The organism is Flavobacterium glucosi (genome assembly GCF_048286535.1).
GTDB lineage: Bacteria > Bacteroidota > Bacteroidia > Flavobacteriales > Flavobacteriaceae > Flavobacterium.
Window position 1 is genome coordinate 1 of the sequence record NZ_JBLVPK010000008.1, and the last position, 115343, is coordinate 115343.

Sequence of the window (115343 nt, forward strand, 5' to 3'; positions counted from 1 at the left end):
ATTGACGATTTTTTAAAACTTCATTTACACAGCGAAGTTTAAATTCATAATTGTAACTGACTTTTCTTTCCATAAAAATACCCCCAGATAATGTCTAATTATTTGGGGGCAGTTCAACCAAGACAGCCTTTTTTATATAAAAAAACTGCTTCGTTTAGGAAGCAGTTTTTAACAAGAATTAAAACTAAAATCTAAATTTTTCCTTCTTTGATTTCTTCTACAATTTCAGGATTCAACAATGTTGAAATATCACCAAAATTTGAGTAATCCCCTTCGGCAATCTTACGCAAAATTCTACGCATGATTTTTCCGGAACGGGTTTTAGGCAAACCGGAAACAAACTGGATTTTATCGAGCTTGGCAATTGGTCCAATATGATCGGATATATGTTGGTTAATCTCTTTACTTAAGTTTTCTCTATCTCGATATTCTCCGGTTTCTTTGAGAATCACAAAACCGTACAAAGCATTTCCCTTAATGTCATGTGGGAAACCTACAATGGCTGATTCTGCAACTGCAGGATGCTCATTGATAGCGTCTTCTATCGGTGCAGTTCCCAAATTGTGTCCAGAAACGATAACTACGTCGTCTACACGACCAGTGATTCTGTAATATCCTACTTCGTCACGCAAAGCACCGTCGCCGGTGAAATATTTACCTGGAAAGGTAGAAAAATACGTTTCTTTATATCGTTGGTGATCGCCCCAAATCGTTCTGGCAATTCCTGGCCACGGAAATTTAATACACAAACTTCCGGTAACTTGATTGCCTTCAATTTCGTTGCGCTTTTCGTCCATCAAAACAGGTTGAATTCCTGGTAAAGGTAACGAAGCATAGGTTGGTTTTGTTGGGGTTACAAAGGCAATTGGCGATATCATAATTCCTCCGGTTTCTGTTTGCCACCACGTATCTACCACAGGACATTTTTTATCGCCTACGTGGTTGTTGTACCAGTGCCAAGCTTCCTCATTGATAGGTTCTCCCACGGATCCAATCACTTTTAAAGAGGTCAATTGGTAGCGTTGTACGTATTCGATGCTTTCTTTCGCCAAGGCTCTAATGGCTGTGGGAGCCGTGTAAAATTGGGTAATTTTGTGTTTTTCGATGGTTTGCCAAAAACGACTGAAATCAGGATATGAGGGAACACCTTCAAAAATTACTGTCGTAGCTCCATTCAATAAAGGGCCGTAAAGAATGTAGGAATGTCCGGTGATCCAGCCAATATCAGCGGTACACCAAAAAATATCATTGTCCTCATAATTAAAAACGTTCTTAAACGTATAGGCGGAATACACCATATAACCCGCTGTAGTGTGTACCATTCCTTTTGGTTTTCCTGTTGAACCGGAAGTATAAAGGATGAATAAAGGATCTTCGGCATCCATGATTTCGGCCACATTATTATTTGAAGCTTGGTCTAAAAGTGGCTGTAACCATTGGTCACGACCTTCTTTCATATTGATCTCTGAGTTGATTCTTTTGGCAACCAAAACGTTTTCCACAGAAGGACAATTCAAAAGCGCTTCATCAACGATACTTTTTAAATCGATCGTTTTGTTTCCACGATAGCCACCATCAGAAGTAATGACCATTTTACATTCGCTGTCATTGATTCTCGCCGTCACTGCTGATGCGGAAAATCCTGCAAAAACAACCGAGTGAATGGCTCCAATTCTGGCGCAAGCCAAAGTGGTAATCGCTAATTCAGGAATCATTGGTAAATAAATACAAACACGATCTCCTTTTTGTACGCCTTGTTCTTTCAATACGTTTGCCATTTTACAAACGCGCTCGTACAACTCATTATATGAAATATGCAATGCCTCTTCATTTGGATCATTCGGTTCAAAAATGATAGCCGTTTTATCTCCCTTTTTAGCAAGATGTCTGTCGATACAGTTTTTTGTAATGTTTACTTTGGCATTGGTAAACCATTTTATTTCGGCCTCAGCCATATTAAAATCCACTACTTTGTCCCATTGTTGGTACCAAGTAAAATTTTCGGAAGCAATTTTATCCCAAAATTTTCTAGGCTCGCGAATTGATTTTTTGTAATGCTTGAAGTATTCTTCTAAATTGTTAATTTTATAGTAACTCATGATTATTGATAAATTTTATACATTATAAACTCCTATTTTATTTTTTTTTAATGTTGCAATGATTTCTTCCACAATAGATTCGTCATCGATAGTTGAAGGAATCAGGAATTCTTCTCCATCTGTAATACTGCGCATTAGTTTTCGCAGGATTTTTCCCGAGCGCGTTTTTGGTAATCGCTGCACAATAACTACATTTCGTAAAGTAGCTAGTGCTCCAATTTGCTGCCGAACCAGTTTAATGGTTTCTTGTTCCAATTGATAATGCTCAATTTCGGCACCTAATTTGGTTACCACCAAAGCCAAAGGAATTTGCCCTTTCAATTCATCTTGAATTCCAATAACGGCACATTCAGCAACGGATGGATGAGAAGCAACAACTTCCTCCATTTCCGCTGTTGATAAACGATGACCTGCTACATTAATAACATCATCCGTTCTTCCGGTGATGAAAATGTAACCGTCTTTATCTTTGTAACCACCGTCACCAGAGAGATAATAACCATCAAATTTACTGAAATAACTAGCTTTAAAACGGGCTTCGTTCTCCCAAATCCCCAACATATTTCCTGGAGGTAAAGGTAGTTTTACGACAACCAAGCCTTCTTCATTTGCGTTTAATTCTTCGCCATTTTCATTAAAAATTCGAATGTCATACCCGCAAACTGCTTTTGTTGCAGAACCGGATTTCACAGGCAATTTTTCAATTCCAAGAGAATTAGCAATCATTGGCCATCCTGATTCTGTTTGCCACCAATGGTCAATTACAGGAATCGGAACGTGTTGTTGGTACCATTCTAATGTGGCATTGTCACAACGTTCGCCCGCCAAAAATTGATTTTTTAAACAACTTAAATCATATTGTTTGATAAATTCTCCGTCAGGATCTTCTTTTTTGATAGCTCTGATGGCGGTTGGAGCGGTAAACATCGTGCCTACTTTATGCTCTGAAATGATTCTCCAAAACGTACTGGCATCTGGAGTTTTTATCGGTTTCCCTTCAAAAATTATGGAGGTATTCCGATTCAATAACGGTCCGTAAAGAATGTAGCTGTGACCCACTGCCCAGCCCATATCTGAAGCTGCCCAAAAAGTCTCGTCTTCCTTTACATTATAGATGTATTTCATGGAAAATTTCAATGCCACGGCGTAACCACCGGTATCTCTTACGATTCCTTTTGGTTTACCCGTAGTTCCGGAAGTGTATAAAATATACAACGGATGATTGGAATGCAAAGGAATGCAAGGTGTTTCTTCTGAGCCGTAAACCAAGGCATCATAATCCACATCATATTTTTTAAACGGAATTCGGGCACCTAATTTTCTGTTAAAAACAATTACCTTTTTTGGTCGGTGAGACGCAAGTGCAATGGCTTCATCAACCAAAGGTTTGTAAGCAATTAAACGATCTACTTCAATCCCGGAAGAAGCGGTGATAATTACTCTGGGTTTGCAATCATCGATTCTGATAGCCAATTCATGTGGCGCAAAACCTCCAAAAACAACCGAATGAATCACGCCAATTCTCGCGCAAGCCAACATGGCAAATGCAGTTTGAGGAATCATAGGCATATAAATGATGGCAGTATCGCCTTTTTTTAATCCCAGTGATAGCATACCTCCGGCTAATTTTGCCACTTCTGTTTTTACTTCTGAATAGGTGTATTTTTTTACAGTTTGCGTTACTGGTGAGTCATAAATAAATGCGGTTTGATCGCCATATCCGTCCTGAATGTGCTTGTCTAATGCGAGATAACAAATATTCAACTCGCCATCTTTGTACCAAAGCGGATATCCATTCTCGTCTCTCGACAAAATCATTTCCGGTTTACTGTACCACTCAATTTCATCCGCTTGCGCTGCCCAAAATGCTTCCGGTTGTTCTATGCTTCTGGCATAAATTTCTTCGTATTTCATGGTGTTGAATTTGTTTCTTATTGAATTAAATCCTGTACTTGTTCTACTAATTTTTTGATTGAAAAAGGTTTGACTACATATAAATTAGCACCCAATGAAAGCCCTTTTTCAATGTCTTTTTCTTTGTTTTTTGCCGAAAGGAAAATGACTTTACAATGCTGCAGTCGTTCGTCTTTTTTTATTTGTTCCAATGTGGCAAAACCGTCAACCATGGGCATCATCACATCCAGAATAATTACATCGGGAAGTTGTTTTTTTAAAATATCCAAAGCCTCCTGACCGTCACGCGCGATGAATACTTCAAAATTGTTCTTCTTGAACGTATATTCCAATGCCATCACTATGTTTGGTTCGTCATCTACAATTAAAATTTTCTTCATTTTTTAATTATTTGCTTTTGTATTATAATTGGGTAACGTAAAGATGAAAGTGGCTCCATCAGTTACATTATTTTCACTCCAAATATTTCCTTTATGATGTTCTATAATTTGTTTGCAGATGGCCAGACCTAAGCCACTTCCTATTGGTTTTTTAATATTCTGGTTTCTGGACTGATAGAATTTGTCAAAAATCGCTTCGGCTTCTTCGGCTTTGATTAGCTTACCGTTATTGTGAATTTTTACTTCTATAGCGGTTTCCTTTTCAAGTATTGATAGGATTATTTTCCCATCTGTGTCTGAACAAAATTTTATAGCATTAGACAACAAATTATGAATCACCTGAATGATCCGCTCTTCATCATAAAAGGCTTTTATCACTTTGTTAGAATTATCGAATTCAACACTGATATTTTTGTTTTTTATTAATTGTTGTAGGGAATCTAATGTGTTTTTAATTGTTTTTGTAATGTTGTTTTTAGATAAATAAATCTTTTGTTTTCCGGTTTCAAATTTTTCTAAATCCAGAATTTTATCAATCAGACGATTCAAACGATCCGACTCCGAAATAATGTTTTGTAAAAACTGTTTTCTGAGTTCTTCTGGAATGTCATCATCGTCATGAAGAATTTCGCTGGCAGCCCGAATAGCGGTTATTGGCGTTCTCAATTCATGGGTAACAGTATCCAGAAATTCATCTTTTTGAATGTCTTTTTTTACTAATTCTAAATTGGCATTTTTTAATTGTTCGGATATTTTTTTCAATTCATTCGAAGTGTCCGTCAGTTTTTTGTTGATGATGATGTTTTCTTTGGATTCCTCCAAAATTCGCAACACTTCCGGCAAGCTGATTTTGTCTTCTTTGACTACGCTCGATATTAATATTTTGGCGGAAGCCGTACCAATATGTCCCGTCAATAAATTCTCGGCAAACTTTATAAATCGCGCATCAGCAGTGGTAATATTTCTATCAATGTTGTATTTTAAATTAAAAATAGTCAAAGCTCGTTTTGTACGATCTTCGCCCAGAAATCGCAGCAATACTTTTTGAATATCAGAGATGTATGCGGTTCCTTTCCATACAAAAGCATTTTCATGATTAGTGATGTATTTGTCAATATCCACAAACATTTCGGCATAATTTCGTTCTCTGTAATTGCCTTTAAAACTAACCGATACCGCAGAATAACTCAAGATGTTAATGAGCAAACTCCAGAAAACGGCATGCGGAATGGGGTCCAAATAATCCAACCCAAAAAGCTGAAAAGGTTTTAAAAGTTCAATTCCCCAAGGTCCTTCCTGAATAAAAAGACTGATTGATTTTGTGATTCCAATAGCGTACGGAATTAGCAACGTGTAAAAACAGGTTAAAAACCCAAGAATAATTCCGGTTACCGCACCATATTTAGAGCCTCTTTTCCAAAATATGGCTCCAAAAAATGAAGGTGCCAGTTGTGCGATAACAACAAAGGAAACCAATCCGACGGAAACCAAAGAATAATCTAAAATGAAAATTCTATAGATGGCATACGCCAAAATGATAAGAGAAAAAATACCAATTTTTCTACTGTTTACAATACGTTTGCTATTCTTTTTTTGCGAAGAATTTTCCAAAGAACCAATGAAACCGTATGGGATCAATAAATTGTTGCTCAGCATAGTGGCGAGTGATATTGAGGATACAATAATCATCGAAATGGCTGCCGAAAAGCCACCTAGAAAAACCATAACAGTCAATACGTTATTATCAAAAAGCTGAGGAATCAGCAAGGAATATGTGTCTGAATTATGACCTTTGCCTTCAAAAAGGATATTTCCGCCCCAAGCGATTGGAAATACAAAAATATTAAAAAGTAACAAATACAACGGAAAAAGCCAGATGGCTGTTCGAATATGAGTCTCCTTATTGTTTTCGACAATCGCCGTGTGAAATTGTCTTGGTAAAAGGAATATAGCAAACATCGATAAAACGCAAAGAAAAAACCAGTTGATTCCGTTTGTAATCCCGCCTATGGTGTTTTTTTTATCAAAATCTTTAAGGAGAGCCGCTTTTTGATAAATGTCATCAAATCCGTCAAAAACAAAATAGGTAACATAAATACCAACTATTAAAAAGAAAACTAACTTCAAGATGGATTCCATGGCTACGGCTGTTACTATACCGCGTCTTTTCTCGGAAGCATCTACATATTTTGTTCCATAATAAGATGCAAATAAAGCCAGCGCCATGCAAACATAAGTGGTAGTATCTGTAAAAATATTGTCACTGGATTGAGTTTTTGTTACTACATGAAAAGTTTCTGAAATCGATTTCAGCTGTAAAGAAATATAGGGCAAAATGCCAACAATGCAAATCATAGTTACCAATGCTCCCAGAAATCTACTGTTTCCGTATCGTAAAGAAATAAAATCTGCAATGCTGGAAATTTTATTTACTCTCGAAATTCGGATGATTCTTTTTAAGATAATCATCCAGGTAGGGATAATTAATATGGGCCCTAAATAAATGGGTAAATAACTCAAGCCGGATTCTGCAGCAACACCTATACTTCCGTAATACGTCCAGGCGGTACAATATACAGCTAGCGAAAAAGAATAGATGTAGGGATTATTTGTCCATTTAGAATGGCTTCTTTTTTCGGACCAATAGGCAATGTAAAAAAGAATCGACAAATAAAGCACCAATATTAATAAGAGTCCAATGCTATTCATAATATCTTTTTATGATTAGGTACGATATAGCAATTGAATACAGCCATGCCGAGAAGATATAAATGTAAATGATTGGGAATCCAAAAAGTGGTTTTGAACTGTCAAATAACAGCAAGAGTGGCACGTTCAAAGCTAATAGCATTAGCATTGAAAGGATAACCAACTTTTGTTCATGTCTCTTTTTCATAAGAAAATGCAGTTTGCTTTGCAGCGGAATGTGCTTTGATTTTTTAAAGATTCTGTATTCGAATCTGTGTTTTTGATTTAAAAAATAACCAATCTCTGCAAAAACATGCAGAGATTGGTTTTAAGTAATGCATTTAATTAATCGTTTTTTTCATCGTAATCACCCATTAAGGCATAATACCCAAAGGTTCCTAATCCTAAAACAATTAATGGGGTTAGGATGAAAAGGATTATAATCCCGAATACTAAATCCTCTTGTTTACCGGACATAAATTTGGGCAATCCAAAAGTAAAGATGCAAAAATAGGCTGCGGCAACTGCTAACGCTATCCAAACTAATCCTAAAAGTCTTTTTATTTGATTCATGTTGTGTTTTTTAAATGTGAGCGTTTTTGTCTTTGTTTTTAATGTAAACCATTCCAATCACAAAGCTGACAGCAGCTATAACAATTGGATACCAAAGTCCTTCGAGATAGAATTCCGGATTCCCGCCTTCTTTTGCATTTATAACAAAATAGGTTGAAATTGCAGGAAGCAGTCCTCCAAAAATTCCATTTCCTACGTGATACGGCAATGACATAGAAGTATATCTAATTTTCACTGGGAACATTTCTACTAAGAAAGCTGCAATAGGACCGTAAACCATAGTGACAAATAGCACTTGTACAAACACTAAAAATATCAAAGCCCAATTGTCACTGGAGTTAATTTTAATTGTTGTTTTGGTGTCTACTTTCGGTTTACCGTCTACAACCATAGCAATTCCGTTTTCTAAATGTACGGTTTTTATTTCTTGAAAAGTAGTTCCATCCACATACTCTTTATTGGTAGTATAGATAGAGTCCATCGTTTGCTTTTTGTTCTCTTTCAGCTCAGCGAGTAGCGTTGTTTTTTCTACCATTTCCGTTTTATTGGCTATCGATGTAGTTTCGTACATGCTTTTATAAATCGGTCTGTATAATATGATGGCTAGCAACATCCCGCCCATCATGATGTATTTTCTACCTACTTTATCACTTAACCAACCAAAAAGAATAAAAAATGGAGTACCAAGCATTAATGCAATTCCTAATAAAGTATCTACCTGAGAAGAATCAATAGACATTACCGTTTTCATGAAATTCATAGCATAGAATTGACCGGTGTACCAAACGACTCCTTGACCCATTGTTGCTCCAAATAAAGCCAACAAAACAAATTTCAAGTTGTAACGATTTCCAAAACTCTCTTTCAAGGGATTGGTACTGGTTTTTCCTTCTGCTTTTGCTTTAGCAAAAACAGGAGATTCATCCATATTTTTTCGAATCAAATACGAAACGCCCACCATGATGATCGATACCCAGAACGGAACTCTCCATCCCCATTCGTCAAATTGTTCCGGTGTAAGAATGTTTCTGGTCGTTAAAATTACCATCAAAGAGATGAATAGTCCAACTGTTGCAGTAGTCTGAATCCAAGAAGTCCAGTATCCTCTTTGCCCGACGGGAGCATGTTCGGCCACATAGGTTGCGGCTCCGCCATATTCACCACCCAAAGCAAGACCTTGAAGCAAACGAAGAATTAATACTAATAAAGGCGCCATGAATCCAATAGTTTCATAACTCGGGATACATCCAATCAAGAATGTGGCTCCACCCATTAATAACAACGTGACCATGAAAGTGTATTTTCGACCAATTAAATCGCCTAATCTTCCGAAGAAAAGAGCTCCAAAAGGACGAACAACGAATCCGGCTGCAAATGTTGCTAAGGTTGACAAGAATGCTGCTGTGGGATTATCTGAAGGAAAAAATTTAGTAGAAATTACAACGGCTAAACTTCCAAAGATGTAGAAATCATACCATTCGATCATTGTCCCCATTGAGGACGCGGAAATCACTTTCCAAATTCCTTTTGTTGATGTAGTGCTCATAAATTATTTTTTATGTTTAGGTTATAAATAGATTTGTAATTGTACTACGAATTCTCCTTTTGATCCGGAAATGTTAGATGGAGTAGTGTAAATAGGTCTTGTTGAATATTGTGCTGTGATTTTAGCATGCTGACCATCCAAGAAAAAATTAGTTCCAAGATCAAATTGGGTACTGGACTGATCTAAAGCGTCAAAGTTTTTGTAGGTAAAAGCGCCAAAAGGTTGCACGCGTACTTTTGGTTTGTCTGCTTTGCTAGGTAATAAAATTCCCGCTTGTGTGTACCAGATATTTCCTGATCCAATAGTAGCTTGTGCATTTCCAGGCCCTGCCATTGCTCTGTTTCCTGTGAAGTTTGGGTCAACGGAACCAATGTTCATAATGGCTACATTACGCAAATAGTTGGGTCCAAAATCATAATCGTAGAAAACACTATATCCGGTTACAGCCATTTTATTTTCTTTTTTTCCAACAGGTAAATCAAGGAAAACATCTGCTGCAAAAAGATTGATGTTGTGTTTACTAATGGTATTATTTACTGAAGATTTAGTAGCGTCAGGTGCCGTGTAAAAACCAGCGCCAATATTGAACACTTTTTTAGTTCCAAGGTAACTGCCCACTTTATAAGGAAGCACATTAGCTTCTTGCTCTAAGAATTGGTATTCAAAATAACCGGCTTTGGACCATTTTGTATTGCCACTATTGTCAACTGCTACCGCATTATCCGCTGAGGTTACATTCGTAGGAATTAAGTTGGTTGCGTATGGTTTGTTATAACTCACACGGTATTCTAATTTACCATATTTTCCTTTAGCAAATAAACCCATTTGTCTGGCAAACTGATCGGAGTTTTCAATTAACGGCCAGTTGAAGATAGGTGCGTCAATAGTCAGAAAATTTAATGTAGAGGCCATTGTTGCTCTGGATAATCCCATGTAATAATGCAATCCACCACCCAAAGTCAAGCTAAATTTTTTGTCTTTTTCAGGTAAAACTACTGCGTATTCGTTCCATGCATCATGGAAAAACAGCCCTGGTTTTTTTCCGGCTCCGTATCCACCAGTGCCTGAAGTTCCCGCTGCGCCACCATTAGTAAAGGTTTGATTGTTGATACCAAAGTGTGTTACAATCATGTATCTTTTAGATATCTGAGAGTAAGCAAGAAAACGCAAACGTCTGTTGCCAATGTCGGTTCCTGTTGTGGCTGCTTCATTTCCAATGATTGTTCCGGGGTTCATTTGGCTGGAACGAAACCATATTTGGTTCCATGCAATAAATCGCATGTATTTTGAACCATCTTCGTTCAAATTGAATTTCATTCCGCTACCATAATCAGTGGAGCCTTGTGAAAAACCTTTTAGGGACAATAAGAGTATTGCCGCTATAAAAAATATTTTTTTCATAAATAAAATTTTGGTTGTTAAATGGTTGGTTAATAAAGTACCAAATTCTATTATTTTATTCTGAAAAAAAATTTAGATATATTTATATGTAAAGAGTATAGTTAATCTTTAAATCTTTCCCATTTTATGAGCATGAATTTATCTCCAAGTTCTGTTATAATCATTCCTGCTCCGGATAATAATTCCTTCTTTTTTAAGAACTCAATGAGCTCTAAATGACTAAAAATCTTGTAAGTAGGATGATAGTTGGCGTGAGATGGTTTTTTTATGTTGAAGGTTTTTACCCAGTTGCTAACCGTGACATGTGATACGCCAAGAATGCGCTCTATTTCGCGAAAACTGAGTCCTTCCAGATACAGTTGTAAAGCCTTGGTGACATAGTAATCATCTATCTTTTTTCCTATTTTATTGACGGTAAAATAGTACTTGCATTTTTTGCATAAATACCTTTGTTTGCTGTTGATAACGCCGCTTTTTATAATTTGATTGTTTTGACATTTAGGACAGCTTAAAATCTCCATGTATATAAATTTTGCATAAATATAGTAAATTAGCAACTATCTGAAAGAGAATTGTATAATAAAATCGTTTTAAATTTATTAAAGGTGCATTTTTATTGAAAAAAAGTGTGTGTTTGATAAATTTCGCGGTTTTTAAAATTTCGAGATTGTTTAGAATCCCAAATGTGGTTTTAAATCGCTTTGTTTGCAATAGTGTCTTTTGTTTTAATTCGGTAACTCGATAGGATTAATCTTTGCTGTGAAATTTTCATAAAAAAGAATCTAAATAAGTATTTATACCTATTTTTTAAAAAATGGTATGATTCAAGTCGACAAAGCGTTATCGATTATTACAGAAAATAGTTGCAAGATGCCCATCAGAAAAATTAAAGTGGCTAAATCACTTGGTTTTATATTGGCAGAAACAATTTATTCACCAATAGATATGCCTCCTTTCCGATAATCAGCGATGGATGGTTATGCTTTTGCGAATGGTGAATTACAACAATTTGATGTGGTCAGCACGTCACAGGCCGGGGATTTTTCGAATAAAAAGATAAAGGAAAATCAGGCAATACGCATATTTATGGGAGCTTATGTTCCGGATTATTTGGACACCGTTGTGATGCAGGACCATTCTGTGTTTAAAAATAAAACGGTCGAAATTACCAAAATGCCATTTCGTTTTGCCAATATCAGAAACCGGGAAAACCTCTATTTTTTTGGAAAAAAAGACAAGAGAATTATTTTGCATTGCCGGGAAATCCAGGATCAACATTCCCGGGTTTTTATATTTACGTTCATCCGGCGCTAAAAATAAGGATGGGTTTTGGATCCATTTATTTGCCAAAAATTAAAAAAAATTACTGTTCCGTTTGAAAACACAACCGGAAAATCATTGTTTTGAAAGGATTGTATGGCGATGAAAAAGGCACGATATTAGAAAGTCAAAGTTCAGCATTGTTGAATACTTTTGCAACAGCAAATGCTTTATTTTTTTGCCTTATGATGTGATGGATATTGAAAAAAATCAGGAAGTGATGATTTTTCCAATTGATTGAAAGATTAAAGAATGTAGTTAGAAGCAAGAAATAAGAGAAAAGATAAAACTAAATTTAAGATTGATTTTTTAGTTTTAAAGTCAGTATTATAATCTCGATTCTTGTATCTAACTTCTTTTCATCTCTTTAAAAATAAAAAAATGAAAGTATCAATTCTTTTTGGAGGGAAAAGCAGCCGAATGCAGTCGGAGAAAGGCTTGGTGTTGTACCAAAACAAACCTTTTATCGAGCAATTATTGAAACTGTTTTGCCACTATCAAGTAACATATAATTGATTACCAATACAAACGATTGCGATTGTTTAGCATACAAGAAAATAAAAGATATAGTTGTTGATAAAGGACCTTTGGGCGGTATATATACGGCACTGGTTCATTCAGAAACGGAGAGGAATTTGATAATGAGTTGCGACATTTCATTGATTCCTACCGAAATACTATTGAAACTGATTAAAAAGCATGGTACAAATTTTGATGTTTCTGTTTTTGAAGATATGCATCGAATTCATCCTTTGATAGGAATGTATTCTACAACTATACTGCCTGTTTTAAAAAAGGCAATTGATGCTACTGATTTGCAATTGATGCACTTCATTTCAAATGTAAAACATCAATTGATTCCGATTACGGATGCCAAAAGACACATGTTTAAAAATATAAATTCTGTTGCCGAGTTAAACGAATTGAATACCAATTTATCTAATTAAAAATGAAAAGTTCAAATACACCAAAATTGACAATCGTAGGAGCAGGTCCCGGAGATATAGAGTTGATTACTTTAAAAGCAATCAAAGCGCTGGAAAGTGCCGATGTAGTTTTGTATGATGCGCTTGTAAATGAAGAATTACTACAGTATGCGACCCATGCAGAAATCATTTTTGTGGGGAAACGTTTTGGTTGTCATGCCTACAGTCAAGATCAAATTAATGAATTGATTGTGTCGATGGCAAAACGTTTTGGTAATGTTGTTCGATTGAAAGGCGGTGATCCATTCGTTTTTGGAAGAGGAAGTGAAGAAATTGAATATGTTGAAAAATTTAATTTGGAAACCGCGATTGTTCCCGGAATTTCATCAGCTTTGGGAGTGCCGGCGTCCAATGGAATCAGTTTGACACAACGAAAAATTGCCGAAAGTTTCTGGGTGATTACTGGAACTACATCGGATCATAAATTGTCTAAAGATGTGGCTTTGGCTTCTAAATCATCAGCAACCGTGGTGATATTGATGGGAATGAATAAATTGGATGAAATCATTTCGATTTATAAAAACAATAGAACTGATGATTTGCCAGTTGCCATCATTCAAAATGGAACAAAGGACACTCAGAAAAAAGTGGTGGGAACCATAAGTTCTATAACGAAATTAGTCGAAGAGCAGCAACTTTCCTCTCCGGCAATTATTGTCATTGGTGAAGTGGTGCGAGATGCTTCAAAATTAACGACTTATTTTCAGGAGAAGAATTTAGAAGATGTGCCTATTTTTGGTAAAGAAATAGTTGAAAACAGTACTTTTACTGAGAAGAAAAAATAGTTTGTAGTCGAAATACGATAAAGTAACTGAGTCGAAGGTCTTAAAGTCCGTTTTCGATAGCGATTATCTTTAATGATTGGCTTAAACATTTTAAAGTACAAAAAAATTAAAAAGGAGCTCGTAGTTTCTATAATTAGTCGTTATCAGATACAACCTGCAACTTTAAACTTTAAACATTTTAAAAAAAATGGTTGATATTACACATAAAATAAGTACGCTCCGTACCGCAACAGCAAAGGCAACAGTAATTGTGAGTCTTCAGGCTACAATTGATGCCGTTGTAAATAATCTGGTTCCAAAAGGAAATGTACTGGAAATGGCCAAAACGGCCGGTCTATTTGCGGTGAAAAACACGCATTTATCGATTCCGGATTGTCATCCGATTCCAATTGAATTTACATCGGTGGAATATGAAATCAACGAATTAAGCATTGACATTATTTTCAACGTGAAAACGGTTTACAAAACCGGAGTTGAGGTAGAAGCCATGCACGGTGCTTCGATTGTGGCACTTACGATGTATGACATGCTGAAACCAATTGACAAAAACATCGAGATTTCGACCATTAAATTAATCAGTAAAGAAGGCGGGAAATCGTCTTTCAAAAATAAATTTCCAGACGCCATTACAGCGGCGGTTTTTGTTTGTTCAGATTCTATTTTCGCGGGGGATAAGCAAGATCGTTCGGGTAAAATCATTGTCGAAAAACTGGAAGTTTGCGGAGTCGAAACGACGCATTACGAAATCATACCGGATGAAATGGATGTGATTCAAGAGCGAACTAAAGCTTTCGCAAAAGAAAATCAATTGATTGTTTTTACCGGAGGAACCGGGCTTTCGCCAAGAGACGTCACACCGCAAGCACTGGAACCTTTATTAGAAACCAGAATTTCGGGAATTGAGGAAGCCATACGCAATTATGGGCAACAACGGATGCCGTATTCGATGCTTTCCAGAACAGTCGCGGGAACTTTAGGAAATTCGTTGGTATTGGCTTTGCCAGGTTCGACCAATGGCGCAAAGGAATCCATGGATGCCATATTTCCTCATGTGCTGCATGTTTTTCATATATTAAAAGGGAATAATCATGACGCCAAATAACGCTGTTTTAACGGATGATTTTGGACGTAAACACAACTATTTGCGTATTTCCTTAATTGAGAAATGCAATTTGCGTTGTACCTATTGCATGCCAGCCGATGGAATTGTATGAAGTCCAAAAGCGAGCTTGATGCCAGCTGACGAAATTCACGCCATCGCCCAAACATTCGTCAATAATGGTGTTGACAAAATAAGATTGAACGGCGGAGAACTGCTATTAAGAAAAGATTTTCCTGAAATTACAGCCAAACTGGGGTCACTTTAAACAGAGATTTCCAGTCTGTGGATGTTGCCGCTTTGTTTTTCATAAAGAAATCGAATTACAATCCAAGAGCCTCTTTTATCAGTTGAAAGTTTGTTGTGCTGAAGTTGATTTTTAGGGCTTCCTGATGTCCTTTTTCAGACATCTTGTTCCAAGTTTTCAGAATGATGTTTTTCAGTTTTTCCCTGTCGTGTTTGTGCACAAATGGGTCTAAATAATATTCCAGAAATACGAGACAAATTACATCTTCGAGGAGTTGCGTTTCGGCATCTTTTTTGAGTAATTTTTTTTCGATTAAAAAAGAAACCCGAGCGATAAATTCTTCGGAATATCCTGCTTTTGCTAAAATTGCAGCCGTAGTTTCAGCATGGAATTTTTTCAAATCTTCGCGCCATTTCAAATAGCCCACACGATCCATGGGATAGGATTCTCTGGCTACTTTCCATCGGCAGATGTGTTGTGCCTTGGATGCAATCTGAACAACTTCGGAAGCATTTGGATGAAAATTCATCAGTCTTTCATACATTCGATTCGAATATAATAATTCTTTTGGATAAGTTGTAGCTTGGTATATTTCGTAATTTGGATCTTGTGCGTTTTCTGCATCGATCCATGCGCTGGCTTCTTGGAAGGGAGTTGTTGTCATTTGAAAAGTTAAAAATCAAAGATACATAATTATTCCAAAAAGCCTACGAAGACCTCGTTTTCAACAATTTTTACCGGATAGGTGGCAATTTTTAACTCATCTCCATTCAAATCATCTCCATCTACAAGAGAGAATGTTTTCTTGTGCATTGGACACGCAATTTTCGGGATATTATCTGCGGATCTTGTCATTGCTCTAGATAAGACCATTTCCATTTTGTGGAGACACGCATTTTGACATTTGTACCATTCATTTCTTCTTTTGAAGTTAAAAACGGCAATTGGTTTGTTTTTAGGGAAATTTATGGTTTAGAATTATGAATTCTATTTTTTATTTATGACTGTCCGCTTTGCGTACTACGATTGTTTTTATGCCACAGATTTAAAAGATTTTCATGGATTTCCTTAATAAATCGAATTCACTTTTCTCTAATCTGTGGAAATTTTTTAAATCTGTAGCTAAATAAAGGGGAGAAGCAGATGTGACAGTTTGAAGAAGAGTCTTGTTGGGAATTGCTTAAAAACAAAAAACCCGAATATTTCTATTCGGGTTTCGTGGTACCTCCAGGGATCGAACCAGGGACACATGGATTTTCAGTCCATTGCTCTACCATCTGAGCTAAGGTACCTCGCTATTGCGGGTGCAAATATAGAATGATTTTTAGTTTATCCAAAACATTTTTTAAAAAAAATCAATTCGTACCTTCGCAACATCAAAAACCATATTATGATTTTAGTTGTCGATGTTGGAAATACCAGAATTAAAGCAGCTGTCTTTGAGGGTGCTACCCTTTTTGAACTTTTTGTTTTTTCTAAAATAGAACTTCAAAAAAATATTGAAAATATTTTAAAAAATTCAAAAAAAATAACTGATTTGGTCGTTTCGTCTGTTGGAGCTGTCGAAAAACAGTCTTTTTTAGTCTTTAATAAAGTGCTGAATGTTCATTTTCTGTCTCCTGAAGATTCTTTTCCGTTCCATAATTGTTATGCGACTCCTAAAACCTTGGGCGTTGACCGCATGGTTCTTGCGGCAGGAGCAACGCTTCGGTTTCCGAATCAGAATCGATTGGTTATTGATGCAGGAACGTGTGTTACGTATGATTTTATTGATGAGAAAGATAATTATTTGGGCGGAGCCATCGCGCCAGGATTGCGATTGCGCTACGAAGCGTTGCATAATTTTACGGCCAAACTTCCTTTGTTATCATTAGAAAGTCCAAAAGATTTCATTGGAACATCCACTTCTGAATCGATTCATTCTGGGGTGGTTAACGGTTTCGTATATGAGATTAACGGTTTCATCGATGAATATAAGGCAAGATATTCAAATTTTATAATAATTTTAACTGGTGGTGACACAGATTTTTTGGCTAAACGATTAAAAAATACCATATTTGCCAATTCAAATTTTCTTCTGGAAAGTTTGAATCAAACATTTCAATATAAAATCAAAAATGATTAAAAAAATTATAATAAGCGCATGTTTGCTTTTATCATTAGTGTCTTTTGCTCAAGAAGGAACTTCCTCTCCCTATTCTTTTTACGGAATAGGGGATGTAAGATTCAAAGGAACGCTTGAAAACCGCTCGATGGCAGGGGTAGTTGTTGAGCAGGATAGTATACACATGAACTTGCAAAATCCAGCCAGTTATGCAAATCTTAAATGGACTACTTTTACTTTAGGAGGAACGTACGGGACTACCACTTTAAAAAACAATACTGAATCAGCGAATGCCAGAAGAACTACTCTGGATTATCTTGCAGTTGGTTTGCCTTTGGGTAAGTTTGGATTGGGTTTTGGATTGATTCCGTATTCTTCTGTTGGGTATAAAATTGAATCTATTTCAGAAAGTGCAACAGAAAACAACAAGCGTTTTAACGGCACAGGTGGTTTGAATAAAGCTTTTTTGGGTGTAGGATATAAAATTGCGCCTAATTTTAGTGTGGGTGCCGATGTGAATTATAATTTTGGAAAAATTGAAACCAATAGCCTTGAATTTATTACTGGAGTTCCTATTGGGACACGTGAATTGAATTCAGCAGATTTATCTGGCGTAAATTTTAATCTTGGAATGATGTACCAAACCAAGATTTCCAAAAAAATATCTGTTTTTAGTAGTTTGACTTATTCATTGGAGAGTAGTTTGACATCTAAAAACACGAGAAATATTTCGACCGTAATCTATAATTCAAATTATGATTTAGCTGTTGTTGATGCTCTTGATGAGATGAAAACACAGGCAAGAATGACAATGCCAAGTAAGATATCATTAAGTGGAGGAATTGGAGAAGCTAGGAAATGGCTTGTTGGCGGTAAGATTTCATACGGTAAAACTTCGGGTCAGGCAAATGATTATAATGATGCAGCTAATGTGGGTTATGGAAAATATGGTAACGTGAGTTTAGGAGGGTATTATGTCCCTAATTACAATTCGTTTACAAGTTATACAAAAAGAATTGTTTACAGAGCAGGTGTTAAATATGAAAAAACAGGGTTGGTTATCAACTCAGAATCTATAAACGATATGGGATTAACTTTTGGTTTAGGGCTCCCGATAACAGGTAGTTTCTCAAATGTAAATTTTGGTTTCGAAATAGGAAAAAAAGGAACTACAAAAGCAAATCTTGTTCAGGAGAACTATGCCAATTTAAGTGTGAGTTTTTCGCTTAATGATCAATGGTTTGTAAAACGAAAATTCAACTAATAACAAGAATTGGTACTATTGCCAAATATCTTGGTCAAGTTCAGCCGTATGACTTTAGTCAAAAAACAGTATCTTAAATCAGTTGTCACAGTTTTTGCTGTGACGCTATTTTTTGGTTGCGAAAGCAATTTTAAGGAAATTCAGAAGATTAATTTTTCGGAATTTATTCCTAATAGTGACGCGGATATGGTGAATTTAAAATACACTGATTCGGGACGAATTACGGCAATTTTGGTTAGTTCTAAAATGTTGGATTATTCCAGTGTTGATTTTCCTTTTACGGAATTTCCAAAAGGAATTGATGTTACTTTATTCGATAAAAAAGCGAAGAAAACATTTATCAAATCCAATTATGCTATTTCTTACAAAGGCACAAGTATCATTGATTTACAAGGGAAAGTGAGGATTTTTACGGAAGATGGTCAGACCTTAGAAACGGAGCAATTGTATTTTGATCAAAAAAATGAATGGTTTTTTACCGAAAGAAGATTTAAATTATCAGATCCAAAAGGAACTTCAAATGGACAAGGAATCGATTTTAGTAAAGATTTTAAAGTGATTAATTCTCAAAAAATAACGGGCGAAATAGAATCAGCCGATTAATACAAATACATTATGAATTACCTAAAATACACACAATACGTTTATCTTGTTTTTGGCGCCTATTTCATTTATGATGGGGTCACTAAATTGAATGATCCTGAAGGAACGTTTTGGCTGAGTTTCATGATTGCAGGATTGGCTGTTTTTATGTTTTTCTTCAGAAGAAAATTTGCCAAAAAATTTGATGATCGCAACAAAAAATCCTAATCAATGGAAGTTAGTATTATCATATTGTGTCTAATACTAAGTGCTTTTTTCTCAGGAATGGAGATAGCCTTTGTCTCTTCAAATAAAATTTATCTTGAAATTGAAAAAAAACAAGATAATTTCGTTTCAAAAATACTTACAAAGCTTACTGAAAAACCCACCCATTTTATTGTAACCATGTTAATTGGGAACACTATAGCGATGGTGGTCTATGGTTTTTTTATGGGAAAATTGTTGCTGCGCTGCTTTGCTGCTTTGGGATATCATTTATCAGATTGGTTCAGTTTAGTGCTTCAAATTCTGGTTTCGACACTAGTGATATTAATTACTGCCGAGTTTCTTCCTAAAGTTTTTTTTCAAATTTATGCGAACTCCTTAATTAAGATTTTTGCAGTTCCGGCTTATGTTTTTTATAAATTTTTCTATTTTATTTCAACCTTTTTTATTGGGATTTCCGATTTTATTTTGAAGAAATTCTTCAAAACCGAAGGAGATACAATTCAGTTGTATTTCAGTAAAATAGAACTTGGGAATTACATTACAGAACAAATGAGCACTGTTGAGGATAACGAAATGGTAGATTCTGAAATACAAATGTTTCAAAATGCCTTAGAATTTTCTGGTGTGAAAGCCAGAGATGTGATGAGTCCCAGAACCGAAATTATTGCAGTTGATGTATTCGATTCTATAGAAGATCTAAAACAATTATTTATAGAAACAGGCTATTCTAAAATAGTGGTGTATCAAAATTCTCTGGATGACATCATTGGTTATGTTCATTCCTTTGATTTGTTTAAAAAACCAAATAACATTAAGCAAATTGTAATTCCGGTTGAGTTTGTTCCGGAAACAATATTCATAAAAGACGCTATGAATTTGCTGACTAAAAAGCGGAAAAGTGTAGCGGTAGTATTAGATGAGTATGGAGGAACTTCGGGAATTATTACCATAGAAGATATTGTAGAAGAGCTTTTTGGAGAAATTGAAGACGAACACGATTCAGACGAAGAATTGATCGAAAAAGAGTTAGGAGACGGAGTCTTTATTTTTTCAACTCGATTTGATGTCCAATATTTAAATGACTCCTATAAATTGGCTATTCCTGAAAGTGATTCTTACGGAACACTAGGTGGTTTTATAGTCGATTTTACAAAAGAAATTCCTCAAAAAGGGGAGGCAATTACGATAGGCAGCTATCATTTTATAATTGAAGAAGCCACAAATAAGAAAATAGAATTAGTAAAAATGACCGTACAAGAGTGATTTTTTTTAGGAAAATGAAATTTCTTGCAAAATAAAACGCTACTAGTATAATTATTAATTAGATAATTGTATTTTCGCAAACTGAATATAAAAATTAACAACAATAAAATGGCATTATTACAAAAAATTAGACAACGTTCGCTTCTTCTGATATTAGTTATTGGGTTTTGTTTATTAGCATTTATCATAGGTGATATATTCAACAGTGGAGGTTTCAGTAGTACATCAAAAGATGTAGGAAGCATCGACGGAAAAGATATTTCATTCGAAGATTTTAGAGTTAAAGTAAGTAATGTTGAAAAAAGTGGTCAGGGGATTACGTCAACTGAAGCAGCAAACAGAGTTTGGGAACAAGAAGTTTCTGTAGCTTTACTAACGTCTGAATTTGATAAATTAGGACTTAGAGTTGGTGAAAAACACTTATTGGAAGTTTTAAAAGCGGATCAAAATATTGGTGGAAACCCATTATTTTTAAATGCTGCCGGTGTTTTTGATGTTGTAAAATTCAAGGAATATTTCAAAGCAAATCCTGCACAAGCTCAATTCTTGAAAGATAGAGAGAAAGATGCTGATTTGAACGCTAAATACCAAATGTATAACACTTTAATTAAAGCGGCAGTTTATACAACTGAAAGCGAAGGAAAGTTGAAATATGAAATGGAAGCAAACAAAGTAAACTTTGCTTACGTTGCAGGTTTATATTCTACAATTAAAGACAGTGAGGTAAAAGTTACTGATGCTGAGATTGTTGAATTCATGAAGAAAAATGAAAAAAAATACAAAGCTGACGAATCTCGTGAAGTAGAATATGTTTTGATCGAAGACAAAGCTTCTGCTGCGGATGAAACGGAAGTGAAATCAAAAATAAATGCATTGTTGACAGGAAGTGTGGTTTACAACCAAGCAACTGGAAAGAATGATACTCTACCAGGATTTAGAACAACGACGAACACAGTAGAATTTGTAAATTCAAATTCAGATGTTCCTTATGATTCCACCTACATTGCTAAAAAAGATCTACCGGCTGTAGATGCTGATAAATTATTCAACCTTGCTCCAGGGGCGGTTTATGGACCATACATGTTTGGAAAATACTACTGTATTTCTAAATCTATGGGAATGAAATCAGGAGTTAATGCCAAAGCAAGTCATATTTTAATTGGTTATGAAGGAACACAAGTTCCTAACCAAAAAGAAAAAAGAACAAAAGAGCAAGCAAAAGCAAAAGCAGAAAGTATTTTGGCACAAGTAAATGCTAATCCGGATAGTTTCATGATGTTGGCTTTTACATCTTCTGATGATTCATCAGCACAACAAGGTGGTGATTTAGGTTATTTTGGTCCAAACCAAATGGTAAAACCTTTTAATGATTTTGTTTTTAATAATGGTATCGGTAAAGTTGGTTTAGTAGAAACTGATTTTGGTTTTCATATTATTAAAATTACAGACAAGCAAGACGGAATTCGTTTGGCTACTGTAGCTCAAAAAATTGAAGCTTCGGAAGCAACTTCTGATAAAATATTTACTCAGGCAACTAAGCTAGAAATGGATGCTGCTGATAATGATTTTAATAAAGCTGCAAAAGATATGGGACTTAAAGTTGCTCCGGCTGTTTCTGTAAAAGGAATGGATGAGAACTTTGGAACATTAGGCAATCAAAGAACAATCGTAAGATGGGCTTTTGAAAATGGAGTTAAAGTAGGAACTGTAAAAAGATTTGAAGTGGCTAATGTAGGTCACGTAATTGCAAAATTGAAAAGTATTGACGATTCTGGTTTAGTAGCCGTTTCAATAGTTAGACCTTATGTGGAGCCAATTCTTAAAAATAAGAAAAAAGCGGAACTTATCAAAGCAAAAATGTCAGGTTCTTCTCTTGAAGCAATTGCAAAAGCAGTAGGAGGAACCGTGCAACAAGCAACTGATCTTACTATGGAAAACACCATGTTGCCAGGTGTTGGTCAAGAACCAAAAGTAGTTGGAAATGCATTCGCTTTAGCTGCTAATAAATTGTCTGCTCCAATTGAAGGAAATACGGGAGTTTATGTAGTGAAAAACACAAGCACAGTAAAAGCACCAGCTTTAAAAAGCCACGCAGCTTATGTAACTAAATTAAAAGCACAAAGCGCTTCAGATGCAAATAGAGTAATTCCTGCATTGAAAGCTAACGCTAAAATTGAAGACAACAGAATAGATTTCAATTACTAATTTTCGAAAAAGTAATCAATCAAAATAAAAAATCCCGATACATTCAAAATGTATCGGGATTTTTAATTGTAATGAAGTTTTATTCAATAACGGGGATTATTATGAAATATTAAGACAATATCATTTCAGTATACCGAATAATAGTTTTGTATCCTTTTGAAGTAAAATAAGCTGTTGGATTGTCCTCTGAGATCACCATCACAAAATCGCCTCCCCAAGCGCCAAGGCTTTTTATCACGCCATTGAAATCAGGAAATAAAGATTCTTTAATGGTTTGTGTTTCCAGAAGAATGCTCATTTGTAGTTCGTGTCTTTGCATTGCCGTAGCAAAAGTTTGAAGCGTAGTGGCCTTCAAAACCTCAGAAGTTATCGCGTCATTTATAGCAATGGTTTTTGCCAGATTGTTTTTTTTATTAATATTATAAGCCGCTATTGCGGTTTTACTGCTTTGTTTTTTGTTGAGGTATACAAAGTATACGTGTTGTGTAAAATCCGGATTAAAGGATATTTTTTCAACTATAGGATTTTCTTGTTCCAGATGATATACAATAGGTGTGTCATTCTGGGCGCACGCAATATCGTAACCGCTGCCTCCAAAACTGTTTTTAAGCAGTATATAGGCATCGATTTGTAGCCATTGGGCAATGTTGTTTATCAAAGTAGAAGAGGTTCCCAGGCCCCAGCTTTTAGGAAATCCAAGTTCGGTAGTAATATGGTATCCGTTGTAATTTAAAATAAAGTCAGGATTTAATCTAAATGCTTCGTGTAAAATGGTCGTAAGTGTTGCTTTTACCGATTCATTTTCAGGATTAACTCCCTTTGAAATGTCAGAAAATAAAATACTGTCTTCAAACCAAATGCTCCCGTCCGCATCATAACTTTTCCAGATGATTTCCTTGTTGCTTCCTTCTTCTATAATGAGGTTTTGTCCCATTTTAGTGGGTAATGCAAAAGCTTTTGCGCCATCAAGAACCAGATATTCTCCTGTGATTAAAAGTTTTCCATTACTGTAGAATGTTTTTTTCATTACTCTTACTTTTAATCCCTATCAGGGTTTTAAACCCTGATAGGGATGTCAAAAATCAATGTTATTTTCTTAAATTTTCAATAAAGGTAACCACGGCGCTATGCGATACGGTATTTTTTTTGAAATATTTTTGGACTAAAATGCGTTCTTCATCATTGGCTTCAAACTGGTTGATGATGTTGTTTAAATGCATTTTCATGTGTCCTTCCTGAATTCCTGTTGTGGTTAAAGAGCGCAAAGCGGCAAAGTTTTGGGCCAAACCGGCTACGGCTACAAACTGCATTAATTCCTTAGCAGAGGGTTTTTCCAGCATTTCCAATGACAATTTTACCAATGGATGCAGGGAAGTCAAACCGCCAACAGTTCCTAATGCTAAAGGAATTTCCAACCAAAAAGTAAAAATGCCATTTTCTATTTTGGCATGGGAAAGACTGGAATATTTTCCGTTTCTGGAAGCATAGGCGTGAATTCCGGCTTCTACGGCACGGAAATCATTTCCGGTTGCCAAAACAACGGCATCCACTCCGTTCATGATTCCTTTGTTGTGCGTTACGGCACGATAGGGCTCGACTTCGGCGATTTGAACGGCTTGCACAAATTTATCGGCAAATTCTTGAGGATTATGAATGTGTTTTTCTTCTAAGTCTGTAATTGGGCAAGAAACTTCAGCTCTTACAATGCAATTTGGGACATAATTCGAAAGAATACTCATCACAACTTCAAGGTTTTTCTCCGTTTCCGTGAACAAGTCATAATTATGTGCTTCTTCTTTTAATGTTTTTGAAAATTGTTCCAGACACGAATTGATGAAATTAGCACCCATGCTGTCTTTGGTTTCAAAAGTGGCATGCAGCTGAAAATAATTCGGCAATAAATCAGTTTTATCTTTTAGGGTAATGTCTAAAATTCCGCCACCGCGTTTTTGCATATTTGTGGTAATCGATTCTGTTTCTGCGAAAAATTTGCTTTTGTTTTGGGCAAAAAACAAGTTCAATTTTGAAACATCTCCTTTATAGATAAAATGAACCTGGCCAATTTTTTCGGTGTTGATTACGGTTGTTTTAAACCCGCCGCGCGTGGACCAAAATTTAGCAGCTTTTGCGGCAGCGGCAACCACAGAACTTTCTTCAATTGCCATAGGAATCGTGCTGTATTTTCCATTAATCAGGAAATTAGGAGCAACTCCCAGCGGAATGTAAAAATTGGTTATCGTGTTTTCAATGAATTCATCGTGTAATTTCTGTATTTTTTCATCAGAATTCCAGTAGTTTTTCAGCAAGGAAATGGCTTCAGTTGGTGTTGAAAAATATTGATTGGCAATCCATTTAATTTTTTCTTCTTTGGATAATTTAGAAAATCCGCTAATGGCCTTATTCATTCTCAATAGATTATAGTATGTATACTTGCAAAGATACGCTTTTAGCTGTTTTGTTTACAATCAAATTATATTCAGTGGAAGGTTGGTTTTTATATTATTTTTTACATTTAACATATAAAATGACCGATAATTGTAATTTTTTCACTAAAATTGACGGTTTTTATCTTTAAATAAATAGTATGTATTCGAAAAAAATTATAGCATTATTTTTATTCCTGTGTTTTACGGCTGTTGGCCAACAAAAAATCACAATTGATGAAATTTACAACGGCACATTTCGTGCGCAAGGAATGGATGAATTACAGTCCATGAAAAATACTAATCAATACACGGTTTTGAATTTAGACAACCAGTCCAGAAGTATGCAAATCGATTTGTATGATTTTGCAACTTTAAAAAAAGTAGCGACACTTATAGATACAAAATCCCACAAAGAACTTTCAAGCGGGATTGACAGTTACACATTTGATGCTTCAGAAAAAATGATTTTATTAGCTTGTAACACGAATCAAATCTTTCGCCACTCGTTTACTGCGGATTATTACTTATACGATATCGTCAGTAAAAAATTAAAAAAATTATTTGATTCTCCCGTTCAGGAACCTACTTTTTCACCTGATGGAAAAAAGATAGCGTATGCCAAAGAAAATAATCTGTATGTATATGATTTAGCTACTAATAAATCGACTCCAATAACTACAGACGGACAGAAAAACAGTATTATTAACGGTATTACGGATTGGGTTTACGAAGAAGAGTTTGCTTTTGTGACAGCTTTTGATTGGAGTACTGACAGCAAAAAAGTAGCTTACATTCGTTTTGACGAAAGTCAGGTGCCGGAATTTTCAATGTCTATGTTTGGAAAAGAGTTGTACCCAACGATGCAAACGTTCAAATATCCAAAGGCCGGTGAAAAGAATGCATTGGTTTCTTTACACATTTATGACGTAAATTCGAATAAGGTAAAAAATGTAAACCTTGGGAATTACAACGAATTTTATATCGCCAGAATAAAATGGACCAATGATGCGAATATTGTATCTGCGCAAGTGTTGAATCGCCACCAGAACAATTTGGATTTGTTGTTTATCGATGGGAATTCAGGAGCTGCAAAAGTGGTTTTGAACGAAAAAGACAAAGCCTATGTTGATGTAACGGATAACTTGACTTTCTTGAAAGATAATAGTTTTATTTGGACTAGCGAAAAAGATGGTTTCAATCATATTTATTTATATGATAAAAACGGAAAATTAAAAAATCAACTGACCAAAGGGAAATGGGAAGTGACTAATTATTATGGTTTAGACGAGAAGACAAATACGGTTTTTTATCAGTCTGTTGAAAATGGGTCTATCAATAGAGATGTTTACAGAATAGGACTTGACGGAAAAAACAAAGTACGTTTGTCACAAAATACAGGAACGAACTCGGCAACATTCAGCCCAAATTTTCAATACTACATCAATACGTTTTCTAGTGCGTCTCAACCTACGATTTATTCATTGAACGAAGCTAAAGTTGGAAAACAAGTTCAGGTTATTGAAAACAATGAAGCATTGGCTTCAAAGCTAAAAAGCTATAATTTACCTGCAAAAGAGTTTTTTGTTTTAAAAACAGCAAAAGGTAATGAGCTAAATGCTTGGATGATTAAACCTAAAGATTTTGATCCAACAAAAAAATACCCCGTTTTTATGTACCAATATTCTGGTCCGGGTTCACAACAAGTGAATAACGAGTGGAACAGTACGGATGATTATTGGTTTATGATGTTGTCACAACAAGGGTATATTGTGGCATGTGTTGACGGACGTGGAACTGGTTTTAAAGGAGCCGATTTCAAAAAAGTGACTCAATTGCAATTAGGAAAATACGAAGTAGAAGATCAAATTGACGCTGCTAAAATAATAGGAAATTACTCATTTGTTGATAAAGCTAGAATTGGTATATTTGGCTGGTCGTATGGTGGTTTTATGGCGTCTAATTGTATCATGAAAGGAAACGATGTTTTCAAAATGGCAATTGCTGTGGCTCCAGTTACAAACTGGAGATTCTATGACAGTGTGTACACGGAACGTTACATGACTACACCACAGGAAAATGCAAGCGGATATGATGCTAATTCACCAATAAACCATGTGGATAAATTGAAAGGAAAATTTCTTTTGATTCATGGTTCAGGGGATGATAATGTGCATGTTCAGAACTCCATGCAAATGATGGAAGCTTTGATTCAGGCCAACAAACAATTTGATTCGCAAATTTATCCAGACAATAATCACGGGATTTATGGCGGAAAAACCAGAATTCAATTGTATACGAAAATGACTAATTTTATCAAAGAAAATTTATAACAGCGCTTTATGACAAACGACGCATTGAATAAAGAAGAATTTTTTGGACATCCAAAAGCGCTTTTTATATTGTTTTTTACCGAAATGTGGGAACGATTCTCTTTTTATGGAATGAAAGCTTTGTTGATTTTTTATCTGACAAAGTACCATTTGTTTTCGGATACTTCTGGAAATTTACTGATTGGGAGTTACGCTGCCTTGGTGTATGCAGTACCCGTTTTAGGCGGTTTTATTGCGGATCGCTATCTAGGATTTAGAAAAGCGATTGTTTTTGGGGGTATTATGCTGGTATTAGGTCATATAGGAATGGCGTATGAAGGGAATGCCGCAACTGAATCCATTACGGGGGAAATTACACGGGATGAAACCGCCTTGCAAATATTTTACTTTTCATTATCATTAATAATTGTCGGGGTTGGTTTTCTAAAAGCCAATATCTCTTCATTAGTGGGCGAACTATATGAAAAAGGGGATAAAAGAAGAGATTCTGGATTCACGCTGTTTTACATGGGAATCAATTTGGGATCTTTTATGGCTACGCTGATCTGTGTTTGGCTAGGCGAAAAATACGGATGGAGTTATGGTTTTGCAGCAGCTGGAGTCGGAATGTTTTTTGGATTATTGACTTTTATATCCGGAAGAAAATTATTGATGGGAAAAGGGGAATCGAACAACTCCACTTTCTTAGAGCAAAAATCGTTTGGACTTAAAAATGAATGGTTGATTTATATTGGAAGTGTTTTGTCAACGTTATTGTTTTGGCAAATGGTCCAAAATCACGATGCAGTTTCATGGGCTTTAAAAATTGCAGGTGGGATTTCTTTTATTTATATTGTTTATTACGCAGCTACGCAACTCGATGGTAAAGCACGTCACCAATTGATTGCTTTGACAATTCTGATTGTATTTACAATTGTATTCTGGGCATTGTTTGAACAAGCGTATACTTCCATGAATTTATTTGCTGACCGAATTTTAGACCGAACTATATTTGGTTATGAAGTATCAGCCGGACAGTTCTTAAGTTTTAATGCGTTGTTTATAATTTTGTTAGCTCCAGTTTTTGCTTGGATATGGCCAAATTTAGGAAAATACAATCCGAATACAGCTGTAAAATTTGCTTTTGCATTAGCCTTCGTTGGTTTAGGTTTTGGAGCATTAGTTATGGGGATAAATCTTTCTGGTGCAGGAAAAGTAGCGGCAATTTGGCTAATTTTAGCTTATTTTTTGCATACTTGTGGAGAATTGAGTTTATCACCGGTAGGACTTTCTGCAGTGACTAAATTATCCCCAGCAAAAATCGTGGGATTCATGATGGGCGTTTGGTTTTTGGCAACAGCCAGTTCCGAATTTATTGCTTCCATTTTGGCTAATATCGCTTCTGTCGATACTTCAAATGGTACAGCACCTGATTTGAACTTAGCAAAACAGAGTTACTTAGTACTTTTTGAATACTTGTTTTATACAGGACTTGGTTTCGGATTACTGTTATTGGTACTTTCGCCAGTAATCAAAAAATTAATGCACGGAGTAGACAAAGAATTAAACAATTAATAAAATGAGTGAAAATACTACAGATCAATTTTTTAAAAGTACCGTTCTAGGACATCCAGCGGGATTATTCGTTTTGTTTTTCACAGAGATGTGGGAGCGATTTTCATTCTACGGAATGCGTTCTTTACTGATATTATTTTTAACGGCTTCCTTTACAGATGGTGGTTGGGAATGGACTCGTGAAAATGCATCTGCATTATTTGGGTCCTACGTTGGGTTGGTTTATTTATCCACCATGTTAGGGGGATATTTTGCTGATAAAGTTATCGGTTTTAGATGGGCTGTAGTGGTTGGTGCCAGTTTGATGACTTTAGGTCATGCTTCTATGGCCGTTGAAACAGAATTTTCTATTTACTTAGGATTAGTGTTGTTGGTTTTCGGAAATGGGTTTTTTAAACCCAACATGACTTCTATTGTGTCTGAAATGTACAAAGACCGTCCGGAGAAAAAAGATGGTGCCTATACTTTGTTTTACATGGGTGTAAATGCCGGTGCTTTCTTTGGTATTTTACTTTGTGGTTATTTAGGAGAAAAAGTAGGTTGGACGTATGGGTTTGGTTTAGCCGGAATTTTTATGTTCTTTGGAATGTTACAGTTTTGGTTGTCTCAAGATATCTTTGGAGACATTGGTTTGAAACCAAATAAAGAAAGCAAAGCGAAAGCTGAAGCTTTGGATACGGATAAAAGAAATCCTTTTTCACCAATACAATTAGCAGCTATTGCATTCTCGTCATTATTGGCTTTATTATGGCTTATAAATGATCCGGCTTCCAAAATATCCGGAGGAAAAGTAAATATTTTTTCTTTCTTGGGGGCTAATGGAAATTCTATTGCGATCGTTTCAGCACTGGTTGTATTTATTATATTGTTGATTTATAGATTTACTCAATATTCTAAAATAACCAAAGAAAAATTAATAGCGGTTACATTTTTCGCATTTCTGACTATTTTCTTTTGGGCAATTTTTGAACAATCGCCAAACAGTTTAACCATCTTTGCGAATGATTATACCGATCGGGTTTTAACAGGTAATTGGAGTGTGGTGTTTTTAGTGATGAATTCACTAATAACTATTTTACCATTAGTAATTATTACTTGGGTGTTATTTTTATTATTCAAACAAACCTTTAAATTTTACGCTCTTGCAAATGTTATTCTAAGCGTAAGTTTTATAATTATTTGGGCAATAGCAATATGGATGCTAGCCAGAGATTATTACACTGCAGGATATTTATCACTGTCAGATGATACATTGCAAGCTTTGAAAATTGATAAAGTAACGACTGCATTGACCGAAGTTCCTGCAACTTGGTTTTCTACCTTAAACTCTTTGTTTATTATTTCACTAGCACCATTGTTTTCTAAATGGTGGGAAAGTAAATACAATCCCTCTGCTAATTTAAAATACGGCATTGGTATGGGATTGTTAGCACTTGGTATGGCTTGTGTAGCTTTTGGCGCAAGCGGAATTGAAGCTGGTGCAAAAACAGCTTCAGTAAGTATGATTTGGCTAATATTGGTGTATCTTTTCCATACTATGGCTGAATTGTGTATTTCTCCAGTAGGATTGTCTTATGTGAGTAAATTAGTTCCTGCAAGAATGATTGCATTTATGTTCGGAGTTTGGTATCTTGCAGTTGCAATAGGAATGAAAGGAGCAGGTATGTTCGGAGAAAATATTGATAAAATTGCCAATGAGCATGGATTGAGTTATTTCTTCTGGATGTTAGCTATAATATCTATAGCGGTGGCTTTATTCTCAATTTTGATGGGGCCGGTAATTAAGAAATTAATGCATGGTGTTCGATAATTTTTAGGCATCGTTTTTGATTTATTAAAAATTAAAAATTATAAAATATGAAGAAAATAATAGTTGCTTTGTTATTGTTAGCGGGTTCATTTGCCGTTGAAGCACAAGAATTAGTTTGGGAAACCAATGTCATTAAGGCTATGGAAGTTTCCAATAAAACTAAAAAACCAATTTTGTTGTTTTTTACGGGCAGCGATTGGTGCGGTTGGTGTATCAGGTTACAAAAAGAGGTTTTAAAAACACCTGAATTTGCTGATTGGGCCAAAGAAAATGTAGTGCTAGTCGAATTAGATTATCCTAGAAGAGCACCACAGACTCCTGAGATTAAAAAACAAAACGACGAATTACAACAAGTCTTTGCTATTCAAGGATTCCCGACAATTCATTTTGCGAATGTTGTAACGGTTGATGGCAAAGTTAATTTTGAAAATTTAGGAAGCACAGGATATGTTGCGGGTGGACCATCTGCATGGTTAGCTGTTGCAAATGGATTGCTGCACAAGAAATAATTAGTCATTCAATTTATAAAATCCCTTTTCACTCGTAGCGTGAAAAGGGATTTTTTGTTTCAAACAAGTTGCTTTCCATTGTTTTTGAATCGTTTTATAATTGGATGCATCGGCTACGACCATCTTTGGCTTCGTCGTCTGCAATAAGCGTTCAAAGTTTATTTTAGGAGATTGAGTCAGTACAATGATATCCGGATTCATGTTTTTTGGAAAAACACCGGAACTGTCTAAAATGAAAATCTTTTTTCCATTAAAATAAAAAAGGTTTTGTAGTTCTTTTTTCTCTCTAAGACTACTTAAATTCCCGATTCTATAGGACTTTAATGTATTGTTTTTTTGAGCAGTTTTCAAAATACTGTCATTGGCATAGACCGTAATATTTCCCCCTTTTCGTTCTGCCAGTAATGTGTTTCTTTTGATGTGGAAAACAATCCATTCCTGTTCGTTTTGAATGTTCCATTGAATATTCAGACATGAGATTTGTACAATGATAATTGAAATCAATACCATTACTAATTTGTTGAAATTTGGCTTCTTAAGCCAAATAATTGCAGTGCATAATAACAAATAACTACTGAGCAACATGTAAAAATGCAATGAAATATCTTGGAGTATAAACTGTTCTAAAGACGCAATTGCATTAATGATTTTATTCATGTAATAAATGCACCACTCTAGTAGTTGTGAAAGGAAGACAGGAATGCTGTTAAATGCGGCCAAAAGCATGACTAAAACTCCTAAAACCATAATGATACTCAATACCGGAATGACAATTAAATTAGTGACAAAAAACAATTCTGGAAACTGATGGAAATAATAAATACTCAACGGTAAAGTTCCTAACTGTGCAGCAAAGGATACCGTGAGAATGTCCCAAATGTACTTAGAAACTTTGTTTTTTGGTAACCAAATTGAAGCTATAAGCGGTTGCACCCAAATAATGAAAAATAAGGCTAAATAACTTAATTGAAAGCCAACGTCAAATAGAAAGGAAGGTTCAAAAAGCAGAATCAGTAATATGGAAACTAATAAAGTGTGGTAAATATTGACGCTTCTTCGTAAGTGATTTCCAATGGCAACAAACGAAAACATGGTTACGGAACGCACAACCGAAGGTGCTAGGCCAGCAATGATTCCGAAAGTGAATAAAGAGGCGAGAATGATGAGTAACTTTAGGAATGAACCGCGTCTAGTATTAGGAATTGGCTTTAGAATGAAAGTGACAAAAATTAAAATGAATCCAATGTGCAGTCCTGATACCGATAAAATATGCACCGCTCCGGCATATTGATAATCCCGAATAATTTCTGGTGAAATATCCTGCTGTTGCCCCATTATTAAAGCAATAGCAACATTTAATTCGGTTTTATTGAAGTTGTTTTTTTCTAAATTACGAATAATTCTGGTTCTTAATTTTGAGGAATAATACCAGATGTTTTTCTCTATTTCAGTTCCAATTTTGATTTTTTCAGCATCAGCATTCAGTTGCGCATAGATTTGTTTGTTCTCGAGGTATTTGCTGTAATCAAATTGATTCGGATTATTAGGAGGTCTGTTTTTAGACAAAACTCCTTTAATAAGTAAAGGTGTTCCAATCCCGAATGCATGATGTAAGCTGTCCTTTTGAATGTTTAAAATGATTCTTCCTGTTTGTTTTTTTTCATTCACACGGTTTATAATGGCAATGTAACGGTCACTAAACGGAGCGCTTTTTAGCTTCTCGCGAATGATTATAGAAATAAAATGCGGCTGTTCAAAAATAGTCGTATTGTAAATGTAATTGCTTTTTTGAAAATGATCCATGTGAATTACCTGAGTTGAAATTCCGATAAGAAAAGCCAGGAAATACGTTGTCAATCCAAAATAGAAAACATTCTTGCTTTTGTTTTTCAATAAAAAATACAATACACCAAAAATACTAATGGATGTTGAAAGTAAAATAAAGAGTAATGCTGCTGGTGGATGAAGGTAGTAGGCAAAAAGAATTCCTGAAATAAATCCAATCGTTATTCGTGCTAAAGGAAAATGAAGTACTTTCATGTATCTAAAGTACGCATTTTTAGTAAGAAACAACTTTGTTTTTTATGGAGACAGAAAGCATTTTGTTTCTCTATAACACTCGATTTAATTGTACAAAGGCCTTCTTATAATACGGTTCTTTTGTGGAGGAAATAATTACTCCTTTTGAAGTCGAAGAATGAATAAATTTGATCTCCTCATCATTGACTTCAATGACAATTCCTACATGATTTATTTGTGAATTTTTGTTCGTTTTAAAAAATATTAAATCTCCTTTTTGCGCCTGTTTGCGCTTGGTATTTATAACGTCGCCTATTTTTGACTGTTGATAAGAGTTGCGAGGAAGGGTTATATTGTGTGAATCAAAAATGGTGTACATCAAACCGGAACAATCAAAACCTGCTTTTGTTGTGCCTGCATATTTGTATTTTACTCCAAGATTCTCAGCAGCTGCGTCAATCAATTCTTCTGCAAGACGATTCGTTTTTCTTGTATCGGATTTTGTTAATTTCTCTTTTTTGGTGTCTGATTTTTTAGAAGTGACTATGGGAGAAGTCGATTTACAAGCCGTAAAAAAAACAAGAATCAATAATAAGAACGCGAAATGTTTCAAAAGAATATTTTTTGGATTAATATAAACAGTCACAAAATATTTGTAAACTATTGTAAATCAGAAACAATGAAAGTAGCGGTTTTTTCACTGGCTCCAATGCCTCCTAATTTGTCTACTAATAACGTATATTTTTTCAAAAGAGTATTGCGATGATTAGATTCCAGGATTTTTTTCAATTCTTCACGAATGCGTTTTGTGGTACATTCCTCCTGAATTAATTCGGTGACCACTTCTTCATCCATTATCAGGTTTACTAACGAGATGTATTTAAGTGTGATGATTCGTTTCGCAATTTGGTAGGAAGCCCAGCTGCCTTTGTAACAGACTACTTCCGGAACTTTAAAAAGTGCCGTTTCCAGAGTTGCAGTTCCTGAAGTCACTAATGCGGCAGTTGAATTCCGTAATAAATCATACGTTTTATTGGAAATGAATTTTATGTTTTCATGCGAAATGAAGTTCTTATAAAAAGAGAATTCCTGACTTGGCGCACCAGCAATTACAAATTGATAGTCGGGAAAATCATTGACAACGCTCAACATTACAGATAACATTTTCGTGATTTCCTGTTTCCTGCTACCGGGTAAAATAGCGATAATTGGTTTTTCGTCTAATTGATTTTCTTTTCTAAAAAGGTTTGGGTCAACTGCGGGTTGGTTGTGAATAGCATCAATCAGCGGATGCCCCACAAACTCAACCGGGAAATGATGTTTGTCCTCGTAGAATTGTTTTTCGAAAGGTAAAATCACATACATTTTATCGATATCGTGTTTGATGTCGGTAATTCTGCTTTCTTTCCAAGCCCAGATTTGAGGGGAAATATAATAGTGTATTCTCATGCCCAACGATTTGGCCCATTTTGCAATACGCAAATTGAAACCGGGATAATCTATGAAAACAAGCACATCGGGCTGAAACTCAAGAATGTCTTTTTTGCATATTTTGATGTTATTCAAAATAGTTTTTAAGTTAAAAATCACTTCGATGAAACCCATAAATGCCAATTCCCGATAATGTTTTACTAAAGTACCGCCAACATTTTTCATCAAATCGCCACCCCAAAATCGGATGTCAGCATTTGGATCTTTTTTATACAGTTCTTTCATCAAATTTGAACCATGCAAATCGCCTGAAGCTTCACCCGCAATAATATAATATTTCATGCTTTCTGGATTAGGAGTTTATAAATTTGGATTTCAAACCTATAAAATCATATTTATTTTTTAATAATCTGTTTTTTCGTTTTGCAAAGATAAACTAATATGACTCTCAGCATAACGGACTAAATTTACAGGACGCAAACTCTTTGAAAAAGTTAGCCACGAATTACACAATTTTTCACTAATTTTTTAAAAATTAAAATAAGAATTCGTGGGAATTCATGTCTGAAAGAATTAGTTAGCATTAGTTACGGATCGTCAGGTAAACTAATACCATTTCTTAAATAAATATAGTGATAATTGCCATTATTATCACGGCTAAAACCACACCACGAGCCATTGTTTCTTTTTTCAATTTTAGTAAAACACCAAATGCAATTAGCGTAAGAATAGAACCTAACGTTATAATTTTGCCTAAATTTCCTTGTGATTCCATAATTTCAATTCCAGCAATGAAATTAAATTCAGTAAAAAAAGATATAAAAATATAACTTCCAAGAAGGGTTGTGGCAAATCCAATTAAAAATCCGATAGATAAGTCTGATTTATTCATTCCATTTCCAGGTGTTAAGTTGTTGTACCGCATGATGCGCTGTCAAGTCAAATTGAACAGGAACCACAGATATGTATCCATTTTGCAACGCCCATTCATCAGTGTCTTCGCCTTTGTCTTGGTTTACAAATTCTCCGGCAAGCCAGTAATAATCTCTACCTTGAGGTGTTTTTCTTTTGTCAAATTTCTCTACCCAAATTGCTTTCGCTTGACGACAAATTCGGATTCCTTTAATGTCTTTCTCTTCTAATTTTGGGAAATTCACATTCAAAACAACTCCTTCCGGCAGACCGTTTTCTAAAACCTCTAAAGAAATTTTTCGAATAAAAGATTTTATAGTGTCAAAATTAGCATTCCAATCATAATCCAATAAAGAGAAGCCAATGGCTGGAATCCCTTCTATGCCTGCTTCAACGGCGGCACTCATCGTTCCGGAGTAAATTACATTTATGGATGAATTTGATCCGTGATTGACACCGGAAACACATAAATCCGGCTTTCGTTTCAAAATTTCATTTACGGCAAGTTTCACACAATCTACTGGTGTTCCAGAACAGCTGTATTCTATAAAGGGATCATCTTCTTTAGAAATCTTATTTAGATATAAGGTGCTGTTTATGGTAATGGCATGACCCATGGCACTTTGAGGATTATCAGGCGCTACCACAATGATTTCGCCTATTTCTGCCATAACGGCAATTAATGCTCTGAGTCCGGGAGCCGAAATACCGTCATCATTGGTTATTAAAATTAAAGGTCTGTCTTTTTTCATTATTATATGTTGTAAAAAGGGATTGATTATTGATACTTTTGAAGACAAATGTAATAACGCAGAATGGAATGTGTAAACAAAATATAAAAATATGTTATGTTGATTCATTTAACTTAAAACAAAAGAACATTTTTATATCTTTAACAAAAATTTATGGAGGCCCTGCTGCTGTTGGCATAGTTTTTACCGTAACTTAGATTAAAAGATTCATGAATACTATTATTAACTTTATGAAAAGAAATTATAAAATACTTCTGGTTGTTGTATGCCTTTCGGTTACATTGTTCGCTTTTAAAATGAATGCGACAAAATCAGCCGATCCCGAAAAAGATAAATTGCTTTTAGAGTTATTAACTTTTGTTATTGAGAAAGGGCATTACAGCCCGGCCGCAATTGACGATGCGTTCTCTAAGGGTATATATAAGGATTATATTGAAGCCTTAGATCCGTCAAAACGGTTCTTTTTGCAATCCGATATCGATGAATTTTCAAAATTTGAAACGCAATTAGACGATCAATTATTGAATAAGGATTTGAGTTTTTTTAATCTTACGTATGAACGTTTAGTTAAGCGTATGGATGAAAGCAAAAAGATTTACAAAGATATTTTGAGTAAGCCATTTGACTATTCAGTTGATGAAAGTTTCAATATTGATTATGAAAAAGCACCGTATACTAAAAATGTTGCTGAACTTAGCGACAAATGGCGTAAGCAAATCAAATTATCCACTCTTTCATCCCTTGTTGACAAACAAAAATTAGAAGAAGATAAAAAGAAAAATGATGCCACTTATGAAATTAAGTCTTTTGAAACTTTAGAAAAAGAAACTAGAGAAAGTTCTGTAAAATCATTAGATGAATATTTTGGTTTCATCAAGGATTTAGATAGAAACGACTGGTTTTCAGTTTATATAAATTCCATAACAGCACGTTTCGACCCGCACACAAATTATTTTGCAGCGGAAGAAAAAGAACGTTTTGATGTAAGTATCAGTGGTAAGTTAGAAGGAATTGGAGCTCGTTTGCAAAAGAAAAACGATCTTACTGAAATTTCGGAACTTATTTCTGGTGGTCCAGCTTGGAGAGGAAAACAGCTTGAAGCCGGAGATTTGATTATGAAAGTGGCTCAAGGGAATGGGGAATCGGTAGATGTTGTTGGAATGCGTTTGGACGATGTTGTTAAGAAAATTAAAGGCCCAAAAGGTTCAGAAGTCCGTCTTACGGTAAAAAAAGTAGATGGAACAATTAAGATTATTTCTATTATCAGAGATATTGTTGAAATTGAAGAAACGTATGCGAAGTCCAGTATTGTAAATAAAAATGGATTGAAATATGGAGTGATCTATTTGCCAAAATTCTACATTGATTTTGAAAATAAAGATGGTAGAGATGCCGGAAAAGATATTGCTTTAGAGGTTGACCGATTGAAAAAATCAGGTGTAAACGGTATTATTCTTGATGTTCGTGATGATGGTGGCGGTTCTTTGTCTACTGTTGTTGATATTGCTGGATTGTTTATTGAACAAGGTCCAATAGTACAGATTAAATCATCCGGTACTAGAAAAGAGGTTCTGTATGACAGAGATAAAAAAATTGAATGGGATGGACCTTTAGTAATTATGGTGAATAGTTTCTCCGCTTCGGCTTCAGAGATTCTTGCAGCTGCAATTCAGGATTATAAAAGAGGAATCATCATTGGAAGTAAGCAAACCTACGGTAAAGGAACAGTTCAAAATGTAATTGATCTAAACCAGTTTGTAAGAAGTAGTTCTGTGGGTGATTTAGGAGCTATTAAAACGACAACTCAAAAGTTTTATAGAATAAATGGTGGCTCTACACAATTAGAAGGTGTGCGTAGTGATATTGTGATGCCTGATAGATATGCTTATTTAAAAATGGGCGAACGTGATATTGATAATGCCATGCCTTGGGATAAAATTGACCAGGCTGATTATAGTGTTTGGACTAATAATGCCAACTTTAATCAAGCAATTACCAATAGTAAAAACCGAATTAGTAAAAATCCTCAGTTTCAATTAATTGAAGAAAATGCAAAATGGATTGATAGTAGAAGTGAAGAGAACGTTTATAGTTTGAATATTGACAAATTTAAAATTGCTCAAGCTGATATTGAAGAAAAAGCTAAAAAATATAAGCCAATCATAAATTACAAAAATGCATTGACATTTAATTCTTTACCTCATGAAACAGAAGCAATGAGTAAAGATGTGTCTTTGAAAGAAAAAAGAGAGGTATGGCATGAATCTTTATCTAAAGATATCTATGTTGAAGAGGCAATTAATGTTTTGGACGATTTACAGCCTAAATCAATTTCGAAAAAAGATGTTCCTGTTAAAATAAAAAAAGATAAACTAGCAAAATCTTAAATAGATTTTTTTGGTCATAAAATATTTTATCTTAATGACTAAACGCTCCAAATATTCAATACGAATTTTTGGAGCGTTTTTAGTTTGGGGAACTTTAGTTGACTAAATTTTAGAGGTACTGATTTATACAACAATTGTCAGGTTCATTTATTAATAAATTGAAATGGATTAGTTTAGATTATAAAACAGAAATGTCTAACCAATCTATATGATAGAAAATAGTAATGCTTTCTTGTCAGAGCTTCTTGTTAAAAGGATTTGGAAGTAAATGACTTCTGCAGTTTTTATTGAGAGAAATAATTAAAATTTATAAAGACAAAAACACATAAACTAGAGTAATCTTTATTAGTCCTTAAAAACGGATTTAATTACCATTCGTTTACTTTATTGGCGTCCATTTTTATAAATATAAATAATAATATTGTGAACCCCCAAAGTCCGGAACCTCCATAAGAAAAGAAAGGAAGTGGAACTCCAATTGTTGGAAAAATACCCACTACCATTGCAATATTTACAAAGAAATGAGTAAATAAAATTCCGGCGACACAATATCCATAAACTCTGCTGAATTTTGTTTTTTGTCTCTCTGCCAGGTATATTATTCTAAGAAATAAACCCGAAAAAAGAGCTATAACAACTAAGGATCCTAAAAATCCCCATTCTTCACCTACGGTTGTAAATATATAATCGGTGTGTTGCTCGGGAACGAATCCTCCTTTAGTTTGTGTCCCTTCAAGGAACCCTTTTCCAAACCAACCTCCAGAACCAATAGCTATTTCGGATTGATTGGTGTTATAACCAATTCCTTTTAGATCGATAGTTTTGCCTAAAAGTATATTAAAACGATCTCTGTGATGTTGTTTAAATACATTTTCGAAAACATAGTTTACCGATAAGACAAACCCAGAAATGAGAACAAAAAGAATGCTGCTCAAAATAATATTTCTGTCGGCTAATCTTGATTTAAAATGAACTAATATAAGTGTTACTAAAGCAAGTAAAATTACATATTGCGGTTCTAAAACAAGTGTTAGTACAAATAATAATATGGTAATAAATCCAGTCCAAACATACCATGAGGGTAATCCCTCGCGGTATAAAACGATGATAAATATGCTATATATTAAAGCACTTCCGGGGTCAGGTTGCGGAAGTATTAGGATTACCGGAAGAAGGATTATAGCAAGAGCTTGAACTTGCCGGTTGACTTCTTTTAAATTGATTTGGGTGTCACTTAAATATTTTGCTAAAGCCAAAGCTGTAGCTGCTTTTGCAAATTCAGAGGGTTGTATTGTAAAACTACCTATCGCATACCAACAACGTTGACCCGCTATGGTTTTACCAAATAAAAATAATCCTGCTAATGTAAGTAAGGAAACACCAAAAATAATACTTGCGTATTTTTCGTAAAATTTACCGTCAACGGAAAGTATAATAAAAATTAAAGGAATAGTTAATATAATGAAGATTAGCTGTTTTTCATGAGTGTCTTCCATTGATGAAAGAGAAGACGAATAGATATTTAGCCAACCCAAAATAACTAATGAAGCATAAATTAGGATGCTTATCCAGTCAATGTTATTTGTTATACTTTGGTTTTTCATCTGAATTAAATAGCTTGTTTGTTCGATTTAGTGGTGTCTGTTTTTACTTTAACAGTTGGAATTGTTGTTTTCTTTTTTAGTAGTGAATCGCTTATTCGCAATTGTAATTTCACTGCTTCTGACAATCCTCCCAATTTAGCATACCGACTTTGTAAACTTGTTGCTAAAATTCTTTTTTCCAGGTCAACTCTTGTGATTTTTTGCCGTAGGTATTTTTCTATCATCAAACTAGCTATAGGTCCTGCTATAGTTGCGCCATATCCACCATTTTCTACCATAACTGCAATTGCAATTTTGGGGTTATCTTTTGGTGCAAAAGCTACAAATATGGAATGATCCTCCATTTTTACACGTACTCCTCCAATTTTTGCAAAATTTTCTGCTGTTCCAGTCTTACCACAAATATCAATTCCTTCCACTCGGAGAGACCTAGCTGTTCCCAAGTTGTAAACATCAAATAAACCACTGATAATTGGCTTGAAATGTTTTTTATCAATTGTGGTTACATGTTTAGTGGTGAATTTTTCGTCAATTTTGTGACCTTTAATTTTCTTTATGATATGAGGTGTGTAATAATGACCTTCGTTAGCGATCGTTGCCATCATATTTGCCAATTGAATTGGAGTCATCAGTACTTCACCTTGCCCAATAGCATTAGAAACAATAGTGGTGCTTCTCCAGCCACCGTTAGGATAGATGCGTTTGTAAGTTTTTGAATCGGGTATGTTTCCTTTTTTACCAGTTGGTAAATCATATCCCATGAATTGTCCAAGGCCAAAACTTTTCACATGTTTGCTCCACACATCAACCGCTTGCGCGGGTTTTGAATATTTATTGATTGTTTTCATGTAAGCCGTAGCAAAATAAGAATTGCACGACTCAAAAATTCCTCTATGCAATTGAAGTGCACCTCCATGACAATGGCATCCCATAAAACGTCCTCTGGCGTAGCTAAAACCCCGATTACAAAACACAGTAGTATTAGCATCAATAACTCCCTCTTGTAACGCTACAAGTCCAGTTAAGATTTTGAACGGAGATCCTGGAGGATACTCAGCCAGCAAGCCTCTGTCATACAATGGTTTTGCTATAGAATCATGGTACAATTCGGTATAATTCTTAGATCGTTGTCTTCCTACCAATATTGCCGGGTCATAGGAAGGAGCCGTTACAAGTGCTAATATTTCGCCGGTACTAGGTTCAATGGCAACAATTCCGCCTCGTTTATTAATCATTAACTCCTCTCCATACTTTTGAATTTCAGCATCTATGGTGAGATTGATGTCTTCTCCTTGAACAGCGATAGTGTCGTATTTCCCTTCTTTGTAAGAGCCTATTTCCCTGTTGTATTTGTCTTTTTGAATGTATTTTACGCCTTTTACTCCGCGTAAAAGATATTCATAGCTTTCTTCAACTCCTTGTCTTCCAATTAAATCACCACTATTGTAATATGGGTTTTTGGCTACTAGTTTTTCATTTACTTGAGTGATGCCCCCAAAAATATTGGCTCCAAAATTTACTTCATAATCACGAAGGGAACGTTTTTGAAAATAAAAACCTTCATATTTTCTTATTTTTTCTTGAAACGCAGCAAATTCACTTTTGTTCAACTGAGATAAAAAAACAGATGGCAAACGTGGACTGTATACTCTTGCTTTTTCGATTTTTTTTATGAAATCTTCTTTTGTAATATTTAATAATTGACAAAATTCTAAAGTATCAGTTTTTTTTACCTCTCTAGGAATGACCATGATGTCATAAGATGCTTGGTTGGCAACTAATAACTTTCCGTTTCGATCATACATGTATCCTCTTTCGGGATATTCATACTTTTTTTTAATGGCGTTGTTTTCAGATTTTAGTTTTAATGTATCATCAACAATCTGCAAATAAAAGATTCGCATTACAAGCAAAGATGTAGCTAGAATTATTAAAGAAGGCAGTAAAACTTTTCTCATCTTTTGTTTGGCTTAATAAGATATATTATGATAATGCAAATAATGATTGTGAATACGGTACTTAATAAACTTCTGAGTAGTATATCAATGATAAGGCTAAATTGGAAAGCTTCCAGTAAAAATAACGTAAAATGGTGTATGGCAACAGAAAGTAATATGAACGAGAATCTTTCCGGAGTTAATACATCATTTAATTTTACAGTTTGATATTCGTAACTCAGACCAAAAGCAAATTTAAAAATTGACGGTCTGAAATAGGCTAGAACTAAACATGCAGTGGCATGTATCCCTCCTGAATTGCTAAACATATCCATAATAAGTCCAAGCATAAAACTCGCAACGACAAGGCCTGACTTATTTCCATTTACAGGGTACAGTATTATGAACAATATATAGGGGAAAGGGCTTATGTAACCCAAAAAATTCATATTGTTGAATATGATAATTTGAACTGCTAATAACAGAATAAATCGAAAAATATTGACTAACAATGTGCTATTCATTCTTTTCTCTTTTTTCTAAATTAGTAATTTCGGCACTGTCTTTACTTTTTATTATATAGACATGACCTAAGTTAGTCATGTCATTAAATAATCTTACATTTATTGTATAATAGTTTGTTTGATTGTCTATTTCTATTTTGTCAATTGTTCCAATGTTAATATTCTCAGGAAAAATTACAGATTGACCTCCGGTTACAATGGTATCTCCTTTTCTTATCGCTGCTAATCTCGGAACATCGATTAATTGAACAAATCCTGTGCTTTTTCCATTCCAAATCAAAGAACCAAAGTGATTTGACTTTTTGATTTTGGCATTGATTTGAGATTTTTTATTCAGAATACTGATTACTGTAGCGTAATTTGCAGATGTATTTTCAATGATCCCAATTATTCCTAAACTGTTAATTACGCCCATATCTGGTTTTACACCTTGTAATTCTCCTGAATTTAAGGTTAAGTAATTTTCATGGACATTATAGGAATTATGGATCACTTTAGACACTAAAATATCGTCTGGTTTCACCCCTTTGATGCTGTCGAGTTTTTTTATTGCAGTAGTGTCTTTGCGATTGAATAAAAGACTTTTTAGCTTTGCATTCTCAAGAGCAAGTGCATCATTTTGAGTTTTTAAATTCAAGTATTCGTTAAGGTTATTCACCTTTTCATACACACCGCCACTTAAAAAATTTGCAGAACTAATTATTTTGCTCCTATGAAAAGAATGCGACTGAATGGTAAGTGATAACGAGATACCCAAAAGCAGCAAAAACAGTAATCTATTACTGTTTTTAAAAATAAAATTAAATATTTGCTGCATTTCTTAACGGTATAATGTAAATATCTGTATGTGTTGTAATCTAATTGTTGTAAATTGACTTAAGCTTTAAGGCTTGAAAGTGCAACAAAAACGGATTACTTAATCAAAATACTTTTAAATTTTGTAATGTTTTTAAGTGCCATACCAGTACCTCTAACAACTGCTCTTAACGGATCTTCTGCAATGTAAACAGGTAAATCTGTTTTTTGCGAAATCCTTTTATCAAGACCTCTTAGCATAGATCCTCCACCGGCAAGGTAAATCCCTGTGTTGTAAATATCAGCTGCTAATTCAGGAGGTGTTTGGGATAAAGTTTCCATTACAGCATCTTCAATTCGTTGTATTGATTTGTCTAATGCTTTGGCAATTTCTCTATAAGAAACTTCCACTTGTTTTGGTTTACCAGTAAGTAAATCTCTACCTTGAACAGACATATCTTCTGGAGGAGTTTCTAAATCTTCGATTGCTGCACCAATTTGAATTTTGATTTTTTCAGCGGTACTTTCTCCAACAAAAAGGTTGTGTTGGGTACGCATGTAATAAACGATGTCATTTGTAAATACATCACCAGCAATTTTTACGGATTTATCACATACAATTCCGCCTAATGCAATTACTGCAATTTCAGTTGTTCCACCACCTATATCGACAATCATGTTTCCTTTTGGTTGCATGATGTCTATTCCAATACCTATTGCTGCTGCCATAGGTTCATGTATCAAATAAACTTCTTTACCATTTACTCTTTCACAAGATTCTTTCACAGCTCTCATTTCCACTTCAGTAATACCTGAAGGAATACAAACAACCATTCTTAATGCGGGAGTAAACATTCTTTTTTTCAATGCCGGTATGCTTTTTATAAACATACTGATCATTTTTTCTGAAGCATCAAAATCAGCAATTACACCATCTTTCAGGGGTCTTATCGTTTTAATGTTTTCATGTGTTTTTCCCTGCATCATGTTGGCTTCTTTACCAACAGCAATGATTTTGCCTGAAACTCTATCACGAGCAACTATCGAAGGGCTGTCTATGACAACTTTATCATTATGTATGATTAAAGTGTTGGCGGTACCAAGGTCTATCGCAATATCCTCGGTCATGAAATCAAAAAATCCCATAAGTTTTTTAAGGGTTAAAAGTTATAAATTTGTGACGGGCAAAGTTAAACAAATTAATGTTTAAAATGACGAGTTCCTGTAAATACCATTGCAACTTTATTTTCATTACAATAATTAATACTCAATTCGTCTTTTATTGATCCTCCTGGCTGAATTACAGCAGTTATTCCAGCTTTTTTGGCTATTTCTACACAATCTGGAAAAGGAAAAAATGCATCGCTTGCCATCACAGCTCCATGCAAATCAAAGTGAAAATTATTCGCTTTTTCGACTGCTTGTTGCAAGGCATCAACTCTTGATGTCTGTCCTGTACCTGAAGCAATAAGTGTACCGTTTTTAGCAAAAACAATTGTATTTGATTTTGTGTTTTTACAAATTTTAGAAGCAAAAATTAGGTCCTGAATTTCTTGTTCAGTAGGTTCAGATATAGTAACGGTTCTTAAGTCTTCTTTATTGTCGGTTATGTTGTTTCTTTCCTGAACTAAAATTCCGTTTAAGCAAGTGCGAACTTGTTTTTGTGGTAATTCTACTTCGTTTTGAATTAATATAATTCGGTTTTTCTTTTCTTGTAAAATTGCAATGGCTTCAGTATTATATTCTGGGGCGATTACCACTTCGCAAAACAATTTGTTTATTTCTGAAGCAGTAACAACATCAATTTTTGTATTCGAAATTAAAACACCTCCAAAAGCTGATGTTGGATCGCAGGCCAAAGCCGCTAGATACGCTTCACTAATGGTAGTTCTGGATGCTAATCCACAAGCATTATTGTGTTTTAATATGGCAAAGGTAGGACCGTCATTTTTGAATTCATTAATCAAATTCACTGCAGCATCTACATCTAATAAATTATTGTAAGATAATTCTTTTCCGTGAACTTTGTTGAACATAGCATCAAAATCACCGAAGAAAAATCCTTTTTGATGTGGGTTTTCACCGTATCTTAAAACTTGACCGTTAGCAATACTTTGTTTGTATATCGTTTCGTCAGTATTGAAATAATTGAAAATTGCAGTATCATAATGCGATGAAACATGAAATGCTTTTGTAGCTAATAATTTTCTATCTTCCAATGTTGTAGCTCCATTTTGCTCAGTAATCAAATCCAAAAGCAAACCATATTGGTCAACCGATGCTACAATTACAGTGTCCTTGAAGTTTTTTGCGGCAGCACGTATTAAAGAAATACCACCAATATCTATTTTTTCAATAATATCCGATTCACTAGCTCCGGAAGCTACTGTTTTTTCAAAAGGATATAAATCAACAATTACTAAGTCTATTTGTGGAATGTTGAACTCGATCATTTGTTGTACATCACTCTCGTTGTCCTGACGGTTTAATATTCCTCCAAAAACTTTTGGGTGTAATGTTTTTACTCGGCCACCCAAAATAGAAGGGTAAGAAGTAACATCTTCAACAGGAATTACAGGAATTCCTAAATTTTTTATAAAATCCTCAGTTCCTCCAGTAGAATAAAGTGTAACATTTTGACTGTTTAGTTGTCTTACTATAGGTTCTAATCCTTCTTTTGAAAAGACAGAGATTATCGCAGATTGAATTGTTTTTGTTGTGTTCATTATGTAGTTATAGTTATAAAGTGCAAAAATAGTTTTTTAATGTGAAAATTAAGCCATTTGAAAATGAGATAATGTGTAATTTTTACTCCTATTTAATTGGCAAAGATAAAAGAATTGATTCACACGGCAACGAATACATTTTTCATTAGGTTTTTGATTAATATTTATGGAATTTTACTTTAATACAAAAAAGATTTTATGCTAGTTTACCTTCGATTGTTAAAAGAGAGTTTGGGATTTGCAATGAATGCATTGCGAAACAACAAGTTAAGAACATTGCTTTCTTTGTTAGGAGTTACTATTGGAATTTTTTCGATTATAGCAGTGCTTGCTGCTGTAGATTCTTTGGACAGAAAAATCACAAAAGACTTGAGTAGTTTAGATAAAAATACCATTTATCTGATGAAATTTTCTTTTGGACCTTCTGAGATTCCTCAATGGAAAAGAGAACAGTTTCCTAATGTGAAGTACGACGAGTACACTTTCATGAAAGGTGCTATGACTAATACAAACCAGATGGCATATCAAATATTTACTCGGAGAGAATCTGTTAAATATGAATCGAAAACAGTAAGCGATATCAATATTGTTCCTGTTTCACATGAATTTATAGATATTCAAGGACTTGAATTTGACAAAGGGAGATTTTACAATGAATCTGAAGCTAATTCTGGTGCTACAGTTATTGTTCTGGGAAATGAAATTGCAAAATCCTTATTTGAAAATTCTGAGCCAATCGGAAAAAATGTTCGCTTGTATGGCAAGCGTTTTACAGTTATTGGTGTCCTCAAAAAAGAAGGTTCAGGTTTGTTTGGAGACAGTAATGATACATCAGCATATCTTCCAGTAAATTTTGTTCGTCAGTTGTATGGCGACAATAATACTTCTTTAACGAATGTCATTATTTTTAAACCAGAAAAAGGAGTGGATATGGATGCTTATAAAAGTGAAATATCTCAGAAACTACGCAGTTTTAGAGGTTTGAAAGCAGGTGAAATTGACAATTTTTTTATTAATGTGTTTTCTGGTTTTACGGATCTTATTGATGGAATTTTAGGGCAAATGAATCTTGTAGGCTGGATAATCAGTGGTTTCTCGTTACTGGTAGGAGGTTTTGGGATAGCAAATATCATGTTTGTTTCAGTGAAAGAACGAACTAATTTGATTGGGATTCAGAAATCATTAGGTGCCAAAAATAGATTTATATTATTTCAATTTTTGTTTGAAGCCATTATACTTTCCGTGATTGGTGGTGTGATTGGACTTTTTCTGGTTTGGATAATTTCTGTAATTTTGACAGAAGCATTAGATTTTGAATTTGTTTTAAGCACTGGAAATATTATTCTGGGAACTGGATTAGCTGCTGTAATTGGATTGATATCTGGAATTCTTCCAGCGATTTCTGCTTCAAAACTAGATCCTGTGGAAGCGATTAGAACAGGAATGTAAGTTCAAGACAAGTAGGCCAATTTAAATAAATAAAAAAACAGCTTTCAATATTACTTGGAAGCTGTTTTTATTTGTAAAGTAATAGTTGAAAATAAAAAATCCATTACTGGGGATTTCTATTTATCTAATAGTATTGTTTTGAATCAAATCGATGTACAAGTTAATCTTGTCTTTCAATTCTTTTCTTGGTGTTATAAAGTCTAAGAAACCATGTTCAAGTAAGAACTCAGCAGTTTGGAAACCTTCCGGTAAATCTTTACCTGTTGTGTCTCTTACAACTCTTGGTCCGGCAAAGCCAATTAATGCACCTGGTTCAGAAATATTAATATCTCCCAGCATGGCGTAAGAAGCAGTTGTTCCTCCAGTTGTTGGATCCGTACATAATGAAATGTAAGGCAATTTTGCTTCGGCAAGTTGAGCGAGTTTTACGGATGTTTTTGCTAATTGCATTAAAGAATATGCAGCTTCCATCATTCGTGCTCCACCTGATTTTGAAATCATTACAAAAGGCAGCTTGTTTTTGATAGCGTGATCAATTCCTCTTGCGATTTTTTCTCCCACTACAGCGCCCATAGAACCACCGATAAAGGCAAAATCCATACAGCAGATGACAACATCTTTTCCTTTTGATTTACCAACTCCGGTACGCACTGCATCCTTCAGTTTAGTTTTTTCCATAACATCTTTCAAACGATCTGCATATTTTTTTGTATCAACAAAATGCAAAGGATCTTTAGAAGTCATGTTTTTATCTAATTCAACAAATTCATTGTTGTCAAATAAAATTTGAAAATATTCTGTACTTCCAATTCTAACGTGAAAACCATCCTCAGGACTTACAAATAAGTTACGAGCTAGTTCATCGGCATCAATAATTTTTCCAGTTGGAGATTTGTACCAAAGTCCTTTTGGAATATCCATTTTGTCCTCGGTAGCAGTAGTAATCCCTTTTTCTTTTCTTTTAAACCAAGCCATTTTTCAAGTATTCAGTGTTCAGTAATCAGGTATTCAGTGTTTTGTAATCAGTTTTAGTGTTCCATTATCAGCATTTGAGAACTGAACACTAAAAACTGAAAACTGACCACTATTTTTATAATGTATTTACGTTGTTCAAGTCAGCAAATGCTTGCTCAAGTCTTGTGTTGAAAGTAACTTCGCTTTCACGCATCCATTTTCTTGGATCGTAATATTTTTTGTTTGGAGCATCAGCACCTTCTGGGTTTCCAATTTGAGTTTTCAAATAGTCGATGTTTTTTACCATGTAATCACGAATACCTTCCGTAAAAGCAAATTGCAAATCAGTATCAATATTCATTTTTATAACTCCGTAGCTAATACCTTCTCTAATTTCTTCTAATGTAGAACCTGAACCACCGTGGAAAACGAAGTCTACCGGGTTGTGTCCTGTATTAAATTTGTTTTGTACAAAATCTTGAGAATTTTTTAAGATTTTTGGCGTCAATTTTACATTTCCTGGTTTGTAAACTCCATGTACGTTTCCAAAAGCGGCGGCGATTGTAAATCTTGGACTTACTTTAGAAAGTTCTTCGTATGCGTAAGCAACTTCTTCAGGCTGTGTGTATAATTTTGAACTGTCTACATCAGAGTTGTCAACACCATCTTCTTCACCACCTGTAATTCCAAGTTCGATTTCAAGTGTCATTCCCATTTTGCTCATTCTTTCTAAATATCCTTTGCAAATTTCGATGTTTTCTTCGATAGGCTCCTCAGATAAGTCAATCATGTGAGAAGAAAATAATGGTTTTCCAGTTTCAGCAAAATGTTTCTCTGAAGCATCTAATAAACCGTCAATCCAAGGCAATAATTTTTTTGCACAATGATCAGTATGTAAAATTACGGTTGCTCCGTACGCTTCCGCCAAAGTATGAATGTGTAATGCACCAGCAATTCCACCAGCGATTGCTGCTTTTTCACCTGCATTAGAAAGTCCTTTTCCTGCATTAAATTGTGCTCCTCCATTTGAGAATTGAATGATAACCGGAGCATTAAGTTTTGCTGCAGTTTCAAGTACACCATTGATCGTATTTGATCCCGTAACATTTACTGCAGGAAGTGCAAATCCTTTTTCTTTAGCATAATTAAAAATTTCCTGAACCTGATCTCCTGTAGCTACGCCTGGTTTTATGTTGTGTGCCATTGTACTTTTTTTAGTTATTTTATTTAGTTTTTAGTTTGCAAAAATAAGAATTAATTAGCATTAGAACGGATAATTTATTCCAAAATTTAAAACCGAGTTTGCAAAGTTGTATTCTCTAAACCATCTTTTGTTAGTTTCATTGGCTGGATTGTAGGTTTTAAATCCTAAATCAAAACGAATTACAAAAAAACTCAGGTCATATCTAAGCCCAAATCCTGTGCCTAATGCGATATCTTTTAAGTCCTTAAATTGTGTAAATGTCGATTTCTCATCCTCTACATTATCTAATACATTCCAAATATTTCCGGCATCGGCAAAAAGAGCACCTTTTAAACTGCCTAATATCTTAAAGCGATACTCCCCGCTAATCGCAATTTTCATATTTGCCTCATTAAAATCGTCTAATGCACCACTGCTGCCCGGTCCTAGGCCATACGGTTGCCACGCTCTGTTGTCATTTGATCCTCCTGAAAAATAACTTCTTGAAAAAGGAATGTTGTCTGAATTTCCAAATGGAATGGCTATCCCGAAAAACGCTCTGAATGCAACTATTTTTTCTTTGGATAAATCCCAATGTTTGATATAATCAAATTCTGTTTTTATATATTCGGAATATTCTAAATTGAATATTTTATAATTACCAGTTGAATTTTTATTTTGATTTGTTGTTGCTGCTAAAGCAGTTAAAATAGTCCCGGCCGATTCTATTTTTGTTTTAAAAAGATAAAAGGTATTGTCTGTTAAGTCTTTTTTGGTTGTTTTAGAAAAAGTAAAACTGGTTGCCAAAATAAAATCATTTTCCGTAAGCCTAAGTCTTCGCTCTTCAATGCTTTTTACAGACTGAAAATCTGTGGGTTCCATAGGTTTTAAAAAATTAGCATTACCCGTGAGTACATCATTAGTGAAGCCCATTGTTCCTTCTTCAATAAGCAAGTCTTTATCAATGTTATTGTTGTAATAAGAAGGATTTGTGTTGTATTGTTTGCTGATTTCGTTCAAAGCATTGTAGGAAGAACCGTAAACATTGAAGTAGTTTTGCGGATTTAGGTTTCGCACAAACTGCGTGTTGAACAAATCAAATCTGGCGGTATTGTTTCTTTTTGGAGTCCAGTTGTATGATAATCCTCCTGTGAAATTCTCTTTGTCTAAACCAATATTTTGTTGTTTTGCAAAACCCACTGTAATCAAAGTAGACGGAATCATACTTTTAGGAATGATTTTTTCAGTGCTGAAAGGCATGAAAATCCTGGGAATGTTAAGTTTTAAATCCAAACCATATTCAGAAACATTGAAGAAATTATTCTTTGGATTTGCTAAATCCTTTGAAGATCCAATATTGCCTCGCACAGCTAATTCGAGTGTTTCGGCGCCATTAAAAACATTTCGTATCGTTTCAGAAACACTTAAGCCTATACCAAAATCCTGTATGTTAGAATGAGTTACATCTAGTGTAGTTCCGAAACTATATTTTTTTCTAGGTGTTAAATATACTTTTGCAATCAATGATTGTGCGGTTGAGTCTCTAGGATCAACTTCATATTGTATTGACGGATAGTTGAAAATTTTAAGATTGTTTAAATACCGAGTCGTTAAAACGGTTTTGTAATCTGCAAATAATCCTCCTTTTGTAATAAAGATAGCATTGGTAATTGCTCGTGGTTTGTATCTTAATTTGTTCTTACTGTATAAATTAAAGTTTTTGTAGGTTGTACTATCCGTAATTTTTATGCTGTTAGTGCTTGGAGAATAATCAGTATAAATATTGACATCGCTTATTTTATAAATTTTAAAAGGTTCGGTTCTGCTCGAATCTTGCTCTTGATAAGAATAATTATTAATCATCAAGTTTATATTTGCCTGATTGACTTTTTTGATGGTATCTATGTCAAAAGTCACATAATTAGGTTGAAAATAATACACTCCGTTGTTTCTAAAATGAGTGGTGATTCGGTTTTTCTCATTCTCAAAATCTTCGGTTTTATATTGATTTCCGGATTTGATAAACGTGTTTGACTTGTTAGTTTCATATAAAGAGTCTAAAGCCGGCGTTAAAATAGTAGTTCTCAAGGAATCCAAAAAATAGGCATTTCCGGAAGTAATGGCGTATTTTATCTTGGCCTTTTTGATACTCAAAGTGTCTATTTTGTAGGTGGCATTGACATTAAAAAAGCCGTTGTTGAAGTAGTAGTATTTCAAGCGCAACAATGATTTGTCCGCTCTGTCTTTATCAATAATCACGGGTGGTTCTCCAGTTCTTTTCAAAAAATCATGGATTCCGTGATACCAGAACGATTTGCCGAGTCGATTGACTTGTTTTTCAGACAACCATTTTGATTTTCGTTGAAATTTTTCCGGATTATTTGTAAACTTCGCTTGATACGTTGAATCTGGATTTAGATTGGCAAGATTGTAAAGATTCAATCTTAAACGGTAGCCAAGTAAGGTGCTGTTTGGTTTTTGATACAGTTGATTAAAAACATTTTCATCCTTAATTGTTTTGTCATTTACAGTAATTTCGTTTTTTGTAAGCAGTAATTTACCGTCCGGAACTCTTTTTACAGCGTTACAAGCGCAAATTAGTATTGCAATTAGGATAAATGCAGTTATTTTTGTGGAAGTTTTTTTCAAGTGTTCTAAAATATTTAATTCAAAAGTACATTATTTTATGGTTAGTAAAAACCAAATAAAGCTTATAACGAGTTTGCAGCAAAAAAAATATAGAATTGCCAATAAATTATTTTTTGCCGAAGGCGTAAAGGGGATTCAGGAACTGCTGGAGTCTAATTTTGAATTGGAACATTTGTATACCACCCAAAGTGACTTTGAAGAAGTTTCTGTAGCTAAAAAAACGATTATTCAAGAAAATGATTTAAAAAAAATAAGTGTATTAGCAACCCCAAATACCTGTTTGGGCGTTTTTAAAATGCCATTGGAAAAACCAATTATTGAAACCGGTTTAATTGTTGCGCTTGATGCTATTCGTGATCCGGGAAATTTAGGAACCATTTTGCGTTTGTGTGATTGGTTTGGGGTTCAGCAGTTGCTGTGTTCAAAGGAAACGGTTGATATTTATAATCCAAAGGTGGTTCAGGCAACTATGGGTTCTATCGCCAGGGTAAACGTAAATTATATTGATCTCGATGCTTTTATTGCGCATACAAAATTACCCGTTTTTGGTACTTTTATGGACGGAGAGAATATTTACAAATCGGTTTTGCCCAAAGAAGGAATTATCATTATGGGTAATGAAGCTAATGGCGTTTCGGCAGCACTTGAAAAATTAGTCAAAAACAGACTCACAATTCCTCGTTTTGGAGATCTTCAAAAAACAGAAAGCCTAAATGTTGCCACTGCGACCGCTATAGTATTAAGCGAGTTTTGTAGAGGATACCTTTTTAATGGAAAGTAAAATTGATGAAGACCGCTCTGGTTTTCAAAGATTCTATATTACTTGTCCATGGACTGTTTGGATCTTTATCTCGGATTAATTCGTCATTCATTCCAAAAACGCCTCTTATGGAAGGGGAAAATATAAAATATTCCGAAAAAAGATCAATTCCAAAACCCAATTCATAATTAGTTGTCCATGCTTTTACTCTAAAGCGTTGCTCCAAATTGTCATCAATTAATTTAGAATTGCTCGATAAATTTAACGTTGCAGATACGCCTCCCACAAGATAAGGACGAATATTTCCAGTTCTAAGAGAAGAAAATTTTACTAATAATGGGAAATGGATATAAGTACTATTCACTTCTCTCAACGCATCTCCGCTGTTTGTAAAATTTGGATAATATAAATCTCTTTTTGTATAGTAAAGCCCCGGCTCAAATCGCAAGTCAATATATTCCTGAAGTTTCAAGTCAGCGACGATACCCACATTAAATCCAGTGCTTTTTTTGATAAGAATATCAGGCGCTACCGTTTTATAGTCTATTTTGAAATCATACGAGTTGAATCCCAGATAAAACCCGTAGTACATTCTCTTTTTTTGAAAATTTTCCAAATTAATAATAGGGTCTCTGCTAAATATATTTTTAGACTTTTGCGCGTATCCTTTTATAATAAAAGCAAAAAATAGTAAGACAATTATTTTTCTCATGTTTATGCTGAAATCTTCAGTATTATTTTTTAGAAGCAGAGTAAATAGTAGCTACGCCAAAAGTTTGCGGTAAGGCTACAACATTTATAAACCCAATTTTTCTCAAAATATTGTTTAATGCTTCGCCATAAGGAAATGCAGCGGCAGATTCAGATAAGTAACCGTAAGCAACATCATCCTTAGAGAAGACTTTGCCTATTAGCGGAAGAATGTTTCTAGTGTAAAACTTATATCCTTGTTTGTAAGGAGTTTTCACCGGCACCGAAGTTTCTAAAATTACAAATACTCCGTTAGGTTTTAAAACTCTTAAAATTTCACCTAAGCCTTTTTCTAAATTTTCAAAATTACGTACTCCAAAAGCAACGGTTATTGCATCAAAATAATTGTCTTCAAAAGGCATGTTTTCTGAGTCGGCCAAAATCATTTCAATAGTATTAGAAAGATTTTTTGAAGCAATTTTTCTCACGCCCACTTCCAGCATTCCTGCAGAGATATCGAGTCCAATGATTTTTTCGGCATTTGTTTGTGCCATCAAAATTGCTAAATCACCAGTTCCGGTTGCAATATCCAGAATAATCTTCGGGCTAGATTTTGAAACTATTTGCAATACTTTTTTACGCCATTTTATATCAATACCGAAAGAAATGACACGATTCAGATTGTCATAATTTCCAGAAATGGTGTCAAACATTTTTGCAACTTGTTCTTTTTTACCTAGAGCTGAATCTTTATAGGGCGTTATTTTTTCTGACATTTTTTTAATTTGTACAAATATAATACAAACTTGACGAACTTAAAATGGGTTTCAAAAATTAGAAACAAGTTTTATTTTTAGTTTTTAAAATAGCTTAAAATCCAGAATTCACTTTATTTGAAATATCACTAAAAGTGGGTATTGTAACTAAAGATTTTATTGTACAAATTTGTTACTCAGGAAAATAACCATATTAAATGATTAAAAGAGAATCGATCAACCAAATCAAGTGGATAATTTTAGCGTTTTTTATCTCATTTGTTCTTGTTAGCTGTTTTGAAAACACTGTTTTACAAAGCAGTGTTGTAGTTAAAGCGCAAAATACGTTCTTAGGATTAAATTTGTTTTTGGAAATTTTAATTTTTTTCGTCTTTAGTACCTTCGTGGTATTTGGTATTAAAGGCTTTTTTGAGATGTATTCTCAGAAAACTTCAAATGTTATAATCTTCATTTCTGGAGTATTACTACTATTTGTAATTTTTATTTTATGTTATCAAATACTCTTTCAAGAGTAGGTCATCTCTTTAATTAATGGTTTAAAAAAAAACATCCCGTAAAAAGGATGTTTTTTGTTTTATTTTCTAATGAATGTCTGATAGGAATAATCGTAGAGATGTTTTTCGTCCTTCTCATTAAATTCTGAAACAATTATTTCCCATTCTTCTTCACTAATATCGGGAAAATGCGCATCACCTTCAAACTTGTGATGCACCCGTGTGATTTCTATTTTGTCAGTGAAGGGAAGTCCTAAAGTATAAATTTCGCCACCGCCAATTATAAAGGTGTCTTCATCTTTCGGACAAATGGCTAATGCCTTGTCAATATTGTCAACTATGATACAGCCTTCGGCCTGATAGTCTTTCTGTCGTGTAATTATAACGTGGGTTCTGTTAGGCAATGGTTTTGGAAAACTTTCAAATGTTTTTCTTCCCATTATAATATGATGTCCGGATGTGAGGGATTTAAATCTTTTGAAATCATTTGGCAAATGCCAAACCAGTTTGTTGTTTTTACCTAAAACATTATTTTCGGCAACGGCCGCAATCATTATTATCATAATTGATTTACTATTTATTTAAGGTCGTCGTTGTTCACCTGCGTTTGTAACTGATCCAGTTTTTTTTGTTGTAAAGCTACAAGTCGGTCTATTTGTTCTCTTTCCCAGTTTTTATTCATAAAACGATCTGTGATGAAAACTTTTATGAAATGTAAAATAAAGAGGAACAGCCATATAGTAATTACCCAAATTGACCAGTGAGAATCTACGGCGATTTCAAAAAATTTATTAGCAATAAATAAAAGTAAGCTCCCTAAAACGAAAAGAACAAAATGAAAATACAGTCTTTTTTTTTGTTTAAGTCTTCTCCTGGCATATTCATACTGTTCGTGTAGTTCTTTTTCCATCAATCAAATTTTAGTTTATAAAGGTAAAATTTATTTTGGTAAGTCACTATTTTGCCTGTAGATTATTTAGAATGAAAACGTTTTCTGATTTTTGAAAAGTAAATTTAGCCTGCTAATAATTATTGAATTATTCGTAAATTAACATAGTTTGCCCTATTCTGTTAAATCTTTGGGTCTGTGTTGAAAGTTCAAATTCTTTTATTTTCTTTGTCTTATAAATCTATAAATGAAATAGTTATGGCAATTAAGAAACAATTCGTTAAAACAAAGTCAGTGTGCAAAGTTACTTTTTCCGTTGTGGCAAAAGAGGCCAGTGAAGCTTCCGTTGTTGGAGATTTCAATAATTGGAGTGTTGCTGAAGGAGCTTTGAGCAAATTAAAAAATGGCACTTTCAAAGGGGTGTTTGATGTAAGCAAAGATGCGGCTTATGAATTCAAATACGTTATTGATGGCACATTTGTAAATGAGCCAGAAGCAGATTCTTTCAAATGGAATGAATTTGCAGGAAATGAAAACGGTGTTTTAGTAGTTTAACTAAAACACCGTTTTTTTATTGCTTTAGACCGCAACACTGCCTTTTATCAAGGCATGCGGTTCATAGCCTTCGAGCGTGAAATCATCAAAATCGAATGCGAAGATGTCTTTTATATTGGGATTCAAAATCATTTTTGGTAATGGTTTTGGCTCACGGGACAATTGCAATTCGAGTTGTTCAAAATGATTGTTGTAAATGTGTGCGTCACCAAAAGTGTGAATGAATTCCCCTGGTTGCAAGTCGCAAACCTGTGCAATCATCATGGTCAGTAATGCGTACGAAGCAATGTTAAAAGGAACGCCTAAAAAAATATCAGCACTTCGCTGGTACAATTGACATGATAATTTGCCGTCAGAAACATAAAACTGAAAGAAAGCGTGGCAAGGAGGCAAAGCGGCTTTATTGTTGGCTACATTTTCGTCAAATGATTTTGTTGTGTCTGGAAGAACCGAAGGATTCCATGCCGAAACCAACATTCTGCGACTGTTAGGATTGGTTTTTAGTTCTTTGATCAATTCCGAGATTTGGTCAATCTCTTCACTATTCCAGTTGCGCCATTGGTGGCCATAAACGGGTCCTAAATCGCCATTGGCATTAGCCCAAGCGTCCCAAATTTTAACGCCGTTTTCTTGAAGGTACTTAATATTTGTATCGCCTTTTAAAAACCAAAGCAATTCGTAGATAATAGATTTTAGGTGTAACTTTTTAGTAGTAACCATTGGGAAACCTTCATTCAAATCAAAACGCATTTGGTAACCAAATACACTTTTTGTTCCTGTTCCGGTACGATCTCCTTTTTGACAACCGTTTTCCATTACATGTTGCACTAAGTCTAAATATTGCTTCATTGTATCTTTATTCTATTTTGCGGTGAGCGATTTAGTTTTTATATATTTTTCCGTCTTTCATTACAAATATGACTTTTTCCAACGTTTTGATAGTATTCAAAGGATTTTCATCAACTGCAATAATGTCTGCCAAAAAGTTTTCTTTGATTTGTCCTACTTCATTTCCAATACCTAATAACATCGCATTCGTTGTTGTGGCTGATTGTATAGCTGCTAATGCGGGCATTCCGGCTTCAACCATGTAGCCAAATTCCTTCGCATTCGTACCGTGGGCAAAAACTCCGGCGTCGGTTCCAAAAGCAATTTTGACTCCTTTTTTATATGCTTTGGCAAAAGTAGCTTTCAGTTGTGGACCAACTTCTCTAGCTTTTGGAACAACGATGTCAGGATAAAAACCAGTAATTTCGGCATTTTTTTCGACTTCTTTTCCAGCCGTTAAAGTAGGAACTAAATAAGCATCGTATTTTTTCATCAATTCCATTGTCTCTTCACTCATAAAGGTGCCGTGCTCAATCGTTTTTATACCGCCTAATATAGCGCGTTGCATTCCTTCATCTCCGTGGGCATGGGCTGCGGTAAGCATATTGTAATCCTTGGCTGTTGTTGTAATAGCTTTGATTTCTTCTAAAGTAAATTGAGGATTTTTACCGCTTTTTGCCACACTTAAAACACCGCCGGTAGCTGTGATTTTAATAACATCGGCTCCTTCTTTATAGCGCTCTCTTACGGCTTTTACAGCTTCTTCAGGCGAATTGATTACACCTTCATGCGGTCCTGGATCGCCTACAAGTTTTCTATTGCTTCCGTTCGTTGGGTCGGCATGTCCGCCTGTTGTGGCAATCGATTTTCCTGCGGTATATATTCTTGGACCTTTTACGATTCCTTTATTTATAGCATTTCTTATGGAGATATTAACGCCGGTTCCTCCTAAATCACGTACGGTTGTGAATCCGGCTAGAAGGGTGATTTCTGCACAACGAACGGCTTGAAATGCAATATCAGCCTCGTTGTCTAAATATTTTGACATGTAACTTTTAGTGTCATGCTCTCCTTCAATATGTACGTGTAGATCGATAAGACCTGGTAATACATATTTTTTTTTGAGGTCTATTTCAATGTCTTCGGGTTTAGCTTTAGATACAAACCCATCTTGTATTTTTGTGATTTTGTTTTTAGATACAACTATGGTTTGGTTGGATAACTCTTTGCCGGATTGAGTGTTTAGAATTTTTCCGCAGTGTAAATAATAATCCTGAGAAAATACGACTGTAGAAATAAATAAGGTTGCGGCAATAAGGACAAATTTTGTTTTCATAGATGAGTTTATAACAGATGTAAATAAAAATATATAAAAAAGTGGAGCATTAAATACAGCTGCATTTTTTAGGTGGTTAATCGTTTATGTATCCAATAAAGCAATAATGAAAATCAAAATTAAAGTTATCTCTTCGAGATTTCGTCTCTAATTTTTGCTGCTTTTTCGTAATCTTCATGCGAAACCGCTTGGTCTAACAGTTCATTCAATTCCTGTAAACTATGCTTAGAATACGTTTCTCCAGATTGATTGCTTTCCTCTTCATGACCAAAAGTATCTGGATTAGACAGCACATCGTCAATTTCTTGGGAGTCTTTGTTGGCATCTTGTGGATTGTTTTTTAGGTATATTCCAGCTTTGTCCAGTATGTTTTTGTAGGTGAAAATAGGAGCGTTAAAACGCAACGCTAACGCAATTGCATCAGAGGTTCTGGCGTCAATAATTTCCTCTATTTTATCTCTTTCGCAAATAATGCTCGAATAAAAAACACCATCAACTAACTTGTGAATAATGACTTGTTTCACCACAATATCAAAACGTTCTGCAAAATTTTTAAATAGATCATGCGTCAAAGGACGTGGTGGTTTTATCTCTTTTTCTAATGCAATAGCAATGGATTGGGCTTCAAAAGCACCAATGACAATAGGTAATTTTCTTTCGCCATCAACCTCGTTCAATATTAAAGCATACGCTCCGTTTTGAGTTTGACTGTATGAAATTCCTTTTATGGATAATTTAACTAAGCTCATAATTCTTAAATGGGTAAGTACAGCGTACTTATTTTTGATGAAAATCAAGTAGCATTTTTTGTTAAAAAAAATGCTACTCAAAAGCAAAGATACAAATATCTTGTTTTTAAGTAGCATTTAAATCGATTTAATGATTTCCTGTTGTTTAGGAATTCTGAGCTTTGAAAGCTTTAAATTTCTCAATTAATTTAGGAACAATTTCAAAGGCATCTCCAACAACTCCGTAGTCAGCTACTTTGAAAAATGGTGCTTCCGGATCGCTGTTGATTACAACTTTAACTTTAGAAGAGTTGATTCCTGCAATGTGTTGTATGGCTCCCGAAATTCCAATCGCAATATAAAGGTTTGTAGCAACTGGTTTTCCTGTTTGTCCTACGTGCTCTCCGTGAGGTCTCCATCCTAAATCAGAAACTGGTTTTGAACAAGCAGTCGCAGCTCCAAGAACTGTAGCTAATTCTTCTACCATTCCCCAATTTTCGGGACCTTTTAATCCACGACCAGCCGAAACTACAATATCAGCATCAGCAATGGAAACTTTTCCAGAAACTTTTTCAACTGATTCTACTTTTACACCAAAATCATTGTCGCCAATAGTTGGGTTAAAATCCTCCTGAGTTAATGCAGATGCATTTTCAAAAACACCATACGAGTTTTTAGCCAATCCAAGCACTTTTACGTCTGTTGCAATTTCAGTGATATTAAAGGCTTTGTTTGAAAAAGCATTTCTTTTTACTTGAAAAGGCGAAGTTGAAATAGGTAATCCAACAACATTTGATGCATAACCAGCTTCTAAAGCTACTGCAACAAGTGAGGAAAGATAAATGCTGTCTGTCGTTGACGAAAGTAAAACTAATTTTACGTTTTCCTTTTGAGCAGCTTGTTTAATAACATCAGCGTATGCTTTTGCGGTAAATCCAGATAATTTATCGTTGTTTACTTTTAATACTTTGTCTACACCGTATTTTGATAATTCTGAAACATCTCCAGCATTTACGGTTACAGCGGTCACGGTAGTTCCTAAAGTTTCCGCTACTTTTTTTGCGTAAGAAGCTAATTCGAATGCTACTTTTTTAAATTTTCCTTCTGCGTATTCCGCGTATATTAATATTGACATAATTTTTTGTTTTAGTCTTAAAGTTCTAAAGTCTAAAGTCATAAAGGGAAATTAGTGTCAACTTTTATCCTTTCGACTTTCGACATTCGACTTTATGACAGTTAGATTACTTTCGCTTCGTTGTGTAATAAATTGATTAATTCATCTAAATTGTCAGGAGAAATTAATTTCACGGCTGATTTAGGAGCTGGTTTTTCAAATTTCACTGCTTTTGTATTTACAGTGGCGTCAACAGGCTCCAGAATTGTCAAGGCTTTAGTCCTTGCAGTCATAATACCTCTCATGTTAGGAATGCGCAAGTCTTTTTCTTCAACCAATCCTTTTTGACCACCAATGATTAATGGTAAAGTAGTAGCAACGGTTTCTTTTCCTCCGTCAATTTCACGAACAGCTTTTACGCTTGTTCCGTCAACAGTAAGGTTCGTACAAGAGTTTAGGAAGTTGTATCCTAAAATTCCGGCAATCATTCCAGGAACCATTCCGCCATTATAATCTAAAGATTCTTTTCCGGCGATAATTACATCGTAACTGCCGTTTTTGATTACTTCAGCAAGTTGTTTGGCTACAAAAAATCCGTCAGTAGGAGTAGCGTTGACACGAATTGCTTCGTTAGCGCCTATTGCTAATGCTTTTCTTAAAGTTGGTTCGGTTTCTGGTCCTCCAACATTTACAACAGTTACAGTTGCACCTTGTTGTTCTTGGAACCAAATAGCACGTGTCAAACCAAATTCGTCATTTGGATTGATTACGTATTGTACGCCATTGGTGTCAAATTCAGAATCACCGTTGACAAAGTTAATTTTTGAAGTAGTATCAGGAACGTGACTGATGCAAACTAATATTTTCATAAGTATATATTTTGATTTTTCTAAAAAGCTTTGACAAATTTAAAATAATAATTCGAATAATATACTATGCATGCATAATATTTTTGAATACTATTACGATTTCGTAGCCCGGATAGTAGCGGCATCCTTCCTGTGGTTCCTTTAGCCACAGGAAGATACAGCGGATAGCCGGAAATAGCTCCTGAAAATTATCACTATAAATCCTGATTAATTTAAAGTAATTTATGCTTTTAAGTGATATAAAATATTTATTTTTGCTTTTCGAAAATTAGACACATACAACATATAATATGAGAACGATACAGTTTAGAGAGGCCATTTGCGAAGCGATGAGCGAAGAAATGCGTCACGACGAGTCCATATACTTAATGGGTGAAGAAGTTGCAGAATACAATGGTGCGTACAAAGCATCTAAAGGAATGCTTGCTGAATTTGGCGAGAAAAGAGTCATTGATACTCCTATCGCAGAGCTTGGTTTTACTGGTATTGCAGTAGGATCAGCAATGAACGGATGCCGACCGATTGTGGAATACATGACTTTCAATTTCTGTTTAGTAGGGATTGATCAAATTATAAATAACGCTGCCAAAATGCGTCAGATGACTGGCGGACAATTTAATGTGCCAATTGTTTTTCGTGGTCCAACAGCTTCGGCAGGACAATTAGGAGCAACACACTCACAAGCATTAGAAAACTGGTTTGCGAATACTCCAGGTCTTAAAGTAGTAGTTCCATCTACTGTTTATGATGCAAAAGGATTGTTGAAAGCAGCTATTCGTGATAATGATCCTGTGATTTTCATGGAATCAGAACAAATGTATGGTGATAAAGGTGAAGTGCCAGATGGGGAATATATTATTCCACTTGGAGTTGCTGATATCAAACGTGAAGGTACTGATGTGACTATCGTTTCTTTTGGAAAAATTATTAAAGAAGCGCATATTGCTGCTGATGAATTAGCCAAAGAAGGAATTTCTTGTGAAATTATCGATTTGAGAACCGTACGTCCTATGGATTATGAGACGATTTTAACATCGGTTAAAAAAACAAATAGATTAGTGGTTCTTGAAGAAGCTTGGCCTTTTGCAAGTGTCGCTTCTGAAATTACCTATATTGTTCAAGAACGCGCTTTTGATTTCTTGGATGCGCCTATTCAACGTATCACAACTGCAGATACCCCAGCGCCTTACTCTCCAGTATTGCTGAAGGAATGGTTGCCAAATGCGGGTGATGTTGTAAAAGCGGTTAAAAAAGTACTCTATAAAAAATAGTCAGTTGGAACAATTTGATTTGGAATAAACTTTAACAATCAATTTTTTTAAATATCAAATAATCTGGCGGTCTAAATTAACTATATTTGAAACTTCATCAATTCTTTATTTGATGAAGTTTTTTTTTGAAAGATTATGAAAAAAAATCTCTTACTTCTCTTGTTTTTTTTGGTGATTTCGGCAACTACTGTTTTTGCGCAAACAAAAGTGAGCGGTGTTGTGGTTGATAAATCCAACCAGCCTATTCCATTCGCCAACGTGGTTTTCAAAGATTCCAGTGAAGGAATTGTTACTAATGAAGACGGTAAGTTTTATCTAGAATCCCAGAAAACATATACCACTTTAGTAATATCTTCTGTAGGTTTTTCTGAGAAGGAAATTATTTTAGACAAGCCTGTAAATTATAATTTCAAAATTCAGTTAAGTGAAGCCGAAAGTTTGAGCGAAGTAGTTGTTTTTGTAGGGAAAACTTCTAAAAAGAACAATCCTGCACTAGATATTCTTAGAAAAATTTGGGAGAGAAAACGCAAAAACGGACTCTATTTGTTTGACCAATACCAGATGGAAAAGTATGAAAAAATAGAATTTGACATGAATTCTATTGACAGTGCTTTCATGAAAAGTAAACTTTTTAAAGGGATGGAATTTATATTCGATCAAATGGACACGTCAAGTGTAACCGGGAAAACCTATTTGCCTATTTTTATAAATGAATCGCTCAATGATGTTTATGGAGATAATACATTAAAAAAAGTAAAAGAGAAAATAAAAGCCAATAAAACGTCCGGATTTAATGGGAACCAACAAATCTTAACTTTTGTAAAAGACTTGTATTCGGATTACAATATTTACAACAATTACTTGACTTTTTTTGACAAAAGCTTTACCAGTCCATTATCTAAAACAGGAATTGATGTCTATAATTATGTCTTGAAAGACAGTGCGTATATTGATGAAAAATGGTGTTATAATATTGTTTTTTATCCAAGACGTAAAAATGAATTGACTTTCAAAGGAGATTTTTGGGTGAATGATTCCACATTTGCCATTAAGAAAATCAACATGGCAGTTACCAAAAGCGCCAATATCAACTGGGTAAAAGATATTTACTTAGAGCAGGAATTTGAAGTGGTCAGTGACTCTGTGTTCTTGTTGACCAAGGATTATCTAATGTCCGACTTTGCTTTGAACAAAAAAGAAAATTCCAAAGGCGTTTACGGAAAAAGAACCAGTTTTTATAGAAATCATCAATTCAATAAAGAGCTGCCTGTTGCTTTTTATAAAGATGAAGTCAATTATATGGATGCCGATGTCTACAATAAATCTGAGGAATACTGGAATGAAAACCGTTTCGAAAACTTGAGCAAGGATGAATTGGGTGTTTATAAAATGCTGGATACGTTGCAAACTGTAAATAAATTCAAACAATTGTACAGCTTGGTTTCCATACTTGGAAGCGGTTATGTGGAGTTTAAAAATTTTGATTATGGACCTGTTTTTTCCACATTTGGGTACAATGAAGTCGAAGGAGTCCGCCTGCGAGTAGGAGGAAGAACCTATTTTGGACCCAATGATCCTTGGCGAATTCAAGCCTACACGGCGTATGGATTTGACGATGATAAATTTAAATATGGAATTTCCGGAAAATGGATGGTCGACAAGAAAAACCGCATCATTTTATCCGGAGGAAATAGGCGTGATATTGAACAAATAGGCGCCAGTTTGACTACCACAAATGATGTTTTGGGCCGAAGTTTTGCTTCGTCCTCTGTGTTTTCATCTGGCAGCAATGGGAAATTGACCAATATCAATTTGACCAATATGGCCATAGAAATAGAACCCATAAAAAACGTTACATTTCAGGCCGGTATTTCGTACCGTACACTGGCGTCTGCATCGCCTACTTTTAGCTTGGATTATTACACGGATATAGCCAATTTAGTTACTAAAAGTGATGTGAAGCAATCCGAAGCGAACTTTCAGATTGAGTATTCTCCAAAGCGAAAAACCATAGGTTTTGGAGTTGAAAGAAGCAATGTTGACAGTCCGTTCAGTCGCTTTTTTGTGAATTACAGTCATGGATTCAAAGGGCTATTGAACAGTGATTTCAAATATGACAAATTTCAATTGTATTACAAACAGCCCATAATTATCGGACCTTTAGGAAGAACTAATATTATTATGGAAGTGGGGAAAACCTTTGGGAAAGTGCCGTTAGGTTTACTGAGTGTTATTCCTGGGAATCAGACCTATTTCACCATCGAAAACACGTTCAGCAATCTTAATTTCTATGAATTTGTGTCCGACCAGTATGCTACTTTGCAATGGAATCACAATTTCAATGGTCGAATTTTTTCTAGAATTCCGTTCATGCGCAAACTCAATTGGAGGGAAATTGTATCCGTAAAAGGGGTTTATGGAACCATTTCTGATGAAAACAGAGCCATTAATGCCTCAGGTTTAATTTACAATGCACCCGAAAAAGTATATTGGGAATACAGCGCCGGAATTGGGAATATCTTCAAAGTATTCCGCATCGATTTCGCTTGGCGAGGCAATTATCTCAACACGCCGGATACGAATCGTTTTACGGTAAAAGGATCGTTCGGGTTTAATTTTTAGGAGCTATTCCAGCTGTACACTATATCTTTTTATAAGGCGAAGAAAAATCGCCCTATAAAAAGGATGCCGTTTCCATCCGGGCTAAAAAAATCTGATTATGCAAGAAGCCATCGACTATCTTTTAGAAAAAGAAACCATTTTCAAGTCAATTATTGAACAATACGGAATGCCAATCATTCCCAAAAGGCCACAAGGTTTTGAGACTTTGGTATTGTTGATTTTGGAACAACAAGTATCTATAGATTCTGCCAAAGCCACTTTTTTAAAAATAAAAGCCAGTCAAAAAGCCATAGCACCCGAAGTTCTTCTTCACGTTTCGGACGAGGAATTTAGGAATCTTGGCGTAAGCCGTCAAAAAACGTCGTATATCAAAGCTTTGGCAACAGCGCTGTTAAATAAAGAGCTTGATTTAGAAAGTTTGCCAACCAAAACGGCTCAGCAAGTACGCGAAGAACTCATTAAAATCAAAGGAATAGGTAACTGGACTATTGATATTTACTTGATGTTTTGTCTGCAATCCCCGGATTTATTGCCTTTAGGAGATATTGCGGTCGTAAATACGATAAAGGAATTGCTGAATATTCACAATAAAGACGCCATGGAAATTCATGCGGAACAATGGAGTCCGTATCGTTCTTATGCAACCTATCTATTGTGGCACCATTATTTAAACAAACGAAATAGGAAGGTGGTGTACTAAAGTACTCACTGTTAAAATTTAATCATTATATAACACACATTTTTTGTTGTAAAAAGGGATACTTTCCTTACTTTTGCCCCATAAATATAGAAAAGAAAAAATTAAAATGACTGCAGACAAATTAACAACTTTCGATGTCTTAATCGAAATACCAAGAGGAAGTAGAAATAAATACGAATATGATTTCGAAATAAAAAGAATGCGTTTTGATCGAATGTTATTCTCTTCGATGATGTACCCGGCTGATTACGGATTTATCCCGGAAACATTAGCATTAGACGGCGATCCATTAGATGTTTTGGTTTTGGTAAACGAACCAACTTTTCCTGGATGTGTGATGGAAGTAAAACCTATCGGTGTTTTCCACATGGCAGATGATAAAGGACCAGATGAAAAAGTAATCTGTGTGCCAGTTTCAGATCCAATCTGGAATTCATTAAATGATTTGTCAGATATGAATCCACACTTATTAAAAGAAATTGAACACTTTTTCCAAGTGTACAAAGATCTTGAAAATAAGAAAGTTGATGTAGGTGGTTGGGGAGATGTAAATGAAGCCTATGAAATAATCAGAAAATGTACGGAGCGTTTTAATCAAATCGAAAACAAACCAGAAGGATTATTTAGTATTAAATAATTTTACACCATAATTTTTACAAAAAGAGCAATATTCTGTTAAGAGTATTGCTTTTTTGTTTAAATTCGTTTTGTTACACTAGTAATTTTAACCAAAAACCAAACCAAAATTATGAATACAATTATGATTTATTTGCCAATAGCCATGGCATTTATTGGACTGGCATTTATGTTTACAAAACGAGCATGGGTTTTAAAACAAGATCCGGGTGACGGTAAGATGAAAGAGATTTCGGATTACATTTACGAAGGAGCTTTGGCTTTCCTAAAAGCAGAATATAGGTTATTGACTTTCTTTGTCATTGGAGCTAGTGTTGTTTTGGCCGGAATTTCATTTTTCGTTCCTACTACACACATCTTAATAGTTGTTGCTTTTGTTTTTGGTGCTTTTTTCTCGGCTTTAGCAGGGAACATGGGAATGAAAATTGCAACAAAAACAAATGTTAGAACCACACAGGCTGCTCGTACCAGTCTGCCGCAAGCACTGAAAGTTTCTTTTGGCGGTGGAACCGTAATGGGATTAGGCGTTGCGGGATTAGCCGTTTTAGGGTTGACCACTTTCTTTATATTTTTCTTTCATTTTTTTATGAATGGAGTTTGGACTTCCACAGAGGATATGACCATTGTTTTGGAAACCTTGGCTGGATTTTCTCTTGGAGCAGAATCTATCGCTTTGTTTGCCAGAGTTGGTGGTGGAATTTATACCAAAGCTGCCGATGTTGGTGCGGATTTAGTAGGAAAAATAGAAGCTGGAATCCCAGAGGATGATCCTCGTAATCCGGCTACCATTGCTGATAACGTAGGGGATAACGTGGGAGATGTAGCCGGAATGGGTGCTGATTTATTTGGTTCTTATGTTGCAACTGTTTTAGCGGCTATGGTTCTTGGGAATTATGTAATCAAAGACATGGGCGGAACTATTCAAGATGCTTTTGGCGGAATAGGACCTATTTTATTACCAATGGCAATCGCCGGTTTTGGAATTTTATTTTCGATTATCGGAACGATGTTAGTGAAAATTACAGATGATAATGCCAAAGAAGCACAAGTTCAAAAAGCATTAAATATAGGAAACTGGGTTTCTATTCTATTAACGGCTATCGCTTGTTTCTTCTTAGTACACTATATGTTGCCGGAAACCATGAAAATGGATTTCTTTGGAGAAGGGACTAAAGAAATTTCATCCATGCGCGTTTTCTATGCCACAATCGTTGGGTTAGTGGTTGGGGCTGTTATCTCATCGGTAACGGAATATTACACAGGTTTGGGTACAAAACCCGTTATGGCTATTGTACAAAAATCGTCAACCGGAGCAGGAACAAACGTAATTGCAGGACTGGCAACAGGAATGATTTCTACGTTTCCAACCGTTTTATTATTCGCTGCTGCAATTTGGACATCGTACGCTTTTGCAGGATTTTATGGTGTGGCTTTAGCAGCATCCGCAATGATGGCAACCACGGCAATGCAATTAGCAATTGATGCTTTCGGGCCCATTTCGGATAACGCAGGAGGAATTGCAGAAATGAGCGAATTGCCAAAAGAAGTGCGTACCAGAACGGATATTTTAGATTCAGTAGGAAATACAACTGCAGCAACTGGAAAAGGATTCGCAATCGCTTCGGCAGCATTAACGTCACTGGCTTTATTCGCTGCGTATGTAACGTTTACAGGAATTGACGGGATTAATATTTTCAAAGCACCGGTTTTAGCGATGTTATTTGTAGGCGGAATGATACCGGTAGTTTTCTCTGCTTTGGCCATGAATTCCGTTGGAAAAGCAGCGATGGATATGGTGTATGAAGTACGGCGCCAGTTCAGGGAGATTCCAGGAATTATGGAGGGAACCGGAAAACCGGAATATGCAAAATGTGTCGATATTTCTACCAAAGCCGCTTTGCGCGAAATGATGTTGCCGGGAATTTTGACTATTGGTTTTCCAATTGCGATTGTTTTACTAGGGAAATTGGTTTATTCAGACAATAACCAATTAATTGCAGAAATGCTAGGAGGTTATATGGCTGGAGTGACCGTTTCAGGTGTGCTTTGGGCTGTTTTTCAAAACAATGCAGGAGGTGCCTGGGACAATGCCAAAAAATCTTTTGAAGCAGGAGTTATGATCAATGGTGAAATGACCTATAAAGGTTCTGATGCACATAAAGCGGCAGTAACTGGAGATACTGTTGGAGATCCGTTCAAAGATACTTCTGGACCATCGATGAATATTTTGATTAAATTGACGTGTTTGATAGGTTTGGTAATTGCCCCAATTTTAGGAAACGGAAGTCACACCATTTCTGGTAAAGCAGCGTGTTGCGCCTCAACTGAAATGTGTGCTTCCATGTCAAAAGAAGAATGTCTGGCAAAAGGATGTGACAGTAAAACCTGTAGATTTATGAATGCTTCCGAGGCAGTAACTAAAATCGTTTCTAAAGAAGTTTCTATCGAAAAAACAAATATTGACGGAAAAGTAAAAGCGACCATTAAAACAACAATAAACGGGAAAGTTACTATTCAAAATTTCGAAGGTACTGACGAAGAAGTTCAAACTAAGATTGATTCTTTGAAATAATTGGCTAATCATTATAAATAAAAATGCCCCGAAATTGCGGGGCATTATTATTTGAAATCATAAAATTATTGTTCTAATGCATATTCTTTGATTAAAGTGGAAGCAGGAATATGAAGTGTTTCTGTTAAAACTCTAATTTGTTTAATAGTTAAAGCTCTTTTGCGTTTAAAAATTTCAGTTACTCTAGAGCGACTATTTAAAATGACTCCTAAATCAGCATCTGTAAGTCCGTTTTGCTCCATCATGAACTTAATGGCTTCAATTGGATCTGGCTCGGCAATAGGGTAATGTATTTGCTCGTATTTTTCTATAAGAGTGACTAGAATATCTAATTCATCCCCTTCTTTTGTATTTTGTTTAGCATCAAAAAGAATATTTATTCTTTCTAAAGCTAAATCATAATCTTTTTCTGTTTTTATAGGATTTATTTCCATTTTTATAAGTTTTTAATGTCTTTCAAACTGTCATATTCAGGATGCGTTCCAATAAATAAAATATAGACAATTTGTGTTATATAATTAATTTTCACGATTAATCGGTAATGGTTACCGCAAATATTAAATACGACTTTATTATTTCCAATAAAATCAGCTGAACCAAAAATAGATTTTATCGCATTAGAATTGGTGAAACTATTTTTGTCAATGACCTGATACCAGGATAATAATTGCTGTTTTGAGTTTGGATATTGTTCCCAAAAATTTTGTAAGGTTCTTTTAGCGATTATTCTCATGCTTTATTTTCTACGTCAAAGATAGTTGAAAATTCCCTGTTTGGGAAAAATAATTTTTATGTTTTAATTTATACTCATTGAGCTGTGAAAACAGATATAAATTTTTGGAAATCTTTTTAAACAATAATGCCCCGCAATTGCGGGGCATTATTATTTATGAAAATCTGTGATAATTTGTGGAATCTGTGTTCTAAAACAATCCGTTCAATTCGGCATCAATTCGGTTAAAAATAGTTCCTAAATCTTCTGGATTGTCAACAAAATTTATGTTGTCCACATCAATGATTAATAATTTCCCTTTGTCGTAGGTTTGAATCCAACCTTCATAACGTTCGTTCAATCGACTCAAATAATCAATGGATATTGAGTTTTCGTATTCGCGACCACGTTTGTGTATTTGTCCCACTAAATTAGGGATAGAACTCCTTAAATAAATCAATAAATCAGGTGCTTTAACTGTAGATTCCATTAATTCAAAAAGAGAAGAATAATTCTGGAAATCACGATTGGTCATTAAGCCCATCGCATATAGGTTAGGAGCAAAAATATGCGCATCTTCATAAATGGTTCTGTCCTGAATGATTTTTTTACCGCTTTCACGAATTTGCATCACTTGACGGAAACGGCTATTCAAGAAATAAATTTGTAAATTAAATGACCAACGTTCCATTTGATGGTAAAAATCATCTAAGTACGGATTATCAACAACGTCTTCATAATGCGGTTCCCACTTGAAATGTTTCGCTAATAAGCGTGTTAAAGTTGTCTTTCCAGAGCCAATGTTTCCTGCTATTGCTATGTGCATTACGGTATTGTGATTTTATAATTTGTAATTCCTGCTGATGTAAAAATAGATAAAATTTGGTCTTTGTAATAGAATTTTTTAAACGTTTTTTCTGAAATTTCAATTTCAGTTTTTTTACCTTTTTCTACATCCTCTAAAATCAAAATGGAGTTATTGGAATAGATAAACTGACTCTCATTAATAATTACAATGGAATCATAATCAGGAATTTTTCCTACACTTATTATTTTTCCAAAAATGTCAGATACGTACCAGTTATTTTTATTATCAACCCAATGAAAAACATTAAAATCGGAAGAATAATTCTGGATGCTTTCTGTAAAAGGAACCGAAATGGTTTTGTAGTTATTGCTTAAATAATCATAAAGCCCCAGTTGCTGGTTCATAGTATTATAAACCCACAATTGATTTTGAGAAGCTATTCCAGTTGCTGAAGCTACAATAGGAATTATATTTTCTGAAAAATTTATTTTTTGGGTTTCATTCAATTGATTGTCCAAAACGATAACCGTATTGAAATTTTCGTAAAATAAGACGATTTTAAGTGGGTTTTGCAGGTCAACTTTGGTGATTTTGCCTAAAGAAATATTTTTATATTCTAAAGTATCTCGTTTGCTAATTTTAGAAAAAACATTGTTTTTAATAGTGTAATAAAAACCAAATGAATCGTATCCTAAAAACACATCTCCATCAAAACGAATGAAGTCAATTTTAGTTGGAGTCAGTTTTTGGTCTTGACTCAATACTACTGAAAAAGAGGCGATAAAGAGTAAAAATGCTAATTTATTCATGAAAGCGAAATTACAATTAAACGGTATACAATTATGATTATCTTATTATTATTTTAATAAAATCCGTGTAACAAAAAAAGTATTTTTAAGTCTTATTTATTAAAATCCAAAAGTATGTATAAAGTAATTTTCACAGTAGCAGTAACAGTCGCATCATTTATGGGACTTCATGCTCAGGAATTTCAAGGAATGGCAGTTTACGAATCGAAAACCAGTACTTCCGATTTTAAAACGCGAATGGAAAGCAATAAGGAGATGACTCCGGACATGCAAAAAATGATCGAAGAAAGAATGAAGAAAATGTTCGAAAAGACATTCATCCTTAATTTTGATAAATCGGCATCGATATACAAAGAAGAAGAAAAGCTAGATACTCCAGGGCAAGGTGGTGGCGGAATGCGAATGATGATGTCTATGACTGGCGGTGGAGGAACGTATTATAAAAATGTAAAAGAGAAATGTTACACTATTGATAAAGAGTTCATGGGGAAAGAGTTTCTGGTAAAAGATTCGTTGCCTAATTTACAATGGAAAATAGAAGGGGAAATGCGTGTTATTGGTGGCTACAATTGTTTCAAAGCAACTGCTGTGCGTCCTGCGAGCAAAACAGATTTTAGAAATTTTAGACCCAAAAAAGAAGATGCCGCAACTGCAAAACTAGCGGATGCCACAAAGAAAACCAGTCTTTTAGATGAATTGGATATGCCGAAAGAAACTATAATTACGGCTTGGTATACTCCAGAAATCCCAGTGAATCAAGGGCCTGAAAACTACTGGGGATTACCAGGTTTAATATTGGAAGTAAATGATGGCAAAACAGTTATTTTGTGTTCGAAAGTGGTTCTGAATCCTAAAGTTAAAACCGAAATAAAAGCGTCAACGAAAGGAAAAGTAACGACTCAAAAAGAATTTGATGAAACGGTTTTAAAAAAAATGGAAGAATTCAGAGACATGAACCAAGGACGTGGCGGAAATGGCGGAATGAGAATGAGAATTGGAGGATAAAAATAAGCCAAATCAGAGTTTAAAATCAATACTACAGATTTCATCCATAATCTCTAAATGAAAAATACAATACTAATTGCCCTATTTTTTATTACCTCAATTTCCTTTGCACAATCCGTTAAATTAGAAGGTCTTATAACCGATTCAAAAACAGTTGGACTTGAAATGGCCAATGTGATGGCGGTAAATAAAGCCACAAAAGCGATGGATTCTTACGCCATAACAAATGATAAAGGCAAGTTTGTTCTTAATCTAAAACCAAATACTGCGTATAATTTAAAAATTAGTTATTTGGGAATGCAGAATAAAGAGCTGGAGATAACTACCACTTTAGAAAATAGCATTAAAAACATTGCGCTTGAAGAAGGCGGAATTGAATTGGATGGAGTTGAAATTGTTCGAGAAATGCCGGTTTCGATAAAAGGAGATACCATTGTTTATAATGCCGATTCTTTCAAATCCGGAACGGAACGAAAACTAGAAGATTTACTAAAAAAACTGCCTGGTGTTGAGGTCAATGCTGATGGTGAAATTGAAGTTGAAGGAAAAAAAGTGTCCAAATTAATGGTGGAAGGGAAAGACTTTTTTGATGGCGATACTAAGTTAGGCGTAAAAAACATTCCGGCAGATGCTATTGATAAAATCCAAGTGTTGCGCAACTACAACGAAAATTCAATCCTAAAAGGCGTGGAGAACAATCAGGATAATATTGCGATGAATATCAAACTAAAGTCAGGAAAGAAAAATTTCTGGTTTGGAGATATGACAGCAGGAATTGGAGTAGCGCATGAGGAAAGTCGCTATTTGATAAACCCAAAATTGTTTTATTACAATCCAAAATACAGTATCAATTTAATCACAAATTTTAATAATATTGGGGAACTGCCGTTGACGGTTCAGGATTATTTTAAATTCACGGGTGGTTTTAGAGGCATGATGCAAAAAGGTGGTTCTAGTTTTAATGTGTCTTCGAATGATTTGGGAATTTCACTTTTAAGGAACAATAGAGCCAAAGAAATCGAGACTAAATTTGGAGCTACAAATTTCTCCTACAATGTAAATAAAGCGTGGACTTTAAGTGGTTTTGGGATTCTTTCTTCCTCTGAAACGGATTTAGAAACAAAGTCACAAACAAATATTTTACAGCCTAATTCTTCTGAAATTCTTTCTACGGAGAATCGTCAGGAAACGGCGAATCAGAGAAGTAATTTGGGATTATTTAAATTGAGTTCGAGTTACAAACCAACTACTAAGTTTCAATTTGATTATGATATATTGGCTAAATTGTCCAAACAGGATGAAAATAATTCATTATTGAGAGAATCTATTGTCAGCAATAATGCTACAACTGAAAACATCAATACGTTGAAAAAACAAGATCCGATTTCGGTAAATCAAAACCTGAGTTTGTATTATACGCAAAGCGACAAGAATATTTTTGCTTTCGAAATGCAGCATTTGTACCAAAAGGAAGATCCTTTTTATAACGCTAATTTACAATCGCAACCGTTTAATTTAGCCGATTATATTACTGGGCAAAACAGAAATAACATCAACCAAAATCGCTTTGTGAAAACCAGTAAGATTGACGCTAAATTGGATTATTATTACATGGTTACACCAAAAAGCAATATCAATGTTACGTTAGGAAATACGTATTCTCATCAAAATTTTAATTCCAGTATTTTTCAGATTTTGGATAATAAAATAGTCAATAATTTAGATGATGATGCCAATACAAACGATGTGAATTACAATTTCAACGATACGTTTTTGGGATTGCACTATAAGATTTTGAGTGGCAAATTTACTTTTACACCAGGAGTGAGTTTACATAGTTATAACATGACAAATGAGCAATTAGGAACCAGTTACAGTCAAAATTTCTTTAGAGCATTACCTGATTTATTGGCAATTTACCAAATCAAAAAATCAGAAACAGTAACCTATAATTTTTCGTATACCAATAATTTCACCGATATTAACCAACTAGCTGAAGGTTTTGTTTTCTCCAATTACAATAGTCTGACTAAAGGATACCGACTTTTAGAAAATGCTACCGCCCAAGTACATTCGTTGCGTTACTTTAAATACAATATGTTTAATTTTGAGAACATTACCGCTTTTGCTTCGTATTCTAAAAGATTCGATGCCATAAAAACCAGAGCCGTTTTCAATGGAGTGAATCAAACGTCATCTCCATTTAATTCTGATTTTGCAGATGAAACCTTGTCCGGAAATGGTTCTTATGGACGTTCTTTTCTGAAGAATTACAAAGCCTCTTTAGGAGCGAATCTAAATTGGTCAAAATTCAATAACATTCAGAACAATATATTGTCTACAAACGAAAGTTTTACCCAAAGCTATACTTTGAAAGCATCGACGAATTATAAAAACATGCCTAATTTAGAGTTGGGATATAATATTGTAAATAACGATTATAATAATACTACTTTTTATACAGAAAAGCCTTTTGCGAGACTGGATTATTTCTTTCTGAAGAGCTTTTCATTTGTAACGGAATATGAGTTTTATCATTATTATAACAATACCAAAACGGTCAATAATGAGTATGATTTCTTGAGTGCCAGTTTGATTTATCAAAAGAAAGGGAGCAAGTTAGAATATAAAGTAAGCGGAACTAATTTATTGAACACCATCTCATTAAACGATGATAATTTCAGTCAGTTTGCCACCAGAACCTCACAATATACCGTTCAGCCACGCTATGTAATTTTTTCTTTAAAGTATAATTTATAGGAGCTAATCCGGCTGTACATTTCAATCTTTGCTGAAAAAGATTATTTTTCTAAATAAATAAAGGAGCTTCCGATGGTCGCTCTTTTTTTATAAGAAAAAATGAATCTTTTTTCAGCAAAGGATTTCCATTCCATCAGGGCTAAAAAAACCCGCAATCCAATCGAATTGCGGGTTTAAATATAAAATGGTAACGGATTAAAGTCCAAATGCTGTTTTAACTTGGTCTACGAAATCTAATTTTTCCCAAGTAAACAATTCAACAGTAACTGTTTTTTCATTTCCACCTGGAGCAGAAAAAGTTTTAGTTACCGTTTCTGGCGTACGTCCCATGTGCCCGTAAGCAGCAGTTTCACTGTAAATAGGATTTCTTAATTTTAAACGTTGTTCAATAAAGTAAGGTCGCATGTCAAAAATAGCTTCTACTTTCTTGGCAATTTCACCATTAGTCAAATTCACTTTTGATGTTCCGTACGTATCGATAAAAATACCCATTGGTTTTGCTACTCCAATTGCGTAAGAAACCTGTACTAAAATCTCGTCAGCAACTCCCGCTGCAACTAAGTTTTTAGCGATATGACGGGTTGCATAAGCCGCACTTCTGTCCACTTTACTTGGATCTTTTCCAGAGAACGCACCGCCACCATGAGCGCCTTTTCCACCGTAAGTATCCACAATGATTTTTCTTCCTGTTAAGCCAGTATCTCCGTGTGGTCCTCCAATTACGAATTTCCCGGTTGGGTTGATATGGTAATGGATTGCATCGTTGAATAAATGAGCATGTGCCGGATTTTTAGCAATGATCCTTGGAATCAATATTTCGATGATGTCTTTTTTGATTTTTGCAAGCATTGTTGCTTCTTCATCAAAATCATCGTGTTGTGTTGAGATTACAATAGCTTCAATACGAGTTGGCTTGTTGTCATCGCTGTATTCTAAAGTTACTTGTGATTTTGCATCTGGACGCAAATACGTAATTTCGTTATTTTCACGTCTTAAAATAGCTAACTCCTTCAATAATTTATGAGATAAATCAAGTGCCAATGGCATGTAATTGTCCGTTTCATTAGTAGCGTAACCAAACATCATTCCTTGGTCACCAGCGCCTTGTTCTTCAGGATTTTTTCTGTCAACGCCTTGATTGATATCAGCAGATTGTTCGTGAATAGCCGAAAGAATTCCACAAGAATTAGCTTCAAACATGTATTCGCTTTTAGTGTATCCAATTTTCTTGATTACATCACGAGCGATTTGTTGTACGTCTAAATAGGTGTTTGATTTTACTTCACCAGCCAAAATTACCTGGCCAGTAGTTACTAAAGTTTCGCAAGCTACTTTTGAGTCAGCATCAAATGCCAAAAAATTATCAATTAATGCATCCGAAATTTGATCTGCAATTTTGTCTGGATGTCCTTCGCTTACAGATTCTGACGTAAATAAATAGGCCATAATAATTATTATTTTAAAATTAAGCGAGAAAAAATAATTGCTGAAAAGGACTAAAGAAGAGTTTCTGCTTTAGCATTTTTCTACTGAAAAAATTTCAGTATCCATAATGAATTGATTTCATTATGAAGAGGTTGCAATCAGTTCAAATTTTTCCTCTTGTATTCGAGTGCAAATGTATGAAACCATTTTGAATTGCAAATTAATCTTAACTTTTTTTTGCTTATAAATCTTTTCATCTACTTATATAAATATAAAACGAAATCTTGAGTTTGTTTTTCTTTGTATTTTTTTAAACTTATTTGGAAAATTCAAAAATAGTTAGCATATTTGTTATAACAAAAAAGGAAAGATGAAATTTAATGTGTGTAATATGTATAAAGCCATTCAGGAAAAGTCCTGTGGGTCGTCTATTGCTTAAATTTAAATTAAAATTTATATAGCAAAAGCCTCCCAAGAAAATGGGAGGCTTTTTTTTTGAACTCTATTTCGCTTAAAACAAAACAATATTAATTATAGAATGAATAACCTAAAAATCCAGAATACAAATAATTGTAAAGTCAAAAATATGATTTGCGCCAATGCCATTATGGGCGTTCGTGTCTGTTGATTCCAAAAGTATAAGTTATAACACAACTTAAAAAACCCTTTTGGATACGCATCTAAAAGGGTTTTTTCATTGAGATCAGTTGCAAGCATAAAACATTTCAGAATTCAAAACAATTTAAAACAAAACTAACATCGTAAATTCAATTATCATGAGCACATCAAAACATTTCCCAAAGACATTACGGTTGCTAAAAGGCTTTACTTTCAGAACCAAAACAGAGAAGGAAAGCGATTCAAAAAATGAATTGACCAATCCAAGATTTGAAATATCAAAAAATGATCCTTCGGCACAAAAAAAAGTACCAAATTCATTACTGTTCCAAATGTATTCAAAAGAAAATGAAGAACTTTTTATTTAAGGAACCCGAATTTATTTTCGGTTATGAGATCTTTAAAGGGATCTTTAAAATTGTTATTTTGACAAGGTAAGAACTGTATTTAGTTTAGGATACTTTGTCAAAATAACATTTGTATGTTTATTGTTTTCAGGTTTTTATTTAAACCAAATAAAAAAATTGATTGCACATAAAAATTTGGTTGTTACAAAAAATAGTGCTTAATTTGCAATTATAAGTTCAAAAACGTATTGAAATGTTATAAAGAAAGGCAGAGGGATTAGACCCGATGAAGCCTTAGCAACCCTTCGATTTATCGAAGAAGGTGCTGCATTCTACCTTTATTCTGAATTATTTCAGAATTTAAAGGAAAGATAACACAAAGAATTCTTCTAGTTCACTTCTAGCTTTCTTTCTAATATTTCCAGACACAAATCAAAAATCATAAAAGATTTGAAATTGGAAAATAAACCAACATCTATTACCGTACAAAATTTCACCACCGAGAGTGGGGCTTTTTATGCTACCTTAAACTTAAGTTTTCAAGTTTTTGGACCGGCTTTAAATACTGCTCCTATCGTTTTGGTCAATCATGCCTTAACCGGAAATTCCCAAGTTGTGGGCGATAACGGTTGGTGGAATGATTTAATTGGAGAACACAAAACCATCGATACTAATACATATACAATACTGGCTTTTAATGTTCCCGGAAATGGTTTTGATGATGTTATCATTGAAAATTATTCGGATTTTAATACCAGAGATATTGCCAAAATTTTTATTGAAGGCATTCATTTTCTTAAAATCAAACAGCTTTATGCTATTATTGGCGGTTCCGTTGGTGGAGGAATTGCTTGGGAAATGGTAGCTTTAAAATCAAAAATCACGCAACATTTAATTCCTATTGCAACGGATTGGAAATCGACGGATTGGTTAATTGCCAATTGTTTTTTGCAGGAACAAATTCTGAAAAATTCATCAAAACCTATTGAAGACGCTCGAATTCATGCCATGCTTTGCTACCGAACTCCAGAATCTTTTGCGGCAAAATTCCAGAGAACGACCAATGCTGAATTAGCCATTTTTAATGTGGAAAGCTGGTTGGGGCATCATGGCAAAAAATTACAAAAACGTTTTCAAATTTCGTCTTATAAAATGATGAATCAACTATTGAAAACGATAGACATTACCAGAAACAGCGATTCATTTGAAGAAATAACGTCAAAAATTGAAGCTGATATTCATATCATCGGAATCAATTCAGACTTGTTTTTTACTGCAAATGAAAATAAAGCAACTTACAAGGAATTAAAAAAATATAAAAATAATGTCACCTATCAAGAAATTGTTTCCATTCACGGACACGACGCTTTTTTGATAGAATACAAACAATTAGACAATTTGCTTGCTGCTATTTTTTAGAGGCAACACAACACAACACATAAAATGAAAATATTAAAATTTGGAGGTAAATCTTTATCAAATGGCGACGGAATAAATAAGGTTGTTGCAATTATTGCCGATAAAGTAAATCAAGGCGAAGAAATTGCAATTGTGGTTTCGGCTAGAGGAAATGCTACAGATGAATTAGAAGAAATTTTAAGTATTGCTTCTAAAAACGGAGATTACAAACCGCTTTTTGAGGATTTCAAAAAATACCAACAAGACGATTACCAAGAAGTGGATTTGTCTGAGGAATTCAATGTTTTGGAAAAATTATTCGAAGGTGTAAGCTTAATTGGCGATTACAGCAATAAAATTAAAGACCAGATTTTGTCGAAAGGAGAATTACTTTCTGCAAAATTACTGACGGCTATTTTAGTTGAAAAGGGAATAAATGCCCGTTTTGCCGATACTCGAGAATTGATAAAAACCGATTCTAAATTTGGCGATGCGCAACCTTTGGAACAAATTTCAAAGAAAAATATAATCAATTATTTCAAGCAGAATAACGGAACAACTGTGAACATTATCACAGGATTTATTGGTTCTAACAATAATAATGACACAACTACTTTAGGGAGAAACGGCAGTAATTATACAGCTTCGTTGATTGCGAATTATTTAAATGCAGAAGAATTACAGAATTATACGCACGTAGACGGAATTTATACCGCTAATCCTGATTTAGTGGTTGATGCAAAGAAAATTGACCATTTATCGTTTAATGAAGCGAATGAAATAGCCAATTTTGGTGCGACGATTCTTCATGCAAAAACGATTATTCCTTTATTGGAAAAAAACATTCCGCTTCGTATTTTGAATACATTCAACCACGAAAATAAAGGAACATTAATTACTTCCAATTCTAATAAAGAAGGGATCAAAACACTTTCGGTACTTGAAAATGTTTCGTTAGTGAATCTGGAAGGGAGAGGATTGTTAGGGAAAACTGGCGTTGATGCCCGTATTTTTAGAGTGATGGGTGACAATCATATTAGCGTAAGCATCATTTCGCAAGGGTCATCAGAAAGAGGAATTGGTTTAGTTGTAGCTGCGGATAAGGCTACAAAAGCTATGATTGAATTGGAAAAAGAATTCGAAAATGATTTTTATTCAAAAGATGTGAATAAGATCACAGTGACGGATGATGTTTCGGTGATTTCTATCATTGGCCAGGATTTGAGTACGTTTCACAAGCCATATACGGCTTTGATAAAAAATAAAATTGTCCCAATACTTTTTAATAATACCGTTACGGGTAAAAACGTGAGTTTGGTTGTCAAAAAATCGCAACTGAACAAAGCTTTAAACGTGATTCACGGGGAGATTTTTGGAGTATCAAAGAAAATTAATATCGCAATTTTCGGACATGGATTAGTGGGCGGAACCTTGATTAACCAAATATTGGAATCAGCCGCAATGATCGAGAAAAGAAAAGACATCAAGTTGAATGTTTTTGCGATTGCAAACTCAAAAAATGTATTGTTGAGTAAAAACGGAGTTACTCCAAATTGGAAAAATGAAATCCAGAATAATGGTTTTTCTTATACTATCGATGATGTAATTGCTTACGCAAATGAGCATCATTTGGAGAATTTGATTGCGATTGATAACACGGCAAGTGCCACATTTGTGGAGAATTATATTCCTTTGGCAGAAAGTAGTTTCGATTTGATTTCATCCAATAAAGTGGCCAATACGCTTAGTTATAGTTTTTATAAAAAATTACGAAAAGTATTGGCGGATAATCAAAAGAGTTATCTTTATGAAACGAATGTTGGAGCCGGATTACCATTGATTGATACGATTAAATTATTGCATCTTTCAGGTGAAAATATCACCAAAATTAAAGGTGTTTTCTCAGGAACATTGAGTTATTTGTTCAATAATTTTTCTGCAAAAGACGCTTCGTTTAGCGAAATATTAAAAGAAGCAATTGATAATGGATATACCGAGCCAGATCCTAGAGAAGATTTGTGTGGAAATGACGTAGGTCGGAAATTATTGATTTTGGCCAGAGAATTAGACTTGCAAAATGAGTTTGAAGAAATTGAGATTCAAAATTTAATACCGGAGCATTTACGTGAAGGTGATGTTTCTGATTTCTTGAATAAATTGACGGAGTTTGATCCAATTTATGCTAAAATAAAAGCCGACCAAAAACCAAATCACGTGTTGCGATACATAGGCGAATTGTCAGGCGATTTGCAAAATGACAAAGGAAATCTTGAAGTGAAATTAGTTTCTGTGCCCTCAGATACGGCTTTAGGAGGATTGAAAGGTTCAGATTCTTTCTTCGAAATTTACACCGAATCGTATGGCGACAGACCCATTGTGATTCAAGGTGCAGGCGCAGGATCAGCCGTGACGGCTAGAGGTGTTTTTGGGGATATTTTAAGATTGTCGGATAAAGGATAAGGATTTAAGATTGCAGATATAAAAAAAGTACAAGATGAAAATAACATTGAACAGAATAAACGACAATTTCCACTTTGAATTAAAAAACGAGCGTGGGCATATAGTAAACGTTGATAGTCGTCCAGAATTTGGCGGGAATGACATGGGTGCAAGTCCAATGGAATTAGTATTGATGGGTGTTGCGGGTTGCAGTGCCATCGATATGATTTCGATTTTGAAAAAGCAGCGTCAGGAAATCACTTCTTTCAAAGCTGAGGTTGAAGGGGAACGTGTACAAGTAGGAGAAGCGAAACCATTCAAGGATATTACAGTAGTATTCTTTTTGGAAGGGCCTATTAATGAAGAAAAAGCAGCCAGAGCCGCACAACTTTCTTTCGAAAAATACTGTTCGGTTTCTAAAACTTTAGAGCCAACCGCAACCATACATTACAAAGTAGTTTTGAATAATAAACCATTGTAGTTTAAGCAAAGTGTTTGGATTTTATGTTCCAACAACTTTAAACCTTAAACTTTAAACTAAAAAAGAATGAACGAACAAGAATTTGGTTTTGAAACCGAAGCCATCCGTACCCAATTAGAAAGAACGCAATATTTAGAGCACTCAGTTCCTTTGTACTTAACCTCTAGTTTTGTCTTTGAAGATGCCGAAGACATGCGTGCTTCTTTTGCTGAAGAGAAAGACAGGAATATTTATAGCCGTTACAGCAATCCGAACACGAACGAATTTATTGATAAAGTTTGTAAAATGGAAGGTGCGGCAGCTGGTTTTGCCTTTGCATCCGGAATGGCAGCAGTGTATTCAACCTTGGCAGCTTTATTGAAATCCGGAGATCACATTGTTTCTTCCAGTAGTGTTTTTGGAGCGACACATTCTTTATTTATCAATTATTTTCCAAAATGGAATATTGAAACCTCCTATTTTGATATTAATAAGCCGGAAACGATTGAAAGTTTCATTACACCAAATACAAAGATACTTTTTGCTGAATCACCTACTAATCCGGCTGTTGATATTATCGATTTAGAACTTTTAGGAACGATAGCCCAAAAACATAATTTGATTTTGGTAATTGACAACTGTTTTGCAACACCTTATCTGCAACAACCTATAAAATGGGGTGCGCACTTAGTGGTACATTCCGCTACAAAGTTAATGGACGGTCAAGGTAGAGTGTTGGGAGGAATAACAGTTGGTGATGCTGAATTGATTCAAAAAATCTATTTATTTTCTCGACTTACAGGGCCTTCCTTGTCACCTTTTAACGCCTGGGTATTATCAAAAAGCTTAGAAACATTGGCGATTCGTTTAGACAGACATTGTGAAAATGCCTTGAAAGTGGCTGAGTTTCTGGAAAGCCATCCTCAGGTTAATAAAGTGAAGTATCCTTTTTTGAAATCGCATCCACAATATGAAATTGCTCAAAAGCAAATGAAGTTGGGTGGAAACATTGTAGCTTTTGAAATAAAAGGTGGTCTTGAAGCCGGAAGAGCATTTTTGGATAAAATAAAATTATGTTCCTTGTCACCAAATTTGGGTGATACGAGAACGATTGTTACGCATCCAGCTTCTACAACACACAGTAAATTATCAGTTGAAGAACGTTTGGCGGTAAGTATCACAGATGGTTTAGTTCGTGTTTCAGTAGGATTGGAAACCGTGAAAGATGTTATTGCTGATTTAGAGCAGGCACTTTCGTAAAGATTTTTGAATGTAGATTAACGATTTAGATTGCAGATTTCTCATCCAACAACAATCGTTAATCTACATTCACCATTCTTCATTCAAAAAGTATATTTTTGTTGTTGTAAAAAGGATATGATTGTTCTGATATTTAGACTATCAAAAATCAGCAATCAAAAATCAGCAATCAAAAATCAATTATGCTTTCAAAAAAAACAAAATACGGAATAAAGGCTTTGTCATTTTTGGCTCGTCAAGAGAATCAAATACCGGTTCCAATTGCGGATATTGCAAAAAGTGAAAACATTTCGATTAAGTTTTTGGAAAGTATTTTATTACTCTTGCGTTATTCTGGTTTTTTGGGAGCCAAAAAAGGGAAAGGTGGAGGATATTATCTGATAAAAGAGCCAAAAGACATTAATATGGCTCATGTCTATCGCATTCTGGAAGGGCCAATCGCTTTGCTGCCCTGTGTTAGCCATAATTTTTATGAAAAATGTGACGATTGCGTTGACGAAGCCAATTGCTCCGTTCATAAACTAATGACCGAAGTGCGGGACAATACGCTTATGATATTAGAAAACAATACACTTGCGGATATCGCTCTTTAAAGAATAAATCATAGAATAAGTTTTGTAGTTAAGTAAAAAGTTTTACTTTTGCATAGTAATCTACTATTCCGATGGGGTAATAGGTTTAAATAATTAAAACAGTTGAATTTTAAAAGCATGAGCAAAGAATTGAAAGAGATTAATATCAATGTAAAATCGGAAACTACTTTTGCAGAGCGTTTATGGGTTATTATTCCTGTTGTTTTGTTGATTGGATTGTTTTCGACATTAATGTACAATCATTATACTGAGTTTTCCTGGAATGGTTTTTTGGCAGGCTTCAATCAGGAATTTTTAATCTTTTTCTGTATTGGGGTATTTGCTCAATTAGTGGATGGAACTTTGGGAATGGGTTATGGAGCAACCTCTACTTCTTTTTTATTGGCCTATGGAATTCCGCCAGCAATAAGCAGTACAGGGGTTCACGTTGCTGAAATGTTTACCACTGGAGCTTCTGCTATTTCTCATCATCGATTTGGGAATATCAATAAAAAACTAGTGAGACATTTGTTGATTCCGGGTGTTTTAGGTTCTATTGCAGGGGCTTATTTATTGTCGGATGTGATTGATGGGGATGCGATAAAACCATTTATAGCCCTTTATATGATTGCGCTGGCAATTATAATTATTAGAAAAGCATTAAAAAAGAATATCATTAAAAAGAAAACTAAAAAATTAGGTATTTTGGCCTCTTTCGGAGGTTTTATGGATGCTGTTGGTGGCGGCGGATGGGGGCCAATAGTGACTTCAACGTTACTAGGGAACGGAAGAAATCCTAGATATACTATCGGTTCTGTGAATGCAGCTGAATTTGCGGTTTCTTTTGCTAGTGGAATAACATTCATGATTTTTGGAGGAATTCAAGGATGGCAGGTTATTATAGGTTTGATTTTAGGAGGCGTTATCGCTGCGCCAATTGCGGCTTTATTAGTCAATAAAATCAAAAGACAACCGATGATGATTTTGGTGGGGATCTTAATTATCATTTTGAGTTTAAGAACTTTATCGAAATTGTTATAAAAGAGAAACGAAATTATGAGCACAGAAATAGTAAATGCTTTATTAGAAAAAACAGCAAACTTTTCGATAGAAGAGACTTTGGCTTTTTTGGCTAATGAATACAAAGATAAAGTAGTTTTTTCAACTTCTTTCGGACAGGAAGACCAAGTGATTACGGCTTTAATTGCAAAAAATGATTTACCGATTACCATTTTTACGTTGGATACCGGACGATTATTTCAAGAAACGTATGATGTTTTTCACAAGACATTGAAAAAGTATAAAATAGACATTAAAACCTATTTCCCGGAAACAACTGCGGTGGAAGAGTTGTTAAATAAAAAAGGTCCAAACAGTTTCTACGAATCGGTTGGGAATAGAAAAGAATGTTGTTTTATTCGAAAAGTGGCTCCGTTGACTAAAGCTTTAAAAGGGAATGAAATCTGGATTACCGGTTTACGTGCGGAACAATCAGAAAATAGAAATGATTTGGCAGCCTTTGAATACGATGCCCATTTTAATATTATCAAATTTAATCCATTATTGAAATGGACTTTGTCCGAAGTTCAAAAATATATGGATGATAATAATGTGCCTCAAAACGCATTACACAAAAAAGGATTTGTGAGCATTGGTTGCGCACCTTGTACAAGAGCCATAGCCGAAGGAGAAGATATCAGGGCTGGAAGATGGTCATGGGAATCGAGTCATAAAGAATGTGGTTTGCACCAGAAGTAATTTTAAATTATGAATTATAAATTATAAATGATTGTTGAATTTTTTCGAATCATTTAAATCTTTAAATTAAAAAAATGAGTACCATATTAAAAACAAATGCTTTAGAAAGCGAAGCGATATACATTTTTAGAGAAGTGATTTCTCAATTTAACAAACCGGTTTTGCTTTTCTCTGGCGGAAAAGATTCTATAACATTAGTACGTTTAGCACAGAAAGCTTTTTTTCCTGCTAAAATTCCTTTTCCATTGTTGCATGTAGATACAGGTCATAATTTTCCGGAAACTATTGCTTTTAGAGATAAATTGGTTGCTGAATTAGGGTTGGAATTAATCGTTCGTAATGTTCAAGATGCTATTGACGAAGGTAAAGTTGTAGAAGAATCGGGTAAATATTCAAGCAGAAATAGTTTGCAAACGACAACACTTTTGGATGCAATCGAAGAGTTTAAATTTGATGCTTGTATCGGTGGTGCGCGTCGTGATGAAGAAAAAGCAAGAGCGAAAGAACGTATTTTCTCGGTTCGTGATGATTTTGGCCAATGGGACGAAAAAAACCAACGCCCTGAATTATTTGATCTTTTGAATGGAAAAATTGAAAACGGGCAAAACGTTCGTGTTTTTCCAATTTCGAACTGGACGGAATTAGATGTATGGAGTTATATTGAACAAGAGCAAATCGAAATCCCATCTATTTACTTTTCACACAAGCGTAAAGTATTCTTGAGAGACGGTATGATTTGGTCTCATTCTCCTTTTGTTTACCAAGAAGAAGATGAAGAAATCGAAGAAAGAATTGTTCGTTTTAGAACTGTTGGAGATATGAGTTGTACAGCTGCTGTTGATTCTTATGCAGCAACTATTCAAGAAGTAGTTGGCGAAATTAGATCTTCGACTATTTCTGAAAGAGGAGCCAGAATTGATGACAAACGTTCTGAAGCTGCAATGGAAAAAAGAAAACAACAAGGGTATTTTTAGAAAATAATTATAAGTTATGAATTATGAATTATGAATTGTTCCGAGACATTTAAAATTTATAATTCAACATTTAAAATAAAAAAATCAAATTTAAAAGTTTACACAAAGTGTTTTGAAAACCTTAAACTTTTAAACTTCAAACAAAAAACAAGGAATGGAAGTTTTAAAAATAGCAACAGCAGGAAGTGTAGATGACGGAAAAAGCACCTTAATCGGAAGATTATTGTACGATACAAAATCGTTGACTACAGATAAGATTGAAGCAATAGAAAAAAGCAGCAAGCAAAAAGGATACGATTATTTAGATTTCTCATTGGCTACAGATGGTTTGGTTGCCGAAAGAGAACAAGGAATTACAATTGATGTGGCGCATATTTATTTTTCGACTGCCAAAAAAAGTTACATTATTGCCGATACTCCGGGTCACGTTGAATATACACGTAATATGGTTACCGGAGCTTCAACTTCACAAGTTTCAATCATTTTGATTGATGCTCGTAAAGGAGTTATTGAGCAAACCTACCGTCACTTTTTTATCAATAATCTATTGAGAGTAAAAGATGTGATTGTTGCGGTAAACAAAATGGATTTAGTTGATTATTCAGAAGAAGTATACAACAAAATCAAAGCAGACTTTCAGGCATTAAATGCAAAAAGTGCTTTCAAAGAACAAAATGTAAGTTACATTCCGCTAAGTGCAATCAATGGTGGTAATGTTGCCGATAAATCGGAGAATATGCCTTGGTATACCGGACAGACAGTTTTGGAACATTTGGAATCTTTAGAACCAAATGATATCTATGAAAACGGAATCGCACGTTTTCCTGTTCAAACAGTAATTCGACCAAAAACGGAGGAATACCACGATTTTAGAGGATATGCCGGAAAATTATACGGTAACACTATTAAAGTTGGAGATGCTGTAACGGTGCTTCCTTCTTTGACAGAATCTACAGTAACGAATATTCACTTTTTTGACAAGCAATTTGATGAAGCTTCGGCTGGTTCTTCTATCACTATCGAATTAGATAATGACATCAATGTAACCAGAGGCGATATGATTGTAAAATCGAATGAACTTCCTAAAATTGAAAAAGACATTACAACAACTGTTTGTTGGATGGACAGTAAAAAATTAGTGGCAGGTGCAAAATATTATGTGCAACACAACAGCAATAGAGTTTTGGCAAAAATTGATGGTGTAAAAAACGTAATCGCAACCGATTATTCAGGAACAACTCCAGCGACTCAATTAGCGATAAATGAAATTGGAGAAGTAACTATCAAATTGAGCAAAGCCATTTATTTTGATGCTTACACGGATAATAAATCTAACGGAGCTTTCATCTTAATAGATGCTGCAACCAATACAACAGCTGGCGTTGGTTTTATAAAATAATTTTAGCTTTTGCTAAAAAAATAAATAAGTTAAAAGATATAGATTAACAGCTAAAAGCCCAAAGCCAATAGCTAAAAGCTAAAAAAGATGCAAAGTTTTAGAACCGAAATAGAAGACCCGATTGTCCAAAAAGAGATTATCGATTTAGAGAAAAAAATTCATTCCTTCCGAAGTGGACAAATTGACGATGAGCGTTTTCGCAGTCTTCGTTTGGCCCGTGGTATTTACGGTCAACGTCAAGAAGGCGTGCAAATGATTCGTATTAAATTGCCTTACGGAAAAGTGACTAGCGAGCAATTGAAGCGTATTACGGAAGTGTCCGATAAATATTCTACAGGACGTTTACACATTACTACCCGTCAGGATATTCAAATTCACTATGTGAGTTTAGACAGAACACCTGAGCTTTGGTCTGAGTTGGCGAAAGATGATATCACTTTGAGGGAAGCGTGTGGAAACACCGTGCGTAATATTACCGGAAGCGAATTAGCGGGTGTAGATGTTGATGAACCTTTTGATGTGTCGCCTTATGCGCATGGTTTGTTTCAATATTTATTGCGTAACCCAATTTGTCAAGAAATGGGACGTAAGTTCAAAATATCATTCTCCTCTTCAGATAAAGATACTGCTTTGAGTTATTTGCATGATTTAGGATTTATTCCAAAAATTGTAAATGGCGAAAAAGGATTCAAAATAATGTTTGCGGGTGGTTTAGGTTCTCAACCAAGTCACGCTGAATTGCTTTCAGAATTTGTACCGGTGAACCAAATTATCCCAACTGCCGAAGGAATAATCAGAGTTTTTGACCGTTACGGAGAAAGAGCAAAACGTTTGAAAGCACGTATGAAGTTCTTAATCAAGGACTTGGGTCGTGAAGAGTTTTTGCGTTTGGTTGACGAAGAGAAAAAAGCATTGCCTTTTCATACTTACGAAATAGATACCACTGCTTTTGAAGGACCAATTACAGAACCTTTATTGGCAGTACCAGCAGTAACGATCGAGGATGTTGAAGCTTTTGAAGCTTGGAAAAAATCAAATGTGATTGCACAAAAACAAACTGGATATGTTGCTATTGGTATCAAAGTACTTTTAGGAGATTTCTATACAGACAAAGCAAAATTATTAGCCGATTTGATTAAAAATTATGGTGCTAATGAGTTGCGTTTTTCATTACGACAAAACATCGTTTTACGTAATATTAAAGAAGAAAATCTAGCGTTCTTTTACCAAGAATTAGCCAAATTGGATTTTGTTGCTTTAGGATATGATACGATTGGAGATATCACGGCTTGTCCGGGAACGGATACGTGTAATTTAGGTATTGCAAGTAGTACTGGTATTGCAGATGAATTAGAAAGAGTATTAAAAACAGAATACCCACAATACAGCAACAATCAACAAATCGCAATAAAAATTAGCGGTTGTATGAATGCTTGTGGACAACACAATATGTCCGAAATTGGTTTCCAAGGAATGTCAATCAATGCAGGAAAACTGGTTGCTCCGGCACTTCAGGTATTATTGGGTGGAGGAAACTTAGGAAACGGAAACGGAAGATTTTCGGATAAAGTAATCAAAATTCCAAGTAGAAGAGGACCCGATGCGTTGCGTTTTATCTTAAATGATTTTGATGCCAATGGAAACGGACTATCATTCTTGAATTATTATGATGCTAAAGGCGAAAAATATTTCTACGAATTTCTAAAACCATTGGCAGATATAACAAACCTTACCGAGGCTGATTTTGTAGATTGGGGAAATGCCGATAACTACGTAAAAGCAGTTGGAATAGGAGAATGCGCAGGTGTAGTAATTGATTTAGTGGCTACTTTAATATTAGAAGCCAAAGATAAAATGACTTTTGCACAAGAAGCTTTCGAAGATAAAAAATGGTCGGATGCGATTTATTTAGCCTACGCCGGTTTTGTAAACGGTGCCAAAGCAATTTTACTGGCCGAAAACGAAAAAACAAATCACCACGCTGGAATTATCGATTTGTTTGATACTGTTTTTATCGAAAGCAAAAAAATAGAATTGGAGTCAAGCTTTAAAGAGTTAGTTTATCAAATCAAAGCGAATGAGCCTTCGGCAGAATTTGCACAAAAATACATTCAAGAAGGAGTTGCGTTTTTTGATAAAATAGAAAAATACAGAGCAAAAGATTTAGCTGATGCATAATACAATACAACCAAAAGTAACTTTAGTGGGTGCTGGTCCCGGCGATCCAGATTTATTTACTCTGAAAGGAGTTAAAGCACTTGCTGAAGCGAACGTGGTTTTGTATGATGCACTGGCCAATGAAGAAATAATGAATCACGCACCAAAAACGGCCATAAAAATATTTGTGGGTAAAAGAATTGGCGCACATGAATATTCGCAAGACCAAATCAATCAGTTGATTGTAGACAATGCGCTTACGTATGGAAATGTGGTTCGGTTAAAAGGGGGAGATCCCTTTATTTTTGGCCGTGGAAGCGAAGAAATTGAATTCGCAGAAAGTTTTGGAATCCCTACATTTGTGGTGCCCGGAATTTCATCGGCAATTGCAGTTCCTGCTTATCAAGGAATTTCTTTAACTAAAAGAGGCGTTTCCGAAAGTTTTTGGGTAATCACAGGCACAACTTCCGACAGGAATTTGTCGAATGATGTAGCTCTCGCAGCACAATCATCAGCAACAGTTGTGATTTTGATGGGAATGAGTAAGCTATCGCAAATTGTTTCTTTATTCCAAAAAGAATCTAAAGGAGAAACTCCAGTTGCGATTATTCAAAACGGGACTACTCCAGAAGAAAAAGTGGGTGTTGGAACGATTAACACTATTCAAGAAGTTGTGGCGGAGAAAAAGTTAAGTTCACCTGCAATAATTGTTATTGGAGAAGTGGTAAAAGAAAGCACCCAATTAAGAGGTTTTTACGAAGAATTTATAGCCTCTGAAATAAGATAACAATGGAAAGAAACGAATTATATCCAATATTTTTAAAATTACACAACCTCAATGTACTTATTGTAGGCGGAGGAAATGTAGGTTTAGAAAAGTTATCTTTCATGTTGAAATCGAGTCCCAATGCAAATGTTGAGGTGGTGGCGCCAAGGTTTTTGCCGGAATTGGAAGCATTGGTAGAAAAACATCCTTCTGTAAAATTGACCTATAAAAAATTTAATCGCTGGATGCTACGCAAACGCCACATGGTAATTGCCTGCACCGATGATTTGAAAGTCAATAAACGCGTATTCGACTTGTCACGAAAAAGATTCCTGATTTGCAACATTGCCGATACGCCGCCATTATGTGATTATTATTTGGGCGGAATTGTAACCAAAGGAAATGTCAAAATCGCCATTTCAACAAACGGAAAATCACCGACAACAGCTAAAAGATTACGGGAGTTTTTCGAAGAAATAATTCCGGACGATATCAATAAAATGGTCGAAAACCTAAATGAATATCGCAAAACGCTGAAAGGAAATTTCGAGGAAAAAGTACAGAAAATGAATGAAATAACCGAGTCGTTAAAAAATAAAGAATAAAAGCATTGCAAAAGAACGAATGATATTTATCATTTAAAGCAGTAAAAAGCAATCGTTACTTTGTATTAAATAATTACATAAAGAAAAAAAAATGATTAAGACAGACATACTTATAATAGGAGCCGGACCAACAGGTTTATTTGCCGTTTTTGAAGCAGGATTATTGAAATTAAAATGTCATATTTTAGATGCCTTGCCTCAAGCAGGTGGCCAACTATCTGAATTGTATCCAAAAAAACCAATTTATGATATTCCAGGTTTTCCGGAAGTATTAGCGGGTGATTTAGTGGATAATTTAATGGAACAAATCAAGCAATTTGAACCTGGTTTTACGCTGGGTGAACGTGCGGAAACCATTGAAAAACAAGAAGACGGAAGTTTTATTGTGACTTCGAATAAAGGAAAAAAATTCCATGCTTCGGTTGTTGCTATTGCTGGTGGGCTAGGAAGTTTTGAACCAAGAAAACCATTAATTGAAGACATCGAATTTTACGAAGATAAAGGAGTAAAATATTTCATTAAAAATCCGGAAAAATTCAGAGACAAAAGAGTCGTAATTGCTGGAGGTGGTGATTCCGCTTTAGACTGGAGTATTTTCTTGTCTAATATTGCTTCCGAAGTCACTCTGATTCACAGAAGAAATGAATTTAGAGGTGCTTTAGATTCTGTAGAAAAAGTGCAGGAATTAAAAAATTCAGGAAAAATAAAAATGATCACGCCGGCAGAAGTAGTTGGTTTGAATGGAGCCGAACATTTAGAATCAATTGATATTGAAGAAAATGGAGCCCACAGAACCATTCCAACGGATTATTTCATTCCTCTTTTTGGATTAACGCCAAAATTAGGCCCTATCGGAGACTGGGGATTAGACATTGAAAAAAATGCTATTAAAGTAAACAATGCCTTAGATTATCAAACGAACATTCCAGGAATTTTTGCCATTGGTGACGTAAATACCTATCCGGGGAAATTAAAATTGATTCTTTGTGGTTTTCACGAAGCAACATTAATGTGTCAGGCAGCCTACCAAATCATTAATCCAGGTAAGAAATATGTATTAAAATATACTACAGTTTCTGGCGTGGACGGATTTGACGGAACCCGTAAAGAGGCTCCAAAAGCTGTGGTGAAAGCCATTGTTTAACAACTTACTAGTAACTAGTTAAAAAATATAGCGCTAATACTTGCAAGTATTAGCGCTTTGTCTTTACTTTGCACTGTTCTTATATTTATTGACAGTTATCACGAAAGGCGGAGGGAAAGACCCAATGAAACCTTAGCAACCCTTTATCTTTAAAGAAGGTGCTACATTCTACTTTATGCAGAACCAGTTTCAGTATGTAAGATAGATAACACACAAATACTCACTTAGTATTTCTCAAACCTTTTCTTGACAACATATCGATATTTAGCCTACTGAATTAATTTCAGTATCAGGAGCGAAGAATTGGCTTTTTTTGCCAATACCGTTCCCGCTTTCCGTTGCAATCTTTTACTTTTTTAAAGAAAAAAAGTAAAAGGATTTACACTGCAGTCGGGGCTAAAGAGCTACTATAGTTAACTTTTGTAATTATTTAATCCATTAAAAGCTTTGCGCCTTTGCGTCTTTGCGAGCAAAAAAATAGATATGTCAAGCATTCAAGAAGCCATTAAAAAAAACATACTCATACTCGATGGAGCTATGGGAACCATGTTGCAACGTTACAATTTTTCCGAAGAAGATTTTCGTGGAGAGCGTTTCAAAGATTTTCCACATTCCCTAAAAGGAAACAACGATTTATTGTCACTTACACAACCACAAGCCATCAAAGCAGTTCACGCGGCTTATTTTGAAGCGGGAGCTGATATCGTTGAAACCAATACGTTCTCAGGAACCACGATTGGTATGGCCGATTATTATCTGGAAGAATATGTTTATGAACTCAACTACGAATCGGCACGAATTGCCCGTGAAGTAGCCGATGAGTTTACAGCCAAAAATCCAGATAAACCTCGTTTTGTTGCTGGTTCAATAGGACCAACAAACAGAACGGCGAGCATGTCACCAGATGTAAATGATCCCGGTTATAGAGCGGTAACTTTTGATGATTTGCGTATTGCGTACAAACAACAAGTAGAAGCGTTGATTGACGGAGGAAGTGATTTATTATTGGTGGAAACCATTTTCGATACTTTAAATGCCAAAGCGGCACTTTTCGCTATTGAAGAAGTCAAAGATGAACGCAATATCGATATTCCCATAATGGTTTCCGGTACCATTACCGATGCATCAGGAAGAACACTTTCGGGACAAACCGTGGAAGCTTTTTTAGTTTCTGTTTCGCACATTCCGTTGTTGAGCGTAGGTTTTAATTGTGCCTTGGGTGCTGATTTATTAAAACCATATTTGCAAACCTTATCACAAAACACTTCTTTTAACGTGTCGGCACATCCTAATGCAGGATTGCCAAACGCATTTGGTGAGTACGATGAAACCCCGGAGCAGATGCAAGCCTTCATCAAAGAATATTTAGACGATAATTTAGTAAATATCATAGGTGGTTGTTGCGGCACAACCCCGGAACATATCAGGTTGATCGCTGATATTGCTAAGGATTATAAACCTAGGGTTTCAACGGCGACAATGTAACTTAGAGACGCGATTTATCGCGTTTAACACGAATAGGGATTTGTTAAGAGCAAAGCAATAATAAATTGTAGAGATTGCAATTATGAATTGTATATATTTATGAGTTAGTGGGAAGCAAACACCAAACGATAAGCATATTTAATGGAAAACGAAAATAAAACAACAAAATTAATTCAGACTGGCGCCGAGATAGTAGGTGCAGTAATTGGCGGTGCAATAGGTTTAATTGGTGGGCCAGTTTTTGCAATTGGTGGTAATATTGCTGGAGTGGCAGTATCCAAAGGTATTGGTGAATTTGCTGAAAGAATTTTATCAAATAGAGAGCAAGTAAGAGTTGGAGCTTCTGCTGGTTTAACAATAGTTGGAGTACAAGAAAATTTAGATAATGGATTAGTATTACGACAAGATGGTTTTTTTGACAGTGACGAAATTAATCGAAGCAAAGCAGAAGAACTTTTTGAAGGTGTTTTAATGAAATGTAAGAATGAATTTGAAGAAAAGAAAATTAAATTCATTTCTAATATTTATAAAAATGTCGCATTTGACAGCTCTGTAAATCCAGACAATGCAAATCAAATTTTGAATGTAGTTCAACAATTAAGCTATAGGCAGTTAACAATTTTAGCAATGGTTGGGCAAAATATAAGTAACAAATATTCTTTAAGAATAAATGATCTTCGTGAAGATTATGATAACGTAACTACAGATATTGAATTTCTGCTACAAGACTTTATTTTGTTAGATAGACAAGGCTTAATATGTAGGAATGATGAAATTACATTGCTTGATATATCAGACGTTGTTCCAGGAATAATGAAATTAACTCAAATTGGAACTGATTATTTTAAACTTTTAGACCTTAATTTTATGGACGAAAGAGAATTTAATTTTATAGACCAAATAAAATAATAACCCCCGCTAGTGCGAGCTTTTAGCTCGTGCCCACAAACAAAGGCGGGTTAAAGATTTTGAACAATATAACTTAGAATGGGCACGAGCGGGACGCTTGCGCTCGCGAAGTACGAGTTCCGTAGGAACGACCCATTTTGTAGCAACGGAATTTATTCCGTTGGTGTGGGTAAAAAGAATAGTAATAGCATGCAGGGTTTTGCGTGAGGGATAGCAGAGAAAAGCCCACAGACAAATGAAGTCCCGATAGCTATCGGGACTTCATTTGTCGAGGACTTGTAACGAATAGCCCGACCCTTGGGTCACGCCCAAAATAATAATAAACAAAACGAACTACACGTTTTAAAAAGGTAGCAATAAACAAAAAAGTTAAACCTATACTGTTTTTAAAAACGGTGTAGGATCAAATAAAACAAAAATGGCACACGCAGAAAAGAGAAGAAACCTTGTATTATCGGGATTAGAGCCTTTAATTATTACGCCGGAAAGCGTTTTTGTAAACATTGGTGAACGAACGAATGTTACCGGTTCTAGAAAATTCCTTCGGTTAATCAAAGAAGAAAAATACGAAGAAGCACTCAGTATCGCTAAAGAGCAAGTGGAAGGTGGCGCGCAAATCATCGATATAAATATGGATGAAGGAATGCTGGATGGTGAATATGCCATGACAAAATTCCTGAATTTAATCGCTGCCGAACCTGATATTTCTAGGGTTCCAATCATGATTGATAGCTCGAAATGGGATATCATCGAGGCGGGACTTAAAGTGGTGCAAGGAAAAAGTGTCGTAAACTCGATTTCTTTAAAGGAAGGCGAAGAGCAATTCATTCATCACGCCAAATTGATTAAGCGCTATGGTGCTGCGGCAATTATTATGGCATTTGATGAAACGGGACAAGCTGATAATTACGAACGCCGGGTAGAAATTTGCCAACGTTCGTATGATATTTTGGTAAACAAAGTTGGTTTTCCTCCGCAGGATATTATTTTCGATTTGAATATATTTCCAGTAGCAACAGGAATGGAAGAACACCGCGATAACGCATTGGATTTCTTTAGAGGTACGAAATGGGTTAGAGAAAATCTTCCGCATGCACACATTAGTGGCGGGGTAAGTAATGTTTCGTTTTCGTTTAGAGGAAATGACACGGTTCGGGAAGCGATGCACTCGGTTTTCTTATACCACGCTATTCAAAACGGAATGACGATGGGAATCGTGAATCCTGAAATGCTTTCTATTTACGATGAGATTCCAAAGGAACTTTTGGAACGTGTTGAAGATGTAATTCTAAACAGACGTGATGATGCCACCGAAAGGTTGTTGGACTTTGCCGAAAATGTAAAAGGCGATGTAAAGAATACTGAAAAAGCGGTACAGGAATGGCGTTCGGGAACCATTCAGGAACGATTGACACATTCGTTAGTAAAAGGAGTCGATGAATTTATAGAAATTGATGTTGAAGAAGCCCGATTGGCAGCTGTGAAACCGATCGAAGTTATCGAAATCAACTTGATGACGGGAATGAATGTCGTGGGGGATTTATTTGGGTCGGGTAAAATGTTTTTGCCGCAAGTGGTAAAGTCAGCACGAGTAATGAAAAAAGCAGTAGCTTATTTGCTGCCTTTCATTGAAGCCGAAAAAGATGGAGTTTCGAGTTTTGCAGGTCGTATCTTAATGGCGACTGTAAAAGGAGATGTACATGATATTGGAAAAAATATTGTTTCGGTTGTTTTAGCCTGTAACAATTATGAAATCATAGATTTAGGGGTGATGGTTGCGCCGGAGAAAATCATTGCAGCAGCAATTGAGCACAATGTTGACATTATTGGATTAAGCGGATTAATTACGCCATCATTGGACGAAATGGTATATCTCGCCAAGGAATTAGACAAGCGAAACATAAAAATCCCTGTAATGATTGGTGGAGCAACCACTTCACGAGCGCATACTGCCGTGAAAATTGCACCGCAATATAGAGAAACGGTTATTCACGTAAATGATGCTTCGAGAGCCGTAACGGTTGCCGGAAATTTATTGAACAAGGATAGAAAGATATATGCGAGTGATATCAGGGCAGATTATGATGCTTTTAGAGAGACGTTTTTGAATCGTTCGCGAGACAAAAACTTCTTGACTATTGAGCAAGCTCGTGTCAACAAACTAAAATTGGATTGGGAGAATTACAATCCAATAAAACCCAATTTTATTGGCGTAAAAACTATCGAAGTCGATTTGGATGTTTTGGTTCCTTATATTGACTGGACGCCGTTTTTTAGAACATGGGAATTGTTCGGAAAATACCCAGCAATTTTAACAGATACTGTTGTTGGTGAGCAAGCTACTTCCGTTTTTGCTGATGCCAATGAAATGTTGGAAGTTATTTTAAAAGAAAAGAAACTGACTGCGAAAGGAATTTACGGAATTTTTCCGGCGAATCAAATCAACGATGATGATATCGAGTTGCGTGATGAAAGCGGAAAAGTATTAGATAAATTCTTGACGTTACGTCAACAATCACAAAAAACAAAAGGGGCTCCAAACATTGCCTTATCTGATTTTATTGCTCCGAAAGACAGCGGTAAAACCGATTATATGGGTGCGTTTTGTGTGACTACCGGTTTTGGAGTTGACGAATGGGCGGCTGAATTCGAAAGAGATTTAGACGATTACAATTCGATAATGGTGAAAGCATTGGCAGACCGTTTTGCGGAAGCTTTTGCGGAATATTTGCATGAAAAAGTACGAAAAGAAATTTGGGGGTATTCATCAGATGAAGCTTTGAGCACAGAGGCTATGATTGCTGAAGATTACAAAGGAATTCGTCCGGCTCCAGGATATCCCGCTTGTCCAGACCATTTAGAAAAACCCACGATTTGGAAATTACTAAATGTTGCAGAAGAAATTGGAGTGACCTTGACCGAAAGTATGGCGATGTGGCCGGCTTCATCCGTTTCTGGGTATTATTTTGGAAATCCGGAAAGTAAGTATTTTGGACTTGGAAAAATAAAAGAAGACCAAGTTATTGATTACGCCAAACGAAGAAGCATTCCAACCGATGTAGCAATGAAATGGTTGAACCCGAATATAGCAGATTAAAAACACAGTCATAAAGTCAAAAGTCATAAAGTCCAAAGGACGTGACATTCGACATTCGACATTCAAACTTTAAGACTTAAGATGAAAGTAACACAACATATAGAAGCAGCCAAAGGAAATACCTTATTCTCTTTTGAAATTATTCCGCCCCAAAAAGGCAAAAGTATTCAGGAATTATACGATAATATTGATCCATTGATGGAATTTAAACCGCCATTTATAGACGTTACTACTTCTCGCGAGGAGTATATTTATGTTGATAAAGGCAACGGTTTACTAGATAAAAAATTGACTAGAATGCGTCCCGGAACACTTGGAATTTGTGCTTCCATAAAACATAAATACACTGTAGATACAGTTCCTCATGTGCTTTGTGGTGGTTTTACCAAAGAAGAAACAGAATATTTATTGGTGGATTGTCATTATTTGGGAATTGATAATGTGATGGCCTTGCGAGGGGATGCGATGAAAGACGAGCAATATTTTATTCCGAAACAGGGAGGAAATGATTTTGCCGTTGATTTGGTCAAACAAATCAACCAATTGAATTGTGGAAAATATTTGCACGACGTAATGGATGTTGATAATAAAGCTAATTTTTGTATTGGAGTTGCAGGGTATCCAGAAAAACATTTGGAGTCTCCTTCCTTAATTTCAGATTTAAAAAGATTAAAAGAAAAGGTAGAAGCAGGTGCTGATTATGTGGTAACCCAAATGTTTTTCGACAATGCAAAATACTTTGAGTTTGTTGCCAAGGCCAGAGAAATGGGAATTACGGTTCCTATTATTCCAGGTATCAAACCTATTGCAGTGCAAAGACATTTACAAGTATTACCACAAATTTTTAGAATCGATTTGCCTGAAGATTTAATTCATGCGGTAGATCAGTGTAAAAACAATGCTGACATCAGACAAGTAGGAATTGAATGGGCGATTCAACAATCATTAGAATTGAAAGCTGCCGGAGTTCCGGTGTTGCATTATTATTCTATGGGAAAATCAGAGAATATTAGACAAATAGCGAGCAAGGTTTTTTAATTTCTAATCGTATTTTATAAAAAAAGCTCGTTTAAAATTGATTTAAACGAGCTTTTTTATCTACAAAAACTAAAAACGGACTTCTTACTTGGTAATCTCCCTAAAAACAGCCTCCAAGTTTTTATTCTTCTGATTAAGCTGCAGCGTTTTTAAGCCATTTGCAGTAGCAAAATCAAAAACAGCTGGGCGCATGTCTTTGTCAGCTTTAAAAGTTAATTCCCAAATCATGTCGTGCGTATTTTTATAAGAAACAAGATTTTCGATTTTAGCAATGGCTTGTTCTTCGATTTTATAGTCAAATTCTACTTCAATCACCTGTTCTTTTCCCTCTGAAATTAAGTTGTCCAATTTTTTATCGGCAACAATTTTACCATTGTTGATGATGATCACACGGTCACAAATCGCTTCGACTTCCTGCATGATGTGTGTGGAGAGGAAAACAGTTTTGTCTTTCCCTACATTTTTAATAACATTACGAATTTCCATCAATTGATTTGGATCTAAACCAGTGGTTGGTTCATCCAGAATTAAAACATCAGGATTGTGTAATAAAGCATTGGCAAGACCTACACGTTGGCGATATCCTTTGGATAATTGTCCTATTTTTTTATGACTTTCAGTACTTAAACCAGTCAGTTGAATTACTTCTTCAATTCTTGATTTAGCTACTTTATAGACATCGGCATTAAAAGCCAAATATTCACGTACGTATAAATCCAAGTACAGCGGATTGTGTTCCGGTAAATAACCAATGGAAAGCTGAACGGCTTTTTGTTGGCTGTTTACATCATTCCCATTTACTAGTGCAGAACCTTCATCAGCATTAATATACGTTGTCAATATTTTCATTAAAGTCGATTTTCCAGCTCCATTTGGACCTAAAAAACCAACTATTTCTCCTTTATTAATGGAGAATGAAATGTTATCCAGTGCTTTTTGAGCACCGTAGCTTTTGGATATATTAGTAACTTCTATTGACATGGAATATATTTTGTTGCAAAAGTAAACAGAAAAAGTATTGATTTATTGTTTTTTGTAGCCCAATAGCTAAAAAGACCTTTGTCAAAGTTTTAAAAAGCGAGATGATATTCTCTTTTAGATGTATATATTTACCATAAACTATAAAAATATGAATTTGAAAAATACACAATCAGGCAGTTTCTTGAGAAACTACAAAAGTATTTTATTGCTGCTGGGCGGAATTTTGGCAGGAAGTATATTGGGTTTAGTTTTTGGAAAAGGAGTAGAAGTGATTAAACCTTTGGGGGATATATTTCTGAATTTATTGTTTACAGCAATCATTCCTTTGATATTTTTTACGATTGCATCTTCAATTGCCAATTTAGAAAAAACAGAAAAACTCGGTAAATTGTTTGTAATCGTCATTGGCGTGTTTTTAAGCACCGTACTGATTTCGGCTATTCTGATGATTGTTGGTGTGTTGTTATTTCCCATTCAGCAAGACATCATTATTTCAAAAATTCCTTTAGAATCTATTCAAGCAAGTTCTGCAGGCTCTCAAATTACACAATTGCTTACCGCTAATGATTTCTTTGAATTATTGTCTCGTAAGAATATGTTGGCGCTCATTATATTTTCTTTTTTAATAGGATTTGCCAGCTTGAATTCCGGTGAAAAAGGAAAAGATTTCAGTAGGTTCTTAAATTCAGGAAACGAAGTAATGAAGCAATTGTTGCACATGATTATGAAAACGGCTCCAATAGGTTTGGGTGCATATTTTGCGTACCAAGTTGGAATTTTTGGACCGCAATTATTTGGTGCTTATGCAAAACCTTTGGGGCTGTATTATGCAGTTTGCGCTTTTTACTTTGTCGTATTTTTTAGTTTGTACGCTTTTATCGCTGGAGGAAAAGTAGGATTTAAAGTGTTTTGGAAAAATAATATTACGCCTTCCTTAACCGCATTGGGAACCTGTAGCAGTATTGCGACAATTCCCGCTAATCTGGAAGGAGCAGAAAAAATGAATATCCCAAGTCATATTAGAAATGTAGTTATTCCACTGGGAGCACCTTTGCATAAAGACGGTTCAAGTATGTCGTCGATTATAAAAATCGCGGTTATTTTTGCCATGTTTGGTAAAGATTTCACGGATCCTGAGACCTTACTGATGGCTTTAGGAATTACGGTAATTGTTTCGGTAGTCGAGGGCGGAATTCCAAACGGAGGATACATAGGAGAAATTCTGGCAATAAGCGTTTATGGATTTCCTATGGAACAGGCACTTCCCGCGGCAATGATTGTGGGAACCTTAGTAGACCCAATGGCGACCTTGCTGAATGCGAATGGAGATTTGGTTTCGGCAATGGTTGTAACCCGAATCTCTGAAGGAAAAAAATGGCTTTCGGAAAAATTATTAGTTTAATTTAAAGCTTAATTTTTGAGAAATAGAGTTTTAGTTTCCTAAAACCTTAAATGGGTACTAACTAAAAAATATTTTAAAAGCTTTTTTTTAATTATTACATAATTAATAGCCAGTTTTTTAGCGAATCCTTTTTTTGTTCAACAAAATCAGCTTTTTTTTTTGGATAGCTGGAAATTATGTATACATTCGCAGAGTAATAAATACAAAAAAGCAACAACATGTTGAATAATCGATTTTATTTTAGCAACTCTTATTATTTCTTCTGGAAAGTGGAAAGGGATTGTTGTATGGTTATTTGATTATAAAATTAAATTGATACTATAAATATACAATCCCGATGAAAATCGGGATTTTTTTTTGCTTAAAAGTTTGTAAAATGAATGAAATAATTGGAATACAAGGGATAACGGGTTCTTTTCACCATCAGGTGGCACAAGAATATTTCAATCAGGCGGTTGTTGTAGACGAGTGTTTGTCCTTTGAAGAATTAGTAGATAACCTGCTGTCAGGTAAATCAGATCAGGCAGTTATGGCTATAGAAAACTCTATTGCGGGTCCAATTATACCAAATTACGCTTTAATTGATAAAAATAATTTGCATATAATAGGAGAACATTATTTAAGAATTCACCAAAATTTGATGGCATTAAAAGGTCAGAAAATAGAGGATATTTTGGAAGTGCATTCACATCCAATGGCTATTTTGCAATGTATGGAATTCCTTAAAAAATATCCAAACATAAAATTAGTCGAAGACAAAGATACTGCCGAAACGGCGCGTAGAATTCAGGAAAACCAGTTGAAGGGAATTGCTGCAATTGCCAGTAGAACGGCTTCCGAAATGTATGATTTAGAAATTTTGGCTCCGGAGATTCAAACGATTAAAAACAACATGACTCGTTTTGTGATTATCAAAAAAGAGAATTCATTTGTTCCTGAAGACGAAATTAATCGGGCTTCCATTAAATTCGAATTGGATCACAAACGCGGAAGTTTAGCAGCCGTTTTGAATGTAATGAGCGACTGTAAATTGAATTTGACTAAAATTCAGTCCTTACCAAAAATAGAAACACCTTGGAAATATTCCTTTTTTGTGGATGTTACTTTTGAAAGATACGAGGATTATGCCAAAGCAAAGTCACTATTGTTAATCATGGCTGAGTACTTCAAAGTATTAGGCGAATATAAAAACACAAAACTATAAAGCGTCGAAGAAGAAACTCGGATAGCGACAAGGCCATAAAAAAATAAAATCATGATTACTACAGCAAAACGTCTGGATATAATTGAAGAATACTATTTCTCCTCAAAGCTGAGGGAAGTGAGGCAACTGGCTTCAGAAGGGAAACCAATTATCAATATGGGAATTGGAAGCCCGGATTTACAGCCTTCACAAGCGGTTATTGATGCAATGGTTTTGGGGATGCAAGATGAAAATGCGCATCAATACCAAAGTTATCAGGGACTACCGGAATTGCGACAAGGTATGGCAGATTTTTATCAGAACAACTTTCATGTTGAGTTGAATCCCGCTAATGAAATTTTGCCTTTGATAGGATCCAAAGAGGGAATTATGCATATTTCTCTGGCTTTCTTGAACGAAGGGGATCAGGTGCTGATTCCAAATCCAGGATATCCAACGTACACTTCCGTGACAAATTTAGTGGGAGCTGTTCCCGTTTATTATGATTTAAAAGAAGCAAATAATTGGGAACCTGATTTTGAAGCTTTGGAAAAATTAGATTTATCGAAAGTGAAAATCATGTGGTTGGGTTATCCGCACATGCCAACAGGAGCAAGAGGAAGCTTGCAGTTGTTTGAAAAATTGGTGGCTTTTGCCAAAAAACATCAGCTATTATTAGTCAATGACAATCCCTATAGTTTTGTTTTGAACGACAATCCGATGAGTTTGTTGCAAGTGGAAGGTGCCAAAGACGTAGCTTTAGAATTGAATTCTTTGAGCAAGACTTTTAACATGGCAGGCTGGAGAGTTGGAATGGTTTTAGGAAATGCAGCTTGTATAGATGCCGTACTAAAAGTAAAAAGTAATATGGATAGCGGGATGTTCTACGGGATTCAAAAAGGAGCAATTGAAGCTTTAAGAAGCGACAAAGCCTGGTTTGAGTCGATGAATGCGATTTATAGAAAACGCAGAATCCTAACCGAACAACTGGCGGAGAAATTAGGCTGTAAAGTATATAAAGCAGGAGTAGGATTGTTTGTTTGGGCAAAATTGCCGGACGGAATTACATCAGCAGAGAAATTCATTGATGAAATTTTATATGACAAATCTATTTTTATTACACCGGGAACCATTTTTGGTTCTAATGGAGAAGGATATATTCGATTTGCATTGTGTGTAAAAGAAGAAAAAGTACAAGAAGCAATAAATAGATTTTAGATCGTTGATTAACGATTCTAAATTTCAGATTTTCCTGCAAGGTTTTTAAAATATTGTAGGTGTAAAAATAAAACGATGAAAGTATTTGTAATAGGAATAGGATTAATTGGTGGTTCGATGGTATTGGACATTAAAACGCTGCATCCGGAAGCCAAAATTTATGGAATTGACTCTAACGAAAGTCATTTGGCGGAAGCCATAGTTTTAGGAGTTGTTGATGGCGGTGCTACATTTGAAGATTTAGTTGATGCAGACTTTGTAATCGTTTCGGTTCCTGTTGATGTTACATTGACTGTTTTGCCAAAAGTGTTGGATGTAATAGGAGAAAATACAATTGTTTTTGAAGTAGGTTCTACTAAAACGCCTATTTGCGAAGCGGTTGCCAATCATCCTAAGAGGCGGCATTTTATTGCCACACATCCTATTGCAGGAACGGAGTTTTCAGGACCATCGGCAGCGCTAAAAGGATTGTTTCAGGGGAAAACAAATATTATTTGTGAGGTGGAGAAAACAACATTCAAATTACAGGAAAAAGCATTGCAGCTTTTTACGGCAATGGGAATGAGGATTCGTTACATGGATCCGAAATCACATGACAAACATATTGCTTACGTATCGCATTTGTCCCATATTAGTGCCTTTATGCTTGGAAAAACGGTAATTAATAAAGAGAAAGACGAGCAGGATATTTTTGATATGGCGGGTTCCGGTTTTGAAAGTACGGTTCGTTTGGCCAAAAGTTCCCCGGCAATGTGGACGCCTATTTTTAAACAAAACAGAAAACAGGTTGTAGAAACACTAGAGGAATACATTTCTAATTTATCAAAATTTAAAGAATTATTAGAAAAGGAAGATTACGATGCGATTTACAATGAAATGCAAAGCGTGAATAAAATAAAAGAAATATTAAACGGAATTAATGTAAAAAAGTAAGCTGTTTTTAGTATACAGTCTCACAAAATAGTTTCAAAAAAGAACAACACATAATAAAAAATAAATTTAGAAAAGATGGAAAACAAGAAAGAAATGAGAAATTGGTTGAATGAATTCAATTTGACTCATCCTTTTGTGATCGCAGGACCTTGTAGTGCTGAAACAGAAGAACAAGTATTGAAAATTGCACATGAATTGAAAGATTCAGACGTGAGTGTTTTTAGAGCAGGAATTTGGAAACCTAGAACACGTCCGGGAGGATTTGAAGGAGTAGGAGAAATAGGGCTGAAATGGCTGAAAAAGGCTAAAGAACAAACGGGATTGCTAATGGGAACGGAAGTGGCAAATGCTGCTCACGTAAAATTAGCTTTGGAGTATGATATTGATGTTTTGTGGATTGGTGCTAGAACGACAGTTAACCCATTTGCAATGCAGGAAATTGCGGATGCTTTAGCAGGAACTAAAAAAATCGTATTGGTTAAGAATCCGGTAAATCCAGATTTGTCTTTGTGGTTGGGTGGTGTTGAACGTCTATACATGGCAGGAATTGAAAAATTAGGAGTAATTCACAGAGGTTTTTCTACGTACGAAAAAACAAAATACAGAAACATTCCAGAATGGCAGATCCCTATTGAATTGCAAAATAAATTCCCGGATTTGCCTTTAATCATCGATCCATCTCATATTACAGGAGATCGTAAAATGATTCTTGAAGTAACTCAAGAAGCATTGGATTTGAATTATGATGGTATGATTATCGAAACACATTACGATCCGGACAATGCCTGGAGTGATGCTGCACAACAAGTTACTCCAGACGCTTTGAAACAAATTTTTATTGATTTGAAAGTAAGAAAAGTAAATGATGTATCAGATGAGTTTACTCAAAAAATGACTAAATTAAGAGCTAATATCGATGTTTTAGATGCTGCTCTATTGGATTTATTAGGAAAACGTATGAAAGTAGCTGACGAAATAGGTCAAGTGAAAAAAGGCGCTAACGTTGCGGTTTTGCAAAACAATCGTTGGAACGAAATTCTAGGAAAAATGATTTTAGAAGGAGAGAAAAAAGGATTGACGGAAGAATTTGTACTGAAAATGTTCAAAGCGATTCACCAAGAAAGTATTGGTCACCAAGAAAAAGTATTGAACGCTTAAAATGATTTAGGAATGTAGATTAACGATTTCTGATTTTAGATTTTGTTAATGTGAATTTAAATTTTATGAAATCCCAAGACGTTATGTTTTGGGATTTTTTTGTTTTTTAGAGTCTTTTAATATCAAAAATCAAAAACCCTTTATCTTTGCAGTGTCTTAGATTTTAAATCAGAAATCTAAAATCGTGAATCTTCAATCAAAAATCCTGAACAAATCCTTTATCTTTGCAAAGATTTAGGTTAAAAATCAGAAATCTAAAATCGTTAATCAAAAATCAAAAATTCTCAATGACAGGACTCGTATACAAATCTACAGGAAGTTGGTACACCGTAAAATCCGAACAAGGTGATTTTATCGAATGCCGTATGAAAGGTAAATTCCGAATTAAAGGAATCAAAAGTACCAATCCTATTGCTGTGGGCGATGTTGTGGATTATGAACTCGAAGAATCATCCGATACCGTTACGGGAACCATTCACAAGATTCACGACAGAAAGAATTATATCGTACGTAAATCAGTGAATTTATCCCATCAAATGCACATTATTGCTTCGAATATCGATCGGGTTTTCTTATTAGTTACGATTAATAATCCGCCAACAACATTCAATTTTATTGACCGTTTTCTGGTTACCGCCGAAGCGTATGGAATTGAAACGATATTGGTTTTTAATAAAATAGATACTTTTGACGAAGCCACGCTTGACGAGCAGCTGTACATGCAGCATGTGTATCAGGAAATTGGATATAAATGTTTGCGCGTTTCTTCGACGGAAATGAAAGGAATTGAGGAGTTGAAAGCAATGATGATTGGTAAAGTAAGCATGTTCTCCGGGCATTCCGGTGTTGGAAAATCAACGCTAGTAAATGCCATGGAGCCTTCTTTGCATTTAAAAACAAAAACGATTTCCGAAGCCAGCAAGCAAGGACAACACACCACGACTTTTGCCGAAATGTATGATTTGTCTTTTGATGCCAGAATCATCGATACGCCTGGTATCAAAGGTTTTGGAATTGTGGACATGGATGCAGCAGAAATCAGCGGCTATTTTCCTGAATTTTTCAAATTGAAAGACCAGTGCAAGTTCAATAATTGTTTGCATAAAGACGAACCGCAATGTGCTATTAAAGCGGCTTTAGAAAAAGACGAAATCGCTTGGTCTCGTTATAGAAGTTACCTTAAAATTTTAGAAGGGGATGATGAAAATTATCGTACAGATATTCATAATGAGGATAGAATAATCAGTGATAAAACAAGGGAATAGTTCTGAGATTAATAAAATTTTAGTTTAAATTATTTATTTGAATTAAAAATAATTTTAAAAAAAAGTAATTATGAATATCTACTATTCATAATTTATCATTCATAATTCACCATTATTTTGAAAGTTGTAATTCAAAGAGTTTCCTCAGCCTCCGTAACAATCGATAGTAAAATTGTTGCCGATATCCAGAAAGGACTATTGGTTTTGGTGGGAATTGAAGATTCAGACAGTCAAGAAGACAGTAATTGGTTAGCTTCAAAAATAGCCAACATACGTATTTTTGGAGATGAGAATGACGTGATGAACTTATCTGTCAAAGATATATTCGGCGATATTATTGTGGTAAGTCAATTTACATTGCATGCTTCCACCAAAAAAGGAAATCGACCTTCCTATATTAAAGCCTCAAAACCAGAAATCGCCATCCCATTGTATGAGAATTTTGTGAAACGTCTGGAAATAGAGTTGGGGAAGAAAGTACAGACAGGGGTTTTTGGTGCGGATATGAAGGTGCTTTTGTTAAATGATGGGCCTGTAACAATACAAATAGACAGTAAAAATAGAGAATAAGATGAACTTAAAAAATTCCCAACTAGACGTTGACACTTGGATCAAAGAACATGGTGTTCGTTATTTCAATGAATTGACTAATATGGCACAGCTTACCGAAGAAGTAGGCGAAGTGGCTCGAATCATCGCACGTCGTTACGGCGAACAATCTGAAAAAGAAAGCGATAAAAACAAAGATCTTGGCGAAGAATTAGCCGATGTAGTTTTTGTGGTATTGTGTCTGGCAAACCAAACCGGAATCAATTTGCAGGCTGCTTTCGATAAAAAGATGGATTTAAAGTCTATTCGAGACAAAGACCGTCACAAAAACAATGAAAAACTCAAATAATTTGTGAAGTATAAATTATGAATTATAAATGCGGAGTGGTAAATTGCGGACTTGAATAATACAACTCATAATTAGCTACATGAATTTAAAATTAAGTACGAATTCACAATTCACAATTGATAATTCACAATTAAGTATTACCGGTTCAAAAAGCGAAACCAACCGACTATTATTATTACAGGCGTTGTTTCCCAATATTACTTTGGCCAATACTTCTAATTCAGATGACAGTGAAGTAATGCAAAAAGCATTGATAGGAAACGAGGAAATTGTTGATATTCATCATGCGGGAACGGCGATGCGTTTTCTGACGGCATATTTTGCTGTCAATGAAGGTAGAGAAGTACTTTTGACAGGTTCTCAAAGAATGACGGAGCGTCCCATAAAAGTTTTGGTGGAAGCCTTGGAACAATTGGGTGCGAAAATCTCTTATGAAAAAGAAGTGGGTTATCCGCCTATTCGCATCCTTGGACAAAAAATCACGGCTTCTAAAGTGTCTATTCCTGCAAATGTCAGCAGTCAATACATATCAGCATTATTATTAATCGCACCAAAACTAGAAAACGGTATTGAGATCACTTTAGTAGGTGAAATCACATCGGTTCCTTATATTAAAATGACTTTGGCTTTATTGAATGATTTGGATATTAAAACCAGTTTCGAAGGAAATGTAATTACGGTTTATCCAAAACAGGAAGTGGAATCGAAAGTAATGACCGTAGAATCCGATTGGAGTTCTGCTTCTTACTTTTTTAGCTTGGCTGCTTTAGCTGAAAATACAAGAATTTCACTGACCAGTTATAAAGAAACTAGTTTACAAGGTGATTCCGCTTTGGTCGAAATCTACAAACAAATGGGTGTCGATACACATTTTGAAGGGAACAAAATGACTTTGGTTAAACAGTCTAACTTTAAACCTCAAACTTTAAATTTAGAATTAAATAACACACCTGATATCGCCCAAACGATAGTAGTTACTTGCCTTGGTTTAGGAATTGGTTGTCATCTTACAGGACTTCATACCTTGAAAATTAAAGAAACGGATAGACTGGAAGCACTACGAATTGAGCTGACAAAGCTTGGAGCAAATATTTCAGTGACCAATGATAGTTTGACACTTGAAGCTTCAGACGAAATCAATCATAATATTAAAATCGCTACCTATAACGATCACAGAATGGCGATGGCATTTGCACCATTAGCTTTAAAAGTGCCAATAATCATCGAAAATGCTGAAGTAGTTTCTAAATCATATCCTGATTTTTGGGAAGACATGAAAAAATTAGGATATAATGTGTCTGAAATTTAGTAAATGAAATTTTGGATAGTGCTCTTGCGCCTTTGTGGTAACGGACTTTTGAAAATAAACAGCAAAACACTTGACAACGCCTATCTCACAATCGTATATTTGCACACGATTATAATTTATTGAGGCTTAACTCATAACTTATATTCCATAACTCATAACTTTATCAAATGAAATTATCACATTTTCAATTCGATTTACCTAAAGAACTTCTTGCCGAATATCCAGCTGAAAACAGAGACGAATCTCGTCTAATGGTCATTGACCGTAAGAAAGGAACTATAGAGCATAAAATGTTCAAAGATGTTATCGATTATTTTGATGACGGAGATGTTTTAATTCTGAATAATACTAAGGTTTTTCCAGCGCGTTTGTATGGAAACAAGGAAAAAACAGGAGCAAGAATCGAAGTTTTTTTACTTAGAGAACTAAATTCTGAGCAAAGACTTTGGGATGTTTTGGTTGATCCGGCCCGTAAAATCAGAATTGGTAACAAATTATATTTTGGAGATGACGACTCATTAGTTGCTGAGGTTATCGACAATACCACTTCTCGTGGTAGAACATTGCGTTTCCTTTACGACGGTTCTTATGAAGAATTCAGAAATAAATTAACGGAACTTGGAGAAACTCCAATCCCAAAATACATTTCTAGAGACGTAACTCCGGAAGATGCGGAACGTTACCAAACTATTTATGCTAAAGAAGAAGGAGCAGTAGCAGCACCAACAGCAGGTTTGCATTTTTCTAAAAATCTATTGAAAAAATTAGAAATTAAAGGGATTAAATTTGCCGAAGTTACCCTTCACGTAGGTTTGGGAACTTTTAATCCAGTTGAGGTTGAGGATTTATCAAAACATAAAATGGATTCTGAGGAATTAAAAATTACGCAAGAAGCATGTGATATTGTGAACCAAGCCAAAGCTAAAAAGAAACGTATTTGTACCGTAGGAACTACTTCTATGCGTGCCGTTGAAAGTTCAGTGTCCTCACATAACACCTTAAATCCTTTTGATGGATGGACAAATAAATTTGTTTTCCCTCCTCATGATTTCACGATTCCAACGTGTATGATTACTAATTTCCATACGCCAAAATCAACTTTATTAATGATGGTTTCCGCATTTTGTGGGCATGATTTAATGAAGAAAGCCTATGCCGAAGCAATCAAAGAAGAATATAAATTCTATTCTTACGGTGATGCGATGCTAATCATCTAATCTGAATTACATCAGATTCTAAATAACAAAATCTCGTCAGTAATGGCGAGATTTTTTTTGGTGTGCCCCAAGGGTCGGGCTGTACGCTGTATCTTTATTTTCTTAAAGAAAGAAAATAAAGGATGCCGCTTCCATCCCTCACACAATACGTTTTGGATAGGGGAGGACTTTTTGTGTAAAAAAAGAAATTTAAAAAGGTATCTCAATTTTGTATCTCAATAAATTTGTCACAGCTGTTTTTTGTCAAGTCTAGCGCAGTTGAGACTCTGTGTTGAGTCTCGACTGCGCTCGACTTGACATATATTCTGAAACCTTAAATTCTAATTGACCTGATACACCAATCGTACCGTGATATTGGCCGTTTTATTTTTGGATTGCGTATTGAAGGAACCGCCATAAGAAAAATCTTCCGATGAGTTTTGACCCGTGATTTGAAAAACACCCATATCTGATTTTTTTAGATTTCCTAAACTCGCATCTGCATTCTCAGCAATGCTTTTTGCTCTGATACTCGCGTCTTTTGTGGCTTCGGCAATCATTTTTATTTTTAACTCGGCCAGTTTTGTATAATAATATTCAGGAGGAGTAGAATAAAATTCCACACCTGAGTTAATCAATTCACTGGATTGTCGGGATAATTCTTCAATTTTATTTACTTCCTTAGATTGGATGGTCACGCTTTGTGTTAAGGTGAATCCGCTAAAAATTTGCTGTCGTGTCGTTCCGTTTTCATTATAGGTAGTTTCAAAATCTTTATTAAAATTCACCGCAGAAAATACCATTTCATTCGGGGCAATTCCCTTGCCTGATAAATAGCTTTTTATTTTCTCCCTGTCAGAATCCAATGCTGCATAGGCTTCTTTCAACGTCATGCTTTTTTTAGAAAAAGAGCCGCTCCAAACAATCAAATCCGATACGAAATCTTTTTTTCCGGAACCGGTAACACTTATGGTATCGTTACTTTTATTTCGATTCTGAAAAGCATTCGAAAATAAATAGGAGGAAATTACCACGGCGACAGCAATAATAATGACGTTCAAGCTGTTTTTAAGCATAGCTAAGAGTTTTTAAATTCAATCAAATATAGTTAAATAACGAGTTGTTTTTTATTTCCGTATAGTATTCGAGAACTATTTTTCCTCATCCAGAGTTTAACTATTTTATGTATCGTCAATCGGCGATAAGTCTTTTATGCATCAGTCTTTTTTTACTACTTTTACAAACAAAATACAAAATATGACTTTCGAAAACACCCTTGAATTTGCAAAACAACTCGATTCGCAAGATCAATTACACAAATACCAAGATGAATTTATTTTTCCGCAGGTCAATGGGAAAAAGGTCATTTATTTCACTGGAAACTCCTTAGGATTGCAACCTAAACGTACTAAAAACTATGTAGATGAGGTGATGAATGATTGGGCAAATTTAGCTGTCGAAGGTCATTTTTATAGTGAAAAACCATGGTGGGATTACCACGAACGATTTGCAAATCCGTTGAGTAAAATTGTGGGTGCTTTACCGAGTGAAGTTACCGTGATGAATACGCTAACGGTCAATCTTCATCTGTTAATGGTTTCTTTTTACCGACCTACAAAAACCAGATATAAAATCATTTGTGAAGAAAAAGCATTTCCTTCGGATCAATATATGTTTCAAAGTCAGGTTCATTTTCATGGGTATAAACCGGAGGATGCGATTGTTGAAATCAAGCGTCGCGATGGTGAATACAACATTCGTTTAGAAGATGTTTTGGCAAAAATTGAAGAAGTAGGTGACGAGTTGGCTTTAGTTTTAATAGGCGGTGTCAACTATTACACAGGGCAAGTCTTTGATATGAAAACGATAACTGCTGCTGGTCATAAAGCAGGTGCTTATGTAGGTTGGGATTTAGCACATGCTGCAGGAAATATAAAACTGGAATTGCACGATTGGAATGTGGATTTCGCAGCTTGGTGCAGTTATAAATACATGAATTCAGGTCCTGGAAATGCTTCTGGATGTTTCGTTCATGAAAAACACCACAACAATTCGGAGCTGCCAAGATTCGCTGGCTGGTGGGGACATAATAAAGAACGTCGTTTCAAAATGGAACCCACTTTTGATCCAATTCATGGAGCCGATGGTTGGCAAATAAGCAATTTACCGGTGCTTTCTTTGGCACCATATTTAGCCTCAGTGGAAATGTTTGATGAAATTGGGATGGATGCTTTAATTCAAAAAAGAGATGCAATTACTTCCTATTTAGAATTTATTCTGCACGAAATAGACAAAGAAGTCGATAGTACTTTCGAAATTATAACACCGTCAAATCCAACAGAAAGAGCGTCACAATTATCAGTGTTGCTTCATGGAGAAGGACGCAGTTTGTTTGATTACCTTATGAAAAATGGTGTGATTACGGATTGGCGCGAACCTAATGTTATTCGATTAGCGCCAGTTCCATTGTATTGTTCTTTTGAAGACATGTATCACTTTGGACAAATATTGAAATCGGGGATTCTAAAATAATTCAGGCATAGAATTATATAAAAAATAGTTTAAATTGTATAAAGCATATTAACAAGTTTAAACGTTTCTTTGTACAATTATTAATTGTTAAACTTAAAATTATGAAAGCATTATATTTTATACTAATATCTGCAGTTGTTGTTTCTTGTCAAAATCAAGGAAAAATGGAAATTGAAAAAGCAAAACTAGCGACTGTAGATTCGATGAAAGTTGAAATTGAAAAACAAAGAGTTATTGATTCCATGCAAGTTGAAATGACTAAAATTGAAGAAGCTAAAATTGAAACTCAAAAAGAAGTTGTAGTTGTCAATCAACCAGCATCTTCAACTACTACCACTACAACCACAAAAAAGAAAGGTTGGAGCAGTACTGCTAAAGGTGCTGTAATTGGAGCCGGAGTTGGAGCAGCTACAGGTGCAATTATAAGTAAGAAAAAAGTTCAAGGAGCTATAATTGGCGGTGTTGCTGGTGCTGGTATTGGTGCGGGAACAGGAGCTATTATAGACGGAAGTAAAAAGGAATAAATTTATTCTTTTAATAATTAAGAGTGTATAAGTTCGTGTCGAATTTATACACTCTTTTTATTTGCGGATGTTTCAGTTTAATAGGAATCTATATTCTCAATTATCGCATTGGCTTTAACTTTGATTTTATATAATTCTTCGGGATTTATCTTATTCAATAAATTCAGCATCATTCCCATGCGTTGGTTTCCTTTAAAGTACTCTTTTTTTTCATCTAGAAAATTCCAATATAACGTATTGAAAGGGCAGGCTTTATCTCCAAATTTCTCTTTGACATTGTAATGACATTTAGCGCAATTATTACTCATTTTATTGATATAACTGCCTGAGGAAACATAGGGTTTTGTAGCAATAATGCCACCATCTGCATATTGTGACATACCTCGGGTGTTAGGCATTTCGACCCATTCAATAGCATCTATGTAAACGCCCAGATACCAAGCATCTACTTCGTCAGGGTGAATTTGTGTGAGTAACGTAAAATTTCCTATTATCATGAGCCGTTGGATATGATGTGCGTAAGCTTCGTCTAAACTTTGATTGATAGCATGATTCATGCAATTCATTTTGGTTTTACCCGTCCAGAAAAAATCCGGTAATTTGTTGTCGTTTTTCAAGACATTCATTTGGGCGTAATTGGGCATTTCTTTCCAATATATTCCTCTAATATACTCACGCCAACCCAAAATTTGTCTCACAAATCCTTCTACTTGAGAGATGAATATTTCAGATTCATTAGCATGATAAAAAGCAATGACAGTTTCGATTACTTCTTTTGGCGAAAGCATTTTACTGTTCATTGCAAAAGACAAACGAGAATGGAAAAGGAATTTTTCATCGGTATGCATCGCATCTTCATAATCCCCAAAATGTTTGAGCAGATTAGTACAGAAATAATCTAGAACTTCCAGCGATTGCTCACGGGAAGTAGGCCAACTGAAGTTATTTACATCGATATTTCCAAAAGTGACTATAGCAGCTTCTTTGATTTGAGCAACAACTTCAGCAACATTGGCATGGAAATTTTTTTCTGAAGGCACTGGAACTTCACCTTTGTATTTTTTACGATTATCGGCATCAAAATTCCATTGGTTTCCTAAAGGAGTTGCTCCATCCATCAAAATGTGATGTTTTTTACGCATGTTGCGATAAAAATTCTCCATCAACAACAATTTCTTGCCTTCAAAAAAATCAGAAAGTTCGTGACGCGTGGTATAAAAATGTTCGGAATCAAAAGCTTCTGATTCGATTTTTAGATTGGAACAAATCGTTTTTAATTGTTGATCCAGTCGGTATTCGTCGGGTAATTGGTATTCAAATTTTT

At 35.0% G+C, this 115343-nt stretch carries 101 protein-coding genes, 1 tRNA gene, 1 pseudogene and 2 riboswitches (1 of these 105 running past the window's edge); of the genes and pseudogenes, 59 read left to right on the top strand and 44 right to left on the bottom strand.

Features of this window, described 5'->3' with window-relative positions:
- Positions 1-191: 191 nt before the first annotated feature.
- The 8 genes from acs to ACNQGD_RS13305 form a co-directional block, all read right to left on the bottom strand.
- Positions 192-2099, bottom strand: a complete 1908-nt coding sequence (gene acs / locus ACNQGD_RS13270; protein ID WP_417996498.1) for an acetate--CoA ligase — start codon at positions 2097-2099, stop codon at positions 192-194.
- Positions 2100-2114: 15 nt separating this feature from the next.
- Positions 2115-4034, bottom strand: a complete 1920-nt coding sequence (locus ACNQGD_RS13275; RefSeq protein ID WP_417999691.1) for an acetate--CoA ligase — start codon at positions 4032-4034, stop codon at positions 2115-2117.
- Positions 4031-4393 (bottom strand): response regulator transcription factor, encoded by a 363-nt coding sequence (locus ACNQGD_RS13280; protein WP_417993231.1) that lies wholly within the window; start codon positions 4391-4393, stop codon positions 4031-4033. Before ACNQGD_RS13280 ends, ACNQGD_RS13275 begins: the two co-directional genes overlap by 4 nt.
- Positions 4394-4396: 3 nt before the next feature.
- Positions 4397-7102: an ATP-binding protein gene (locus ACNQGD_RS13285; protein WP_417999617.1), complete on the bottom strand. Its 2706-nt coding sequence runs from the start codon at positions 7100-7102 to the stop codon at positions 4397-4399.
- A 324-nt stretch (positions 7103-7426) separates the two neighbouring features.
- Positions 7427-7654 (bottom strand): DUF6814 family protein, encoded by a 228-nt coding sequence (locus ACNQGD_RS13290; protein ID WP_417996500.1) that lies wholly within the window; start codon positions 7652-7654, stop codon positions 7427-7429.
- Between the two features lie 10 nt (positions 7655-7664).
- Positions 7665-9200, bottom strand: coding sequence for an MFS transporter (locus tag ACNQGD_RS13295; protein WP_417999618.1), 1536 nt, complete (start codon positions 9198-9200; stop codon positions 7665-7667).
- A 21-nt stretch (positions 9201-9221) separates the two neighbouring features.
- The gene (locus tag ACNQGD_RS13300) at positions 9222-10601 is read right to left on the bottom strand and encodes a porin (protein WP_417999619.1); all 1380 of its coding nucleotides are present in this window, start codon (positions 10599-10601) and stop codon (positions 9222-9224) included.
- 101 nt (positions 10602-10702) lie between these two features.
- On the bottom strand, positions 10703-11122 hold the full coding sequence (locus tag ACNQGD_RS13305; protein ID WP_417993226.1) for an IS1/IS1595 family N-terminal zinc-binding domain-containing protein: 420 nt from the start codon (positions 11120-11122) through the stop codon (positions 10703-10705).
- A gap of 298 nt (positions 11123-11420) precedes the next feature.
- On the opposite strand from ACNQGD_RS13305, the gene ACNQGD_RS13310 reads away from it, so the two are divergent.
- The 8 genes from ACNQGD_RS13310 (at position 11421) to ACNQGD_RS13345 (ending at position 15059) form a co-directional block, all read left to right on the top strand.
- Positions 11421-11564 (top strand): hypothetical protein, encoded by a 144-nt coding sequence (locus ACNQGD_RS13310; protein WP_417999620.1) that lies wholly within the window; start codon positions 11421-11423, stop codon positions 11562-11564.
- A gap of 6 nt (positions 11565-11570) precedes the next feature.
- Entirely contained in the window at positions 11571-11915 is a 345-nt protein-coding gene (locus ACNQGD_RS13315; RefSeq protein WP_417999621.1) for a molybdopterin-binding domain-containing protein, read from the top strand.
- A gap of 387 nt (positions 11916-12302) precedes the next feature.
- Positions 12303-12437, top strand: a complete 135-nt coding sequence (locus ACNQGD_RS13320) for an NTP transferase domain-containing protein (RefSeq protein ID WP_417996504.1) — start codon at positions 12303-12305, stop codon at positions 12435-12437.
- Entirely contained in the window at positions 12434-12868 is a 435-nt protein-coding gene (locus ACNQGD_RS13325) for a molybdenum cofactor guanylyltransferase (protein WP_417999622.1), read from the top strand. The genes ACNQGD_RS13320 and ACNQGD_RS13325 overlap by 4 nt, the downstream gene beginning before the upstream one ends.
- Before the next feature lie 2 nt (positions 12869-12870).
- The gene (gene cobA, locus ACNQGD_RS13330) at positions 12871-13692 is read left to right on the top strand and encodes a uroporphyrinogen-III C-methyltransferase (RefSeq protein WP_417999623.1); all 822 of its coding nucleotides are present in this window, start codon (positions 12871-12873) and stop codon (positions 13690-13692) included.
- A gap of 187 nt (positions 13693-13879) precedes the next feature.
- Positions 13880-14794 carry a bifunctional molybdenum cofactor biosynthesis protein MoaC/MoaB gene (gene moaCB / locus ACNQGD_RS13335; RefSeq protein ID WP_417999624.1) on the top strand — a complete coding sequence of 305 codons (915 nt, stop codon included), beginning with the start codon at positions 13880-13882 and terminating at the stop codon, positions 14792-14794.
- The gene (locus tag ACNQGD_RS13340; protein ID WP_417999625.1) at positions 14781-14906 is read left to right on the top strand and encodes a hypothetical protein; all 126 of its coding nucleotides are present in this window, start codon (positions 14781-14783) and stop codon (positions 14904-14906) included. The genes moaCB and ACNQGD_RS13340 overlap by 14 nt, the downstream gene beginning before the upstream one ends.
- A gap of 18 nt (positions 14907-14924) precedes the next feature.
- Positions 14925-15059: a hypothetical protein gene (locus ACNQGD_RS13345; RefSeq protein ID WP_417999626.1), complete on the top strand. Its 135-nt coding sequence runs from the start codon at positions 14925-14927 to the stop codon at positions 15057-15059.
- A gap of 55 nt (positions 15060-15114) precedes the next feature.
- Here ACNQGD_RS13345 and ACNQGD_RS13350 read toward each other — a convergent pair whose 3' ends face one another.
- The 3 genes and pseudogenes from ACNQGD_RS13350 to ACNQGD_RS13360 all read right to left on the bottom strand — a co-directional run bounded on the left by ACNQGD_RS13350 (position 15115) and on the right by ACNQGD_RS13360 (position 16330).
- Complete coding sequence (locus ACNQGD_RS13350; protein WP_417999627.1) at positions 15115-15702, bottom strand: DUF4202 domain-containing protein; 588 nt, start codon at positions 15700-15702, stop codon at positions 15115-15117.
- Positions 15703-15731: 29 nt separating this feature from the next.
- A pseudogene (locus tag ACNQGD_RS13355) lies at positions 15732-15995 on the bottom strand (nitrite reductase (NAD(P)H) small subunit); the annotation flags it as partial.
- A 262-nt stretch (positions 15996-16257) separates the two neighbouring features.
- Positions 16258-16330 (bottom strand) — tRNA-Phe (locus ACNQGD_RS13360).
- A gap of 98 nt (positions 16331-16428) precedes the next feature.
- Here ACNQGD_RS13360 and ACNQGD_RS13365 point away from each other — a divergent pair.
- The 6 genes from ACNQGD_RS13365 (at position 16429) to ACNQGD_RS13390 (ending at position 22684) form a co-directional block, all read left to right on the top strand.
- Positions 16429-17163 (top strand): type III pantothenate kinase, encoded by a 735-nt coding sequence (locus ACNQGD_RS13365; protein WP_417999628.1) that lies wholly within the window; start codon positions 16429-16431, stop codon positions 17161-17163.
- Positions 17156-18406, top strand: a complete 1251-nt coding sequence (locus ACNQGD_RS13370) for a BamG family beta-barrel-assembly machinery protein (RefSeq protein ID WP_417999629.1) — start codon at positions 17156-17158, stop codon at positions 18404-18406. Before ACNQGD_RS13365 ends, ACNQGD_RS13370 begins: the two co-directional genes overlap by 8 nt.
- Before the next feature lie 48 nt (positions 18407-18454).
- Positions 18455-19009, top strand: a complete 555-nt coding sequence (gene lptC / locus ACNQGD_RS13375; RefSeq protein WP_417996512.1) for an LPS export ABC transporter periplasmic protein LptC — start codon at positions 18455-18457, stop codon at positions 19007-19009.
- A gap of 12 nt (positions 19010-19021) precedes the next feature.
- Entirely contained in the window at positions 19022-19216 is a 195-nt protein-coding gene (locus ACNQGD_RS13380; protein ID WP_417993199.1) for a hypothetical protein, read from the top strand.
- A gap of 3 nt (positions 19217-19219) precedes the next feature.
- A complete protein-coding gene (locus ACNQGD_RS13385) occupies positions 19220-20479 on the top strand; it encodes a hemolysin family protein (protein ID WP_417999630.1) in 1260 nt (419 codons plus the stop codon).
- A gap of 108 nt (positions 20480-20587) precedes the next feature.
- A complete protein-coding gene (locus ACNQGD_RS13390) occupies positions 20588-22684 on the top strand; it encodes a peptidylprolyl isomerase (RefSeq protein ID WP_417999631.1) in 2097 nt (698 codons plus the stop codon).
- 109 nt (positions 22685-22793) lie between these two features.
- On the opposite strand, the gene ACNQGD_RS13395 is transcribed toward ACNQGD_RS13390, so the two are convergent.
- Positions 22794-23711: a GYDIA family GHMP kinase gene (locus ACNQGD_RS13395; RefSeq protein WP_417999632.1), complete on the bottom strand. Its 918-nt coding sequence runs from the start codon at positions 23709-23711 to the stop codon at positions 22794-22796.
- 61 nt (positions 23712-23772) lie between these two features.
- Positions 23773-25089 (bottom strand): hydroxymethylglutaryl-CoA reductase, degradative, encoded by a 1317-nt coding sequence (locus ACNQGD_RS13400; RefSeq protein ID WP_417996516.1) that lies wholly within the window; start codon positions 25087-25089, stop codon positions 23773-23775.
- A 179-nt stretch (positions 25090-25268) separates the two neighbouring features.
- Here ACNQGD_RS13400 and ACNQGD_RS13405 point away from each other — a divergent pair, with 179 nt between their 5' ends.
- Genes ACNQGD_RS13405 through ACNQGD_RS13420 form a run of 4 tightly spaced genes read left to right on the top strand, consistent with a single transcriptional unit; the run spans position 25269 to position 31313 of the window.
- Positions 25269-27440 (top strand): S9 family peptidase, encoded by a 2172-nt coding sequence (locus ACNQGD_RS13405; protein WP_417999633.1) that lies wholly within the window; start codon positions 25269-25271, stop codon positions 27438-27440.
- 9 nt (positions 27441-27449) lie between these two features.
- Complete coding sequence (locus ACNQGD_RS13410) at positions 27450-28994, top strand: peptide MFS transporter (RefSeq protein ID WP_417996518.1); 1545 nt, start codon at positions 27450-27452, stop codon at positions 28992-28994.
- A 4-nt stretch (positions 28995-28998) separates the two neighbouring features.
- On the top strand, positions 28999-30804 hold the full coding sequence (locus tag ACNQGD_RS13415; protein ID WP_417993192.1) for a peptide MFS transporter: 1806 nt from the start codon (positions 28999-29001) through the stop codon (positions 30802-30804).
- 47 nt (positions 30805-30851) lie between these two features.
- Complete coding sequence (locus ACNQGD_RS13420; RefSeq protein ID WP_417999634.1) at positions 30852-31313, top strand: thioredoxin family protein; 462 nt, start codon at positions 30852-30854, stop codon at positions 31311-31313.
- Here the strand turns inward: ACNQGD_RS13420 and ACNQGD_RS13425 are convergent, their stop codons facing one another.
- The 5 genes from ACNQGD_RS13425 to surE form a co-directional block, all read right to left on the bottom strand.
- On the bottom strand, positions 31314-33353 hold the full coding sequence (locus ACNQGD_RS13425) for a ComEC/Rec2 family competence protein (protein WP_417999635.1): 2040 nt from the start codon (positions 33351-33353) through the stop codon (positions 31314-31316).
- A 70-nt stretch (positions 33354-33423) separates the two neighbouring features.
- Complete coding sequence (locus ACNQGD_RS13430; RefSeq protein ID WP_417999636.1) at positions 33424-33945, bottom strand: C40 family peptidase; 522 nt, start codon at positions 33943-33945, stop codon at positions 33424-33426.
- 47 nt (positions 33946-33992) lie between these two features.
- Positions 33993-35105, bottom strand: a complete 1113-nt coding sequence (gene lpxB, locus ACNQGD_RS13435; protein ID WP_417999637.1) for a lipid-A-disaccharide synthase — start codon at positions 35103-35105, stop codon at positions 33993-33995.
- Positions 35106-35382: 277 nt separating this feature from the next.
- A complete protein-coding gene (locus ACNQGD_RS13440) occupies positions 35383-35655 on the bottom strand; it encodes a hypothetical protein (protein ID WP_417999638.1) in 273 nt (90 codons plus the stop codon).
- Entirely contained in the window at positions 35648-36427 is a 780-nt protein-coding gene (gene surE / locus ACNQGD_RS13445; RefSeq protein WP_417996524.1) for a 5'/3'-nucleotidase SurE, read from the bottom strand. Before surE ends, ACNQGD_RS13440 begins: the two co-directional genes overlap by 8 nt.
- Before the next feature lie 209 nt (positions 36428-36636).
- Between surE and ACNQGD_RS13450 the strand changes: the two genes are divergently transcribed.
- Complete coding sequence (locus ACNQGD_RS13450) at positions 36637-38814, top strand: carboxy terminal-processing peptidase (protein ID WP_417999639.1); 2178 nt, start codon at positions 36637-36639, stop codon at positions 38812-38814.
- A gap of 368 nt (positions 38815-39182) precedes the next feature.
- Here the strand turns inward: ACNQGD_RS13450 and rodA are convergent, their stop codons facing one another.
- From rodA to purH, 6 genes are all read right to left on the bottom strand, one after another.
- Positions 39183-40418 carry a rod shape-determining protein RodA gene (rodA, locus tag ACNQGD_RS13455; protein WP_417999640.1) on the bottom strand — a complete coding sequence of 412 codons (1236 nt, stop codon included), beginning with the start codon at positions 40416-40418 and terminating at the stop codon, positions 39183-39185.
- Positions 40419-40423: 5 nt separating this feature from the next.
- On the bottom strand, positions 40424-42376 hold the full coding sequence (gene mrdA, locus ACNQGD_RS13460) for a penicillin-binding protein 2 (RefSeq protein WP_417993183.1): 1953 nt from the start codon (positions 42374-42376) through the stop codon (positions 40424-40426).
- On the bottom strand, positions 42373-42879 hold the full coding sequence (locus ACNQGD_RS13465; protein WP_417999641.1) for a rod shape-determining protein MreD: 507 nt from the start codon (positions 42877-42879) through the stop codon (positions 42373-42375). The genes mrdA and ACNQGD_RS13465 overlap by 4 nt, the downstream gene beginning before the upstream one ends.
- The gene (gene mreC, locus ACNQGD_RS13470; protein ID WP_417999642.1) at positions 42872-43696 is read right to left on the bottom strand and encodes a rod shape-determining protein MreC; all 825 of its coding nucleotides are present in this window, start codon (positions 43694-43696) and stop codon (positions 42872-42874) included. The genes ACNQGD_RS13465 and mreC overlap by 8 nt, the downstream gene beginning before the upstream one ends.
- Before the next feature lie 95 nt (positions 43697-43791).
- The gene (locus ACNQGD_RS13475; RefSeq protein ID WP_035668436.1) at positions 43792-44820 is read right to left on the bottom strand and encodes a rod shape-determining protein; all 1029 of its coding nucleotides are present in this window, start codon (positions 44818-44820) and stop codon (positions 43792-43794) included.
- Between the two features lie 53 nt (positions 44821-44873).
- Complete coding sequence (purH, locus tag ACNQGD_RS13480; protein WP_417999643.1) at positions 44874-46400, bottom strand: bifunctional phosphoribosylaminoimidazolecarboxamide formyltransferase/IMP cyclohydrolase; 1527 nt, start codon at positions 46398-46400, stop codon at positions 44874-44876.
- 198 nt (positions 46401-46598) lie between these two features.
- On the opposite strand from purH, the gene ACNQGD_RS13485 reads away from it, so the two are divergent.
- Positions 46599-47849 carry an ABC transporter permease gene (locus ACNQGD_RS13485; protein ID WP_417996529.1) on the top strand — a complete coding sequence of 417 codons (1251 nt, stop codon included), beginning with the start codon at positions 46599-46601 and terminating at the stop codon, positions 47847-47849.
- 120 nt (positions 47850-47969) lie between these two features.
- Here the strand turns inward: ACNQGD_RS13485 and accD are convergent, their stop codons facing one another.
- The 3 genes from accD to tamL all read right to left on the bottom strand — a co-directional run bounded on the left by accD (position 47970) and on the right by tamL (position 52635).
- On the bottom strand, positions 47970-48824 hold the full coding sequence (gene accD / locus ACNQGD_RS13490; RefSeq protein ID WP_099713614.1) for an acetyl-CoA carboxylase, carboxyltransferase subunit beta: 855 nt from the start codon (positions 48822-48824) through the stop codon (positions 47970-47972).
- A 115-nt stretch (positions 48825-48939) separates the two neighbouring features.
- Positions 48940-50007, bottom strand: a complete 1068-nt coding sequence (gene fbaA, locus ACNQGD_RS13495; RefSeq protein WP_417993178.1) for a class II fructose-bisphosphate aldolase — start codon at positions 50005-50007, stop codon at positions 48940-48942.
- A gap of 60 nt (positions 50008-50067) precedes the next feature.
- Positions 50068-52635: a translocation and assembly module lipoprotein TamL gene (tamL, locus tag ACNQGD_RS13500; RefSeq protein ID WP_417999644.1), complete on the bottom strand. Its 2568-nt coding sequence runs from the start codon at positions 52633-52635 to the stop codon at positions 50068-50070.
- Between the two features lie 37 nt (positions 52636-52672).
- On the opposite strand from tamL, the gene ACNQGD_RS13505 reads away from it, so the two are divergent.
- A complete protein-coding gene (locus ACNQGD_RS13505; RefSeq protein WP_417999645.1) occupies positions 52673-53416 on the top strand; it encodes a TrmH family RNA methyltransferase in 744 nt (247 codons plus the stop codon).
- Here ACNQGD_RS13505 and porT read toward each other — a convergent pair.
- The 4 genes from porT to ACNQGD_RS13525 form a co-directional block, all read right to left on the bottom strand.
- Positions 53403-54107, bottom strand: a complete 705-nt coding sequence (gene porT / locus ACNQGD_RS13510; RefSeq protein ID WP_417993175.1) for a type IX secretion/gliding motility protein PorT/SprT — start codon at positions 54105-54107, stop codon at positions 53403-53405. The two genes, ACNQGD_RS13505 and porT, sit on opposite strands and share 14 nt — an antisense overlap.
- 22 nt (positions 54108-54129) lie before the next feature.
- Positions 54130-54861 carry a bifunctional demethylmenaquinone methyltransferase/2-methoxy-6-polyprenyl-1,4-benzoquinol methylase UbiE gene (gene ubiE, locus ACNQGD_RS13515; protein WP_417993174.1) on the bottom strand — a complete coding sequence of 244 codons (732 nt, stop codon included), beginning with the start codon at positions 54859-54861 and terminating at the stop codon, positions 54130-54132.
- A gap of 574 nt (positions 54862-55435) precedes the next feature.
- Positions 55436-55918, bottom strand: a complete 483-nt coding sequence (locus ACNQGD_RS13520; RefSeq protein WP_417999646.1) for a dihydrofolate reductase — start codon at positions 55916-55918, stop codon at positions 55436-55438.
- A 14-nt stretch (positions 55919-55932) separates the two neighbouring features.
- The gene (locus ACNQGD_RS13525) at positions 55933-56265 is read right to left on the bottom strand and encodes a 2TM domain-containing protein (RefSeq protein WP_417993172.1); all 333 of its coding nucleotides are present in this window, start codon (positions 56263-56265) and stop codon (positions 55933-55935) included.
- Positions 56266-56502: 237 nt separating this feature from the next.
- On the opposite strand from ACNQGD_RS13525, the gene ACNQGD_RS13530 reads away from it, so the two are divergent.
- A complete protein-coding gene (locus ACNQGD_RS13530) occupies positions 56503-56799 on the top strand; it encodes an isoamylase early set domain-containing protein (protein ID WP_417999647.1) in 297 nt (98 codons plus the stop codon).
- A gap of 24 nt (positions 56800-56823) precedes the next feature.
- Here ACNQGD_RS13530 and ACNQGD_RS13535 read toward each other — a convergent pair whose 3' ends face one another.
- From ACNQGD_RS13535 to ACNQGD_RS13555, 5 genes are all read right to left on the bottom strand, one after another.
- Positions 56824-57648, bottom strand: coding sequence for a thymidylate synthase (locus ACNQGD_RS13535; protein WP_417999648.1), 825 nt, complete (start codon positions 57646-57648; stop codon positions 56824-56826).
- Between the two features lie 31 nt (positions 57649-57679).
- Positions 57680-58963: a metal-dependent hydrolase family protein gene (locus ACNQGD_RS13540; RefSeq protein WP_417999649.1), complete on the bottom strand. Its 1284-nt coding sequence runs from the start codon at positions 58961-58963 to the stop codon at positions 57680-57682.
- Positions 58964-59088: 125 nt separating this feature from the next.
- Positions 59089-59712: a bifunctional nuclease domain-containing protein gene (locus ACNQGD_RS13545; RefSeq protein ID WP_417996536.1), complete on the bottom strand. Its 624-nt coding sequence runs from the start codon at positions 59710-59712 to the stop codon at positions 59089-59091.
- Between the two features lie 145 nt (positions 59713-59857).
- The gene (locus tag ACNQGD_RS13550; protein ID WP_417999650.1) at positions 59858-60826 is read right to left on the bottom strand and encodes an electron transfer flavoprotein subunit alpha/FixB family protein; all 969 of its coding nucleotides are present in this window, start codon (positions 60824-60826) and stop codon (positions 59858-59860) included.
- A 101-nt stretch (positions 60827-60927) separates the two neighbouring features.
- Positions 60928-61674, bottom strand: coding sequence for an electron transfer flavoprotein subunit beta/FixA family protein (locus ACNQGD_RS13555; protein WP_417996538.1), 747 nt, complete (start codon positions 61672-61674; stop codon positions 60928-60930).
- A gap of 290 nt (positions 61675-61964) precedes the next feature.
- Here ACNQGD_RS13555 and ACNQGD_RS13560 point away from each other — a divergent pair, with 290 nt between their 5' ends.
- From ACNQGD_RS13560 to ACNQGD_RS13580, 5 genes are all read left to right on the top strand, one after another.
- Positions 61965-62945 carry a pyruvate dehydrogenase complex E1 component subunit beta gene (locus tag ACNQGD_RS13560; protein WP_417993166.1) on the top strand — a complete coding sequence of 327 codons (981 nt, stop codon included), beginning with the start codon at positions 61965-61967 and terminating at the stop codon, positions 62943-62945.
- A 135-nt stretch (positions 62946-63080) separates the two neighbouring features.
- Positions 63081-65567, top strand: coding sequence for a DUF5686 and carboxypeptidase-like regulatory domain-containing protein (locus ACNQGD_RS13565; protein WP_417999651.1), 2487 nt, complete (start codon positions 63081-63083; stop codon positions 65565-65567).
- Positions 65568-65664: 97 nt separating this feature from the next.
- Entirely contained in the window at positions 65665-66267 is a 603-nt protein-coding gene (locus tag ACNQGD_RS13570; protein ID WP_417999652.1) for a DNA-3-methyladenine glycosylase family protein, read from the top strand.
- A gap of 106 nt (positions 66268-66373) precedes the next feature.
- Complete coding sequence (locus ACNQGD_RS13575) at positions 66374-66904, top strand: inorganic diphosphatase (RefSeq protein WP_091173192.1); 531 nt, start codon at positions 66374-66376, stop codon at positions 66902-66904.
- A gap of 111 nt (positions 66905-67015) precedes the next feature.
- Positions 67016-69475 carry a sodium-translocating pyrophosphatase gene (locus tag ACNQGD_RS13580; RefSeq protein WP_417999653.1) on the top strand — a complete coding sequence of 820 codons (2460 nt, stop codon included), beginning with the start codon at positions 67016-67018 and terminating at the stop codon, positions 69473-69475.
- 65 nt (positions 69476-69540) lie between these two features.
- Here the strand turns inward: ACNQGD_RS13580 and ACNQGD_RS13585 are convergent, their stop codons facing one another.
- The 4 genes from ACNQGD_RS13585 to ACNQGD_RS13600 all read right to left on the bottom strand — a co-directional run bounded on the left by ACNQGD_RS13585 (position 69541) and on the right by ACNQGD_RS13600 (position 71804).
- On the bottom strand, positions 69541-69909 hold the full coding sequence (locus tag ACNQGD_RS13585; RefSeq protein WP_417993162.1) for a helix-turn-helix domain-containing protein: 369 nt from the start codon (positions 69907-69909) through the stop codon (positions 69541-69543).
- Between the two features lie 2 nt (positions 69910-69911).
- Positions 69912-70208 carry a type II toxin-antitoxin system HigB family toxin gene (locus ACNQGD_RS13590; protein WP_417993161.1) on the bottom strand — a complete coding sequence of 99 codons (297 nt, stop codon included), beginning with the start codon at positions 70206-70208 and terminating at the stop codon, positions 69912-69914.
- Between the two features lie 190 nt (positions 70209-70398).
- Complete coding sequence (locus ACNQGD_RS13595; RefSeq protein WP_091204248.1) at positions 70399-71013, bottom strand: deoxynucleoside kinase; 615 nt, start codon at positions 71011-71013, stop codon at positions 70399-70401.
- Complete coding sequence (locus tag ACNQGD_RS13600; RefSeq protein ID WP_417999654.1) at positions 71013-71804, bottom strand: hypothetical protein; 792 nt, start codon at positions 71802-71804, stop codon at positions 71013-71015. The genes ACNQGD_RS13595 and ACNQGD_RS13600 overlap by 1 nt, the downstream gene beginning before the upstream one ends.
- A gap of 114 nt (positions 71805-71918) precedes the next feature.
- Between ACNQGD_RS13600 and ACNQGD_RS13605 the strand changes: the two genes are divergently transcribed.
- Positions 71919-72809, top strand: a complete 891-nt coding sequence (locus tag ACNQGD_RS13605; RefSeq protein ID WP_417999655.1) for a GLPGLI family protein — start codon at positions 71919-71921, stop codon at positions 72807-72809.
- 57 nt (positions 72810-72866) lie between these two features.
- Positions 72867-75569: a carboxypeptidase-like regulatory domain-containing protein gene (locus tag ACNQGD_RS13610; protein WP_417999656.1), complete on the top strand. Its 2703-nt coding sequence runs from the start codon at positions 72867-72869 to the stop codon at positions 75567-75569.
- 195 nt (positions 75570-75764) lie between these two features.
- Here ACNQGD_RS13610 and metK read toward each other — a convergent pair whose 3' ends face one another.
- Complete coding sequence (gene metK / locus ACNQGD_RS13615) at positions 75765-77015, bottom strand: methionine adenosyltransferase (RefSeq protein ID WP_417993157.1); 1251 nt, start codon at positions 77013-77015, stop codon at positions 75765-75767.
- A 755-nt stretch (positions 77016-77770) separates the two neighbouring features.
- Between metK and ACNQGD_RS13620 the strand changes: the two genes are divergently transcribed.
- From ACNQGD_RS13620 to metF, 18 genes are all read left to right on the top strand, one after another.
- The gene (locus ACNQGD_RS13620) at positions 77771-77980 is read left to right on the top strand and encodes a hypothetical protein (protein ID WP_417999657.1); all 210 of its coding nucleotides are present in this window, start codon (positions 77771-77773) and stop codon (positions 77978-77980) included.
- A gap of 232 nt (positions 77981-78212) precedes the next feature.
- Positions 78213-78337: riboswitch (SAM riboswitch) on the top strand.
- Positions 78338-78415: 78 nt separating this feature from the next.
- Positions 78416-79378 carry an alpha/beta fold hydrolase gene (locus ACNQGD_RS13625; protein ID WP_417999658.1) on the top strand — a complete coding sequence of 321 codons (963 nt, stop codon included), beginning with the start codon at positions 78416-78418 and terminating at the stop codon, positions 79376-79378.
- A 24-nt stretch (positions 79379-79402) separates the two neighbouring features.
- Complete coding sequence (thrA, locus tag ACNQGD_RS13630; RefSeq protein WP_417999659.1) at positions 79403-81817, top strand: bifunctional aspartate kinase/homoserine dehydrogenase I; 2415 nt, start codon at positions 79403-79405, stop codon at positions 81815-81817.
- 34 nt (positions 81818-81851) lie between these two features.
- Positions 81852-82277: an OsmC family protein gene (locus ACNQGD_RS13635; RefSeq protein ID WP_417993153.1), complete on the top strand. Its 426-nt coding sequence runs from the start codon at positions 81852-81854 to the stop codon at positions 82275-82277.
- Between the two features lie 66 nt (positions 82278-82343).
- The gene (locus ACNQGD_RS13640) at positions 82344-83516 is read left to right on the top strand and encodes a trans-sulfuration enzyme family protein (RefSeq protein ID WP_417997829.1); all 1173 of its coding nucleotides are present in this window, start codon (positions 82344-82346) and stop codon (positions 83514-83516) included.
- Positions 83517-83698: 182 nt separating this feature from the next.
- Complete coding sequence (locus ACNQGD_RS13645) at positions 83699-84109, top strand: RrF2 family transcriptional regulator (protein ID WP_417999660.1); 411 nt, start codon at positions 83699-83701, stop codon at positions 84107-84109.
- A 117-nt stretch (positions 84110-84226) separates the two neighbouring features.
- Positions 84227-85129 (top strand): sulfite exporter TauE/SafE family protein, encoded by a 903-nt coding sequence (locus ACNQGD_RS13650; RefSeq protein WP_417993150.1) that lies wholly within the window; start codon positions 84227-84229, stop codon positions 85127-85129.
- A gap of 15 nt (positions 85130-85144) precedes the next feature.
- Positions 85145-85846, top strand: coding sequence for a phosphoadenylyl-sulfate reductase (locus ACNQGD_RS13655; protein ID WP_417999661.1), 702 nt, complete (start codon positions 85145-85147; stop codon positions 85844-85846).
- Between the two features lie 74 nt (positions 85847-85920).
- On the top strand, positions 85921-86820 hold the full coding sequence (cysD, locus tag ACNQGD_RS13660) for a sulfate adenylyltransferase subunit CysD (RefSeq protein ID WP_417999662.1): 900 nt from the start codon (positions 85921-85923) through the stop codon (positions 86818-86820).
- Positions 86821-86974: 154 nt separating this feature from the next.
- The gene (locus ACNQGD_RS13665; protein WP_417999663.1) at positions 86975-88219 is read left to right on the top strand and encodes a sulfate adenylyltransferase subunit 1; all 1245 of its coding nucleotides are present in this window, start codon (positions 86975-86977) and stop codon (positions 88217-88219) included.
- A gap of 87 nt (positions 88220-88306) precedes the next feature.
- Positions 88307-90397, top strand: a complete 2091-nt coding sequence (locus tag ACNQGD_RS13670) for a nitrite reductase (protein ID WP_417999664.1) — start codon at positions 88307-88309, stop codon at positions 90395-90397.
- On the top strand, positions 90390-91163 hold the full coding sequence (gene cobA, locus ACNQGD_RS13675) for a uroporphyrinogen-III C-methyltransferase (RefSeq protein ID WP_417999665.1): 774 nt from the start codon (positions 90390-90392) through the stop codon (positions 91161-91163). Before ACNQGD_RS13670 ends, cobA (ACNQGD_RS13675) begins: the two co-directional genes overlap by 8 nt.
- 2 nt (positions 91164-91165) lie before the next feature.
- Positions 91166-91747 carry a precorrin-2 dehydrogenase/sirohydrochlorin ferrochelatase family protein gene (locus ACNQGD_RS13680; RefSeq protein ID WP_417999666.1) on the top strand — a complete coding sequence of 194 codons (582 nt, stop codon included), beginning with the start codon at positions 91166-91168 and terminating at the stop codon, positions 91745-91747.
- Positions 91748-91838: 91 nt separating this feature from the next.
- The gene (locus ACNQGD_RS13685) at positions 91839-92891 is read left to right on the top strand and encodes an NAD(P)/FAD-dependent oxidoreductase (RefSeq protein ID WP_417993144.1); all 1053 of its coding nucleotides are present in this window, start codon (positions 91839-91841) and stop codon (positions 92889-92891) included.
- A 92-nt stretch (positions 92892-92983) separates the two neighbouring features.
- Positions 92984-93103: riboswitch (SAM riboswitch) on the top strand.
- A 271-nt stretch (positions 93104-93374) separates the two neighbouring features.
- Entirely contained in the window at positions 93375-94376 is a 1002-nt protein-coding gene (locus ACNQGD_RS13690) for a homocysteine S-methyltransferase family protein (RefSeq protein WP_417997821.1), read from the top strand.
- Positions 94377-94517: 141 nt separating this feature from the next.
- Positions 94518-95285, top strand: coding sequence for a hypothetical protein (locus ACNQGD_RS13695; RefSeq protein WP_417999667.1), 768 nt, complete (start codon positions 94518-94520; stop codon positions 95283-95285).
- A 418-nt stretch (positions 95286-95703) separates the two neighbouring features.
- The gene (gene metH / locus ACNQGD_RS13700) at positions 95704-98382 is read left to right on the top strand and encodes a methionine synthase (protein ID WP_417999668.1); all 2679 of its coding nucleotides are present in this window, start codon (positions 95704-95706) and stop codon (positions 98380-98382) included.
- Between the two features lie 81 nt (positions 98383-98463).
- Entirely contained in the window at positions 98464-99420 is a 957-nt protein-coding gene (gene metF / locus ACNQGD_RS13705) for a methylenetetrahydrofolate reductase [NAD(P)H] (RefSeq protein WP_417997819.1), read from the top strand.
- Positions 99421-99504: 84 nt separating this feature from the next.
- On the opposite strand, the gene gldA is transcribed toward metF, so the two are convergent.
- Positions 99505-100401, bottom strand: a complete 897-nt coding sequence (gene gldA / locus ACNQGD_RS13710) for a gliding motility-associated ABC transporter ATP-binding subunit GldA (RefSeq protein WP_417999669.1) — start codon at positions 100399-100401, stop codon at positions 99505-99507.
- 148 nt (positions 100402-100549) lie between these two features.
- Between gldA and ACNQGD_RS13715 the strand changes: the two genes are divergently transcribed.
- The 10 genes from ACNQGD_RS13715 (at position 100550) to queA (ending at position 110984) form a co-directional block, all read left to right on the top strand.
- Positions 100550-101803 (top strand): dicarboxylate/amino acid:cation symporter, encoded by a 1254-nt coding sequence (locus tag ACNQGD_RS13715; protein ID WP_417999670.1) that lies wholly within the window; start codon positions 100550-100552, stop codon positions 101801-101803.
- 376 nt (positions 101804-102179) lie between these two features.
- The gene (locus ACNQGD_RS13720; RefSeq protein WP_417999671.1) at positions 102180-103007 is read left to right on the top strand and encodes a prephenate dehydratase; all 828 of its coding nucleotides are present in this window, start codon (positions 102180-102182) and stop codon (positions 103005-103007) included.
- A 51-nt stretch (positions 103008-103058) separates the two neighbouring features.
- Positions 103059-104204: an aminotransferase class I/II-fold pyridoxal phosphate-dependent enzyme gene (locus tag ACNQGD_RS13725; protein ID WP_417999672.1), complete on the top strand. Its 1146-nt coding sequence runs from the start codon at positions 103059-103061 to the stop codon at positions 104202-104204.
- Positions 104205-104279: 75 nt separating this feature from the next.
- On the top strand, positions 104280-105137 hold the full coding sequence (locus ACNQGD_RS13730) for a prephenate dehydrogenase (RefSeq protein WP_417999673.1): 858 nt from the start codon (positions 104280-104282) through the stop codon (positions 105135-105137).
- Between the two features lie 75 nt (positions 105138-105212).
- Positions 105213-106295: a chorismate mutase gene (locus ACNQGD_RS13735; RefSeq protein ID WP_417993134.1), complete on the top strand. Its 1083-nt coding sequence runs from the start codon at positions 105213-105215 to the stop codon at positions 106293-106295.
- Between the two features lie 287 nt (positions 106296-106582).
- Positions 106583-107560: a ribosome small subunit-dependent GTPase A gene (gene rsgA / locus ACNQGD_RS13740; protein WP_417999674.1), complete on the top strand. Its 978-nt coding sequence runs from the start codon at positions 106583-106585 to the stop codon at positions 107558-107560.
- Positions 107561-107677: 117 nt separating this feature from the next.
- Positions 107678-108130: a D-aminoacyl-tRNA deacylase gene (dtd, locus tag ACNQGD_RS13745; protein ID WP_417999675.1), complete on the top strand. Its 453-nt coding sequence runs from the start codon at positions 107678-107680 to the stop codon at positions 108128-108130.
- Between the two features lies 1 nt (position 108131).
- The gene (locus ACNQGD_RS13750) at positions 108132-108458 is read left to right on the top strand and encodes a nucleotide pyrophosphohydrolase (RefSeq protein WP_417999676.1); all 327 of its coding nucleotides are present in this window, start codon (positions 108132-108134) and stop codon (positions 108456-108458) included.
- Between the two features lie 79 nt (positions 108459-108537).
- Positions 108538-109767 carry a 3-phosphoshikimate 1-carboxyvinyltransferase gene (aroA, locus tag ACNQGD_RS13755; RefSeq protein ID WP_417999677.1) on the top strand — a complete coding sequence of 410 codons (1230 nt, stop codon included), beginning with the start codon at positions 108538-108540 and terminating at the stop codon, positions 109765-109767.
- Positions 109768-109934: 167 nt separating this feature from the next.
- The gene (queA, locus tag ACNQGD_RS13760; RefSeq protein ID WP_417993130.1) at positions 109935-110984 is read left to right on the top strand and encodes a tRNA preQ1(34) S-adenosylmethionine ribosyltransferase-isomerase QueA; all 1050 of its coding nucleotides are present in this window, start codon (positions 109935-109937) and stop codon (positions 110982-110984) included.
- Between the two features lie 320 nt (positions 110985-111304).
- On the opposite strand, the gene ACNQGD_RS13765 is transcribed toward queA, so the two are convergent.
- Positions 111305-112039, bottom strand: coding sequence for an SIMPL domain-containing protein (locus ACNQGD_RS13765; protein ID WP_417993129.1), 735 nt, complete (start codon positions 112037-112039; stop codon positions 111305-111307).
- A gap of 181 nt (positions 112040-112220) precedes the next feature.
- On the opposite strand from ACNQGD_RS13765, the gene kynU reads away from it, so the two are divergent.
- Both kynU and ACNQGD_RS13775 read left to right on the top strand, forming a co-directional pair.
- Positions 112221-113495 (top strand): kynureninase, encoded by a 1275-nt coding sequence (gene kynU, locus ACNQGD_RS13770; RefSeq protein ID WP_417999678.1) that lies wholly within the window; start codon positions 112221-112223, stop codon positions 113493-113495.
- A gap of 101 nt (positions 113496-113596) precedes the next feature.
- A complete protein-coding gene (locus ACNQGD_RS13775; protein WP_417999679.1) occupies positions 113597-114019 on the top strand; it encodes a YMGG-like glycine zipper-containing protein in 423 nt (140 codons plus the stop codon).
- 77 nt (positions 114020-114096) lie between these two features.
- Here the strand turns inward: ACNQGD_RS13775 and ACNQGD_RS13780 are convergent, their stop codons facing one another.
- Positions 114097-115343: the 3' portion of a cryptochrome/photolyase family protein gene (locus tag ACNQGD_RS13780; protein ID WP_417999680.1), read on the bottom strand. Its footprint extends 286 nt past the window's final position; only the last 1247 of its 1533 coding nucleotides appear in the window; its start codon lies off the right edge, out of view — the gene reads right to left on this strand; its stop codon occupies positions 114097-114099.

Bases quoted from the DNA above. Each gene is read 5' to 3' on its own strand.
- surE (WP_417996524.1), bottom strand. From the start codon at position 36,427: ATGAAAAAAGACAGACCTTTAATTTTAATAACCAATGATGACGGTATT.
- ACNQGD_RS13620 (WP_417999657.1), top strand. From the start codon at position 77,771: ATGAGCACATCAAAACATTTCCCAAAGACATTACGGTTGCTAAAAGGC.
- rodA (WP_417999640.1), bottom strand. From the start codon at position 40,418: ATGAAAAACCAAAGTATAACAAATAACATTGACTGGATAAGCATCCTA.
- ACNQGD_RS13670 (WP_417999664.1), top strand. From the start codon at position 88,307: ATGCAAAGTTTTAGAACCGAAATAGAAGACCCGATTGTCCAAAAAGAG.
- ACNQGD_RS13595 (WP_091204248.1), bottom strand. From the start codon at position 71,013: ATGCACATAGCAATAGCAGGAAACATTGGCTCTGGAAAGACAACTTTA.
- ACNQGD_RS13600 (WP_417999654.1), bottom strand. From the start codon at position 71,804: ATGAATAAATTAGCATTTTTACTCTTTATCGCCTCTTTTTCAGTAGTA.
- ACNQGD_RS13400 (WP_417996516.1), bottom strand. From the start codon at position 25,089: ATGAATAAGGCCATTAGCGGATTTTCTAAATTATCCAAAGAAGAAAAA.
- ACNQGD_RS13310 (WP_417999620.1), top strand. From the start codon at position 11,421: ATGATTCAAGTCGACAAAGCGTTATCGATTATTACAGAAAATAGTTGC.
- ACNQGD_RS13720 (WP_417999671.1), top strand. From the start codon at position 102,180: ATGAATGAAATAATTGGAATACAAGGGATAACGGGTTCTTTTCACCAT.
- ACNQGD_RS13605 (WP_417999655.1), top strand. From the start codon at position 71,919: ATGTATAAAGTAATTTTCACAGTAGCAGTAACAGTCGCATCATTTATG.
- ACNQGD_RS13345 (WP_417999626.1), top strand. From the start codon at position 14,925: ATGCCAGCTGACGAAATTCACGCCATCGCCCAAACATTCGTCAATAAT.
- ACNQGD_RS13665 (WP_417999663.1), top strand. From the start codon at position 86,975: ATGGAAGTTTTAAAAATAGCAACAGCAGGAAGTGTAGATGACGGAAAA.
- ACNQGD_RS13560 (WP_417993166.1), top strand. From the start codon at position 61,965: ATGAGAACGATACAGTTTAGAGAGGCCATTTGCGAAGCGATGAGCGAA.
- ubiE (WP_417993174.1), bottom strand. From the start codon at position 54,861: ATGTCAGAAAAAATAACGCCCTATAAAGATTCAGCTCTAGGTAAAAAA.
- ACNQGD_RS13450 (WP_417999639.1), top strand. From the start codon at position 36,637: ATGAATACTATTATTAACTTTATGAAAAGAAATTATAAAATACTTCTG.
- ACNQGD_RS13385 (WP_417999630.1), top strand. From the start codon at position 19,220: ATGGAAGTTAGTATTATCATATTGTGTCTAATACTAAGTGCTTTTTTC.
- ACNQGD_RS13485 (WP_417996529.1), top strand. From the start codon at position 46,599: ATGCTAGTTTACCTTCGATTGTTAAAAGAGAGTTTGGGATTTGCAATG.
- ACNQGD_RS13415 (WP_417993192.1), top strand. From the start codon at position 28,999: ATGAGTGAAAATACTACAGATCAATTTTTTAAAAGTACCGTTCTAGGA.
- ACNQGD_RS13545 (WP_417996536.1), bottom strand. From the start codon at position 59,712: ATGAGCTTAGTTAAATTATCCATAAAAGGAATTTCATACAGTCAAACT.
- ACNQGD_RS13410 (WP_417996518.1), top strand. From the start codon at position 27,450: ATGACAAACGACGCATTGAATAAAGAAGAATTTTTTGGACATCCAAAA.
- ACNQGD_RS13575 (WP_091173192.1), top strand. From the start codon at position 66,374: ATGACTGCAGACAAATTAACAACTTTCGATGTCTTAATCGAAATACCA.
- moaCB (WP_417999624.1), top strand. From the start codon at position 13,880: ATGGTTGATATTACACATAAAATAAGTACGCTCCGTACCGCAACAGCA.
- ACNQGD_RS13685 (WP_417993144.1), top strand. From the start codon at position 91,839: ATGATTAAGACAGACATACTTATAATAGGAGCCGGACCAACAGGTTTA.
- metK (WP_417993157.1), bottom strand. From the start codon at position 77,015: ATGGCCTATTTATTTACGTCAGAATCTGTAAGCGAAGGACATCCAGAC.
- ACNQGD_RS13370 (WP_417999629.1), top strand. From the start codon at position 17,156: ATGATTAAAAAAATTATAATAAGCGCATGTTTGCTTTTATCATTAGTG.
- mreC (WP_417999642.1), bottom strand. From the start codon at position 43,696: ATGCAGCAAATATTTAATTTTATTTTTAAAAACAGTAATAGATTACTG.
- aroA (WP_417999677.1), top strand. From the start codon at position 108,538: ATGAATTTAAAATTAAGTACGAATTCACAATTCACAATTGATAATTCA.
- ACNQGD_RS13695 (WP_417999667.1), top strand. From the start codon at position 94,518: ATGGAAAACGAAAATAAAACAACAAAATTAATTCAGACTGGCGCCGAG.
- ACNQGD_RS13655 (WP_417999661.1), top strand. From the start codon at position 85,145: ATGAGCACAGAAATAGTAAATGCTTTATTAGAAAAAACAGCAAACTTT.
- purH (WP_417999643.1), bottom strand. From the start codon at position 46,400: ATGAACACAACAAAAACAATTCAATCTGCGATAATCTCTGTCTTTTCA.
- queA (WP_417993130.1), top strand. From the start codon at position 109,935: ATGAAATTATCACATTTTCAATTCGATTTACCTAAAGAACTTCTTGCC.
- ACNQGD_RS13475 (WP_035668436.1), bottom strand. From the start codon at position 44,820: ATGGGATTTTTTGATTTCATGACCGAGGATATTGCGATAGACCTTGGT.
- ACNQGD_RS13550 (WP_417999650.1), bottom strand. From the start codon at position 60,826: ATGTCAATATTAATATACGCGGAATACGCAGAAGGAAAATTTAAAAAA.
- thrA (WP_417999659.1), top strand. From the start codon at position 79,403: ATGAAAATATTAAAATTTGGAGGTAAATCTTTATCAAATGGCGACGGA.
- ACNQGD_RS13775 (WP_417999679.1), top strand. From the start codon at position 113,597: ATGAAAGCATTATATTTTATACTAATATCTGCAGTTGTTGTTTCTTGT.
- metF (WP_417997819.1), top strand. From the start codon at position 98,464: ATGAAAGTAACACAACATATAGAAGCAGCCAAAGGAAATACCTTATTC.
- ACNQGD_RS13715 (WP_417999670.1), top strand. From the start codon at position 100,550: ATGAATTTGAAAAATACACAATCAGGCAGTTTCTTGAGAAACTACAAA.
- ACNQGD_RS13315 (WP_417999621.1), top strand. From the start codon at position 11,571: ATGGATGGTTATGCTTTTGCGAATGGTGAATTACAACAATTTGATGTG.
- ACNQGD_RS13750 (WP_417999676.1), top strand. From the start codon at position 108,132: ATGAACTTAAAAAATTCCCAACTAGACGTTGACACTTGGATCAAAGAA.
- ACNQGD_RS13535 (WP_417999648.1), bottom strand. From the start codon at position 57,648: ATGAAGCAATATTTAGACTTAGTGCAACATGTAATGGAAAACGGTTGT.
- ACNQGD_RS13530 (WP_417999647.1), top strand. From the start codon at position 56,503: ATGGCAATTAAGAAACAATTCGTTAAAACAAAGTCAGTGTGCAAAGTT.
- ACNQGD_RS13765 (WP_417993129.1), bottom strand. From the start codon at position 112,039: ATGCTTAAAAACAGCTTGAACGTCATTATTATTGCTGTCGCCGTGGTA.
- ACNQGD_RS13520 (WP_417999646.1), bottom strand. From the start codon at position 55,918: ATGATAATAATGATTGCGGCCGTTGCCGAAAATAATGTTTTAGGTAAA.
- ACNQGD_RS13650 (WP_417993150.1), top strand. From the start codon at position 84,227: ATGAGCAAAGAATTGAAAGAGATTAATATCAATGTAAAATCGGAAACT.
- cysD (WP_417999662.1), top strand. From the start codon at position 85,921: ATGAGTACCATATTAAAAACAAATGCTTTAGAAAGCGAAGCGATATAC.
- cobA (WP_417999665.1), top strand. From the start codon at position 90,390: ATGCATAATACAATACAACCAAAAGTAACTTTAGTGGGTGCTGGTCCC.
- mrdA (WP_417993183.1), bottom strand. From the start codon at position 42,376: ATGAGAAAAGTTTTACTGCCTTCTTTAATAATTCTAGCTACATCTTTG.
- fbaA (WP_417993178.1), bottom strand. From the start codon at position 50,007: ATGGCACACAACATAAAACCAGGCGTAGCTACAGGAGATCAGGTTCAG.
- cobA (WP_417999623.1), top strand. From the start codon at position 12,871: ATGAAAAGTTCAAATACACCAAAATTGACAATCGTAGGAGCAGGTCCC.
- ACNQGD_RS13610 (WP_417999656.1), top strand. From the start codon at position 72,867: ATGAAAAATACAATACTAATTGCCCTATTTTTTATTACCTCAATTTCC.
- ACNQGD_RS13585 (WP_417993162.1), bottom strand. From the start codon at position 69,909: ATGGAAATAAATCCTATAAAAACAGAAAAAGATTATGATTTAGCTTTA.
- ACNQGD_RS13295 (WP_417999618.1), bottom strand. From the start codon at position 9,200: ATGAGCACTACATCAACAAAAGGAATTTGGAAAGTGATTTCCGCGTCC.
- accD (WP_099713614.1), bottom strand. From the start codon at position 48,824: ATGGCTTGGTTTAAAAGAAAAGAAAAAGGGATTACTACTGCTACCGAG.
- ACNQGD_RS13425 (WP_417999635.1), bottom strand. From the start codon at position 33,353: ATGAAAGTACTTCATTTTCCTTTAGCACGAATAACGATTGGATTTATT.
- ACNQGD_RS13305 (WP_417993226.1), bottom strand. From the start codon at position 11,122: ATGGAGATTTTAAGCTGTCCTAAATGTCAAAACAATCAAATTATAAAA.
- ACNQGD_RS13380 (WP_417993199.1), top strand. From the start codon at position 19,022: ATGAATTACCTAAAATACACACAATACGTTTATCTTGTTTTTGGCGCC.
- ACNQGD_RS13580 (WP_417999653.1), top strand. From the start codon at position 67,016: ATGAATACAATTATGATTTATTTGCCAATAGCCATGGCATTTATTGGA.
- kynU (WP_417999678.1), top strand. From the start codon at position 112,221: ATGACTTTCGAAAACACCCTTGAATTTGCAAAACAACTCGATTCGCAA.
- ACNQGD_RS13420 (WP_417999634.1), top strand. From the start codon at position 30,852: ATGAAGAAAATAATAGTTGCTTTGTTATTGTTAGCGGGTTCATTTGCC.
- ACNQGD_RS13680 (WP_417999666.1), top strand. From the start codon at position 91,166: ATGGAAAGAAACGAATTATATCCAATATTTTTAAAATTACACAACCTC.
- lpxB (WP_417999637.1), bottom strand. From the start codon at position 35,105: ATGAAATATTATATTATTGCGGGTGAAGCTTCAGGCGATTTGCATGGT.
- gldA (WP_417999669.1), bottom strand. From the start codon at position 100,401: ATGTCAATAGAAGTTACTAATATATCCAAAAGCTACGGTGCTCAAAAA.
- ACNQGD_RS13340 (WP_417999625.1), top strand. From the start codon at position 14,781: ATGACGCCAAATAACGCTGTTTTAACGGATGATTTTGGACGTAAACAC.
- ACNQGD_RS13730 (WP_417999673.1), top strand. From the start codon at position 104,280: ATGAAAGTATTTGTAATAGGAATAGGATTAATTGGTGGTTCGATGGTA.
- ACNQGD_RS13565 (WP_417999651.1), top strand. From the start codon at position 63,081: ATGAAAAAAAATCTCTTACTTCTCTTGTTTTTTTTGGTGATTTCGGCA.
- rsgA (WP_417999674.1), top strand. From the start codon at position 106,583: ATGACAGGACTCGTATACAAATCTACAGGAAGTTGGTACACCGTAAAA.
- ACNQGD_RS13365 (WP_417999628.1), top strand. From the start codon at position 16,429: ATGATTTTAGTTGTCGATGTTGGAAATACCAGAATTAAAGCAGCTGTC.
- ACNQGD_RS13440 (WP_417999638.1), bottom strand. From the start codon at position 35,655: ATGAATAAATCAGACTTATCTATCGGATTTTTAATTGGATTTGCCACA.
- ACNQGD_RS13465 (WP_417999641.1), bottom strand. From the start codon at position 42,879: ATGAATAGCACATTGTTAGTCAATATTTTTCGATTTATTCTGTTATTA.
- ACNQGD_RS13280 (WP_417993231.1), bottom strand. From the start codon at position 4,393: ATGAAGAAAATTTTAATTGTAGATGACGAACCAAACATAGTGATGGCA.
- ACNQGD_RS13505 (WP_417999645.1), top strand. From the start codon at position 52,673: ATGGTTAGTAAAAACCAAATAAAGCTTATAACGAGTTTGCAGCAAAAA.
- porT (WP_417993175.1), bottom strand. From the start codon at position 54,107: ATGAGAAAAATAATTGTCTTACTATTTTTTGCTTTTATTATAAAAGGA.
- ACNQGD_RS13645 (WP_417999660.1), top strand. From the start codon at position 83,699: ATGCTTTCAAAAAAAACAAAATACGGAATAAAGGCTTTGTCATTTTTG.
- lptC (WP_417996512.1), top strand. From the start codon at position 18,455: ATGACTTTAGTCAAAAAACAGTATCTTAAATCAGTTGTCACAGTTTTT.
- ACNQGD_RS13590 (WP_417993161.1), bottom strand. From the start codon at position 70,208: ATGAGAATAATCGCTAAAAGAACCTTACAAAATTTTTGGGAACAATAT.
- ACNQGD_RS13635 (WP_417993153.1), top strand. From the start codon at position 81,852: ATGAAAATAACATTGAACAGAATAAACGACAATTTCCACTTTGAATTA.
- metH (WP_417999668.1), top strand. From the start codon at position 95,704: ATGGCACACGCAGAAAAGAGAAGAAACCTTGTATTATCGGGATTAGAG.
- ACNQGD_RS13570 (WP_417999652.1), top strand. From the start codon at position 65,665: ATGCAAGAAGCCATCGACTATCTTTTAGAAAAAGAAACCATTTTCAAG.
- ACNQGD_RS13735 (WP_417993134.1), top strand. From the start codon at position 105,213: ATGGAAAACAAGAAAGAAATGAGAAATTGGTTGAATGAATTCAATTTG.
- ACNQGD_RS13350 (WP_417999627.1), bottom strand. From the start codon at position 15,702: ATGACAACAACTCCCTTCCAAGAAGCCAGCGCATGGATCGATGCAGAA.
- ACNQGD_RS13690 (WP_417997821.1), top strand. From the start codon at position 93,375: ATGTCAAGCATTCAAGAAGCCATTAAAAAAAACATACTCATACTCGAT.
- ACNQGD_RS13540 (WP_417999649.1), bottom strand. From the start codon at position 58,963: ATGAAAACAAAATTTGTCCTTATTGCCGCAACCTTATTTATTTCTACA.
- ACNQGD_RS13285 (WP_417999617.1), bottom strand. From the start codon at position 7,102: ATGAATAGCATTGGACTCTTATTAATATTGGTGCTTTATTTGTCGATT.
- ACNQGD_RS13640 (WP_417997829.1), top strand. From the start codon at position 82,344: ATGAACGAACAAGAATTTGGTTTTGAAACCGAAGCCATCCGTACCCAA.
- ACNQGD_RS13300 (WP_417999619.1), bottom strand. From the start codon at position 10,601: ATGAAAAAAATATTTTTTATAGCGGCAATACTCTTATTGTCCCTAAAA.
- ACNQGD_RS13320 (WP_417996504.1), top strand. From the start codon at position 12,303: ATGAAAGTATCAATTCTTTTTGGAGGGAAAAGCAGCCGAATGCAGTCG.
- acs (WP_417996498.1), bottom strand. From the start codon at position 2,099: ATGAGTTACTATAAAATTAACAATTTAGAAGAATACTTCAAGCATTAC.
- ACNQGD_RS13555 (WP_417996538.1), bottom strand. From the start codon at position 61,674: ATGAAAATATTAGTTTGCATCAGTCACGTTCCTGATACTACTTCAAAA.
- ACNQGD_RS13290 (WP_417996500.1), bottom strand. From the start codon at position 7,654: ATGAATCAAATAAAAAGACTTTTAGGATTAGTTTGGATAGCGTTAGCA.
- ACNQGD_RS13390 (WP_417999631.1), top strand. From the start codon at position 20,588: ATGGCATTATTACAAAAAATTAGACAACGTTCGCTTCTTCTGATATTA.
- ACNQGD_RS13725 (WP_417999672.1), top strand. From the start codon at position 103,059: ATGATTACTACAGCAAAACGTCTGGATATAATTGAAGAATACTATTTC.
- ACNQGD_RS13405 (WP_417999633.1), top strand. From the start codon at position 25,269: ATGTATTCGAAAAAAATTATAGCATTATTTTTATTCCTGTGTTTTACG.
- ACNQGD_RS13525 (WP_417993172.1), bottom strand. From the start codon at position 56,265: ATGGAAAAAGAACTACACGAACAGTATGAATATGCCAGGAGAAGACTT.
- ACNQGD_RS13395 (WP_417999632.1), bottom strand. From the start codon at position 23,711: ATGAAAAAAACATTCTACAGTAATGGAAAACTTTTAATCACAGGAGAA.